The organism is Nodosilinea sp. FACHB-141 (genome assembly GCF_014696135.1).
Taxonomy (GTDB): domain Bacteria; phylum Cyanobacteriota; class Cyanobacteriia; order Phormidesmidales; family Phormidesmidaceae; genus Nodosilinea.
The window spans coordinates 115,344-214,204 of record NZ_JACJPP010000002.1; the positions used below are offsets into that span (position 1 = coordinate 115,344).

Annotated in this window: 55 protein-coding genes and 1 pseudogene (1 of these 56 only partly in view); 22 read left to right on the forward strand and 34 right to left on the reverse strand. The window is 54.4% G+C overall.

The genetic code is table 11. The annotated features are described in order from the left end of the window. The 15 genes from H6F59_RS00475 to H6F59_RS00550 all read right to left on the reverse strand — a co-directional run. Nucleotides 1-543, reverse strand: partial view of a helix-turn-helix domain-containing protein gene (locus tag H6F59_RS00475; RefSeq protein ID WP_190694208.1) — the 5' portion only. It extends 453 nt beyond the left edge of the window; the window shows 543 of its 996 coding nt (coding positions 1-543); the start codon lies at nt 541-543; its stop codon lies beyond the left edge, outside the window. A gap of 193 nt (nt 544-736) precedes the next feature. Then, entirely contained in the window at nt 737-2,656 is a 1,920-nt protein-coding gene (locus tag H6F59_RS26165) for an ABC transporter ATP-binding protein (protein WP_242021188.1), read from the reverse strand. A gap of 784 nt (nt 2,657-3,440) precedes the next feature. Next, on the reverse strand, nt 3,441-4,844 hold the full coding sequence (locus H6F59_RS00490) for a S1C family serine protease (RefSeq protein ID WP_190521529.1): 1,404 nt from the start codon (nt 4,842-4,844) through the stop codon (nt 3,441-3,443). Between the two features lie 119 nt (nt 4,845-4,963). Next, the gene (locus tag H6F59_RS00495; RefSeq protein WP_190694210.1) at nt 4,964-6,517 is read right to left on the reverse strand and encodes a CHAT domain-containing protein; all 1,554 of its coding nucleotides are present in this window, start codon (nt 6,515-6,517) and stop codon (nt 4,964-4,966) included. A 209-nt stretch (nt 6,518-6,726) separates the two neighbouring features. Next, complete coding sequence (locus H6F59_RS00500; protein WP_190694212.1) at nt 6,727-11,745, reverse strand: tetratricopeptide repeat protein; 5,019 nt, start codon at nt 11,743-11,745, stop codon at nt 6,727-6,729. Between the two features lie 72 nt (nt 11,746-11,817). After that, a complete protein-coding gene (locus H6F59_RS00505; RefSeq protein ID WP_190694214.1) occupies nt 11,818-14,742 on the reverse strand; it encodes an NHLP bacteriocin export ABC transporter permease/ATPase subunit in 2,925 nt (974 codons plus the stop codon). 121 nt (nt 14,743-14,863) lie between these two features. Next, a complete protein-coding gene (locus H6F59_RS00510) occupies nt 14,864-17,197 on the reverse strand; it encodes an NHLP family bacteriocin export ABC transporter peptidase/permease/ATPase subunit (protein ID WP_190694216.1) in 2,334 nt (777 codons plus the stop codon). Between the two features lie 153 nt (nt 17,198-17,350). Continuing rightward, complete coding sequence (locus H6F59_RS00515) at nt 17,351-18,829, reverse strand: NHLP bacteriocin system secretion protein (RefSeq protein ID WP_190694218.1); 1,479 nt, start codon at nt 18,827-18,829, stop codon at nt 17,351-17,353. Nucleotides 18,830-19,011: 182 nt separating this feature from the next. After that, the gene (locus H6F59_RS00520; protein ID WP_190694221.1) at nt 19,012-20,043 is read right to left on the reverse strand and encodes a cyclic nucleotide-binding domain-containing protein; all 1,032 of its coding nucleotides are present in this window, start codon (nt 20,041-20,043) and stop codon (nt 19,012-19,014) included. Nucleotides 20,044-20,074: 31 nt separating this feature from the next. Then, on the reverse strand, nt 20,075-20,350 hold the full coding sequence (locus H6F59_RS00525) for a hypothetical protein (RefSeq protein WP_190694223.1): 276 nt from the start codon (nt 20,348-20,350) through the stop codon (nt 20,075-20,077). Between the two features lie 178 nt (nt 20,351-20,528). Next, nucleotides 20,529-20,816: a hypothetical protein gene (locus tag H6F59_RS00530; RefSeq protein ID WP_190521512.1), complete on the reverse strand. Its 288-nt coding sequence runs from the start codon at nt 20,814-20,816 to the stop codon at nt 20,529-20,531. 306 nt (nt 20,817-21,122) lie between these two features. Beyond that, nucleotides 21,123-22,046: a tetratricopeptide repeat protein gene (locus H6F59_RS00535; protein WP_190694225.1), complete on the reverse strand. Its 924-nt coding sequence runs from the start codon at nt 22,044-22,046 to the stop codon at nt 21,123-21,125. Between the two features lie 92 nt (nt 22,047-22,138). Continuing rightward, entirely contained in the window at nt 22,139-24,421 is a 2,283-nt protein-coding gene (locus H6F59_RS00540; RefSeq protein ID WP_190694227.1) for a caspase family protein, read from the reverse strand. A 171-nt stretch (nt 24,422-24,592) separates the two neighbouring features. After that, nucleotides 24,593-25,498, reverse strand: a complete 906-nt coding sequence (locus H6F59_RS00545; RefSeq protein ID WP_190694229.1) for a tetratricopeptide repeat protein — start codon at nt 25,496-25,498, stop codon at nt 24,593-24,595. Nucleotides 25,499-25,521: 23 nt separating this feature from the next. Further along, nucleotides 25,522-26,103 carry a hypothetical protein gene (locus tag H6F59_RS00550; protein WP_190694231.1) on the reverse strand — a complete coding sequence of 194 codons (582 nt, stop codon included), beginning with the start codon at nt 26,101-26,103 and terminating at the stop codon, nt 25,522-25,524. A gap of 207 nt (nt 26,104-26,310) precedes the next feature. On the opposite strand from H6F59_RS00550, the gene H6F59_RS00555 reads away from it, so the two are divergent. From H6F59_RS00555 to H6F59_RS00590, 8 genes are all read left to right on the forward strand, one after another. Then, nucleotides 26,311-29,712, forward strand: coding sequence for a tetratricopeptide repeat protein (locus H6F59_RS00555; protein WP_190694233.1), 3,402 nt, complete (start codon nt 26,311-26,313; stop codon nt 29,710-29,712). A gap of 162 nt (nt 29,713-29,874) precedes the next feature. Next, nucleotides 29,875-30,108 (forward strand): hypothetical protein, encoded by a 234-nt coding sequence (locus H6F59_RS00560; protein WP_190694235.1) that lies wholly within the window; start codon nt 29,875-29,877, stop codon nt 30,106-30,108. Nucleotides 30,109-30,279: 171 nt separating this feature from the next. Continuing rightward, a complete protein-coding gene (locus H6F59_RS00565) occupies nt 30,280-31,773 on the forward strand; it encodes a hypothetical protein (protein ID WP_190694237.1) in 1,494 nt (497 codons plus the stop codon). A 46-nt stretch (nt 31,774-31,819) separates the two neighbouring features. After that, nucleotides 31,820-32,989, forward strand: coding sequence for a DUF1822 family protein (locus H6F59_RS00570; RefSeq protein ID WP_190694239.1), 1,170 nt, complete (start codon nt 31,820-31,822; stop codon nt 32,987-32,989). A 153-nt stretch (nt 32,990-33,142) separates the two neighbouring features. Beyond that, the gene (locus H6F59_RS00575) at nt 33,143-35,557 is read left to right on the forward strand and encodes a CHASE2 domain-containing protein (RefSeq protein ID WP_190694242.1); all 2,415 of its coding nucleotides are present in this window, start codon (nt 33,143-33,145) and stop codon (nt 35,555-35,557) included. Then, complete coding sequence (locus tag H6F59_RS00580; RefSeq protein WP_190694244.1) at nt 35,547-36,263, forward strand: hypothetical protein; 717 nt, start codon at nt 35,547-35,549, stop codon at nt 36,261-36,263. The genes H6F59_RS00575 and H6F59_RS00580 overlap by 11 nt, the downstream gene beginning before the upstream one ends. Before the next feature lie 174 nt (nt 36,264-36,437). Beyond that, nucleotides 36,438-39,641: a filamentous hemagglutinin N-terminal domain-containing protein gene (locus H6F59_RS00585; RefSeq protein ID WP_190694246.1), complete on the forward strand. Its 3,204-nt coding sequence runs from the start codon at nt 36,438-36,440 to the stop codon at nt 39,639-39,641. Nucleotides 39,642-39,988: 347 nt separating this feature from the next. Then, nucleotides 39,989-40,636, forward strand: coding sequence for an S-layer family protein (locus H6F59_RS00590; protein ID WP_190694248.1), 648 nt, complete (start codon nt 39,989-39,991; stop codon nt 40,634-40,636). Here the strand turns inward: H6F59_RS00590 and H6F59_RS00595 are convergent. Next, complete coding sequence (locus H6F59_RS00595; protein ID WP_190694250.1) at nt 40,611-41,399, reverse strand: DUF928 domain-containing protein; 789 nt, start codon at nt 41,397-41,399, stop codon at nt 40,611-40,613. The genes H6F59_RS00590 and H6F59_RS00595 overlap by 26 nt on opposite strands. Before the next feature lie 160 nt (nt 41,400-41,559). Continuing rightward, nucleotides 41,560-43,446, reverse strand: coding sequence for a CHASE2 domain-containing protein (locus tag H6F59_RS00600; protein WP_190694252.1), 1,887 nt, complete (start codon nt 43,444-43,446; stop codon nt 41,560-41,562). Between the two features lie 253 nt (nt 43,447-43,699). Here H6F59_RS00600 and H6F59_RS00605 point away from each other — a divergent pair, with 253 nt between their 5' ends. The 6 genes from H6F59_RS00605 (at nt 43,700) to H6F59_RS00630 (ending at nt 55,361) form a co-directional block, all read left to right on the forward strand. Then, nucleotides 43,700-47,944, forward strand: coding sequence for a filamentous hemagglutinin N-terminal domain-containing protein (locus tag H6F59_RS00605; protein ID WP_190694254.1), 4,245 nt, complete (start codon nt 43,700-43,702; stop codon nt 47,942-47,944). A 150-nt stretch (nt 47,945-48,094) separates the two neighbouring features. After that, a complete protein-coding gene (locus H6F59_RS00610) occupies nt 48,095-49,780 on the forward strand; it encodes a ShlB/FhaC/HecB family hemolysin secretion/activation protein (RefSeq protein WP_190694256.1) in 1,686 nt (561 codons plus the stop codon). 144 nt (nt 49,781-49,924) lie between these two features. After that, nucleotides 49,925-50,545 (forward strand): hypothetical protein, encoded by a 621-nt coding sequence (locus tag H6F59_RS00615; RefSeq protein WP_190694258.1) that lies wholly within the window; start codon nt 49,925-49,927, stop codon nt 50,543-50,545. A gap of 50 nt (nt 50,546-50,595) precedes the next feature. Next, complete coding sequence (locus tag H6F59_RS00620) at nt 50,596-51,255, forward strand: response regulator transcription factor (protein ID WP_190694260.1); 660 nt, start codon at nt 50,596-50,598, stop codon at nt 51,253-51,255. A 326-nt stretch (nt 51,256-51,581) separates the two neighbouring features. Then, on the forward strand, nt 51,582-52,481 hold the full coding sequence (locus H6F59_RS00625; protein ID WP_190694262.1) for a calcium-binding protein: 900 nt from the start codon (nt 51,582-51,584) through the stop codon (nt 52,479-52,481). Nucleotides 52,482-52,721: 240 nt separating this feature from the next. After that, on the forward strand, nt 52,722-55,361 hold the full coding sequence (locus H6F59_RS00630; protein WP_190694264.1) for a CHAT domain-containing protein: 2,640 nt from the start codon (nt 52,722-52,724) through the stop codon (nt 55,359-55,361). A 199-nt stretch (nt 55,362-55,560) separates the two neighbouring features. On the opposite strand, the gene H6F59_RS00635 is transcribed toward H6F59_RS00630, so the two are convergent. Together H6F59_RS00635 and H6F59_RS00640 are read right to left on the reverse strand one after the other, a co-directional pair. Then, the gene (locus tag H6F59_RS00635) at nt 55,561-55,932 is read right to left on the reverse strand and encodes a transposase (protein ID WP_190694265.1); all 372 of its coding nucleotides are present in this window, start codon (nt 55,930-55,932) and stop codon (nt 55,561-55,563) included. A 415-nt stretch (nt 55,933-56,347) separates the two neighbouring features. Continuing rightward, on the reverse strand, nt 56,348-56,614 hold the full coding sequence (locus H6F59_RS00640) for a helix-turn-helix domain-containing protein (protein ID WP_190694267.1): 267 nt from the start codon (nt 56,612-56,614) through the stop codon (nt 56,348-56,350). 630 nt (nt 56,615-57,244) lie between these two features. Here H6F59_RS00640 and H6F59_RS00645 point away from each other — a divergent pair. Together H6F59_RS00645 and H6F59_RS00650 are read left to right on the forward strand one after the other, a co-directional pair. Beyond that, on the forward strand, nt 57,245-57,688 hold the full coding sequence (locus H6F59_RS00645; protein WP_190694269.1) for a hypothetical protein: 444 nt from the start codon (nt 57,245-57,247) through the stop codon (nt 57,686-57,688). Continuing rightward, nucleotides 57,685-58,356 carry a hypothetical protein gene (locus tag H6F59_RS00650; RefSeq protein WP_190694271.1) on the forward strand — a complete coding sequence of 224 codons (672 nt, stop codon included), beginning with the start codon at nt 57,685-57,687 and terminating at the stop codon, nt 58,354-58,356. The genes H6F59_RS00645 and H6F59_RS00650 overlap by 4 nt, the downstream gene beginning before the upstream one ends. A 21-nt stretch (nt 58,357-58,377) precedes the next feature. Here H6F59_RS00650 and H6F59_RS00655 read toward each other — a convergent pair whose 3' ends face one another. Then, nucleotides 58,378-58,611, reverse strand: a complete 234-nt coding sequence (locus H6F59_RS00655; RefSeq protein WP_190694273.1) for a helix-turn-helix transcriptional regulator — start codon at nt 58,609-58,611, stop codon at nt 58,378-58,380. Nucleotides 58,612-58,672: 61 nt separating this feature from the next. Here H6F59_RS00655 and H6F59_RS00660 point away from each other — a divergent pair, with 61 nt between their 5' ends. Continuing rightward, a complete protein-coding gene (locus H6F59_RS00660) occupies nt 58,673-59,026 on the forward strand; it encodes a hypothetical protein (protein ID WP_242021189.1) in 354 nt (117 codons plus the stop codon). Between the two features lie 74 nt (nt 59,027-59,100). On the opposite strand, the gene H6F59_RS00665 is transcribed toward H6F59_RS00660, so the two are convergent. The 14 genes from H6F59_RS00665 to H6F59_RS00730 all read right to left on the reverse strand — a co-directional run bounded on the left by H6F59_RS00665 (nt 59,101) and on the right by H6F59_RS00730 (nt 92,247). Continuing rightward, complete coding sequence (locus H6F59_RS00665) at nt 59,101-62,985, reverse strand: helicase (RefSeq protein WP_190694276.1); 3,885 nt, start codon at nt 62,983-62,985, stop codon at nt 59,101-59,103. Next, nucleotides 62,985-66,170 (reverse strand): hypothetical protein, encoded by a 3,186-nt coding sequence (locus H6F59_RS00670; RefSeq protein ID WP_190694278.1) that lies wholly within the window; start codon nt 66,168-66,170, stop codon nt 62,985-62,987. Before H6F59_RS00670 ends, H6F59_RS00665 begins: the two co-directional genes overlap by 1 nt. Before the next feature lie 264 nt (nt 66,171-66,434). After that, nucleotides 66,435-66,851, reverse strand: a complete 417-nt coding sequence (locus H6F59_RS00675) for a DUF6884 domain-containing protein (protein WP_190694280.1) — start codon at nt 66,849-66,851, stop codon at nt 66,435-66,437. A gap of 5 nt (nt 66,852-66,856) precedes the next feature. Beyond that, nucleotides 66,857-67,765 carry a GIY-YIG nuclease family protein gene (locus H6F59_RS00680; RefSeq protein ID WP_190694282.1) on the reverse strand — a complete coding sequence of 303 codons (909 nt, stop codon included), beginning with the start codon at nt 67,763-67,765 and terminating at the stop codon, nt 66,857-66,859. Continuing rightward, a complete protein-coding gene (locus H6F59_RS00685) occupies nt 67,758-69,791 on the reverse strand; it encodes a 3'-5' exonuclease (protein WP_190694284.1) in 2,034 nt (677 codons plus the stop codon). Before H6F59_RS00685 ends, H6F59_RS00680 begins: the two co-directional genes overlap by 8 nt. Nucleotides 69,792-69,799: 8 nt before the next feature. Continuing rightward, nucleotides 69,800-75,547 carry a DEAD/DEAH box helicase gene (locus H6F59_RS00690; protein WP_190694286.1) on the reverse strand — a complete coding sequence of 1,916 codons (5,748 nt, stop codon included), beginning with the start codon at nt 75,545-75,547 and terminating at the stop codon, nt 69,800-69,802. A gap of 64 nt (nt 75,548-75,611) precedes the next feature. Further along, nucleotides 75,612-76,778, reverse strand: coding sequence for a hypothetical protein (locus H6F59_RS00695; RefSeq protein ID WP_190694288.1), 1,167 nt, complete (start codon nt 76,776-76,778; stop codon nt 75,612-75,614). Nucleotides 76,779-76,910: 132 nt separating this feature from the next. Further along, nucleotides 76,911-77,489, reverse strand: coding sequence for a Uma2 family endonuclease (locus H6F59_RS00700; protein ID WP_190694290.1), 579 nt, complete (start codon nt 77,487-77,489; stop codon nt 76,911-76,913). A 92-nt stretch (nt 77,490-77,581) separates the two neighbouring features. After that, nucleotides 77,582-79,111, reverse strand: coding sequence for a phospholipase D-like domain-containing protein (locus tag H6F59_RS00705; protein WP_199325474.1), 1,530 nt, complete (start codon nt 79,109-79,111; stop codon nt 77,582-77,584). Beyond that, nucleotides 79,108-82,560, reverse strand: coding sequence for a serine/threonine-protein kinase (locus H6F59_RS00710; RefSeq protein WP_190694293.1), 3,453 nt, complete (start codon nt 82,558-82,560; stop codon nt 79,108-79,110). Before H6F59_RS00710 ends, H6F59_RS00705 begins: the two co-directional genes overlap by 4 nt. Before the next feature lie 5 nt (nt 82,561-82,565). Beyond that, nucleotides 82,566-87,815 carry an Eco57I restriction-modification methylase domain-containing protein gene (locus H6F59_RS00715; protein WP_190694295.1) on the reverse strand — a complete coding sequence of 1,750 codons (5,250 nt, stop codon included), beginning with the start codon at nt 87,813-87,815 and terminating at the stop codon, nt 82,566-82,568. A gap of 39 nt (nt 87,816-87,854) precedes the next feature. Next, nucleotides 87,855-88,271, reverse strand: coding sequence for a hypothetical protein (locus tag H6F59_RS00720; RefSeq protein ID WP_190694330.1), 417 nt, complete (start codon nt 88,269-88,271; stop codon nt 87,855-87,857). A 25-nt stretch (nt 88,272-88,296) separates the two neighbouring features. After that, nucleotides 88,297-91,572, reverse strand: a complete 3,276-nt coding sequence (drmD, locus tag H6F59_RS00725) for a DISARM system SNF2-like helicase DrmD (protein WP_242021190.1) — start codon at nt 91,570-91,572, stop codon at nt 88,297-88,299. Between the two features lie 165 nt (nt 91,573-91,737). Continuing rightward, nucleotides 91,738-92,247: a hypothetical protein gene (locus tag H6F59_RS00730; protein WP_206755187.1), complete on the reverse strand. Its 510-nt coding sequence runs from the start codon at nt 92,245-92,247 to the stop codon at nt 91,738-91,740. Nucleotides 92,248-92,365: 118 nt separating this feature from the next. Between H6F59_RS00730 and H6F59_RS00735 the strand changes: the two are divergent. The 5 genes and pseudogenes from H6F59_RS00735 to H6F59_RS00755 all read left to right on the forward strand — a co-directional run bounded on the left by H6F59_RS00735 (nt 92,366) and on the right by H6F59_RS00755 (nt 98,606). Further along, nucleotides 92,366-93,361, forward strand: a pseudogene (locus H6F59_RS00735) (IS1 family transposase). A 723-nt stretch (nt 93,362-94,084) separates the two neighbouring features. Further along, the gene (locus tag H6F59_RS00740) at nt 94,085-95,725 is read left to right on the forward strand and encodes an SAVED domain-containing protein (RefSeq protein WP_190694297.1); all 1,641 of its coding nucleotides are present in this window, start codon (nt 94,085-94,087) and stop codon (nt 95,723-95,725) included. Nucleotides 95,726-95,820: 95 nt separating this feature from the next. Further along, on the forward strand, nt 95,821-96,819 hold the full coding sequence (locus H6F59_RS00745) for a CBASS oligonucleotide cyclase (RefSeq protein WP_190694299.1): 999 nt from the start codon (nt 95,821-95,823) through the stop codon (nt 96,817-96,819). Between the two features lie 3 nt (nt 96,820-96,822). Continuing rightward, the gene (locus tag H6F59_RS00750; protein ID WP_190694301.1) at nt 96,823-97,341 is read left to right on the forward strand and encodes a hypothetical protein; all 519 of its coding nucleotides are present in this window, start codon (nt 96,823-96,825) and stop codon (nt 97,339-97,341) included. Beyond that, complete coding sequence (locus H6F59_RS00755) at nt 97,338-98,606, forward strand: AAA family ATPase (protein WP_190694303.1); 1,269 nt, start codon at nt 97,338-97,340, stop codon at nt 98,604-98,606. Before H6F59_RS00750 ends, H6F59_RS00755 begins: the two co-directional genes overlap by 4 nt. Nucleotides 98,607-98,861: the final 255 nt, after the last annotated feature.

The following is a 98,861-nucleotide window of genomic DNA, read 5'->3' on the forward strand; positions in this document are numbered from 1 at the left end:
AATTTGTTGGAGCACCAGTTGAATGCTAGGCGCGATCGTCTCCAGCGGCTGGTACCAGTGGTCGTTGTGCCTGGCGATTAGCTCCTGCACCTCAGATGGAATCACGTCGAGCTGATCAGGGCTAAAGCTTTGAGAATTTGGCTGGGTTCTCAAATGCAGGTCAATTTTTAGCACTCTGCCCTTGAGTGGCCATGTCTGAGTATCGCTAATCGTGCGATTCTCTTCATATTGCAGAAAGCTGTTGGGGCCATAGAGGCTGCTGTGGCGATCGCTGTTGTCGCCTAGGCACAGATTGAAGCCAAATTCCAGGGTTCGCCCTGAAGCCTCAGGGGAGTTTTCTTCAATCAACACATCCTCTAGCCAGTAGTCGCGGATGAGTAGGTTCAAGCCGTGGCGTAGATTGAGCGATCGCTTACAGCCCTGACTTTTAGTGCCAGGCGCGCTGATAACCAGCTCAAAACTGCCCAACGACCTTGAGCCCGAACCGACGGCAGGGATGGGCTGGGCAACTGGCGATGGCGGCTCTGAGAGGATGATGGTCATAGGCAGACAGGAATGAGCTGATTTAGGCAAGAGTGCGGGAAAGGCCTTTCACCACAAATAAGACCTATTCTCATTTATTTGCAGCCACCGGTCAACAGCCTTCGCCTGACAGAGTGCTGTTGCCGCTCAGCTCAGCCAGCCTCGCTGACCATCAGAATGCGACAGACAGGCTGAGGTACCCCCTTCTATCCTTCTATATCGATCCAGCAACAGTTCCTAATCTGAGCAGCTGGGCAAAACGAGAGTTAGGGTCTTGGGCTAGGGTGATGCGATCGCCGTACTCCACCGCCTGCCCCTGCTCTAAAATTAAAATCTGGTCAGCCCGCTCCACGGTCTTGAGCCGGTGAGCGATGATAATCCCTGTGCGGTTCACCAACAGCCGATCCACCGCCCGCTCAATCAGCTGCTCCGTCAGCGGATCGAGCCGCGACGACGCCTCATCTAGCACCACCAGCCCCGGATCTTTGAGAAACACCCGCGCAAAGGCCAACAGCTGCGCCTGCCCCGCCGACAGCCCGCCGCTGTCGGCCCCCAGTTCTGTATCCAGCCCCTGCGGTAGTGCCTCCAGCCAGGGCATTAGGCCCAGATCTTCTAAGGTTTGCAGAATGGCGCGATCGCCAATGTGCGCGTTAAAAAACGTCAGATTATTGCGCACTGAAGTCTGAAATAACTGCACATCCTGAGTCACGAACCCCACGTGGTGCGGCAACTCCCGCAGCGGCACCTGAGCGATATTCACCCCTCCCAGACAAATCTGCCCCCGCTGAATGTCGTACAGCCGCAGCAGCAACCGCGCCAGAGTGCTCTTGCCACTGCCCGTCTTGCCCAAGAGCCCTAGGGTTTGACCGGCGGGTAGGTGGAGGGTAAGGGATTGGAGGGTGGGCGGGTAGGTGGGTGGGTGGGTAAGCGAGTAGGTGGGTAGGCGGGTGGATGGGTAGATGGGTGGATGAGGTTTATCTGCTTTGTCGGTTTCGGTTGTTGATTCATCAATACTCCCACTTGCCCACCCATCCACTCTCTCACCCATCCACTCTCCCACCCTTCCCCTCTCCCACTCGCCTACCTCTTCATACCCAAACCAAACCTCCTCAAGCTCCACCGATAGTGCACCAGTAGGTAAAACGCCTTGACCACCGGGGCTCACCTGAGTCTGGTGCCCCAATAAATCCTGAATGCGCTGGATGCTGGCTTGGGCTTGCTGGAGCTGTTCTAGTTCTTCGCGGATACGCTCAATGGGGTCTTGCAGCAGGGTGGCGTAGTAGAACAGCAGGTAAACGGTGCCGATGGTAATGGCGGATTGACTCCAGAGGTAGGCACCGACAGCCAGGGCGATCGCATTCCCTACAGTAAACAGCCCCACTGTGCTGCCCCACAGCAGAGTGCTGGTGAAGCGAGCCTGGTGAAAGGCCGCCAGCCACCGCCGCAGAATTTTGTAAAACCGATCCATCACATAGCCGACGGCCCCATTGGCGCGGATATCCTCAAGTCCGCTGAGATGCTCGGCCACAAAGCCATAAAATTCGGCGCTGATCTGGCGGTAGGTGCCCCAGGGGCCCACGGCCAGGGTTTGCAGACTGCCCAACACGCCAAAAGCCACCAGGGCAAACAGGCTCAGGGTCACCCCGGCGCGCCAGTCTTCGCGCCACACCATAAATAAGACGCCGACTACCAGCAGGCCGTTGCCCACCACTTGCAACACAAACTGCGAGAAAAACCGGGAGAGAGCATCCACATCACCATCGACCCGCTCCACTAGTTCGCCGGGGGTGTGGGCTTTGTGAAAAGCCAGGTCAAGGTCCATTGCGTGGCGGGCCAGATCAAGGCGTAGGGTATTCGTAGCCCGCCACGCAATGGTTTCGCTGAAGTAGGTAGTGGCGATCGCTAGCCCCTGCTGCAAAATTGCGATCGCCATAAACGCCCCCGCCGCCAACACTAGCGATCGCTGCTGCCTACCCGCGATCGCAGTATCGATGAAGTAGCGCAAAATCTGGGGGTTTAGCAGCTGCAAGCCAATCCCCCCCAGCAGGGCGATTGCCAACCCCCAAAACCGACCCCGCTGCGGTTTTAGATAAGTCGCCAAAATCGTTCGATACCCCTGTGCTGCTGCTCCCATAGCGAGCCTACCTCGCAAAAAAGCCAGCCCATAGCTTACCGACTCGCTCGCCCTAAAAGGATTCCTAAACGGAGTATCTTGACTCTTACCGGGAATTGTTAACCCTCAGAAACCAGAGACAGCATCAATAACCATGCCGACAAAAACTTCAGCAATGCCTGAGCAAACCGCTCTGGAGCATCCTGCTATACCTACTAAAATGCTCCCTCACTTGAAATAAATGCCTTGGAGCATTCCCCTGCTCTCGTTTGGGGCAGTCCTAGCAGAGCTATAGGCTACAGCAGTAGCTAGATGAGTAGCAGGGCTAAGAGTGAGTGAAACCGCAACAATTGCTTACTGCAGTCTCATTCTCTAAAAGGTATGCCAGGAGGCGGGCTTGAACCGCCGACACGAGGATTTTCAGTCCTCGACAGATGCTTGCCAGTCAAGGGGTTCAAGCCTTTGGTGACGCCCTTCCCCCAATTTTCCCCCAATCTTTGAAAATATGGGTTGTTTTAGCTATAGATAGACGAGTTTGGGTACGGCCTACATTTGGCAAACACAAATCTGCTTCTAAAACTGCCTTGATCTACCCATCTCCAGAGCTAACGAAAGGCTTTGAGGTTCAGTCAATAGGCGGATCTACTTAGAAAAGCAAAACCGCCAAGAAGAAACAATGTCTCTCAATTCCACGCCAAATCCGCTCTTCTCATTTCGTTTTTGTCCCTGCAGGAGAGCTTAAAGTCCTTGGCCAGAGTATGCAGACGCATTTCTCCGGCCAAGGGTGATTGCTGACAGCGCGCCATCAGTGGGTAGTGAGCTTAGGCAGCTTCACGACGCCCCGGCGCAGAGCTACAACTGTGCCCCCCGACAACAGCAGTAGGGCAACACCCCCAAGGCCCAAGGTGCTAAGTGATGCCCCCGATGAATCATTGTTAAGGGCGGCCTGGGTTTTGCTTAGGTAGTCCTGCACGTAGGGGTAGCTCGGGTTGAGCTCACTGACCTGGCGAAAGCTGGCCAGGGCACGCTTGAACTGACCCCGCTCAAACTGGGTGACGGCGGTTTGGTAGAGCTGAGAAACGCCGCTAGGGGCAGGTTCTACATTGGCTTGGTTCAAAAATTCGTTGACTACGCCCATGGGAATGACAAAGTTTGCGCCCTGCACCTGACTGCCCGTGGTGGGGTCAACCTTAGCAAAGGTGGCAATGCCGATCGCCTCGCCTGCTTCGTTAAACACCGGGCCACCGCTGTTGCCGCTGCTCATGGCGGCATCGGTCTGTAAAATATCCCAACCGTCGGCCATGGTTTTGCGGGCGCTGACCAGCCCAGCGGTGAGGGAGGCTTCGACCGCTTCTTGCTCGTCGATCACGCCTGCGCCGGGGTAGCCGAGAATGAACATGCGATCGCCCGCCGCCAGCGCTTTATCGTCTCCTAGGGCCACAGTGGGCATGTGGGTGGCCTCAATTTTGAGAATCGCCACGTCTTTGCCGGGGGCGGGTTCGCCGATCGCTTTGACAGTCGCTTTTTGGCCCTGCTCAACAATTTGGTCGCGGGCGGTGGCTCCCATCGCCGCATAAATTTTGGTATCTATAGCATCGAGCGACATGTGGTGGGCAAAGTATTTGACATGGGCTTGCAGACAGAGCTCCACAAATTCCTGGGTGCCCATCAGTGCACCGATCGCCTCCTGGTAGTAGCCGTCGCTCAGCTCATTCCACAGCGATTTGCAGCTAGAGACAGCTACTTCCTCCAGGGCACTGTCGGCCAGCATTCCCTTAATATCGTCTTGCTCTGAGGAGACTACGTGGGCATTGGTGACCAAGTAGCCATCTTCGGTGACCGCTAGGGCCGAGCCGGTGGTGCTGACTTCGGCCTGCTCTTGCATGCGCTCTGAGATTGGGGTGAAGTAGGCCAGGGGATCGGCCAATACCGTTTGAATGACCGCCACAAACATCTGCTGCTCAGAGGTATATTCGCCGCTGGTCACTTTTTTGCCCAGAGCCTCAAAAAGCTGGGCCATTTTGTCCTCGTTGAGGTTGTAGTCGGGTACCGAAAACTCAGCATTGTGAACCGTTTGAATCATCAGGGTGCCGGGCTTGTTTTGTTCGGCCAGTTGGCTGGGGCTGAGGGCGGTGGTTTTGCCACAGCCAGTGAGGGCAACGGTGAGCAGGCTAGCTGCGATCGCCAGAGACTTGAAGAAGCGTGTCATGGGAGTATTCCTTTTAGAGTTAAAAGACTGGGGGCAAAGATGCCGAAGGCGGTAGCGTTCACAAGAATGTATGTCTGAGCTGGGCAGAGTTATTCAACCCGTGGGGGTCGGGCCTGGGGCTACAGCCCATTGCCGATGAGAATGAAGGGTGCCCAGTAGTAGGGATGACTAAGGTTATCGCTGACGGCGCGAGGCAGATCGCTACGGGCTGTAACGAGATTGATGTCAGCGCGATCGCCCGTTCTTGCAATAGTAAAATCGCCGTCGATCAGCGTCTGCTGGGCCAGTTGCAGCGCTTCGGCTTTGGTGTAGCCCACCTGTAAACCGGTGTAGAAGGCATTCATTAAGACCTGGGTGCCGCCGTCGCTGACCTGCCAGAGCGATGCGATCGCCGCTTTAGCCCCGGCAGTCTGCATCTGGTAGCCAAAGCCTAAGATCTCGACTCCGCTGCCCAGCTGGGTTTCGCCCACAGCGGTTTCGCAGGCGCTCAGCACCACCAGATCAGTATTGGGCAGGTTCCATGACGCAATGTCGCGTAGTGAAACAGCGCTGCCGTCCCCAGTGACAATAAATGACTCACTGGCGCGACCCGGCACAAACTTGGCATGGGTGGCCAAGTGCACAATCGGGTAGTCGCCCATCAAGGTTCGCAGGGCACTGGCGCTAAAGTTGGTGTTCAGCCGCAGTTCGGTATTAGGAATCTGTGCTGCCAGGGTTTTGACCTCGACCCCAGCGCTGGGCAGGTCAGCAAAGCGAAAGCCGTTGAGTTCAAAATTGCACTGCACACATGCAGCGGCCAGTAATTTGAGGCGATCGGGGTGGTAGCTAGGTCGGGCAGTAAAGTTGACTAGCGAGGCGGCGGTAATGTGACTCACGGCGAAGCGCTCGGCTAACCACTGCTGCCCGTCGTGCAGTGACGCTAGGGGAATATAGCGCAGTGCCCCGTTCGGGGCGTAGAGAATGGTCTCGGCCTGGGCGGCAGTCAGATCGTTTTCGAGGTCGGCAATGAGCCATCGGTAGAGCTGCTGGGCTGGAGCGGTAGCATCGAGATGCGGATTTTGGAGGGCCTGCCCTAGCTCGGCGATGGTGCGGTTTAGGTCAGTGGCGCTGACCAACACGGGCCGCCGAATTGGCGCACCGTAGGGGGTAATCAATATCAACTCCAGGCGATCGGGCAAAATCAGCGGGTAGAGCAGCACAGCGTTGGTGTCGAGGTTAATCAAGCTACTTTGCAGGGTATTGAAGTGGTCAATCTCAATGGTTTGACCGTTGGTGGTGTCGCGCAACTGGGCGATCGCCGCCTGTACCTCCGGGCGATCGCGAAACTGCCGAAACTCTGCCCGCAGCTCATCCTGGCGGGACAGCAAATGGTCGCGCCGCCGAGTTTCTGTCGCCGTTAGGGCGGGTTGGGCTTGGAGCTGGGCTAGCTCAACCCCTTCCTCAATGGTGTGGGCGGAGAGAGCGAGAATGCGCGGCTCAAGCTGCCAAGAGTCGCTATCGGCGGTGGTTGGATCACCAACCATTGAGTAGTTAGTGCTCTGCCCCCGCTGGGTTTCAAGTACTGGGTTGGGGGGTGATACGGCGGTGCTAGGGTACATAGAGGGTGCGCTAGGGGCGATCGCCCCTAGCAGGCAGGCAGAAGCCAACAAACTAAACCCAGGTAAACGGTGCATAGGTCAACTCCTAAGAGTAGCCAAAGCTTAGGCTTCTAGAAGTTGCCAACCTATGCATTTTTAGGCAATCTTGCCTTCGTTAGACGACCATCTAAATCGCAAGTTAACGTACGAAATCCGTAAGGTTTCTACTTGAAGTTAATAAGATTCTGTTCAGGTATTAAGAATGCTGATTAACTCAAAAAAACTAGTTGATCAAATCATGGGGGTTACAGTCCATTGCCGATCAGAATGAAGGGTGCCCAGTAGTAGGGATGGTTAAGATTTGTGGTGACGCTACCGGGCAGCCCTACCTGGGCTGTAACCAAGTTTAAGTCGGCCCGATTGCCCTCGCCCTTGATTTCAAACTCGCCTGAGATGAGAGCCTGTTGGGCAACTTGTAGCGCCTGGGCTTTGGTATAGCCCGCCTGCAAGGCTCCATAAAAGGCGTTCATCAGCACTTGGGTGCCGCCATCGCTCACCTGCCAGAGCGATGCGATCGCCGCCTTGGCCCCCGCTTGCTCCATACGATGGCCAAAGCCAAGAATCTCTACTCCGCTGCCCAGTTGCGCTTCCCCAATGGCAGTTTCGCAGGCGCTGAGCACGACCAGATCCAGATTAGGTAAATTCCACGACTCAATATCGCGTAGAAAAACCGAGCTGCCGTCTCCAGTGACAATGAATGATGCGTCGCCCTGACCCTGTACAAATTTGGCGTGGGTTGCCAAATGCACAATGGAGAACTTGCCCATTAAGCCGCGCAGCTCGCTAGCGCTAAAAGCATTGTCGAGTCGCAGCTCGGTGTTGGGAACTTGTGCCGCCAGCGTTTCGACCTCTACCCCCGCGTGAGGGAGGTTGGCAAAGCGATAGCCGTTGATATTCTCGAAGCTACACTGCACGCAGGCGGCGGCGAGCATATTTAGGTTGTCGGGGCGGTAGCTGGGTCGAGCGGTAAAGTCAACTAGCGAGGCGGCGGTAATGTGGGTAACGGCAAAGCGCTCAGCTAGCCACTGGTCGCCATTATGCAGGGCTGCGAGGGGAATGTAGCGCAGCGCGCCGTCAGGAGCATAGATAATGGTTTCGGCGTTGGCGGCGGCCAGATCGGCTTCTAGCCCCGCAATCAGCCACTGGTAGAGCTGCTGGGCCGGGGCTTTGGCGTCGAGGCGGGGGTCTTTGAGCGCCTGGCCCAGTTCAACAATGGCGCGGTTGAGGTCGGTGGCACTGACGTCAACTGGCCGCCGAATCGGTGCGCCATGGGGGGTAATCAGCACCAGCTCCAGGCGATCGGGCAGGATAAGCGGGTAGAGCAGCACAGCATTGGTATCGAGCTGGGCCAGGCTGTTTTGTAGCTGGTTAAAGTTTCTGAGTTCAATGTTTTGGCCGTCAGTACTGGCCCGCAATTGGGCAATCGCCGCTTGTACATCGTCGCGATCGCGAAAATCTTGAAAGACGCTGCGTAACTCATCCTGGCGGGCCAGCAGTTCGTCGCGCCGCTGGGTTTCAGCAGGGGTTAGCGAAGCCTTGGCCTGGAGCTGGGCCAGCTCGGCTCCTTCGGTAATTGTCTGGTCGTAGAGGTCGAGAATGCGCTGCTCGGGTTCCCACAGGTCTACCCCAGTGGCGGTTTGCTCGGTGCTGCGCACATTGTGCAGGTAGTCATCTAACTCTTGCACCCGCAGTAGGTCGAGCACCCGCTGGGCCTCTAGCACACGGTTTTGCTGCAACAGCAGGTCGGCCAGAGTGCGGTAGGTGTCGGCCACGCTATCGGTGTATGACTGTTGCAGGTCGGCGGGTAGGGTACCCAGGTTGGCGCGAATGCCCTCGGTGATGTTGACGGATTGTTTGTAGAATGCGATCGCCATTTCGGGCTGGTTTTGAGCCACAAAAAGCTCACCCACATTGGTCAATGTCTGCGCTTCGATCGCTGGTTCATTAATCTGTCGCTGAATGGTAAGCGCCTGCTGAAATGCCTCTAGGGCTTCGTTTTGGCGCCCCTGCTTGCCATAGACAACGCCTAGCCCGCGCAGGGTGCTGGATTCGACTAAACGAAAGCCGGTCTGACGTGCTAGCACAATGGCCTGCTGGTAGGTGGCGATCGCGCGATCGTCTTGCCCCAGGCGCTCGTAGGTGCGGCCCAGGGCATCGAGCAAGGCGGATTCGGTATTGACTTCGCCGATGCCGCGAGCCAGATTAAGAGCCTGTTCGTAAAGAACCTGAGCCTCAGAGGCTTGATTTTGCCAGAGGTATGTTCTGGCCAAATTGCCCATAGCCAAAGCCTCTTTTGACCGTTGCCCGACCACTCGGCTGAGATCTAGCGCTTGCTGATGAAACTCGCGGGCTTTGTTGTACTGGCCTAGGTTGTGATAGCTGATTCCTAAGGAAATGAGACCGCCGATTTCGCTCGATCGCGCCCCAATTTCTTGGTAAATAGCTAGCACCTGCTGCCTGAGATCAATCGCTCGGCTATAGTTACCTTGTGCGCCATAAATATCGGCTATGTTACCTAGCACAGTAGCCTCAGAGAGGCGATCGCCTGATGCCTGAGCGATCGCTAGGGCTTGCTCCAGTTTCTCTAACCCTTCCGCACCGAGCCCTTGGTCAGAATCCAAGACAGCAAGATTATTGAGGCTAGTCGTCAGGTCTAGCCCTAATTGCTGGTTAATAGCTAAGGCTTGTTGATAAGCCTCGCGAGCTTCGTCTACTCTGCCTTGGGCACTGTAAACCACACCAAGGTTGCCCAGCACCGTTGATGCCGAGTATGGGCTATCGATTGCTTGAGCTAGTTGCAGACTGCGCTGATAAGCCTCTAGGGAAAGAGGATACTGCCCTTGCTCACTGTAGGTGCGCCCTAGATTATTGAGAGCAACAGTCTGATTAGGACGACTGTTAGTAGACTCAGCAATTTCCAAGGCTCGCTCGTAGGAATCTATAGCCTCGGCATAGGTGCCCATCTCATCATAGACACCTCCGATGTTGAGTAGTAACGACGTCTCTAGCTCAAGATTTTTGTACTCTTGGGCAATTGCCAATGCCTGGTTGTATGCAGCGATCGCCTCTGGGTAGCGCCCCAAGGTTCGATAGTGAGAGACTTGATTGTTTAGGCCCACAGCCATGCCATAGCGGTAGGTGCCTAGGCACTGCTGCCGAATGACAGCACCTACATCCTTGGCATAGCCACTGCAAAACTGCTCGAAGCTTTCAGGGGTGTTGGTCTCTAGCGCATCGATCGCCTCCTGCTGTTGGTCGATCGCCTGCTGCTGAGTCTCTAGCGCCTGCCGATAGTTGCCCTGAGCCGAATAAGCCGTAGCGGTGTTGTTCAGTAGACTAATTTCAGTATCAATATCTCCAAGCGATTGTGCAATGGGTAGAGCCTGTTTGTATTGTTCTAGTTCAGCAGGGTACTGTCCTAGATTGCTGTAAGCTCGCCCTAAAACCATCAGTGCCGATAATTTTGCATTAGCATCGTCAAGCAGTTTCTCGGCAGTAATTTTCAAAACTTGCTGGGCTACAGCTAATGCCTCAGCGTAGTTGCCTAGATAGCCATGATTGATAGAAACAAACCTTAGGGCTTGCAACTGTTGGGTTGGCTCATTGAGCTGCTCAGCAACTTTCGCAGTCTCTTCGAAGGCAGCAATGGCTTCGACATACTGGCCATTGTCGGAATAGCCAAGCCCAAGCTGCATCAGTGCACCTCGGCGCTGCACCAGATACTCAACCTCGGGCATGCGATCGCGGTAGGTGTCTAAAATTTCTAGGGATTGCCGATGGGCCGCGATCGCCTCAGGAAACTGGCGCAGTTGATCAAACGCATGCCCTTGAGTGGAATAAACAACGTGGGCAGAGGTAATTAGGCTTCCATCCTGCTCCAGATTAAACCTGCCGCCCTTAGCCAGATTGATAGCTTGCTGGTAGGGGGCTATTGCTTGCTCAGCAATAGCCACTGACTCTGAGTAGGCTTCATCGGCGTAGAGTCGCTGGGCTTGGCCGAGGTACGTTGAACCAACTCCCCAAAAACCAAAGGCTTCTTGAGTCACGTTATTGACTTGCTGTGCAAGCTCAATCTGCCGCCGAAAGCATGATCTTGCCTGCTCGTATTCCCCAAGCGTTTCGTAGGTGTAGCCAATCGTATTCAGCGTGCTCAGCTCGCCAACAGAATTTCCATCGGCCTGAAACAGACCTAGCGCCTGCTGATGAGCCTCAAGGGCCTGGGAATATTGCTGCTGCTGTTTATAGATATAACCAATATCAAACAATCTCCATGCCTGAGCTTCTCGGTTGCCTAAAGCTTCATAAAGAGCCAGCGCCCTTTGATAGGCTTCTCTCGCGTCATCGTACTGCTCTTGCTCATAGTGCAGATTGCCAATTAAGGTATGCCCATAGGCCTGAGCCGAGGGATTGCCTAGATCCTCGGCTGCGGTCAATGCAGCTTGATAAGTGACTAACGCCTCGGCAAACTGGCCCTGCTCCTTTTGTACGTCACCCAAAAACACCAGCGATAGCCTTTCAACTGAGCGATTCCCCACGGATCGCCCTAAGGCGATCGCTTCCTCTAGTGCCTCTAGTGCTGCCGCGTAGTTTTCCTGTAGGCCATTGACGTAACCAATCCACGCCAAAATCACGCCGCGTCGGTGCTGCTGGCGTTGCTCTAAAGCAGGGGCAACGGGTTGGTTGAGAATGGCGATCGCCTGCTGCATCGTAGTCAAACCCTCGGCGGCATCACCCTGTTTTACTTGTCCAATGCCCAACAGGCCCAGAGTCCACCCTTCACCTTGACGATCTGGCAAGGTTTGGCGCAGGGCTAGGGTCTCTTGCAGAGTGGCAACGCCGTTGTCATAGTCATCTAAATTGAGCTGAGCATCGCCCACCAGTTGCAGAGCCTCAGCCTCCCCAGCGCGATCGCCCAGTTCTCTGTAGATCGCTAATGCTTGCTGAGCTGTTTCTAACTCTTGCTCAAATTGGAACGACCACAGGTAAGTTTCCGACAGCCCTAGCAAGGCAGCAGCTTCACCCGCGCGATCGCCTGTCTGTTGAAACTGAGCTACTGCCTGCTGAAACCAGGCGATCGCCTCCTGTAGCTGGCTGTTATAGAGCTGCTGATAGCCCTGGGTCATCAGAGCGGCGGCGGTGGTAGGCGATTGAGCCAGGGCGGGCTGCTCGGCGAGCGGTGGTTGAGCCAGGGTGGGTAAGGTGGGGGCGATCGCAGCCAATAGTCCAGAAGCAGCTAATAAGCCGAACAGGTAAAGGCGTCGCATAGGTTAAATCCTGAGGGTGGCTAAGGCACATATCACTGGGGCCAAAGGACTTATTCACACTTGTGCGATGTTTCAAGAATCCACCTGCTGGCGCTTAGTGAGTTGGCTAAACAGCCCCTCTTCAGCGGCCAGTTCATCAAAGCTGCCCTGCTGAATTAGACGGCCTTTTTCGAGTACGTAGATGCGATCGGCATTGCGAATGGTGCTGAGCCGGTGGGCCACCACAATGCGCGTTACCCGCAGCCGCTCCAGGCTTTCGCTGACGATCGCCTGGGTGCGGTTGTCCAGGGCGCTGGTGGCTTCGTCAAACAGCAAAATGCGGGGGCGCAAGGCCAGGGCTCGGGCAATCAGCAGCCGCTGCCGCTGGCCGCCCGAGAGATTCGTGCCCCCCTCGCTCACCACCGTGTGCATGCCCATCGGCATCGAGAGAACGTCGTCGGCCAGCCCCGCCATCGAGGCCGCCTCCCAAGCTTCTTCCATGGTGATGCGGGCACTGCTGGCGATGTTTTCGAAAATTGAGGCCGACATCAGACGACTGGTTTGCAGCACCACGCCAAACTGCCGGCGCAGGGCGTTGAGGTCTAGGCCTGCCATATCCTGCCCGTCGAAGTAGACCGTGCCAACTTCTGGTGCATCGAACCCTAGCAGCAGGCGAAATAGCGTAGACTTGCCGCTGCCCGAGGGGCCAACCAGGGCGACAAATTCCCCCGGTTCAATGGCGAGGGTGACACCGTCTAGAATGAGATCCCCGTCGGAGCGATAGCGAAAGCCCACGTTGCTCACCGTCACCTGGCCCGAGATTCGTCCTGGGTCGGCCTTGTGGGGGTCAACCTCGGGCTGGGCGGCGAGAATAGGTTCCGCCCGCTGCCAGATGGGCAGCACATCGAGCACGTCGATAACGGTGCTACTGAGACTGGTGGCCCCGCCGATAAAGGTGCCAAAGGCCGCATTAAAGGCCAAAAATGTGCCGGTCGAAAAGCCGCCCTCCCCCGTCTGTGACTGCTGAATCATGCCCGTGGCGAAGGCGAATAGCACCGCGGGGGTGAGAGCCGCCAGCAGGTTATTGATCACCGTCAAATTGTCTTCGATGCCCTCCGAGGCCAGGGTCAGTCGCAGCTCTTGACCATACTGGCGACCCCAGTAGGCAAAGGCGCGGGTTTCGGCCCCAGCTACGCGAAACTTGGCTACGCCATTGATCATCTGCACCATCATCCCGAAGAGCTTGCCCTGCTGGTCGTGGAGGGGGCGAATTTTTTTCAGGGTCAGCATCCCAGAGACCACGGTGACAGCCATATTGAGCAGGGCCACCCCGGTGGCAATCAGCGCTAGGGGCATGCTGTAGTAAAACAGCAACCCCAAATTCAGAAGCGAGAACAGGCTTGAAAACAGGCTCTTGAGCAGGGTATTGCCCAACCGCTGGCGAATCTGGCTAATCGACGACACCCGAGCGCTCAGATCGCCAATGGAGTAGCCGCGAAAGAAGGAGGTTTTCAGCTTCAGCAGCCGATCCCACACGGCGGCCTGGGTGCTGCTGTCGGCAAAGGATTCGATCCGCATCAGGGCAATGCCTTGGGTGAGCTGAAACAGGGTGGCCCCAAAGGTGGTGGCCAGCAGCGCAAAGGCAATCTGCAACAGCAGGGTTTGGTCTGCATTGGGAATTGCCTGGTCAATGAGAATGCCCGTAGCCTGAGGAGTAACCATGCCCAGTAGCGTGGCGGCAATGCTGGCTACCGCCACTACCACCAATTCCTGACGGTGCCCCTGTAGCGCGAACTGGAGCAGCTGTACCGGCTTGAGTTGGTAGGGCAGCGGGCGATAGAAGGTGTGTGCCGTGGGTGAAATCCCGTCTGCGATGGCTCGGCTGCACGGCAACCGGGTGTCCTGCTGTGGGTCAACCACCTCGTAGCGGGTCGCCCCCACCGGCAGCAGCGCCAGCGGGCGACCATCCTCGCGAGCGTAGGCTAGCAATGGGCCACCATCACGCCGCCACCAATCGTCGCGCAGGGTCACCTGGCGGGTCCGAATTTGGGAGGAGCGGGCGATCGCCTCCAACGGATCTCTCACCCGCCGCAAATCCTCAGACTGGGCCGGAGGCTGAATGGCAATGCCTAGGGCATGTCCCACCGCTCCAGCGGCAACTAATAAACTATTTTCAGTACCAGGTTGCTGTCCCTGAGATTCCTGAACGGCAGTGGATCGTTCAAATACCCCCGCCAGCTGCGTCAACGTTTGGCTAACAGCCTGTGTATTCAGCCGCTCGCGGGCCTCAAACCGCTGATATTCTTGCACCTGTTGTTGTGCTTCAAGATGCTGAATGCCTCTGAGTACAACAGTTTGCAGATGACCGAGGCCAGATAGACTGGCCTCCGCCCCCCGCAGTCCCTGGGGCTCCCAAATCTCCAGCTCGGTCATCGCTGTCGCCTGTAGCCACAGGTGGCTGCTGAGAGGGATAGGGCCAACTGCCGGAGTGAGCGTTAAATGCTCCAGCCCCAGTAGCCGCCCTTCTCCAGCCAGCAGTCGCAGCCAGGTAATGCGTCCCTGGCAAGGTTGATACACTTCCCCAGCTGCCAGCAGCCCACTGGTTTCAATCGGCGTCGCCAACCGGGCCGATACGGTGTCAGATAGCGCCGCCCCCAGCCGATGCACCCAGTTTTCTAAAGCGGCCAGGGTGGTTGCTGCCGTCCCGCTACCCGCTAATTCGTCTGCCAGCGCCGTCAGGGCAATTGGCTTCAAAGTCACCGACTCCAGCGGCATCGCCAGCAGTTGGCAGGGGGTCTCTTGCCCCAGCAGCGCTGCCGGAAATAGCATTGCCCCTGGCTTAACGCTAAACAGATAGCGCCGCCGACTGGTCAACGCCGTCGATTGCACACTGACTGCAAACAGTGCCAGCGTACCCGATTCAACCCGCCAGCAGGTTTGGGGAGCATCGAGGAAGAGGGGTTCATTGCTGCGGAGATAGTGGAGGGGGGAGGTGATGGGGGTGTGGGTGGTGAGCATGGGTGGATGGGTGGATGAGTGGATGGGTGGATGGGTGGATGGGTGGGTGAGTAGGCAGGGAGCAGATGGAGATTTTTCAGAAGAAGAAGAAATGAAACTTCCTCTAAACCCATCCCCCCTCCTACCCTTCTTCACTGCGAATCAACTGCAAATACGGCCCTTCTTGCCCGCGCAAGTCGTCGTGGCTGCCGCGCTGGACGACTTTGCCGTGGTGCATGACGATGATTTCGTCACAATCGCGGATGGTGCTGAGGCGGTGGGCAACGATTAAACAGGTACAGCCGCGCAGGCGCAGGTTGTAGTCGATGGTGCGCTCAGTTTCGGTGTCGAGGGCACTGGTGGCTTCGTCCATGACCAGAATGGCGGGGTTGTTGACCAAGGCACGGGCAATTTCGAGGCGCTGGCGCTGGCCGCCACTAAGGTTGGCAGCCCCTTCAAGCAGTTCAGCGCTGTAGCCGCCGGGCATGGAGAGAATAGTGTCGTGGATGGCGGCATCGCGGCAGGCTTGGATCAGATTGGTGTCGGGGATGGTGGTATCCCACAGGGTGAGGTTATCGCGTACGGTGCCCGCAAACAGCAGAATGTCTTGCTCAACCATGGCTAGAGAATTCGTCAGAACCGGGCGCGGAATTTGGTGGCGAGGCTGACCGTCGAAGCAGATATCGCCCGACCATGGCTGGTACAGGCCACACACCAGCTTGGCGACGGTAGATTTGCCGCTGCCGCTGCCGCCCACTAGAGCTACTCGCTGCCCCGGCTTGAGGGAAAGGCTGAGGTTGTCAATCAGCGGCGGCGCGGTGCGGTTGTAGCCAAAGGTGAGGTGGTGGAGGTCGAGGAAACCGTGGAGTTTGGGGGAGAGGGGGGAGGGTGGATGGGTGGATGGGGAGGTGGGTAGGTGGGTAGACGGGTGAGCAGTGGCAGTTATTAGGCCAGAAAGCTTGGGTTCTCTCTCAATAAATTCTTGCGGCTCCACGTTTTGCCCACTCGTCCGCTCATCCACTCGCCCACTCCCCACCTCCCCACCCGGCAGCAGCGGATCAATGGGGTTCTGAAGCACATCGTCGAGGCGATCGAGGGTGCCACCGAGTTCTTGGAAGTCGCCTGCGAGCTTGAGCAGCTGGTTGACGGGCTGCATAAACTGCTGAATGAGTGACTGGAAGGCGACGAGCATACCGATGCTGAGGGCTCCGTCGATGACGCGAAAGCCGCCGATGGTGAGGAGCAGCATGGCGCTGAGGCCGGAGAGAAAAGCGGGGAGCATACCCAGGCGCTGGTTAATGCGATCCATCTCTTGGCGGGCATTGAGGGACTTGGCATAGTACCCAGCCCAGCGGTTGAAGAAGTCGGATTCTAGACCTGAGGCTTTGAGGGTTTCGATACTTTGCAGGCCGGCGATCGCAACCCCGCTGACCTTACCCTGCTCCTGCATTAGCCGGGTATTAGTATCCGATCGCTGGCGAGCTACCCAGCGTAGAGCGATCAAATTTACCGCTACCGAGCCAATGCCGATTAGCGTCAGCACCCAGTCGTACTGCCACATCACCAGGCCATAGAAAACCACCATGACGCAGGAAATCGCGGTGGTGGCCAGTTCGCCGGAAAGCAAGCTCGCAAGGCGATCGTTGAGCTTAATGCGGTTGCTGATTTCGCCCGCAAACCGCTGGTCGTAGAAACTCACCGGCAGGTGCAGAATGTGCCACAAAAAGCCGCTCGACATACCCATGGCCAGCTTAATCCGCAACCGCCGCAAGATTTGTAGCTGCAACCGGGTCAGCAGCCCGGTGAGGACAGACGTGACCAACATACCCAGTAGTAAAGGTCGCAACCAGCTACTGCGGCCCTGGATCAAGATCTGATCCACAAACACCTGAGAAAAGGCGGGCATCGCCAACCCCGGCAGCACCAGCAGCAGACCCGCCAGCAGGCAAAAGGCCAGAGCCCGAAAGGAACCACGCAGACGCAGGCGGAGTGATTGCACCAAGTCCCGCCTTTGTCCGCCGGTTGCAAACTCGGCATCGGGAGCAAAGGTCAGCACCACCCCCGTAAACCCCTCGCTAAATTCGTCGAGGGAGACCGTGCGCGGGCCAGTGGCCGGGTCATTCAGGTACACCTTCTGCCGGTGAAACCCTTCTACTACTAAGAAATGGTTGAAATTCCAAAACACAATATAGGGCCGCTCTAGCTGCTGCACAGCTTCTAGGGAAACCTTCAGCCCTTTGCCCTGGAGGTGGTAAAGCCGCGCCGCGTTGAGCACATTTGACGCTTTGCTGCCATCCCGCGAAATACCGCAGGCTTGCCGCAGATCGGCCAGCGATACAATTCGCCCGTGGTAGCCGAGGATCATTCCCAAAGAGGCGGCCCCGCATTCCACCGCTTCCATTTGCAGCAGGGTCGGCGTACGCCGCAGGTCAGGACGGCGGAGGCGGTCTTTGAGTTTGGCGATAAGGTGTTGCATGGGAGGATGAGTAGGTGGGTGTCGGGTGTTGGGTATTGGGTCTTGGGAGAGATAGGGTTGGGTTGGGTATACGGTTCACGGTTTGCGGTATATGGTTCACGGCTCGAATCTTGCACCTTGCACCCGATACCTTGTACCTGCCCCATCCACCCCCTACCCATCCACCCCCTTCACTGGTTCATCGCCAAACCCAGCCCACTGCTTGAGAATCGGTAGCACATAAGAAATGGGACGGCGCTTTTCGACGGTGATGCGCACGGTGGTGGTCATGCCGGGGGTCATGGGCTGGTCGGGGCCTTGGGGGGAGGCCGACCAGCGCAATCGGCTGGGGTTGTTGGGGCTGTAGTCGGTTTGCAGGGTGGCGAAGACGGCAATATGCGGCCCCTCGCCCATGATGCCGGGCAGAATGTCAGGATGGCCGACCAGACGGGCGGCCCCAGCCTGGGTGACGGGAAAGCTCGACACCTCGTCAACCGTACCGAGAATACCGCCGTACTCTTCGCGCTTGACGGTGGTGGGGGTTGCCTGGAGCGTCATACCGACGCTGATTTTTTTGCCGTCGCTGACAGGTAGAAAGGCGACGCTGGTCAGGGGGGTGTTGCTGTCCTGGGCTGCAATCATCGCCACGGGCATGCCTGGGTCAAGACGCTGGCCGGGCTGGGCCATCACCTCGATCACCTGACCGTCGTGGTTGCTGGCGATCGTCCGGTTGCGGCCGAGCTGCTCGGTGAGTTGAGCGATCGTGGCTTCGGTGTCTTTGATTTCTTTTTGGCGCTGGGCCAGGGTAGTGCTATCTTGCTCGCGCTGGGTGGCGGCGCGGGCGTCGAGATCTTGAAGTTGGGCTTGGAGGTCGGCGATACGGTTGAGGTTGTCAAGGTAGTCGCGCTGGGCTTCGGTGTCGCGCAGATCTAGGGACTCAAGCTGAGTTTCAACATCGTTGACTTCGTTTTGCAGCTCTTGGTATTCCAGCTGTACGCTCAGCACCTCTTCTTGGGACATGGCTCCCTCGTCAGCCAAACGCTGCCAGTTCTCCCAGCGGGTTTGATAAATGGGCAGGCGGGCTTGCAGAGTTGTAAGCCGCTGCTGAAGGGTTCGGCGCTCCTGGCGTAGCGATTCTTCGGCGCGGGCTTGCAGGGTAGGGGTGAGGGATTGCTGCGATCGCAAATTCTGCTCCAGTGCCCGCCGCTGCTGGGCGATCGCCCCCTCATCTAGCCCACTGCGCTCGCTGTTTAACCGCTGGGCAGTCTGGTCTTGGATCTGAAGCTGAGTCAATTTCTCCTGGGCCAGCCGCAGCTGGGTCTCTATCTCAGACTGATCGAGCACCGCTAGAATATCGCCTGCCTTTACCCAGTCCCCCGGCTTCACCTCGATCGAGCGCAAGGGGCCAGCACCGGGCGATTGGGCCGTCACCACATCGCTGGGATAAACCAGCACCCCCTGCCCAGTGACAGTTAAGGGAATTTGACCCAGCACGCTCCAGGCGGCCCCGGCACTGACCAACAGGCCCAGGGCCGTCAGCGCTAGCCAGCGCTTGGGGCTAACCACTTGCACCAGCTGATCGAGCTGTTCGGGAGAGGCGCTGCGCTCTAGCGCCTGAGGGCGAAATAGGTTGCTATGCTTTGCCGGTACCATGGTCAAACTCCGGGAGAAAGGCAGAAGAACGAAAAGTGAAGAACGAAGCAAGCGTAGGGTGAACACTGCCCACCAGCCCAAATCGTTCCTTGAGCAGTGGCGGGAGTGTTCATGGTTTTGGGGATAGCTGTCTCGGCTGTACAGTCAGCGCAGGCCCCTAACCAGAGGCGCAAATCCAAAATCTAAAACTGAGCCTGGGTTTGCAGCCGCTGCACCAGCCATTCGAAACGGGCCTCAGCCAGGGCCACCCGTTCTAGAAGCTGGCTATCGAGATCACTGTTAGGGGCCAAAGCGCCCAGTTTTTGCAGCATGAGCTGCTGTTTGCTGGCTAGCAGCAATGCCAGCAGTCGGTAGAGACGAGCGGCAAAGGGGCGATCGTAGAGCAGTTTGGCCAGCAGCCGCCAGCGAGGGATGGTCAGCAGGGTAGACTCTCGCAAGGTGATCGCCCCTACCGCCGCCGGGGCCGAATCCAATAGCAGGGTTTCACCCACTAAATCGCCCCGTGACAGCCGGGCAAATTCGGTCTCTGCTCTATCTGGATCTGGCATGAGGGCGGTCACTACTAGGTTGGGCGGCTGCTCAGCGGCATTTAGGCCCACCGCCCCTTCTAGCAACAAATGCAGTGCATCGACCGGATAGCCGCAGCGGAATAGAGGCGTACCGGGTTTTACAGATTCGACTTGCCCAACCGCCATCATCCAGTCCAGATCGCTGTCGGCCAGTTCGGCAAACACCGTCGCCGCTTCTTTAAGCTGAAGCTGGCCGAGCAGGGCCACGCTGTAGCCCATCTGCGCCGCCCACTGGGTAAGCTGTTGCCGTAGGGTCAGAGCTACAACTCGGTAGAACGGGGCGGCGAAGTCGGCATCGTCGGCCAGCTTTTGAGTGAGAGCGGTTAGGGGAAGCGCCAGAACGGTGGCATCGGTGAGGGCAAACAGGGCAGATTGGGAGAGGTAGGTCGTTACGGCAGGTAGTGCGCCAGTTAGATCCCCAGTGGATAATCGCAGGATTTCTTTAGGGATAGCTTTACCACCCTCATCAGCTGATGGGGCCTCTAGCACCACCGATAGCTGACCGCTCACCACAATCCACAGATGGTTAAGAGGCTGGTTGGATGTGTGGAGGCGATCGCCTGCCTGAAGCGATCGCAGTGTACTGGCCTGTACCAGCCAATCCACATGTTGCTGGTTAAATTCTCGAAGTAGGGGCGTCGTCATGGCGAGATCCTCTTGTTAATACTTAAAGCGGCTACCGACCAAACAGCCGCGATAGCCCGGCAAACACAGCAAAAATTTGGTCTACCGACTCAAAGCCCAACCCAGCAAACTGAAAGGCTCCTGAGGATGTATTAGAGGTTTGAGCCAGCGTAGACCCTGGGCAACCACAGCCGCCCGACTGACCCAAAAGGCTTTCACTTTGATCGAATATGGAACCCGAAATAAAAATATCTAACCCGCCAGAAACCTCTTCTAATTCTGTTAGTGACAGCTCAACGGGGGCGAGATCTAAATCATGCTCTTTCATGGCTTACGAAATCCTGTCTCTAGATCAATAACTGGGTCAATCTTGGCCCACTCAAACTTAGGAAACATGCAGAGACATGGTGGAGCCATATCTCTGCATGGAAGCCCTGTAGACTAGTACGCCGAGTGGTTAGAGGGTTGATGTCTAAGGGGCACTCGTCGTTTGGACAGGGGCTTTTTTACAGCCCGAAGCTAATCACATCGGAGTTACCAGAGGCGGTATCAAAGCCAGTGAGAGAGCTAATGCTGCCAGCACCGTTAGGGCCAGCAAAGCTCACCTGATCCATCTTGATACCCGACTGCTCGAAGAAGCTGCTCGCCCCTTTGAACAGGCTGCTGATATCGCCTAGGCCGCTGACACCCCCACTGCAATCGTCGAGTTCGCCTGCGGAAAGCTCAGTGATGGCCAGGTTAGCGGCCTCTTCAGCTTCGGCAATGATGTCGTTGGGCTTGATCATGTCAGACATGGAAGTTTCTCCTTTTGAGAAGTTGTTTTTTCCGAGTTAGGAAGGTAGGTTTATTTGCCTTCCTGTTCTTACCTATGTCTGACGAAGATGAGCTTATTCACAACGTGAGCGGGGATTTTAAAAATTTTAGGTGTATCTTTAAGCCTGCTTGGCTGGCCTCGATCTACGCAATGATGGAGGCAATTCATTCATAAAATTGTAGAGGCATAGCATGCTATGCCTCTACAGGGATACAGATAAGAATTGGGGCTAAACCAACAGAATTTGGAGCGATAGTGGCAGTATCCAGCCTACGGAGTATTTGACTTAGTAATAGCCTTCTTCTGTGGGCTGTAAGGATATTGGAGTAGGGGCATCATTTTCACTAGCTTTGGGCTTTGCAGACTGCTGCAACTGTCGCGCCTGCTGGTGATAGCGCAGGGCAATTTCGTTTTGCCGTAAACCTTCGTGCAGGCTGGCGAGATCGGTTAAGATTTCGGCGGCCAATGCGCGATCGCACTTTTGGCACAGCATCAGGGCAGCTTCAAAATGGGCGATCGCCAAATCAGTGTGACCTGCACCGCTGGCCAGCCGGGCAATGCGCCTGCGAATCATGATTTCGTAGCTGTTGCCTTCTAGCTGGTGCTGGTGCTGACGATAGCCATCGAGAGCGGCTTCGTAGCAGGAAAGAGCGCACCAGTGCTCGCCCCGTACGGCATAGACTCGCCCCATGCAGCCCAGGGTAATGGCTTCACCCAGTTCGTCGCCCAGTTCGTGGCGCAGGGCGAGGGCTTTCTCTAGGGTTCTAAGCGCCAGGCGATAGCGGCGACGATAGTAGAGGCCCATGCCTAGGGTGTGAAGGGCAGCAGCATAGCCTGCATCGTCTGCTGTATTGTGCAGATGCTGCACGGCTTGGGCGGCGTAGTCGTAGGCCCAGCGGTACTGCTGACGTTGGGCAAACACCACGCTGAGGTGGGTGAGGGTGTGACCTAGGGAAACGGCATCTTCGGCGTGGCTAAAGGCGTTGAGCGATCGCAGATAGGCCCCGGCGGCGCGATCCCATTCGCCCAGTTGGCAGTAGAGCTGGCCCAGGGCACTCTGGGTTTTGCCGGTTTCGAGCAAGGCAGGTACAGACCGTAACCAGGAGAGGTGATAGCGCTGTTCAATGGTCTGTACTACCGGAAAAGTCTGCATCAAAATTACCGGGCGGCTCTGGGTCAGGTAAGCGATCGCAAAGCGGGGACTAAGCATAGGAATGGGGTTGAACTCATCTACCTTCTCTTATGTCTGGAGCAGCCAAACCTATGCAGTGGCGGCTAGTTAGCGATCACTCCGCCGAGCGCTCATTTTTCTACTACCTGAATCAGGGTAGACAGGGCCGCGAGCTGGGTGGTGTCTACCCCGCGCACATCACCGCGCAGGCTGTTCGAGCTTCGGGTGCTGCGATCGATGTCGCCCAGTAGGGTTTCTATCACATTGACAGGGTTATCGTTTTGCAAGCCGATGGGGTCGCCGCTACGGGTGTTGTTGGCGACGGCAATTTGCTGAAGACCGCGTAGGGCATCACGCAGGGGACTGGTGCTCACCAGAGTTAGAATTTCAGCATAACCAGAGCTGCTCAAACACAGGTGAAAGGCTTCGCTGGGGTTGCTACAGTAACTGCGGTTCGGGTCGCGCCCTGCCTCCTGACGGGGAATATCTAGCTGCTGACCCGGTTCTAAGAGTGATTCACTTTCAGGAGCATCCCAATCGGTAGGGTGCAGCACTGACATACTCCCTGAGCTGCCGATGGCTAGCACGGCTATGTAGAGGCTACGAAATTCACCATTGGTCACCGTCACCACAATTTCGCTGCCCGATCGCAACGTCTGCCCCGAGCCCTCTAACCGCTGGGCGATCAGCTCACTCTGACCACCCCGGCCGCTGGCACTGCGACCTACAGCCACGGTACTATTGACCGGCTGCACAACGACATCGACATTGAGGTGAGAGGTGTCGCTGTTGAGCACCGATCGCAGCACCTGCCCCGCTAGCAGCAGCTTGAGCGTAGGGTTAAGCCGTTGAATTGCCGCTGCAATGGGCTCATTAGGCTCGCCAAAGCTGTCGCGAATGGCTGACAATCCCGGCGTAAACAGGCCAACGCTGCCTAACTGGCCTACATTCTGCACAGCCTCGGTAGCGGCGATCGCCAGCCCCTGCTCAGTCATACGCCCCAGCAGGTAGTGGGGACTTTGGCCACTGTCTATTGCGACGGGCTGAATGCGGTTGAAGGTGGCTAACTGCGATCGCGCCGTCTCCAACTCTGCCCCCAAAGAGTTATCTAGACCCACTCGCAGGGTCAGATCGGTCGGCACTCCTCGCACCCGCTCCCGCAGTAGTTGCCCCGCTGCGATCTGCCCCCGAGTGCCATCCGCCAGAGTACCGTAGCCCTCCAGCCCTACCCGCCGGGTTTGCTCAACTTGGCCAATCTCATTGCCATTGCTATCTACGACCGAAAAAATGGCTCCACTCTCAAAGGCTGATAGGCTTTGGGATGACACGCCCCCCAGCCAGAACTTGACCTCGCCACTGGCCTCGGTGCCCACCACCACGGCCTCTGCTGCCGGGGACTGGGGACGGCTAAAAAAGAGTGGCTCTTGCCCAAAGTTGCGCCCTGGCTCTACCTCGTAGATGGGTGACTGCACAATGCGAGCGCTGTTGGCCACATCCCGCGTGCTGCGGGATAGGTCGACAAACACGCGATCGAGCGGCAGGCTACCGGGCTGCTGCCACAGATAGCGGGTCAGCGCGTAGGTAAATGCCCCCGCGTAAAACTGCCCCACCCCCTCACCAAAGGAGGCATCGGCGGCCAGCTGGTTGGCCTGGGCTGACCCGAGCGCTACCCCTCGGGCAATGCCTTTACTGCGCTCGGTCTTGAGCTGAGCATGTGACCAGCCCAACCGCGTCAGCCAGCGATCCTGTTCAGCCAGTTCTAGAGCACTGGGTGCCGCATCGCCTAGCGCTACCTGTGATTCAACGGCTCGCATGATCAGCTCGCCTCGGGTGCCACCGCCGGAGTGGCAGCTGTCGAGCATGACGGTCACCTGGTCGGTTTTGAGGTTTGCCATCAGCAAAAACAGGGTTTTGCCCATGATGTCGTTGACTTGGTTGCCCTGTAGGTTGAGCCGAGCGTCGTGGGGTAGCAGGCTGCCGTTGTAGCCCGATGCCCCATTGGCGATCGCAATCGGGTCGGGGTCGCGCACTAAAGAGCCGTGGCCCGAGAAGTGAAACACCACCACATCCCCCGGCTGGGCCTGGTCGATTAGGTGAGTCTCAAAAGCATCTAGCAGGTTCTGGCGTGTGGCGGCCTGGTTTTCTAGGGTGAGAATATTGGCTGGGTCAAAGCCAAAGCGATGTACCAGCAGCTCTTTTTGCATACGCACGTCGGTGAGGCAGCCTCGCAGGGAAGTGACCCCGGCAGGGTACTGGTTGACGCCCACTAGCAGGGCCAGTTTGCGGGGAGTGGGTTGGGCTAGGGCGCGGGCGTAGCGATCGCCCTGCTGCCGCACATTCATCTGGCTGAGGCCTATGGCGGCCAGGGCAGACCCGGCGACCTGCAAAAACCGACGCCGTTTAAAACTTGACATAGGGCATGATCCTAAAAAGTTAAACAACACAGATGGGCCAGATATGACTGCCATGAACGGTTCTATTCGCTCGATTGGATACAAAGTTATCGGCCTGATTTCCTATTGAGCTAATTGAGCCGATTGAGCAAAGGCGACAGATCTAGAAATTTCTTCGACTGAGTTAAAAAACTACGTAATTAACCTCTGATAAAATGCTTTTTGCCTAACCGAATCCAGGAGATTATTGACGGACTCTTCTCCTTGAGAGTCGCTTATTTGTTGATAAACCAGTAACCCTTGTTGATAGCAGCTCGTTGCCTGTTCATACTGACTCAATTCTTCATAGGCTTTACCCTGCCCAACCCATGCGTAGGCTATTTCACATTGGGGTATAAAAGCATTTAAGTCGCGGGCCTGCTGATAGTGCGACGCCGCTCTAGAGTAATCGCCGGTAACTAGAAAGATATCACCTAGATTTAACAATGCAAACGCAGCCTCCACAGGCAAGTGATCATTCGCAAAGGAAAAGGCCTGTTCGTACCATTCAATCGCCTGGCCGTATTCACAGCGATCGCGGTAGAGATTGGCTAGGTTAAAAAATGTCAATGTGATTTGCTGTTGCTGCCCAAAGAGCAGCCGATAAATGGATAATGCCTGTTGAAAACATTCATAGGCTAATTGAGGTTGATCAATTGCTCCATGGGCTCGCCCCAAATTGTTTAGAATATTAGCTTCACTCTCGCGACGGGAAGCTAATTCACGAGCATCAGAATCGGTAAACTGTCGGATAGCCTGTAACGCTTGCTCAAAGCAGTCAAGCGCTTTCTGAAATTCCTTCAAGTTCCGATAGGTAACCCCTAAGTCATTAAGTGATGCGGCTTCGTTTTTGATATCCTTGAGCGTTAGAGCCAGCGATAAGGCTTTTTCTAGTGTTTCAATTTCCTGTGTAGTCTGACCTTCACTTCGAAATAGCGAAATTGCTTGCCAATAAGATTTGGTAGCTGATTGAAGATCATGAGTTTGAACCTGGCTATCGCCTGTTCGCAGGTATGTAACAGCTAAGGAAACCAGAGCATTATGTTGCTTCTGATTCATAGAGATTACCAAATTAGTAGTGGCTAAAAATTATCTTCATCCAAGGCTTCGGTTTGAGCATTGCCGCCTTCTACCGGATGCAACGTGACTTCGAGGGTGGTCCAGTATTCGGTGTTGCCTTCGCGCTTGACTACAAACTCTGTGGGGTCGCTAAAGGCAGATAGGGCCATATCGCGGCGAAATTTTTGCTGGTCAGCATCCCAGTCGATGCCGGTAGCAAAGCGCAGATCGCAGGTACAGGTACCCACATCGTCTAGGGTGACGTCTTCATTGGCCCGCACGTACACAAACCGCAGAGCTTGGCCAGAATTAGCATCTACCAGCTTAAAAACCGCATCGAAAGCATTGCCGTTTTTGACGGTGAGCTGGCCGTAGCCGCTGCCTACGGGAGGCGTAATTTGGGTGCCCGTGGGTAGCGAAACCGGCAGCCGCAGACTGGGCAAAGTTGCTATCCCCGCCACAGACGTGGATAGGGGAGTGAACGCTGTGCTCGGAGGGCTGGAGGTCAACGACGACAGTATTGCGGCTAAACCACATAGCCCGGCCAGGGCCGTCATTTGTAGCCGTCGAGTGGTGGGGCGAAGCGCGGTGGATGTAGAAGTCATGGGAGAAGTTTTCTGCGGTGGGGGAAAAGAGGCCCTAGGGTCTCTCTGCAAGGTTCTATGGCCGAGACTTGGGAACTTATTCACTAGAACTGTAGATTTACTGCCCTGCCAAACGGGGACGCAAAGCTGACGTTGTCTTTGCAGAAAACTGAATAAGTTCACTTCAACCAGCCATATATGCTGATGTCGTCCCCTAGAGGGTTGCTCATGCGTCATTCCGCGATGTGGTTTTGGTTGATCGCTGCTACTGCGCTAGTTGCTGCTGTGCAACAGCCATGTTTATCGGCAGAGGCGCAAAATCCCCACCCGGTTAAGGCTGATGTAACTGTCGCTCAGCAGGATCGAAAAGCCGAGGCTGATGCCCTTCTCCAACAGGGCATTCAACAATTTGAGCAGAGCCAGGTTCAAGCCGCATTGCAGTCCTGGGAAGCTGCGCTAGCCCTCTACCGAGAAATCGAAGACCCTCAAGGGCAAGCGAAAGTGCTGGGTAATCTGGGCAATGTCTACAGTTCATTGAGTGACTATCAAAGGGCGATCGCCTACTACGAGCAAGCCCTACCGCTGTTCCAAGTCCTCGAAAACCAGCAGGGACAAGCCAGGGTGCTGAGCAATCTGGGTGATGTTTACTGGTCATTGAGCGACTATCGAGGGGCGATCGCCTACCACGAGCAAGCCCTGCCACTGTTCCAAGCCATCGAAGATCGGCAGGGGCAAGCCCATGCACTAATAGGTTTGGGTAATGCCTACAGTTCATTAAGCGACTATCGCGGGGCAATCGCCCACTACGAGGAAGCCCTACCACTGTTCCAAGCTATCGAAGATCGGCAGGGGCAAGCCTATGCACTAATAGGTTTGGGTAATGCCTACAGTTCATTAAACAACTATCGTGGGGCAATTGCCTACTACGAGCAAGCCCTGCCGCTGTTCCAAAACCTCGAAGACCGACAGGGGCAAGCCAATGTACTAATAGGTTTGGGTAATGCTTACAATTTATTAAACGACTATCGAGGAGCAATCGCTCACTACGAGCAAGCTCTGCCCTTGTACCAAGCTCTCGAGAACCGGCAGGGGCAAGCCGATGCGCTGAATAATTTAGGTAGCACCTATTGGTCATTGAGTGACTATCGAAGGGCGATTTCCTATCACGAGCAAGCTCTGCCCCTGTTCCAAATCCTCGAAAACCGGCAGGGGCAGGCTAGTGTTCTGAATAATTTGGGTAACGTCCACTGGTCGTTGAGCAATCCTCGAGTGGCAATCACCTACTACGAGCAAGCCCTGCCCTTGTACCAAACCATCGAAAACCGGCAGGGGCAAGCCAATGTGTTGAATAATTTGGGTACCGCCTACGGGGAATTAGACGATTACCGAGAGGCGATCGCCTACCTCGAGCAAGCCCGGCCTCTGTTCCAAGCTCTCGAAGACCGACCGGGGCAAGCCGGTGTGCTGCTTAATCTGGGTACCGCCTACGGGTCATTAAGCGACTATCGAGAGGCGATCGCCTACCTCGAGCAAGCCCTGCCCTTGTACCAAACCATCGAAAACCGGCAAGGACAAGCCAAAGTGCTGGTTAATCTGGGTATTATCTACGGGGAACTAGGCGATTACCGAGAGGAGATCGCCCACTACGAGCAAGCCCTGCCCTTGTATCAAGCTATCGAAGACCGGCAGGGGCAAGCCAGTACGCTAATGAGTCTTGGTAATGCCTATTTGTCATTGAGCGACTATCGAGAGGCGATTGCCTACTACGAGCAAGCCCTGCCCTTGCACCAAGCCATCGAAAACCGGCAGGGGCAAGCCAATGTGCTGGTTAATCTGGGTAGCGCCTATTGGTCATTGAGTGACTATCGAGGGGCGATTGCCTACTACGAGCAAGCCCTACCGCTATATCAAACTATCGAAGACCAACAGGGGCAAGCCAGTACGCTAATGAATTTGGGTAATGCCTATTTGTCATTGAGCAACTATCGGGGGGCGATTGCCTACTACGAGCAAGCCCTGCCTCTGTTCCAAGCCATTGAAGATCGTTCAGGAGAGAGTCTTTTACTGAGCAATTTTGGAGCATTGCTAGCTGCACAAAATCAGCCTGAGCTGGCGATCGCATTCTACAAAGCCTCCGTCAACCTCCGCGAAAGCATTCGTGCAGACCTCCAAGAGCTACCCGAAACCCTCCAGGCGTCTTACACCGAGTCTATTTCAGAGGACTACCGCGAACTGGTGCGGTTGCTGCTAGAGCAAGACCGCGTGCTAGAGGCCCAGCAGGTTTTAGAGCTGCTGCGCGTGCAAGAAATTGATGAGTACCTGCGCGACCTGCGGGGCAACGCCCAAACCGCCCAGGGTCTTGACCTGTGGGATGCAGAGCAGCAGCTCTTGTCTATCTATGTGGAGATGGTAGAGGCAGGGCAAGGTTTCGATGCCTTTCTCAATCGTCCTGAGGTGCAGGCCTTTACCCAACAGCTTCAGCGCAACGCGCGCGGGCAAAACCTCAACCCCGAAACCCTGGCCCGCCTGCAAACCAACCTTCAGCAGCTCGACAATGCCGCGCTGCTATATCCACTGATTCTGGATGACCGCCTAGAGCTGGTGCTCGTCACCCCCGACGGGCTAGAGCGCCAGACCGTGCCCGTCGATCGTGTGCAGCTCAACCAGCTCATTGCCACCTTTCGCACTGACATTACTGGCCGCAGGCCCGAGGTAGAGCAGTCGGCGCAGCAGCTCTACGACCTGCTAATTCGCCCGCTAGAGCCCTATCTCACCGATACCCAAACTATTCTCTACGCCGCCGATGGGCAGCTGCGCTACATTCCGTTGGCGGCGCTGCACGATGGCGAGCAGTGGCTAGTGCAGCGCTTTGGCGTCAATCTCATTACGGCGGCTTCGTTGACCGACTGGGGGCGATCGCAGACCACCGCTCTCTCCGTGCTGGCCGGGGCTTTTTCTGAAGGATACTACCAGGTCAAAGTGGGTGACGAACTGCTGGACTACAACGGCTTGCAGTATGCGGGCTTAGAAGTCGAGCGCATCGCCACCGATATTCCCGCCACCAAAGCCTATTTCAATCAAGACTTTAGCCGCGCCGCCGTGGAGCCTGAGCTGGCAGAGCACTCGATTGTTCACTTCGCCACCCATGCCGAGTTTGTTGCTGGGGCACCCCATGAGTCATTTATTTTGTTTGGCAACGGCGATCGCGTTACCCTGCCCGACATCGCCGAGTGGTCGCTACCGGGGGTAGATTTGGTGGTGCTGAGCGCCTGCCAAACGGCAGTCAGCGGCGAACTAGGACAGGGGGAAGAAATTCTCGGCTTTGGCTACCAGATTCAGCGCACGGGGGCGCGGGCGGCGATCGCCTCACTGTGGTCTGTTAATGACGGCAGCACCCAAGTGTTGATGAATGCGCTGTACGTCGCTCTGCAAGCTGACTATAGCCCCAACGCAGCCCTGCGTCTGGCCCAGCAGGCCATGATCGAAGGCGACTCATCGGTCTTAGGCGTAGATATTCGCGCCGATATTGACCTGGTGACCAATTCTTCAGTATCACCTAATTCAGAAAGCACCAAGCTTAGCCATCCCTACTACTGGGCTCCGTTTATTGTGATTGGCAACGGTTTGTAGGCAGAAAAGCGACTCGCAAGCTAACTCAGCCGCTAGTCAACTACTTCAATTTGTACGACATATCTGTAGATAACGAACCACTACAGATCGCTATTAACAGTAAGAGAGTACACGCTCTTTCTGACTTTTTCAGCTCACCTCAACCATTTGGAGACTTAAATTATGCGATGCCCGCGATCTAACCACTGGTTGTTAGCCCTGTGTACCCAGGTGTTGAAATACTTTTTGCTGAGCGTGGCTGGCTGCACTGTGGCCTATATCGCTGCGATCGCCCTCAGCTGGGGGCTGCTGGCCGAAGTTGCAGCATTTATTTTGGCTTATTTGCTGCGGGAGGGATTTCTGCTGGTGAGCTGTTTAGTCGCCATTACCATCATTAGCGAGTCGATCCAGCGGTAATCGGTTTTTACCCATTCATTCGTTCACCCATTCGCACCATGTATTACAGCCGCAGACCAGCCCACCATCCCCTCGTTGAATAAGCTTCCTTGGCCCAGATATCCGTAAAGATAGCGCGTCGAATCTCCCATGATGCAGTGTAACACTAGTCGCGACTCAGCCTCTAAGACTATGGATAAAGTTTCTCGCTATTGGCACCTTATGCGCCTGTACAGTGCAGGTCACAGCCAAGCTGAACGGCTGCCCCACATACATAACTGGCTTTTGCAAACCTATGGGGCGCTGCTTAGCCAAGCAGAGGACGGTCTGCCAGAGTTACAGAAGGCGTTGCTTCAGCTTTGGTGGTCAGAGGCTAATCAAGCCGACCGAGCCCTGTTGAGCTTGCGCTGCTTCGTTAGCCACCACATTCGAGACGCCTGTGCGCATTTGGCGCGGCAATTTGGTGAGGCCTATGGTTTTACCACCGCCGATCTGCTGGTTAAGGTCTTAGACGACCATGGCCGGCCGCTGCCGCTGCGCCCCTCAGAACCGCTCCTACCGGGCGATTCCTCCAGCGCTAGCAAGCCGCCCTACCGCCCCTTCACTGCCAAAATTTTAGACAGCTATGTCCCAGACCTGGTTGCTGAAGGACAGCCTAAAGACCCCTCCGATACTGCCTCTGAAAACACACTGGAAAAAAAGAAAAAAAAGGCTGCCTTGAGCACATGGTGCAGCCGACTCACCTGCAACCACCCAGGCCTCAATCAGCTGCTGATCAGCAAGGGGCTCTACCGCGTCAGCGATTGGGCCATTTTGAACGACACCAGCCCGGCCCAGATGCAGCGCATTTTGCGCACCTACCACCTGTGCAGCGAGTACGAAGTGGCGACGGCGACGACGCTGCTAGAGCAGTACCAGGCAGTATATCGGCGCGATCGCCTAAATGAGCGCGAGAAAGAAGACAAGAAAGAAGGCGAAAATGAGAGATCTCGCCGCTGCCAGCCCCCCACCCCCGAGCAGCTAGCCAAAATCAACCCCAAAGTATCGGACGAAGCTCTGCTGGCCCAGCTCAGCCAGTTGGCTAGCCAGCTGCGCCAGTACCGCATTCACATCCGCGGTGGCACCCCGACAGTAGGCCCGTCTGAGCCTATCGACTGGGAGCAGGTACCTGCGGCAAACCCGGTCCCCGACGAGCAGGATGAGTTTTTGCAGGGCTACCGTCAGGTGCTCAAAACCGAGCTGAAGAATGCGATCGACCAGACCATTCGCACCAACGTTGACCGCCTCAGCCAAAAAGACGCGATGAAAGCCAAAGCCTACATTCAGGGGCTACATCTGTTTCACTGCAAGGGCATGGCCATGGGCAAGCTGGCCACCCACCTGGGCCTCAACAGCCAGGTGCAGGTGAATCGCTTGCTGGAGCTCAAACGCCTGCGCGCCGATGTGCGTCACCAGCTGATCGCCCAGATCTATCCGCAGGTGCGCCGTCAAGCCCTCGACTACATTTCTGCCGATCGGCTGCACGCTATCGATCAAACCTTAGAGCAGCTACTGACTGAAGATGTCGACCAAATTATCGAAGCTGCCGCTGCCGAAAGCCAAAGCCCCAAACGCGGTATTCCCAAGAGCCTATTTGCCCGCCAGCTCTGCCGAACCATCGACCAATTTATGCCCGATTCGGAGTAAGACCATGCATTTCCCTACCTTCCATTCACCCGCTACCCTAAACCCTATGAGTGATGCCCTTGACCCAATCAATTTTGAGTTTGACCCGCTGCGGTCAACTACCGTCACCCTACCAAGTGAGGCCGTGACCTGGGCAGTGCAGATCGCGCAGCGGGTGCCCGATTCTACCCAGCAATGGTCTACCTTCTTGCGGGCCATGGCGCTGCAAGGGCTCCAGCAGTGGTTAGAGTCTGGGGCTGTCGATCTCGCCCTAAATTACGACCGTTACCAGCCACCTGACCTGGAGATTGCGGGCCGGGTGGGCAACTATCGCCTGTGTCTAGTAGCCCAAGGCAGCCTCAGCGAGGAGGTAATCACGATTCCCACCGCCACTTTGGATGATGCCAGTGAATTTGCCCACCTCTATATCTTGGCGGAGGTACAGGAAGAGGTAAACCAGGTGACAATTTTGGCCGGGCTGCGGCGCGATCGCCTGCTCGCCCAGCGACGAACTCTGGGCCTTGTCTCCCAGCCCAACGGCACCTACCGCATCCCCATCCACTGCTTCAACACTACCCCGGAAGATCTGCTGCTCTATCTCACCTGTCTCAACCCAGCCCAGATCAGTGGCCCGCAAGTCAGCGGCACAGAGACCGCTACCGCCCCCCTTTTCACCGTGCCCCAAACCAGCCCTCTGCCTACACAAACCCGTGACTCGATCAATGTCGGTCGCTGGCTACTCAACCAGCTCGACGCCGTAGCCGACAGCCTGGCCTGGACACTGATGCCGCCGCTGGCCCCTGCTACCGCATTGCGATCCATGAGAACTCCTGTGGAGCAACTCGAAGATATTCTGCGGGACTTGCGGCCCACAGGCGTTACTATTCCGCCTAATGCGCGTGGTGCCTACACCGACCTGCAAACCATGGGGCTGCCCTTCCGTCTCTATGCCTTGACCTGGACGTTAGTTGAGCCTCATCCCCCAGAATGGACGCTGTTTTTGTTCTTAGGCCCTGCCCCCGGCGAGCAGCTACCCCCTGGTACCCGTTTGATTATGCGTGACGCCACCGCCGTGCTGGCCGAGCAAACCTTAGCCCAGGGCAATAAAAGCGGCTTTCTCTACGCCCAAGCGATCGGCACTTGGGATGAAGCGTTTACCGCCACCGTTGAGCTGCCTAACGGCAACACCCTCAACTGGCCCCCGTTTGTGTTTCAGCCAGAAGGGGCAGATGGGTAGGGTGTGTGCAGGTGGATGGGTAGGGGGTGATGGGGTAACAAGTCGCCCACCTTCCCACTCCCTGAATCCTCCACGCCCCATCTCTCCCACTACCCATCTCTCCCACTACCCATCTCTCCTACCCATCCACCCATCCACGCCCCTCCCCCTCCCATGTCCTACCGCCTCACGGTTCATAAAATCGACCAGAGCTGCCTGTTTGAGCTGGCCTGGGGTCAGGGGCAGCGGCTGACGGCCAGTCTGGCGTTTCCGGCTCAGCTCTTTGATCTGTACGAGAGCTGGCGACGGGCCTATCTGGGCTACTACAAACAGTCGCTGCGGGGGCGGGCTGGAGCTATGGGTCAGGTCGCTGTGTTAGAGGTCGATTGGCACAGCCAGCTGGTGCAAGCCGAGGCGCGGCTGCTGTCGGAGTTTCACACCTGGCTCAAGCACGGCGACCTGTTTGACCTGCGGGAAAAGTTGCGGCGAACGGCCCAGAGTAAGGGCAAAGGCCAGGCGCTATTTTTGACCTGCACGCCGCTGGAGCTGGCCCGGCTACCCTGGGAAACCTGGGAGTTTGGTCCCCAGATGCAAATCGTGCGATCGCCCGCCACCATTCGCTCTGCTACGGGCGATCGCAATGAGTTTCGCCGAGGCAAAGCCCGAGTGCTGGCTATTTTAGGAGATGAAACCGGGCTGAATTTTTCCGCAGAGCGCAGCGCCCTCAATGCCCAAAAGCCTTTGATGGACATTCACTACGTGGGTTGGCAGCCGGGCGAAAATGCCGTCGACCTAAAGCAGCGCATTTGCCAAACCATTGCCGACCCCCAGGGCTGGGACGTGCTGTTTTTCGCCGGACACAGTAACGAGGAGGCGCTGCTGGATGGGCAAGTTTTCATTGCTCCCAACACCGCCATTTCGATTAAGGAGCTTAGCCCTTATCTACAACAGGCCGAGCAGCGGGGGCTGCAATGTGCCTTATTCAACTCGTGTAGCGGCTTGGATATTGCCCAGGGGCTAGTCAATCTCGGCCTCAGCCAAGTAGTGATTATGCGCGAGCCCATTCACAATGAGGTGGCCCAGGCGTTTCTGGTGCAGCTGGTGCAGCGCTTGGCCCGCTACGAAAATGTGCAGGAAGCGGTGAAAGGAACCTGTGAGTTTCTCAAGCTGACCAAGCACCTCACTTACCCCTCGGCCTACCTGTTGCCCTCGCTATTTTATCATCCCCAGGCGGTGCCCTACCAGCTTCAGCCGGCGGGGTGGCGCGCGATTCGGCGACGATGGCGACCTACGCAACGGGAAGCGATCGCCCTCGGAGCGTTAGCCTTACTTAGCTTGCTGCCCCTACATCAGCAGTGGCTGCTTGATCAGCGGGTAGCCATGCAAGCTAGATATCGAGACATCACCGGCCAGGTGACCGATGGTGCTACCCCGCCCGTAGTGCTGGTGCAGGTCGATCAGGCTACCTTTGTGCAGCAAGGCATCAGCGACTTTAAGCCCATCGATCGCGCTCTGCTGGCTGATATCATTACCCGCTTAAACGAACTCAATGCCCCAGTCATAGGCATCGACTACCTGCTCGACCTGGCCCAGGCCGATTACGACGCCACCCTCAACCAGGCACTGGGGGCAGCTATGGCCAACCAGGTTTGGCCCGTTTTTATCACAACCCAAAACCCTGGTGGTGATTGGGCTGAGCTGTACTTCCAGGTGGCTGACCCCTACCGGGTGCTGCACGGCGATGCTTGGGTGCCCCAGTGGCACATTCTGCCGTTGCGAGCTTCGCCTGACTATCGCGCCCCCTTTAGCTACCAGCTAGCTTTGGCCCACCGGTTGAGTCAGCAATGGTCGGAGACCGGCACTGAAGGGCGATCGCGCCCCAACCTTCCCCAGCCCGGACTCCCTGGCCCCCCGCTCGAAGCTCAGGTGCAGGCCTACCTGAGAGAGCACAACGATGTCACTCCATCCTCCTGGGTCAAACTGCACCCCATTACGCACATGTCCTATCGGTTCAGGCAGCGCTGGTTGCAACCCCTGCTCGATTTTTCGATTCCCCCTGAGCAGGTCTACAGGTCAGTTTCCGCCGCCGCGCTGCTGGCCGACCCAGAGGGTGAGGTGACACAACTCGATGGTGTTCGCCTAGAGGAAGCCGTGGTGATTGTGGCGGCGGGGGGCTACTACGCTGCCGGGGTTGCCGCCGACGGCGATGACAACCTGCCGATGCCCCCGGCCCTTGGCTATTGGTTTGGGCAGCAGGGCGACAATCGCATCGACCTAACCGGCGGCGAAGCCCATGCCTACATGACCCACCACTTTTTGACTGACCGGCTGGTGGTGCCCATCCCCGACCTGTGGCTGATTTTGGCCGCAGCCCTGGGGGGCAAGGCCCTGGTTCTGTATCTCAGCGATCGCCCTAAACTCGGGCGATCCAGTCTGGGGGCTGCCCTGGGCACAGCCACGGCAGGCTATGGCTGGCTGAGTCTACAGCTTTACATCGGCGGAGCGGTGCTGTTGCCCTGGCTGCTGCCGTCGCTGATGGTTTGGAGTTACGCACTACCGCATTTTAAGGAGGCTAACCGTGAGCAATAACAACTGGATACTGGCCGGGTTGATGACAACGGCAATGGTGAGCAACCTGGGGCTGCCGGTGGCGATCGCCCAGCCCGCCCCCGAGCCATCCCTGGCGTTTGAGCAGGTGTTTGACTTCTTTCGCGGCGAGGTTCGAGACCGTCGCCGGGGCCAAATCAGCGGCTCTAGACCGGTGAGGGATATCGAACCTCCCTGTCTAATCAACCCTGGCGATAGCGAAATCCTCTGGTACCAGAAGCCGTTGTTTGTGCTGCGGGGAGACATAGCTCAGATTGAGGTGCAACCCCAGGGTAACGCTGTCGCATCACCCTGGAATGCCGAACCAACGGCAACCGAGTCAGGCCTGCTGACCGCAGCCTACGATGGCGAGCCCCTGCGGCTGGGCAGACTCTACAACCTGCTGATCTATGAAAACCAGCCGATCTTCGGCCCAGTGCAAACAGTGCAAATTCCCTTTCGGGTAATGGCCGCGGGGGAGGAGCGCGATCGCGTTGCCGCCGATCTCGACCAGCTCACCGCTGAGCTAGCTACTGAGGAAGCCGATGCTGAGGCGATCGCCCAGGCCAAAGCCAACTACTTTCTCGAAAATGAGCTGCCCGCTGATGCCCTGCAAATTCTTTTCACCGTTGCAGCCCCCTCCGAAGAACTGGTCGCTGCCCGCGAAGCCCTAGCCGCCGATATTTGCAGTGAGGAGTTACGGCCCTAACGCACGCCATCCCTATCATCTGTCCAAACCGCTGGTGTAAGAGGCCTCACCAGTAGCGATAAAGTCTGTTTACAGAGGTTATACCGCTGTCATGTTGCTCGATCGTTAAGAGTGAGCCGGACTCAGCTTAGGCCTGTGGTAGGGTTGCCATGAACTATGCTCTAAACCGCATCTATGGCTATTTTTCCTGCTTTGAGCAAAACCTTGCTGACAAGGTCACTCCCGCTGACTACGACCCTGGTTTTGCTCTCAATAACAGGAGCACCGCCAGCCCAGGCGCAAGTTACGCCCGATGTCACCCTGGGTAATGAGTCTTCTACCGTGACCCCTAATGTGCCGGTGCGCGGCAGCGAAGCTGACCTGATTGAAGGCGGTGCCCTGCGCGGCAGCAACCTGTTCCACAGTTTTCTAGAGTTCAACGTCGATGCCGGGCAGCGGCTTTACTTCGCTAACCCAGTAGGGGTCGAGTCCATTCTCAGCCGCATTACTGGGGGCAACCCCTCGGCCATTTTTGGCACCCTGGGGGTCGATGGCGCGGCAGATTTATTTTTGATCAACCCCAACGGGCTGGTGTTCGGCGAAACCGCCACCCTCGATATCCAAGGTTCGTTCTACGCCAGCACTGCCGAGGCCATTCCTTTGGGCGACGGGGTCTACAGCGCCACGGCCCCAGAGCAGAGCAGCCTGCTGACGGTGAACCCCAGCGCTCTATTTAGCAACTATTTAAGCGAGTCGTCTGGCAATATCGAAAGCCGAGCACCGCTGGCTGCAGGCGAAAACCTCACCCTGGCCGCCAACCAACTTGACTTGCAGCGGCAGGTAGCAGCAGGAGGCGATTTAACCCTGCTAGGCAATACCGTGCAGATTCGCGATGCGGTAGATGCGCCGTTTGTGGGGTTTGCCGGGGGCGATCTGCTGGTGCAGGGCAATGAGCAGGTGGATATTGTGGCCCTCAGCCACCCCGACAGCGGACTGTATAGCTATGGCAATATGGTGCTGCGATCGCAAAACCCCGTCGGCGGCGACGCCCACTACTGGAGCGGCAGCAACTTCACCGTAGAAACCCTCAACGGCAGCGGTGGCAGCCTCTACAGCCCCATCGACCCAGTTATCCGCACCTTTGGCAATGTCTTTATTGAGACCTACGTGGGCAGTTCACTGCACATTTTGGCTGGGGGTAACGTTACTCTTGGCACTGTCGCAATCACGGCTCCTGATCCAGGGAATTTGGGAATTGATTTTTTGCAAGAGACCGTTACGCTCTCAGATGGCACAGTAGTCCAAGTTGATGGCGGTGCTCAGCCTACATTAGACGTGCGATCTGGGGTACGCCCAGAAATACTCGGGACACCGCCCTTGGATATATTGACAGGTTTTGATCAATCTACTGACAGAATCTTTGGCGAACAATTCGTCACAAATTTTCCTTCAAGTGCAGACATCAATATTGGTGATGTTTTGATTACAGCACCAAACAGTTTGGTACTGCTAACAAACCAATACCAATTCAACACGGACTTGGCTAAAGGCAGCATCACAGTCACAGGTGAGGGAATTTTGGGCCGTGGCATTGATGTCAGCAATCCTATCGGGCAGGGGGGGTTAGTATATTTTGATGCTCGCGCAGATGTTTCTTTAATTAATAGTTTTATTAATACTACCTCTATAGAAAACGGAGGGAATGTGGTGATTAATGCTGGTAATAATGCTCGTTTTGATGGTGCCAACGGCAACCGTCTTACAGGGATATTTGCTAACCTCAATGTAGGAGGGAAAGGCGCTGGCGGTAACATTCTCATCAATGCGGATAATCTAGAAGTTTTGAATGGTGCACGAATAAATGCGCTAGTTTTGGGTGCAGGGCGAGGGGGTAACGTTTTATTTGATATTCGTGACACTGCCCAGTTTATTGGTGCTAACCCCTTTAACGGCAGAGCTAGCGGCGCATTAAGCAGTATTGAAGCTGGGGGGCAGGGTCAAGGCGGCAGTGTGCAGATCAGCGCTCGTAACCTCGAAGTGCTTGATGGAGCACAGTTGTTTGCCAGCACCTTAGGGCTAGGCGATGCAGGCAACGTAGTTTTAAAGATTGAGGAACTGGCTCGGTTTTCTGGATTCAATGCCTTTAATAGCAGACCTAGTGGTGTATTTAGCCGTATTGAACCTGACGGGGAAGGTCAGGGTGGCAATGTGCAGATCAGCGCTCGCAACCTTGAAGTTCGTGACGGGGCGCAGTTAAGTGCCGGTACTTTTGGATTGGGAAATGCAGGTAACGTAATTTTGGATGTTGAGGAGCTGGTTCAGTTTGTTGGTGTTAACCCCCTTAATAACAACCCTAGCGGCGCATTTAGCAGTATTGAGCTTGATGCAAAAGGCCAAGGGGGCAACGTGCAGATTAGCGCTCGTAACCTTGAAGTTCTTGATGGGGCACGGTTGTTTGCCGGTAGTTTGGGGCTAGGAGATGCAGGCGATGTGATTTTGGAGATTGAGGAGCTGGCTCAGCTTAGTGGTTCTAACCCCCTCAATAGTATTTCTAGTCGCGTTGATAGCAGTGTTGGATCTAGCGGAGAAGGCCAAGGTGGCAATGTGCAAATTAGCGCTCGCAACCTCGAAGTCCTTAACGGGGCGCAGTTATTTGCTGGTAGTTTAGGGCTGGGTGATGCAGGCGATGTGATTTTAGAGATTGAAGAACTGGCTCAGTTTAATGGTTCTAATTCTCTCAATGGCAGACCTAGCGGCGCATTTAGCAGTATTGAGATTGATGGAGAAGGCCAAGGTGGCAATGTGCAAATTAGCGCCCGCAATCTCGAAGTCCTTAATGGAGCGCAGCTAAGTGCAGGTGCTTTTGGGCCGGGGGATGCAGGTAGCGTCATCCTCAAAATTGAAGAACTGGCTCAGTTTAATGGTTCTAATTCTCTCAATGGCAGACCTAGCGGTGCATTTAGCAGTATTGAGCTTGATGGGGAAGGCCAAGGCGGCAATGTGCAAATTAGCGCCCGCAATCTCGAAGTCCTTAATGGGGCATTGTTAAGTACTGCAACATTAGGGTTAGGAGATGCAGGCAGCGTGATTTTGAATATCGAGGAGCTAGCCAGGTTTGCTGGCTTTGACCCTGTTGACGGTAGCTCGGGGGGCGTTTTTAGCAGTGTTCAAGTTACTGGAGAAGGTAAGGGTGGTAATGTGAAAATTAGTGCCCGTAATCTCGAAGTTCTCAGTGGAACACAATTAGTCACTGGTACTTTGGGGCTAGGAGATGCAGGCAATGTGATCCTAGAGATTGAGGAATTAGCTCTGTTTGTCGGTTCCAACCCCTCAATAGAAGAACCAGTGGTGTATTCAGCAGTGTTGAGCCTAGTGGGCAAGGCCAAGGCGGCAATATAGAGATTAACGCCCGCAACCTCGAAGTCCTCAGCGGGGCGCAGTTGGTTGCCGGTATTTTTGGGGTAGGGGATGCGGGTAATATAATTTTAGGGATTAAGGAATTAGCTCATTTTGGTGGTATTGGCTCCATTAATGGCAACCCTAGCGGAGCTTTTAGCAACATAGCACCCGGAGGAGAAGGTCAGGGTGGAAATGTACAGATTTCTGCTAGAAATTTAGAGGTTTTTCAAGGAGCAGCCTTAGTCGCTAACAGCTTCGGCAGTAATGATGCTGGAGATATTAGTTTGTCAATTCTAGAGAGCCTATTAGTTGATAACGGAACTATTACAACTAGTGCGGAGGCAGCATTGGGAGGACAAGTAAATATTCAGGCAGGCCGGGTCATTCTTAGGAATGATGGAGATATTCAAACTTTTGTGGGTCGAGGTGATGGGGGTGGCGGCAACATTACGATCGCATCCAATTTCCTCATCGCTCTCGAAGACAGCGATATTCTGGCCTTTTCTTCCGATGGTCGCGGCGGCATCATTGACCTCAGCCGCACCACCTTTTTTGGGCAAAATCCCAGCATTTCTGTAAGCAACCTAAGCCTAAACGAGCTGCTAGATTTAGACGGCAACGATCGCGTCGATATCAACGCCACCGGCGGCATCGAGTCGGGGCAAATCTTTGTAGGCAACGCCACCTTTGTCGAAAACAGCCTGACGGCCCTGACCGACGCCCTTGTTGACACCAGTGCCCTCACCGCTGGGAGCTGCATTGCCCGCAGCCAGGACAGCTTAGGCTCCTTCGTGGTTACCGGGGGTGACGGGTTGCCCTCTACCCCTGGCGATGGGGGCATCTCAGCCTATCCTACCGGCACGGTGCGTGCCCTAGACGAGCCTACGGCCACCAGCATTCAAGAGCCCGATGGCGTGTACCAACTCCCCGACGGTCGCCTGGTGCTGGGCCGGGCCTGCGACCAGGGCACTACTCTTGCTCGGCCAAGTAGCTGAGGCGATCGCTAAATAGAGAGATGCCGTCGTTGGGGTTCAAAGCCTCCTGATCGGCCAACCCTGCCAGCAGGTCGCGGCGATAGGCGGCGGCCTCTGTAGAAACTGGAGTCTCAGAGAGTAGGGCGATCGCATCGTACCAGAGCCCGTCTGCGATCGCCTGCTCGGCGCGATCGACCAGATTGCCCTGCCCCATCGCAGCCCCACTCGTTGCGGCCACCACCTGTAGGTCGGCCTCATCTAGCGCCACCTGGGAAGGTCGTCCTGGGTTGCACTGCAAAATCACCTTCCAGCGGTAGGTGCTGCCCACCGTTAGCGCGGGTTCGTCATCAGGCAGAGTAAACAACTTGTAACCGGGCTGGCTTTCTCCCAGATTGAAGGTTTTGACCGGCGTTAACTCGTCACCCTCGGCTGCCGCATACTGATAGAGCTGAAGCTGCATTTGGTAAGGGGTTTCGTCGGGCACGTACCAGACCAAAGTGGGGCGACTCGCCGCCGTTGCGCCAATGTGTGACTGAGGGGCCAGCGCCGTGAGGTTGATGGGGGCACTGCCATCGCAACCGCCTCGGGTGCCGCCGCCTACCGTGCGGCGAGGTGCTCGAGACGTGGGCGGCGGCTCATAACCACGGCGATTTGAGCTTTGAGCGATCAGAAGGGGAGCATTTAAGGTCACCTCATTGCCCCAGCTGGGGTTGCCCACCGATAGAAAAATGCCGGTCAGGCTGCTGACAGTCAAAAGTGCCGCCGCGATCGCTGGTTTGTGCATCCCTAATTACCGTTCTGTAGGTGTGCTCCTAAGATTAAATGAGCGGCCCAGCGAATCAGCAAAATTTTGCGCCAGTTCATCGACGCTTAACGGTCACTGGCGTTGCCGGTTTCGGTAAAGGGCGATCGCCCTTGGGCAAGGTTTACCTCTCGTCACCTCATCAGGTCAGGCCCCTAAACCCCAGACGACGCTGAACGACCAGGGGCCACCGCAGTTCGCAACAGGTGCCCGCGCTGCTAAACTCGCGCTTAAACTGCCCGTTCAATCGCTGGGCCAGCTGTTTGGCCTGGCGGGTGCCCCAGCCCGTACCCGCAGGGGAGGTGTTGAGAGAGTAGGGCCCCTGGCCGTTGTCGATCACCTGAATCAGGTTTTCGGTGTCGGTGGCCTGGCAGACGACAGTGAGGCGGGTCACGTTCACGCCGTGCTTGCCGACATTGAGCAGGGCCTCTTCTAAAAACTGACAGAGGCCCTGCCGGTCGTCAGCCGAAAGGCCCAGGGTGCTGAGGGGTTCAAAGGTGACCACCTTAAGCTTGAGCGATCGCAGCCCTGGAAAGTCTTGCTCGCCCCGCGCCAGAGTCGCTGTGTAGGTGTTCCAAAGCTGCTCGTGCAGGGGAATGGCCTCGCTTTCCGGCGGCGCGGCAGCGGGCAGACTTTCGCGAATATCGCGCAGCTCCTGATTGAGGCGCTCTAGCCTGGGTCGGGCTTCGGCCCAGGAGGCGGGTTCGGCCTCCCGCAGTAGCAGGGCCAGGGTTTGCAGGGGACCGTTGTGAATGGCGCTGTAGGTTTGGTCAATAATTTGCTGGCGCTCTGCAATGCTCGATCGCAGGGTTTGGTCATACAGATAAAACCCCGGCAGCACCAGCCCATTGACGCTAAACACTACTAGCGTTGGCACCAGCGGTATCCACCAGCCCCCCAGCCACAGCAGGCCAAAGCTCACCCCCACCAGACCCAAACCAATCAGGCCCATCGTCAACAGGTACCAGGAGGGCGATCTGACTCCCCAGATCAGCACCGTGCCCACCCCGCCCCACAGCACGATCCATAGATACTCCAGGCCGTCGGGCCAGGGGCGCAGCAGGGGGCGATCGTCCAACACTGCACTCACCAATTGGCTGGTGGCGTGGGCCTGCATCACTACTCCATACACCAGCCCTGGACTGTCCACCGCCACCGCTACCGAGTTGAGAAAGTCCTTCGCGCTCGACGAGGTAATGCCCACCAGCACAATGGCATCCTCAATCCAGGTAGGGTCTACGCTGCCATCGAGCACCTGCTGCAATGACACCCGCCGAAAGGGCTGAGGGCCACTGCGCCCGTTGAGCAACACCTGGTGCCCCCCGGCATCGGTCCTCACATAACCGCCCGCATGGGGAGAAATCTGAGAAAATTCCGTAGCCCCAAAGCGCATAGCCCAGGGGTCACGCAGGCCATTTTCCAAAGTTAGCCCCTCTGCCTGCAAATAGGTCTCCGCCAGCCGCAGCGCCAGCGAAAACCGAAACTCTCCTACTGCATTAGGCGACCCCAGCAGAACCCGGCGCACAAACCCATCGTCGTCCTGGGGAAAATCCACAAACCCCACCTGCTCCGGGGGCAGGTAGGCTGGCCCCGCCACCGGCGGATTGCTCAAAATATTCTCAATGGCGATCGCATAGGGCAGAGTCGCCAGAGTTTCGACCAAGGCCGCATGACCCGGCTCCACCGCCATATCGCGGTAAATGTCGATGCCCACCGCACGGGGCCGATGCACCGCCAGGGTTTGCAGCAGCTCGGCCAGCACGCCATCGGGCACAGGATAGGTGCCCAGCCGCTGAATATCAGCTTCGTCAATGCTGACAATCAGTACCCGCTCGTCTGTAGCTTCGGCCGGTCGCCAGCGTAGCAGCTGGTCCAACATCTTCAGCTCCAGACCCTGAAACAGCCCCAGCAGTCGAGCACCTACCACCAGCCCCAGCACCACCACACCGGGCACCACCTGCCGCCACGGCAGTTTCCCTGCTGGGGAACGGCGCTGCCAACTGTGCCGAAGTTCGTCAAAGGGTTTCATAGGGCTAAGGGATTACGTGACGGTCAGGACGGGTGAAATCACCGCTAAGCCAAGCCTACAAAACCTTAGCGCTAGAACGTTGCAGAGTTACGTTAACCCGCTTGCTGAAACCTACGCAATGTCGTCTAGGGCAGGACAAGTTCGTCAGGTTCGCAGATTCAACCCCGTTAAACCATGCGCTGATCTCAAGGTTCGACCGTCTCAAAACTGAGACAGATGCTAAAGTTTGGGTGCTTTTTCTCTGCCCCTGGTTATGCCCTACTCTCCCCTTCCTGTCTGCGGCATGTTGGTGTTAGGGGCGATCGCCATCCTCCCCGCTGCTCCCCCCGCCCTGGCGCAGCTGGTGCCCGACGCCACCTTGGGGGTCGAAAGCTCAACGGTGACTCCCAATGCCCCCGTGCAAGGCAATCTCGTCGAGCTGATTGGCGGCGGCGCTGTGCAGGGCGACAATCTGTTCCACAGTTTTTTTGAGTTCAATGTGGATGCCGGGCAGCGGGTCTACTTTGCCAACCCTGCCGGGGTTGAAGCCATCTTTAGCCGCATCACCGGGGGCAACCCGTCGAATATCTTTGGCACTCTGGGGGTCGATGGCGCAGCCGATTTGTTTTTGATGAACCCCAACGGGCTGGTGTTTGGCCCCGGTGCTCGGCTGGATGTGCAGGGAGCATTTACCGCGACAACGGCCAGCGCCATTCAGTTTGGCGAACAGGGCAGCTTTGGTGTCGCAGATCCAAACCCGCTGCCGATTCTCACCGTTGCCCCCTCAGCCCTCTGGTTTAATCAGCTCAATCAGGGATCTATCACTAGCCAAGGAATCCTAGGGGTCGAGGCTGGACAAAATCTTGTGTTGGCAGGCGGAAATCTTACGCTGGATGGCAGCATTTTAGACGTAGGTTCTGCGGTTGGGGGCCGCATTGAGCTAGCTGCTGTGGCCGGGAACGGTGCCGTAGCATTCGCCCCTAACGGTAGCTTGATTTTTCCAGAAACCATGGGACGGGCCGATATTCTGATTGGTAATGATTCAGTGCTGGATGTTACCGCTAATGACGGCGGCAGTATTGCCCTAACTGGACGCAACATTACTATTTCTGACAGTCAGCTGAGTGCAGGTATCCCCCCCGGGCTAGGCACTAGCCAAAGCCAAAGCGGCAATATACAGATCAGGGCAACTGAAACTATACGTATTGAGGACAATAGCTTAGTCAACAATGTTATTTTTACAGACGCGATAGGCAAGCTTGGCGATATTGAAATTGAAGCTGGTACACTCACTGCTCAGCGATCGCAAATTAGCAACAGCACCATCGGTTCTGGCAATGCCGGTAATATCAACATTCGGGTTGCGGAAAACATTGTCTTAGATGATGCCAATGTGTTTAGCCTTGGGGGCGAAGACGTAGCCGCCAATGGAGGGAATATCACGATTGATACGACCAATCTTTCACTGATTAATGGTGCTCAGATTAGTGCCAGCACATTTGGCATCGGAGTGCCTGGCAATGTAGTGGTTAATGCTCGCGATCGCGTTAGCCTAGACGGTTTTCCCAGCGCCATTTTTAGCTCAGTTTTTGGCAGATCTCAATCCCCAGGAGGTGACATTCAAATCACAGCCAGGGAGCTATCTCTGACAAACAGCGCCAAACTAGATACGAGCGTCAATGGTCAGGGCAGTGGCGGCAACGTCGTCATTGATGTTCAAGATGGCCTAATTATTGACGGAATTATTCAAGGCAGGCCCGGCAGTGCCATTTTTAGTACTATTGAGGAAGAAGGTACGGGCACAGCAGGTGATGTTAGAGTCACTGCTGGTTTTGTAGCATTGACCAACAGCGGTACTATTCAATCCCTAACACGCGGTCAGGGCAACGCTGGCAATATCTCTATCCAAGCTCGTGATTTCGTTTTATTGGATGGCTTTGGCATTCGGGGCACTACAACTGTTCCAGGAACTGGCGAACCTAATTTTCTCATAATTCCAAGTTCGATTCAAAGTATCGTTACTGACGATGAAAATGCTTCAGGCAATGGTGGAGATATTTATGTTCAGGCTGGTAACTACATTTCGTTAAGCAACACCGCAAGAATTGAAAGTAGTATTGATTCGGAAACGGCGATCGGCAATGCTGGCAACATCACGTTGGAATCCGGCTCAGTTCTTATGGATAGGGGTCGGATTAACACGACGACTTTTGCTCAGGGGAATGCGGGAGAAATTATGATTAATGCTCGCGATCGCATTGCAGCAAATAATAGCTCTCGCATACAGTCCTCTACGTTTGGTGCTGGCAACGCTGGCAGTATTGAAATTTTGGCAATTGGCGAGGTTTCATTCGATAATGACTCAACTATCTTTAGCACAGTAGAACGCAGTGGTAGGGGTTCTGCTGGCAATGTTTTCATAGATTCAGCCTCACTGTCAATTACCAGAGGCTCTCAGTTTCTTGCCTATACTCTGGGTACAGGAAACGCTGGAAATATCTTGATTTCTGTGGCAGATTCAGCAGTATTCAATGGGAAAAGCCCTGGTAATTTTTCGAGTGGAATTTTTGCATTTGCAGGAGAAGGAAGTGTCGGGGACGGAGGCGATATTCAAATTACGGCTCGATCACTTTCTCTCTCAGAAGGTCAGCTAACAGCTGTGACATCAGGAAACGGAAACGGAGGAAATATTTTACTCAATATTCAGGAAGAAACAGCTTTAGATAACGAAACGCTTGTTTCAACAGCAGTGTACACCGATGCCAGGGGGGATGCGGGCAACATTCAGGTAAATACCGGAACGCTAACCGCTACCAATTTCGGGGCGTTTGAGTCGGATACTGATGGGTTTGGGAATGCAGGTAATATTACGTTGAACGTTCGCGGTGATGCCCAATTCTCCGGTGCGATCATCGCTGACAATCGCATTCGCTCGAGTGGGGCTAGCAGTTCTGTTAACAGAAACGGAGTCGGTGATGCTGGAACGATTCGATTGACGGCTAATTCAGTGTCGTTGACCGATTTAGCCGCTCTACAAACCAGCACTTTTGGCCAGGGAGACGGCGGCGATATTGTAGTGGAAGCCGCAGGTCGTGTCTTTCTAGATGACGCCCGGCTGGTTGCCATTGTGGGCGACGGAACGGGTCGATCTCGCATAGGCAATGGGGATGGCGGCACCATTCGCATTCAGGCTCAAGATTTGTCTTTGGTAAATGGCGCACAGCTTCAGACCAGCACCTTTGGCAACGGCGATGCTGGGAATATTGAAATTGATGCCGCAAATACAGTGTCTCTAGAGGGCGAAGTTCTCTTTCAGGATGATGATTTTTTTCGTAGTGCATTCTTCAGCACTGTGGGCATTACTGGCATTGGCGAAGGTGGCGATATTGCGGTGCGAACAGGAACTTTATCGGTGGCTGAGGGAGCCGTTATTAGCGCCACAACCGTGGGACGTGGGCCAGCGGGCAATATTCAGGTGGAGGCGCGCGATCGCATCACAGTCGATGGCTATAGTACGCGATCGGGCTTCCCCAGCAGTCTCCAATCCTCTACCGAGTTTTCCCTCAGTGGGGCAGGCGGCAACATTGATCTCTCGGCCAACCAGGTACAGGTGCTCAACGGTGGTCAAGTCTTAGCCAACAGCGAAGGCCGAAGTTCGGCGGGCACCGTGCGGGTTAATGCCACCGACAGTATTTTGGTGTCTGGCAGCAACCCAACCTTTGCGGCCCAAGCCGCTAACAGGCCCAGCATCGCCCGCCTTTTTATTCCCCAAAGCACCATTTCGGTGCGCTCTAGTGCAGCGGGCGCGGCAGGCAACTTGATCATTGGCGATCTGGGCAACACTCCGCGCCTGGTGCTCGACGGCGGCCAGCTAATTGCCGAGTCGGCAGCGGTCGATGGCGGCAACATTGTCATCGACCTGAGTCAGGTGCTGCTGTTGCGCAACGGTGGCCTCATTTCGACTACAGCGGGCACTGCCCAGGCCGGGGGCAACGGCGGCAACATCACCGTTCGAGCACCTTTTATCGTCGCCATCCCTAGCGAAAACAGCGACATTCGCGCCGATGCCTTTGCTGGGGCGGGGGGCAATGTGTCTGTCACCGCGCGGGGCATCTTTGGCATTGAGCCGAGGCGCGATCGCAGCCCTCTCAGCGACATCACCGCCACCTCAGAACTGGGGGTAAGCGGAGTGATCGCCGTAGATACGCTCGATACCAGCTTTATCGAAAGCGGCCTTACAGCGCTCGAAGATACCTTGGTAGATACGGCAGCGCTGACTAGCGGTAGCTGCATTGCCCGCACTGAGCCGGGGCTGGGGTCTTTTACCGTCACGGGCGGTGGCGGGCTGCCGCTTAGCCCGGGGGATGGAGCAATTTCGGCCTACCCCACCGGCACCGTGCGCACGGTAGATGAGCCTACCGCATCCGTTATTCGAGAACCAGACGGGGTGTATCAACTGCCCGATGGCCGCCTGGTACTCAGCCGTCGCTGTGCAGATCGCTCAGCCCCCAGTAGCTAGAAACTTGAACCGCAACGCAGATCGCTAAACTGGCCGGTTTCTACATTGACTCCCTCATCAACATGCTGGATAGTTGGGCAGCCAAGGCAATTGCCGCTCACCCACATTCTTCCTCTGGTCGCCGTTGCTGTGATTGAGAGACGCTATTCTATGATGCATCTATTTCCTGCCGGGCTGGGTGCCCTGATAGTGGTGCTGGCCTTCAACCTAGGGGCTCAGGCCCAGACGCCGCCCGACCTGCCAGAGCCGACTGGGCCCAGCCGACCAGCCCCCCTTAACCCACCCCTGCCCGAGCCGATTCCGCCCGAGGAACCGCTGCTGCGCCCCGAACCCAACCCTGAGGAAGCCAGTCCTCCGGCGGGTGAACTCGTGTTTACCGTCAACCGCATTGAGGTGGTGGGCAACACTGTTTTGGAGGATGAGATCGCCGCTCTAGTGGAGCCCTGGGAGGGGAATGCCCTATCACTGGCCGATTTGCTCGAGCTGCGTACCGCCATTACCGAGCTGTACCAGATCCAGGGTTACGTCACCTCTGGGGCCTTTTTGCCTACCAATCAAGACTTAGGTAACGGGGTGGTGCAGATTCAGGTGATTGAGGGTGGGGTCGAGACCATTCAGGTAAATGGGTTGGGCCGACTGCGAGAGGGCTATGTGCGCGATCGCATTGCTCTAGCTACCCAGTCGCCCCTGCAAATTGCCCAGGTCGAAGATGCCCTGCGCCTGCTGCAAATCGACCCCCTGCTGGAGCGCGTCGATGCCGAACTCACCGCCGGCAGCCGTCCAGGGCAAAACATTCTGATTCTCGACGTGGCGGAGGCCGACCCCTTCTCAGCAGCGGTTACCCTCGACAACTCCCAGTCATCGAGTATTGGCTCGTGGCAAGCCGAAGCCCAGGTGCAGCACCGCAACGTGCTGGGTCTAGGGGATGCCGCCAGTTTGCGCTACGGCCACACCCAGGGGCTAAACCTCTACGAGCTGCGCTACGGTCTGCCCCTCAATGCCCGCGACGGCACCCTGCAAGTGCGCTACGAAAACGCCAGCAGCCGCATTGTCACGCCCCAGTTTGTCGATGCGGGCATTCGCAGCAACAGCCAAACCCTGGCGCTGAGCGTACGTCAACCCCTGAGCCGCTCCATCAGCCAGGAGTTTGCCCTGGGTTTGGCCTTCGACCTGCGCCAAAGTCGCAGCTTTATTCTCAACGACATTCCCTTTTCGTTTTCGGTGGGGCCAGAGAATGGGGTGGCGAAGGTAAGCGCCTTGCGGTTTTCCCAAGACTGGCTGGCGCGGGATCTGCGGCGGGTGGTGGCAGCGCGATCGCAGTTTAGCCTAGGTCTGGGTCTGTTCGATGCCACCGTCAACGACACCGGCACCGATGGCCGCTTTTTTGCTTGGCTGGGCCAATTTCAGTGGGTCGAACGGGTGTCGCCCAACCTGCTGCTAGTCAGCCGCGTCAACGCTCAACTCACCCCCAACTCGCTGCTGCCCCTGGAGCGCTTTAGCGTCGGCGGGCAAGACACCGTACGTGGCTATGCCCAAAACCAAATCGTCACCGACAACGCCGTGGTCGGCTCGGTCGAGCTGCGTATTCCCCTGTCGGCCACCCCCAACCAGCTCTTGCTGATTCCCTTTGTAGATGCAGGCACCGGCTGGAACACGCTGACCGAAAGCCCCACCCCCTCTGTGCTGCTCGGCACTGGTCTGGGGGTGCAGTGGCAGCCCATCCCCGCCGCCAGCCTGGGCTTCACCTACGGTATTCCCCTGATCGGCGTACCGAACCGGGGCAGCTCTTGGCAAGAAAACGGGTTCTACTTCACCTTTACCTATCAACCGCTTTAGAACAGGTCGTCAAGGAAAGAAAACCGGATTGCAGAAAAGTGCAAGGTCTCTGGCGGCAAATGCGGTTTAATTCTGGTTGAGTCGCCCTAGAGTTGAGAGCAGCTAGGGAATCCATCTCGGCTAGCACAGCGAGGGAGAACTTGTTTGACAAAGCTTGTTAAGCCCGTTATTGACTCAGCCTGGCTGTTGTGCTGGTGGCACCGGCACCAGGCCCAGTGGCTAAACCGGGAAGCCGATGCCATTCGCAACGGTCTGCTGCAAGACCTGTTCGCGGTGCGGCGGCAGCTTGAGTTGCTGCCTGGCGACGGCAGTTTGGCTGCGGTCGAGCACTTGTACCACTCGCTTGAAGCCTTGGGCAACCGGCTCAGCTCTCCTTACCTGCACGACTCGCTGCCTTTGGCGATTCAGCAGGCGTTGTCAGACTGGCCGCCGCAGGTAGCCACCAGAGCAGAGTCACCTAGCCAATGGCCTACTGAACCGGTCGAGCACACCATGCTGCTGCTGTCAGTTTTAAAGCATTTGGGGCAAACCCTGGCGGCCCAGCCCAGCCTGCCTCAGAGCTGCGTTGTGAGTCTCGCAGAATGCTCCGACGGCAAACGTTTGACGGTCTCTGTTGAGTACGAAATTGCCGTTCCTCCTGCCCTGCTAGACCTAGATCAATCGGAGGCTTGGCGGGCTTACCTCACCACCTTTGACCTGTTCAGCCAGGGTCGGGCCAGCGCTACCCACGGGGTCGCCACCCTCCGCTGGTTCTTTGACTGGTAGCGGATCACCGCGATCGCCCATCTAATTTGTTGCTGCATTCCCCAAACCCTATGACTACTCCCCAACGCCAACAACTGCTAGTCGTTGATGACCACGACGCCGTGCTCAGTGGCACCGTGAGCGCTCTGCAAAAAGATTATCCCGATGCCAATATTCGCACCGTGCGCACTGCCCACGAGGCTGCGACCAGTGTGGCGACGGTTTTGCCCGCTCTGCTGGTAGTCGATCTGTCTATTCCAGAAAAAGCCGGGGCACCCTCGCTGCCCGAGACAGGAATTGGCCTGCTGCGATCGCTCATGCAACAGCACCCCGAGCTCAACATCGTGGTACAGAGCGCCCATGTCAAATCGCTGGTGCGGCTCAAACCAGCGATCGACGCTCACCAAGGGGGCTTTACCATCGTCGATAAAAGCCTGCCCCTGCATGAAATGCTGACCAAGGTGAGCTGGGCTATGCAGGGGTTAATTTACACCCCGAAAGATATGCGCAGCGGTCTGGAGGTCAAGCCTGAGTGGCTGCACGTGTTGCAGCTCGCCTTTAAAGAAGGGCTACAAGATAAGGCCATTGCTGATCGCATGAATGTCTCAGAACGCACGGTGCGCCACTACTGGAGTAAGGTGCAAGATGCCCTGGGGGTCTACCCCGACCCCGGCAAAAATATTCGCATTCAAACCGAAATTCGCGCCCGCGAGGAAGGGCTGATCGACTGAGCGATCGCACATTCTTTCCCACCTCTAATCGTCTGCAATAGTAGGTGATTTCTATCGGCGGCTCCACTGTGGGGCCGCTTTTTTATTGCTGTAGTTTTCGGCAACTTACTTGACGGGTTCAAACCATTTTGTTGGCATTTATACCCCCTGACTAGAGAGTTTGAAGACTCTAATCTAATAACCATAGAGAGCCAAGTCGTTCAACAAAACTTCTGAATAAGGCTTCTCTTCATTGTCATCTCATGACTGCATTGAGCCCTGAAAGAGTTACGAAACTCAACCACAAGACGGCTTAGACATTTCATTCTTATTCTTTGGAGAAACCTATGGCTATCATCAACGGCAGTGTTTTTGGCGATGTTGTGACTGGTACCATTGGCAATGATTCTATTGCATCATTTGGGGGTAACGACTACATTTACGGCAGTTTTGGCAATGACTTAATCAAAGGCGGCTCTGGCATTGATACAGTCGACTACAGCATGCTTGGCCAGCCCATAACCCTAGAAGCCGGTGGATTCGTCGGCAAGGGAGCTGCCGGAGTTGACAAAATTGTGTCTGTCGACAACGTTATTGGTGCGATTGGACAATTTAATACTATTGATGCGTCTTCGGGCAACAGCGGCATTGTATCGATTAACGTGGATCTTTCTATCAACAATTTAGTGGTTAATGATATTCCCGGCATTGGCACTATTGGGCTAGGAGTTCAAAATTTCATTGATGTTGTTGGCACAACCCAGAATGATGTTATTGCTGGTGATTTTCAAAACAATATTCTTAACGGCAACAGCGGCGATGACTTTTTATTCGGCAACTCCGGCAACGATTGGATGATTGGCGGCAAGGGCAGCGACATCGTCCTGGGGGGCAGCGGCAGCGATGCGCTGAGCGGGGGTTCTGGCAACGATTTCCTCAATGGCTTCGGCTTTACATTCGGCGAGTTTGATGTGCTTGAGGGTGGCTCGGGGGCCGATGTATTTGCTCTCGGCGATGCCAACAGCCTCTACTACCTCGACAATGGTTATGCCACTATTACCGACTTCAACTATTTAGAGGGCGACAAAATTCAGGTTACGGGTAGCGCCAGCAATTACGGCATCGCGTTCCAGGATCTTTCTGGAGGGCTAGCTACCGATACTCTGATCTTCTTTGGCGGTGATCTGATTGGCGTTGTGCAAGATACGACAAACGTGGTGCCTACGTTTGATTTCATTGCTGCCTAACGTTGGGCGATCGCCCTAATTTTCGCTGATGCTTTCCCCTCTAGCAGTGCGGTCGCTCCGCGTTGCTAGAGTTTTTTTGGGGTCATAGCCGCAGCGCTGGCGACTCTCTATGCCATTCCTGAGAAGAACGGGCTGGTGCCCTGCCTGAGATCCTCTGGTACCCTGGGGCTTAGCTGTTGCCAAGCTTCGGTAAAACCAGCCCAACAGGCTACTTTGCTATGTAAATAGGGGTGTGTCTCGATGCCAAACCATCTGCGTCGTCGCCTAAGGGGCTTGTGGGGCCTACTGTTTTTGGTGGGGCTGGTGCTGGCAATCTGGGGCGGCCAGGGTTGGTCGTCACTGGGGCTGGCGAACGATGCGATCGCGACTCAGGCTGGCACCCCAGAGCAGCTGGTGCTAACAGGGGTTTCCTTTTACCAAGCTGGCGACTACCGGAGCGCCATCGATCGCTGGCAACGGGCGCTACAGAGCTATGGCTCTGGCGCTGAGCCATCGCAGCGGGTGCTAGTCTACGAAAATCTGGCCAGAGCCCATCAGCAAGTGGGGCAACCCGCAGAGGCGCTAGACGCTTGGGCGGCGGCGACGACCCTCTACCGCAAGCTGGGCGACCCGCTGCACCTGGGGCGCACCTTAACTGAGCAGGCTCAGGTGCATTTGAGTCTGGGGCAGCACCGGCGGGCGATCGCCCTGCTCTGCCTACCCCAGGCCGAGGCCCCCGCAGACTCCTGCACCCCCGGTTCGGCCCTTGCTCTGGCCACCGCTACTGACGACGCCCTGGGTGAAGTGGCGGCCCTGGGCAGTCTGGGTGAAGCCTATCGTCTGCAGGGCGATTACCCAGAGGCCGAAGCTATTTTACAGCGTGGGCTGAAGCTCGCTCAGGCGTCGGGGTATGGTCAGTTTGAGGGGCCATTGCTCAACAGCCTAGGCAGCATTTTTCAGCGGCGATCGCGCCTTGACTTCCGCCGAGCAGAGGCGGCTAGCCAGCTAGGGCTAACCGGCATTGCCAACACCTTTAGCGGCCAGGCCCAGGGGCAAGCGCAGCAGGCCCGACAGCTTTTAGAACAAGCGCTTGCATGGGCTCAGCAACAGGCCAACCTGGCCGCAGAATGGCAAACCCGACTCAACCTGCTGCCCCTCTATCGCCAGCAAGACGACCCAACAGCTGTGAATGCGACCCGCCAGCGGCTGGGCGAGTTGGTAGCTCAGCTGCCAGCCAGTCGAACCCTGGCCTACGGAGCGATCGCCGTCGGTCGGTCGTATCAGCCGGTGGGCACCACCTTTCGCTGTGCCTTGTCCGGCGACGAGGCCCAAGCTCAGACCTGGCTCGACCGCGGAGCGGCGATCGCCACCCAAATCAGCGACCACCGCGCCCAATCCTTTGCTCTAGGAGAGCTGGGCCACCTGCGCGAGTGCCAGAGTCAGCTGGATGCCGCCGTGGCCCTGACCCAGCAAGCCCAGGTAGCCGCCACTCAAGGTTTAGCGGCCGCCGATAGCCTCTACCTGTGGCAGTGGCAAGCAGGCCGCATCGCTCGCCTCCAGGGCGACCCTAGAGCAGCGATCGCTGCTTATACCCAAGCTGTAACCACCTTAGAGAGCATTCGTACCGAAATTTTGGTGGCCGATCGCGACGTGCAGTTTGACTTTCGAGATACCGTCGAACCCCTCTACCGCGAGCTGATTGAACTCCAACTGACGGGGGTGACCAGTCTTCAGGCAGCGGCTAAGCAAAACCTGCTCCCATCCGCCTCTGCCCTAGAGTCGGCCCTGGTCACCGCCGATGCCCTGCGGCTAGCCGAGTTGCAAAATTACTTTGGCAACGACTGCATTCTCAACCCCATCGCCCAGGCCCGAGTCGATCTGCTGGCTCAAAGCACTAATACCGCCGTTATTAGCTCGGTCGTCCTGCCCCAGCGCACGGCCTTAATCGTTAACCTGCCCAATCAACCTCCACAGCTCGTCTGGATTGACAACAGCTCCCAGTTGAGAGACACCGTTGTGCAGTTTCGCCTAGGGTTAGAGGCCTTCTACACCGAACCCTACGCCACCACCGTGGCCGAACAGCTCTACGGTCAGCTGATCAAGCCGTTAGAACCGGCTCTCACAGCAGGCAACATTACGACCCTGGTATTTATCCACGACGGTTTTTTGCGCAGCGTGCCCATGGCGGCGCTCTATGACGGCGGCCAGTTTCTAATTGAGAAATATGCCATAGCTACTACCCCCGCTCTCACCCTGACCACCGCTGCACCCTCGCGTCCTGAGAATTTGCAGGCTCTGGTGTTGGGCAGCAGCCAGGCGGTGGTTGCTGCGGGGCGGCGATTTCCGCCTATTCCAGCGGTACCGACGGAGGTGGCCTCGGTCTTGGCAGCGCTGCCGGGCAGTCAGGCGCTGCTCGATGAGGCCTTTAGCCAAGCCCAACTGAAGCAGGCCCTGCAAGAAACCCCCTTTTCCATTCTACACTTTGCCACCCACGGGCAGTTTAGCCCCGACCCTACGGAAAATTTCATCATCACTGGGCAGGGGGAGACCGTCACCTTTGGCCAGCTAGAGGCGTTCATTCAAGCGGGGAACCCCAACAACCCACAGATTGACCTGGTCATGCTCACAGCCTGCGACACTGCCGCCGGGGATGATCGCGCCACCTTGGGTCTGGCTGGAGTGGCGATTCGGGCTGGGGCTAGAAGTGCGATCGCCTCCCTTTGGCAGGCCGACGATGCCATCACAGCTCAAATCAGCCAAGATTTTTATCGGTTTTTGAAAGAGCCCCATCTCAATAAAGCCCAAGCGCTCCAGCAAGCTCAAATTCAAGCTATTCGGCGGGGCCCTAGTGTTACCCCCGGTAAGTGGGCACCGCTAATCTTAGTGGGCAACTGGCTTTGAACCCAAAGGTTGTTGGCCTATAGAGTGGCAACTATGGAAACAAGGAGTTCATGCAGCCACTCTCATTCTAGAAATTTAACTGCTGTTCGACACTCCGTACTAAACAGGAAATAGACGTAGGGATAGTAGTGGACGTAATAGTAATATTAAATCTGTGACGTAGGGATAGTAGTGGACGTAATAGTAATATTAAATCTGTTTAGATAGGCACAATTAGCCCACAGCCTTCATCCAGCAGTGAAAGCCCGTCAGTCCTCGAATTGAACGCCGGTCGGTTGAGCAAGACTCGACACCGCTGGGCTACGACCGCTTCTAATTGGTCTAACGACTCGAAACTTCGATTGGCGATGGCCTCATTGGTCGCTGGCCAGAAACGCTCTGAGGGCTGCAACTCGGGGGACTTAGGGGGCAGAAACAATAAATGGATGCCCTCAGGGACAACGACGTTGGCGGTTGTGTGGAAGGCCGCTTGATCCAACACCAGGACAACGCGCTTGTCGGGACTAAGGTCAAAATGGGCGGCGAAATCAGCGAGGACTTGGTTGAACATTTGCCCGTTGAGTTTTGGCACGATCCACTAGTAGGTCTGCCCTGTCATGGGCTCAACAAAGCCCATGAGCCATAGCCATTGGTATTTCCAGTTGACCTGAGCAATGGGGATGTGACCCAGCGGTACCCAGACCATGCGGTTGACGGGGTGAAGGCCAATTCTGTGCTCATCTTCTGCCCAAGCCTCAACCTGGGCTTGGTAATGAGCGGCTTGGACGTCAGCTACGGTTTAGGCGAGTTTTTTTCCACGCTTCCTAAGTGTCGAGGTCACTCTCGACGTGCTCAGGGCGAGGACGACGGCGGCGCATCTCCAGACTCTTGAGGTACTCCTACCCGCGTTGAGGATGAATGGGGCAGCCCAGCACCTCACTCATCCAACGAGCTACTTTAGGACCATCCGACAGGTCGCCATCTCCAGGCGGCATTTAAAGGGCTTGCTAGAGTTGAGCCTGCTGAACCGCATTCACCAGGGGGGCTTGCCCCGGATTATGACGCCGTTGGTCGCCAAGGGCACTAAGGCCTTGCTCGTTGTAGCGCCTCAACAGTTTGTAAATCCGGTCACGGCTGTAGCTCGTTGAGGCTGGTACGTCTGCTGGAGAGCGACCTTGAGCTAGAAACCAGATGATTTGGTAGTGGGAGCGCTTGATGCCCCCTTTGGCGTCTCGGTAGCGACGCTCTAGCTCATCTACTGCCAGATAATCCACAACTTGTACTTAGTTAGGCATTGCACAGTCCTAATTGCAATCCCCCTAGTTATGCTCCTCCAAGCGGACTTGGATATAATCGCCCCTAAAGGTTTCCAAAATTTCTGCACCATTGGAACCTCTGTTGCGTAGTGGTTTGAGGTGTTTTTGAGAATGGGGAATAGGAGATTCGAACTCCTGACCTATGCGGTGCGATCGCAGCGTCCCTAACCCCTAAAGCCTTTACCGCAGGGGCTTTGCAGCTTCCACGTCAAAATCTGAGTGCCCAAACGAGTGCCCAAACCACTTTTTGAGTGCCCAGGTAGAAGCTTGCGATACCTGGAAACAAAGGTAGGTGAGCTTTTCACTCGCCGAGTAAAGTTATGTAAAAGTACCCAATGCGGTACCCAAAATCCTTGTCGTTAGGTGCTTTTGGTCATTATTGGACGTGCCCTTCGGTAAGCAAAATGACGGTGTAGAAGGGGTGCTGAAGCAAAAATAATGCTTGATTCCGCACTGAATCCGCTCGGCTAGTGAGTGCTGAGCAAGTCTAAGAAATAGGCAGCATCACCTCAGCTTTGAGGCGCTACAATTCACTCAGAAAGGTGCTCTAGTTAAAACAAGAACCTGCACTATCTGTAAAAGAACACCATGCCTAGAAGGCCTTCTGCATCATCCTCCGACGGCTCTTCCAAAAATAAACCCAGAGTGCGCTTCATCTTTGAGCCCGATCGCACTTCCCCAAATGGCATCACCTACTTCTGGCTCATCCACGACACTTACAACGGTAAGGAGAAAGCGGCCACAGCGACCCGCGCCTTCTGGTTGCCCTTCGCCTACCGGCACTCCGGCAATTACTCAGAGGCCGAGTTGCGCGACCTGGCGCAGCAGTCCATCTGGCAGATGGAAGCTCAGATTCAACACTTGCGCGAGGAATTTGAGCTGGGCCTGGTTCGGCCCGACGCTACTGAATTGGTAGGGGCCACCGAGGCGGAGAATCTACAGCCCGAGACAATCAGTGGATCCGCTTTGGTACAGCCCATGACCGTCGCGGCTCCGGCTGACTTGCTCGACGAGTTCACCGATGCCCTATGAGCGACTTCCAGTTGCCGAAGGAGCCAGAGACCGAGAAAGGGCGATTGATGCGCCAGCAATACCTGGCGCTAGCCAAGGCCTCGCTCAAGGATGCCAAGGACTACGACAGCCTATACACCCGCTACAGTGACAGCCCCACGTCAGCCCAAGGGTTGGATCAGGAGGTGGCCAGAACCGCGCTACAGAACGGCAAGGCTCCCCGGCAGGTAATTCAACTCTTGGCTCAAGGGCCATTTACCCAGCAGCAGATTTTGGGATTGTCTGATACGGAGAAGAAAGAGGCACTACCCAAACTGCTTCAGTACGCCCAGAGGACGGTGGATAGTCTCCAGCAGCAGCGGTATCTGGAATATGCCTGCTCGGTGACAGGAAAAATTCAGAGCTACCCGGATCTCTATCGGGACTATGTGGGCAGTGACCTGACCGCAATTCAGCTGGATCAGAAGGTGACGGCGGCAGCGCTGGGGGCTGGGGAATCAGGAGAATCCGTAGCGGCACTGCTGCACCAAGGGCCGTATGCTCGCTTTCAGCAGGATGTGCAGGGGATGGCCCCGCCAACGATTGAGCAGTATGCCCGAGGGACGGTAGCCCAGGTGCAGGCGATTCAGTCGCTCCAGGTAGGGCAATCGCAGCGAATGCCGCCTCGGGCCAGGAACTTGGAGCGCTAAGGTTGAGCAGCTAGTGACATGTTATTCGTCAATTTCGCGACCGATGTACTGACTGACAAACGCTTCAGCAGCATCGGGGTTCATGGTTTTGAGAACCTGCACAATTTCTAAGATGGTGTCGCCTGTGGGGTCAATTTTGCCGCTACACCAGCGATAAACACTGTTGCGCCCAACGCCCATAGTTGCCGCGAAACGATATTGAGTGATGCCGTATTGCTCCAGCACCTGTTTGAGAACATAACCTGCTTTGCCCATATCCTCATCATTTCAGAGGACGGATGGTCATGCGAATCCATATGTGTTGACGTATCCATATATGGATACTAATATGGCGATAGGACTATCTGAGGTTCGTGTTGTGTTAACCCCTACAGCTTTCATCGGTTCAGAGGTGAGTGGTGCTGACCATAACCTGCTAGTCAGCGTTGAAATCAGACAGAAGCTGAGCAATTACCCAAGGCCTGATCGGGAGCCTGTAAAGCTTTTGGTAATCGGGTCTCGGGAAGCGATCCAAGCGATGCTTCAGCAGATGCATATGTGTGGCTTTGCTGAAATCTTTGAGTGGACTGACTTCATGCCAGCACCTACGCCTGAAAGGCCGCTGCAATGTCAACCGGGCGAATTGATGAGGATGTTGGTGAAATATTTCTCTAAACCTCACGCTATGTAGGCTGTGGACTATAGCCCTATGATGATGTCCTAGGGTTGAATTAAGTAGACATAAGGCATGAACCGCCTCATTTCCTAATCAGCCTCGTCGTTGTCCTCTAAAAGGATTGTGTTTAACAAGTTAAGCTCGCTGGATGCCATAAAGTATCGGTTGTCAAATACGGTTTCTAGCTGGCTGATAGTTCGTTGACCAACAACAGCTGCCCAGGGAAAATCTTGATAAATAGGTAGAACTGGCATAACCAGCCCCTGGGATGTCAACGCAGTTCCTAAGGCATTGCGCCAAGTTGTTGGGTCTTCTAGCAGTTTTTTCCTGCCACCATCTTCGGGCTGGATCTTCCAAAAATGTGGATAGTCTAGCGGTAGCGCAACCACAATGTTATCGGTCTTAGTGTCTTGTAAGGTCGAGTATTCTCTGACAGGTGTTTCTTTCTCCCGAATGAGCAGTCGGTGAAGCTCTTTGGCCGGTTGCCGCAGCTTAGGTGGAAAGCTAGTGTTGTCAGCAATTGAGTTTAAAAGCCCTAGCAAATTGAGGCTACCTTTATCAACATCGGTACGCCAGGTCTCGAAACTAAATCTCTCTTCGGATGTTCTTCCGCGCCAGTCTTCTATCCAGAAGGGGCCGACACAAGTCAGCTCCTGGGGAATGGTTAAGCTTTCATCGGTAAGCGCTCCTAGTAGGCGACTGGTGGGGCGTGAGATCGTTTTGGCCAAGGCTTCAATGGCGGTGTAGTCCACATAGGAGGCTGTGCCTACCTCCGGAGAAAATCCCTTTAGATTGAAGTGGGCAAAAAGCCCTTCCACCAGCTGCTGAGCTTTTCCTATCAGGGCTTTATCATCTTGGGTGTGGTCATCACATAGAAACACCTGAGCCTCCCGCAGAAAGTCTCGCAGGTCATCAGACATGAGGCTTAGCAGTTCTTCGTCGCCGACAAACCCCACCGGTACAAAGGCAATGCGCTGCCGCTGAAGCCCGGCGTCTCCTTTAATGCGGGTATGGATAGTGGAGCGTAGCATCAACAACAATGTCAGTAGGTCAGTTGACTGCCGTAGCCAACGGCGATCGCGGTCTTCAGAACCGTCTACGATCATAAAGTCGTTAATGAGCATCACCAGACGGCGAGCCTTATGGTCGCCTGATACCTTTTGGCCTGTTACTACATCAGTGTATAGGCCGCGACCTCGATAAATGAGTTGGGCTACCTCCATGAGAGCTGCTTCTATATTGAATCGGGGAATGGAGGCAATGATCCAATCGGTTTTTGGGAAAGAGACCCCTCTGGCCCCGGAGGAAGTCATGAGAAAGACACGAACTTGGTCGCGCTGAGGCTCTTGAACCAGCTTGAGGCGCTGGTCTTCCCGCACGCTTTGATCCAAGATTTTTACATCATCAGGGGTGAGCTGCGGCGCTTCGCCTGCCGTTAGGGTTTGCCGCAGTTGTCTCAAGAAAGCTTTATCTTGGGCAAAAAAGATAATTTGCTCAGCCCCCTGCTTCAGCGCCGTCTCGATTTCGATCTGAGCATTTCTGAGCAACTCCTCATCAGACTGCTCACGCACGGCCTGGCGGATGGGCTGAGGCTGCCCATCACTGGTAAGGCCTGGGGTAATAGACGCTAGCCGAATGCTGTAGTTGATATCGAGGGTAGACGCCGGATAACTGTTGGTCATGATGTGCAGGGTGGGATGCAGACCTGACCCGACTTTCAGGGTTGTGCCGGTGACACGAAACGCACTGCTGCCAGCGGTTGGGCTAATCAACACCTTATCTGGGGCACGGTCGCCAGAGTTTAGATAGCTGTTGAGCACCACTTCGTTACTTAACGAGGCATCCGAAATGATCAGCACTACCCGAAAGGGACAGTGCTCTCCTTCAAAGGGTTCGATGAACTGCTGGGTGAGCCATTCTGCTAGCCCGTGGCAGAAGAGTGCTCCAGCCCCATCACCGGCTACTTCATCGACCATGGCGATAACAGTCGGAATTTTTTTGGCAAAGTTTCGCCGCTCCTGCTTGCCTGCGGTGGTATTGGCTTTTTTGGTAAACAACTGGCTGAGGGCATCAATGGTTGTCTGGTTCCTGAGGGAGCGGTATCCCTGGATGGCAGCGGTCAGCACCAGCCGGTTGACCTGGGGATTCACATCAAGCAACTTGCGGGCCGCGATCGCGAGTGTCCTCAAAACCCCTGGGCGAGTCTTTGACTGCATACTGTCTGCTCGCTCGGTACGGGCACGCTTGTACCGCCTTGAAGCGACAATTTCGGTATCAATATCCTGCTCTTCCTGGGGCGTGACAAATAGGGTGTTGCAGATGGGATGATTCAGTTCAGCGACGCCGTCTGCGACAACAGCGCTGTCAATTTGCAGTTTTTTGGTGCCTGGGGTATGAATCTTTTGCTCGTACCACGAAGCCGCTGAGCTGATCAGCTTTGCGTTTGAGGTTAGGGTTAAAATGCCGCTCGGCTGGCCCTCGTCATTGTGGGCGAGTTTGGCGGTCACGTCTCGGTTGATGACGACTCGGGGACTGACATAGAGAAAGCAATAGCCTTCGTCTTGCTGGGATAGAAATTGAGTGACCGCAGTGGTCTTGCCGATCCCCGGATTCCCCTCTAGCGCGATCACATTCAGCCTGCCGGGTTGCGCTGCGGTAAGCCCAGCCACTACCGCAGCGGCGTGGGTATTTCTGAGGGTCACGTCACCGGTTGGAGACAGACGCTGTTTGAGAGCGGTGGTAATGGCTGGTCGGGGATCGCCGTCGAAAAAATCCTCCAGGGCATCTGTGGACTCCAGGGAAGAGAGGGCATCTTCTACCGATAGCGCCTGCATCGGTGTATAGAAGTCTTTGACCTTTTCTGAAAGAGACAGGTGCAGTGAACTGCCTAGGTCGGGGGCGTCGCCGATGGTTTTGGCCTGTTTTCTGAAGTCTGATGGGAGCGATCGCACCAGCTTGTTAAACACAATCCGAATTTCTTTATCTAGATCATCGCGGGCACCATCCTTTAGTTTGTGGGCCTTACGGTAGGCTTCGCCTAGGGATGCCATGAGCTGAATGCGAGGGTCACTCCCCTGGACACCGTCGTCAAACTCGGCGGTTAGGCTTTCTAACCCGTTGGAGGTGACTGCGATCGCGCTAGCCCTGCACCCTTTGGTCAGACGTTCCTGCTTAACTAACAAGTTGACTAGTCGTTCAGTGTAAGAGGAAGCCTGGCAGAGCTTGAAGAGAGGCTTGTCGCTACCGCTAAAGGCCACCAGATGATCAGACAGCTGTTGGCTGATCTCTAGCCCACTGCCTTCAACCTCAGCACAGACACGGGCGAATACGCCGCGCGACTCAATGTAACGGGCATAGCGGTGAACTTCGTTACAGTGGGGCTCCTCGGTTCTAAAATCTGCCAGCTTAGGGGGCGCGTTGTAGGAAAACTCTAGGCAAAGGATGACATTCTCGGGTCGCTTACTTTTGCGTCGAGTAGAAGCCTCAACAGCCTTCAGCCAAAGTAAAAAGTCGGCACGTCCAGGGCGACCGCGCTGGAGTAGCCCTACATCGACGGGGCCAGGTAGCTTAAAGGCCTGCTTAAAGGCAAAGGCAGTTTTCTCAATCTCTTCATCGTAGGATTCTTCAACCCCAGGCAGTGATAGTGGAGCCCAAATAGCCTCGATTTGGTAATGTTTGAGGGCATTGCGCTTTAGGTATTCGCGCATGGTGCTCCACCCTAGCCCATAACCGAAAACCAGCAGATGTCGAATGTTGGACTCTACCCACTCTCTGACATTTTGATCGGTGACGTGGAGATCCCGGACGACACCCTGGGTTACGTCAGCAACCTTATACTCTTGCCACCCTTCTAAGGATGGATGCCTTAAGGACAGCAGATCTTGCTGCACCAGGTAGGCAATGACGCCACGCTGAACTGCGATCTCAAACACACGGCCCCAGGTCGAGGCCCGCAACAGAAAGTCAGGTTCCATTACGGTTGCCTCCTGTGCAGGGTCTGCGACACATGGGTGAGAAGGGCAGGATAGCTGAGATGAACCAGCCCTCGACGGCGAGAGTGCAAAATTTCGACTTCTCCGGTAGCTTCCCGAGTGGCAGGGGAGATCCACCGAAAGGGATCTAACACGGGGATGAGCTGCCCACCTTTGACCCCTCGCTCAGCTTCAATAAAGTGCAACCCCCGCAGTACCGCTATCAGACAGGGATGGATCTGGGAATCGCCCTCTGGGTCAAGCAGGTGCTGGCGGCCACGCTCTGCCCTAATGTCTCGCACCCGATGGTCAGACACCAAGAAGTACACACAGAACCCGGACTGGGGCCGCTTTTCTTCATCGACGGCATGCAGCGTGGCAAAGGTGTAGACCGGAATGATGTCTCGCACCACATCCATGGCGGTATTGGGGAGAAAATTGACGTGGTCTTCAGCTTTTAAAATTTCAAAGGCGGCTTCTTTGCGGTCCCGCTTCCGCAGGCGGGTAGCGGGGAAAACATCTCGTAGTAGGGGGTAAAGGATCAGGTCTGGAAACGATTGAAAGACCTCTTCGAGAAAGGTGACTGGGGTCAAAGGCGAGTTGTGGTCAGCAATGCGGTTGAGATGTCGCCCCCCATAGGCATGGGACAGCAAAATGATGTGCTTGCAGCCGAGCTGGCGAAGATGTCCGATTTCTTCTCGAACGAGGCGTTGGTTTTGCATCTCCTCGTGGGATCTGACAATGTCAGATTGGGTGCGCTCTGGCTTTAGCTCGTACCCGGAAAAGGGTTGGGCGATCGCTGAGGCGATATAGCTCTGGGTAAAGAACAGGTGGCTTCTGTTGTCGCCATTTGAAGTGGGGGCCTCATCACAGGGGCGCGTGGAGTAGGAAATCAGGCCGATTGTCTCGACATGAGGTTGAGACGGGGTGGTCAGCGCCAGGGGAAAAGCACTGACTAGGGCATCAAACGCGCCAGACTTAACATACCGAGCTGAATCAGAGGCCAGATTATCTAGGGTGATCCCTTGCATGCGGACTGGACCATCTTGAGCCAGTAGTGCCTCTATGGACTGGGCAGCTCCGTAGACGTATGCTTCGCCTTCGCTATCGCTGTTTTTGCCAGTCTGCTGAAGACGCAGCATCAGGGTCGTAAAGTCTGTCGGCGACTCCGCCGCACCCTCTCGCAATCGCTGAATGATTCGCCACAGGCAGCAGTAAATTAATAGGGGAAAGGCGGCGATCGCGGCAGCATGCCACTGTTGGGTGTCTGCCCCTCCTTTTTGAGCCCTACTCTGACGGGTCAACGTGCGCAACTCATACTCAACTAGCACTGACGACGATAGCGCCCATGCTTTAGCCTGCTTGGCTGTTGGGGTTAAATTGTAGGGCTGGTCTTTACCCGACTCGCAGGGTACCCAGATAACCTGAAGTAGCTGCCCCGGAAACAAGCGCTGGGCCTGCATGATGTGGGGGTCTGCGCCCTTGTTGGGTACCAGGTTGTGCTCTGTTAGCTCGGTGGTGACTTTGAGGGAAAACAGCAGTTGAGTCACATCGGGAGTATCAGAAATTTCGATGTGGTTAAACCATTCCACTGACTCCTGATTCTGAGTTGGGGCACTCACCAACAGGTCTTTTACCCCTGGTTCAGCCCCTTCCAACCGGCTCCAGGCGACAACGCCCCGTTTCACGCAAATAAATTGTTGCGCTGTGCGGCGCTGGGCCTGAGCCACAATTTTGTTGCCTTTGTCTTGCAGCAGCTTAATCATCGCCCGCGAAACGGCCTGCATGGCTCCGGTGCGATCCCTAAGATCTTGAATCAAGGTTTGGATGCCAGGTCTGCCGTCAGCCATTAAGGTCGCCAGGCGTGTTTGGAGAGTCTGGGTAATTGTGGTCGTCGAAATCTCCTGAGCTTCCCCGGAGAGTTTAGGGATGACGGCGTCCAGCACAATTAGCTCAGCCAGGCGTCGGCACAGGCTGTAGGGTGACACGCTTAGCGGATCTTCCGCCAGCAGAGTTTCGCTGATGAAGTCTAGGCGAGCGTCAAAGGCCGGTTTCCCTTTTTCAGGATTATTGCCATTGATGCGGAAGCGATAGCTGACTCCTCGCTGCACACCATAGCTGTCTTTACTGCTGACCTTCTCCTCAAAAATTTGAGTTTTCCATTCGGGCCATACCGCTAGGCATGTGTAGAAGGTGGCTTGGTTTAGGTAGGTGGCCAGGTCAAACTCAGCATTCTGACCGTAATGAGCGGTCAGGTCAACAGATAGGCCATCCGCTTTAACCGTTTCCACCAGCGCTAGAGCCCTGTCGATATACTCTACCAGGTATTGATTATCGCGCTGGGTACTGCTACGAGCCTGCTCGGCAACGGTCTCCATGATTCTGAAGGCGACGTTTAGCCGCACGCGGGACAGCGCTGCGTCGTCTAGAAAATTGAGGAATCGCGTAATCTGGCTATCGGCGCGATCGCGTTCAGCCTCCAGGCTGTCGATGGCATCACCGATATCATCTTCGTCAAAGCCGCGCTGCTCAAGGCGAGATGCGATCGCTTCTTTCATGCGGCCAAAGCAGTTATCGGCCTCGACCTGTTCGACCGCCACCAAAACCTTGGCGACTGCCGCAGAACGGTTGCGATCGCTGGAGTCAAACGCCAGGGGCTGAAGATTAGCCTGGTAAACCTGATCTTTGAAAGTGGCTCCTACAGAGGAGGCCAGGGTTTGAAGCTGCTGGGCCGGGCGATCTAGCAACAGCTTGGGCAGGTCAGACTCATCTGGTAGAGCAGCGTCCAGAGCCTGATCGATAGCCGCGATCATTTTGTCGAGGTGCCCCGGTAGCTTGGCTGGGTTGCCCTCGGGTAGCTCTCCGCCCAGCTTGGCCCTGAGGCCAAAGGGAGGCGCATTAAAATCTTGGACAAAACCGCCTGTATCCGAGGGTTTGAAGGCGTCTTTGAACTTGGTGTGGGAGAAAAGCCTAAGCAAGACCGCTGAGGTACAAACCCGCAGACGGGTCTTGTTTGTTGCTGGGTCGGCGCTGAAGAGAAACAGCGATCGCTTTTTTGGGTCGGAATCCTGAGATGGATCCTGTTCGGTAACGATTGAATCGGCAAGTAGCTCTAGGAGCTTAGCCAGATCGACAGATGGCCGAGCTGAAGGTGCCTGAATCTTGGCACCCCGATCTTGGGTAGTCATATTGGGTGGTCCTCCTTTTCTCGGTCTTGCGACCGCTTCACTCTCCCAGGCGACCAACCCAGAGGAGTGGGAACTAAACAATGAATAACTTAGTATTTCCCAAAATGTCAAGTCCAGCTAAGAATCTTCGATGAAGTCTAGCTTTTCCTATTACCTGGCCAGCCGACCTGATAGCAAAAATTTCGGTATGGCCAGACTTTTAGCGAACAGAAAGATAGTAGTTCAAAATTCATTATGGTATTTTGCTAGCAGGCTTTAGATTAGCTAACTATGGCCATTAAACCAGGACAGTTGTTTCCCGATGGCTAATCCCTTCAGAGGAATAACTACAACATATTCAGCGTCGTTAAGTTTTGGGGCAAGATTTTCACGGTACGTCTCTCCAGCAAAAATATGGATTTCACTAGAGTTATTGGTCAATCTTTTAATTTCATCAAGCACATTCTGAGCCCATTCGTTTCTAGCCTCTGAAGGAATTGACTTCAAAGTCTTATCATAGGGAGAAATAACATCAGAAGGCTCGACAAGCCCATGCTGAGCTGAAAGAATAAACCAAATTGAGTAGTGTTTCTCAACGTAAGCCTTAGCTTTAATGAACCAGGTTGACTGGTAAAGGTCTTTAGCAGCGCAAGGGTAGTATTGCTTTTTGCTAACACAAGAGACTAATGCAATTTTATCCATGCAAGTCAACCCATGAATTGAGCGGAGGGAAGCTGCTCAGTCACTAGCAAATGCGAGGCAATCAAGTCGTTTTCAAGCTCTAACCGGTGGTGCTCTTTCCAAATAGGGTTTATTACCCAAGAAAACTCAAGCGGGCAAGCCTCTTGAAAGACTAAGTCTTGTGCTCTCCTGGCTCTACTGACTTTACTTAGATGGGCCTTTAGCCTGGCCTGCAATTGACCTTGCCCAATATAAACCAGGTTTTTTCTACCTTGGCTGCGAATTCGATATAAGCCCTGAGCTTCTTGAGGAATTTTCAAAATAGCTTCTGGTGGTAGCCACTCTGACCACTGATGACCAGCCCAGTTTGCCCTGTCTGGAATGCTCATCAAAGACCCAGTTGGTTGAATACCAAGAACATGACTGTTATCCAATGCTAATGTCAATCCGCCTCTATTGCGCTTCCCTAAAGCTGTCAGGCGGGCGTTATTGGCTGTGGACATTTGGTACCCAGTTGGCATTCTGCCGAAGTTAACCTCTGGAGACCTTTGATGAGTATATCGGTACAAGCTAATGGATAGCGCCTCTAGCCCCTTACGCCAGGGAGTACTCCACTCTCCGTCTAGAATAGACACTTCAAAGTTGCAGCCTTCGGCATGCCTAATAGACCAAAGCGCGGGTGCAGCAGTATGAGGGTCTCTGTATGGCATTTCTACAGCGTATATACCTCTCAACATTCCCATACGCTTTTTGAGATTCATGTTGCCTGCACCGGTTTGACCAATGTAAGCCAGTTCTTGCTGCCCTGCTCGGCGGATGCGATAGAGCCCTGGCAATGAAGGAATCCGATTACCCCTCCAACATTCGTACAGAGGTTGCCAATCCGACCAATGAGCTAACTGCTGAACCACCCAGCCAGAGAAATTTTCAAACATGGAGCGAAAGAAACTGTGTGGGCTTTCCCTGCCAGCAAAGATAGGCAAAGTCGCGGGCGCGGGTGATGGTGACGTAGAGCAGATGTCGTTCTAGTTCGATAGATTCTGCCTTGGCCTCATCATCGGAGGCTTCCGAAAGAGCTTTCGGGAGCGGCAGAATGTTATGTGACAAATCGATGGCAAATACCGCTTTGAACTCTAGGCCTTTGGCACGATGCATGGTGCCGAGGCGAACGGCGAAACCTGACTCGTTGTCTTGACTGTTTAGGTTGATGTAAGGGATTTGTAGGCTCTGTAAATGCTCTTGAACTGGGGATAGAAGATAGCGAGTTCTAGCAAATATACCGACTTCAGATAGCAAAAGCCCTCGCTCGGTCAGATTTTGAATTTCTTTAGCAACAAATTGGGCTTGCTGTTCGGGGCTGTCAAAGGCGGTGAGAACAGGTTCTGGGCCTTGAAGCAAACTGACGGTGCCCTTGCGGGTTTCGCGGCTACCGTCTAAGTCATCGCTTTCGAGGTCGGTAATGCGGTCGGCAAAGCGGCGAATTTGCTCGGTGGTGCGGTAGTTGATCTTCAGCGTGCGCGATCGCCCTTGAACGTTGATACCCAGAGACTTGAGGGAGAATTTGCCTTGATAGATACGCTGCCCCCCATCGCCTACCATCATGAAGCTGTTAGGGCCATCTCCAGCTAGAGCGGCGAGGAACTTGAGCTCTTGGGGGCGGAGGTCTTGGACTTCATCGACAATAACGGCGTCATAGCCCTGGCTGACTAACCCATGGGCTAGAACGTCGCTGGCGCGGCGAAAGTAGTGACCCCAATCGGCTTTGTGGTCGTTGTCGAGGTGGGCCAAGACTTTTTCGAGCACCTGCCAGACCTGGCGACGATCGCGCACGGTGAGGGGAGTGCCACGTCCTTTTCGGCTAACGGAGCGAAATTCATCCCAGGTCAGAATGCCGTGGGGTTGAATGACTAAACGCCACTCTTGCCAGAGGGACGTAATGTCTAGAGGGCAGGTGGGCGAGCTGTAGAGTTCGAGGAGCGGTTTGATGTCGCTATCGCCGACGGTACGACAGCCTTGTTTTGCTTTGCCCAAAACTGAACTGGCTTGGCTGGCTACGGAGGTGACGGTGATATTGTCTGACTCTTCTGGGGTGCAGAGGAGTTGGAGGTTGTGCTTTAGGTTGTCGCACAGGGTGTTAACGAAGGTCGTTAAGAGTACCTTTTTGCCTTGGCGGGCTAGGTGCCGGGCGCGATGGAGGGCGACGACGGTTTTGCCCGTGCCTGCAGAACCTGTCACTTTGACAGGGCCATTGAAATTACCGGTCACTAGCCGCCGCTGAGAGGGATGGAGAAAACCAATCCAGGTGGCTAGCGGGGCCTGGAGCATTTTCTCCAGTTCGCCCTGGCTTTTCACGGTAATAAAGCGGCGCTGGGTGTCGGCATTGTCAGCCACAGCCTTGGATGTGGGTGCAACAGGAGGAGCCACCAATTCCCCTGAGGCCACTTGCAGCAGTCGTTCTGAGACTTCTTCGGGAAGTCTCTCGATGATGTTGAGCAGGTCATCGGCGGTGATCAGCTGCCGCAGCACGGGCAGCCAGTCGTTGGGCAACCCCAAACTCAGCAAGTAATCGTCTTCATAGGCATCAAACAGACCAACTTGCCAAGATTCTCGCCTGGGGACAATTTCTTCGACAGACTCAACGACTTCGACGATCTGTAGGGCTCCTGTCTTGTCATTAAACTCGACCTTGCGGTTGCTGGCCCAGTGGTAAGCGTCGTCGTGGTGCCCGGCATGGAGCAATGCCCAGGTATCGCCATCTTTATAGACGATTGCTCTCAGATCTTGGGTAATGCGTGCTGACCAGAGGTTATCGTTTTTGATTTTGGTAAGGCGCTCCAAACTGAGGCTGGGTTGGGCTGGGTTGTCCTGAAATTTGAGAATAAAGTCGTTGGCCCGTTTGACTTCTGCGCCACTCAAGCTAACCAAGGATTGAAATAGAGATTTGCAGATCAGTACATTCATAGGGTTGCCTACAGCGCCTGGAGAATGGTTTCGATGGCCTGAGGGACTTTGGGGTTAATGGCGAGCACTGATTTACCCTGGGCGGTTAAAGCCGTTTGGAGGTCGTCCACATCGTCTGCTCTGGCATCGACCAGGTAAATGAGCGCGGTGCCTCGACAGACTTGGGCGGTGTAGGTACCAACAACTTGACCGTTGACTTCCACATCACTGCCACCATCGACTTGAATATCACTGTGCTGGGCCAGGGCTTTGATTAGGGATCGCCAGTCTGGCTCAAAGAGTTCAAGGGGTTCTTGTAAGTCGGAAGTGTCTGAACCTGCTGAGCCCCCCTCAGGGGGTTCAGACACTTCCGGTTGGGTAACAAACCAATCCGACGAATTGCGAATGGCATCGGCCCTAGGCCTGTCTAGTAAAAGTCTGCCCAGGCGGAAGAAATATTTAGCCATCCGGTCGCGATCCTCTAAATCGCCTGCGGGGATAGCGATCACTTCGTAGCCTTCGTTGCTCAGATCCTCGCGAATGGCTTGGTCTTTGGCCTGGCGCTCGGTATTGCCGTGGAGAGGGCGGCTCATGCCATCGAGATAGATACAGACTCCTTCTTTAATGTCGGTGGGATCGGGGTAGAAGAAGTCTGGGGTGGTGGTGCCTAAGGGCTTGCCCAGGTCAATGCTGTGCTGGGGGATGGGGTCAGGAAACCCAGCTCGCCTCAGCATGGTCTGGAGCAAGGCTTCAGCATGGTTGACCGGGCGGTGTTCGTCGTCCTCTTCATTCCTGGGCAGGTTGGCTGGAATGGTGTGACTTCTGGTGAGAATGTCTTCCCACTCCCGCAATTTTTTCAGCGCTGTATGCCGGTTGAGGTGCCTGTGGTAGTAGGCATTGCGAAAATTAAACAGACAGTCGATACAAGCGGTCTGGCAGCGAGATTTGCAATCGCTGAGCACTGAAATGGCCGCTTCAACTACCCCTGTCCACTTGGTCAGCAATTGCTCTAGCAAACCAGAACCGCCCGGCATGGGGTCGTAGAGCAACACGTCTACCCGTTCACTGCCGGGATGGCCAATGGTGAGGATTTGAAGATCTTCTAGCTCCATTTCTAGAACGTTGCTAGCCCCGTGGCGAATGGCTTCCATAATGCTGTAAGCTACTTCGCGGTTTTCGCAGTCTTGGAGACTGAAGGCATCGGCAATGATATCGGCAAAGAAACCAACAGGCTCAATTTTGGTGCGGCAGCGATTTTCGTGATCCTCTTTGAAGAGATTTAGGTCTTGCTCGGACGTGAAGGGGGAACGGCTGCGACCACAGACCAGACAGACGGTGTAGCCCAGGTCTCCAGTTCGCACTAGGTTAGCGGGGCCAACGTTGACCAGTCGCAGGTGAACTCCTCGGCGGAGTTGAACCGATTGGTCTTTCCACTGAAATGCGAGGCCGCCGCTGTGACGCCCTTGCTCGTAGCCCATGATGGTAACCGGCATCTGGAAGCGGTTGTCTTCGTCGTCGGAAATGTTTGACTGGTGGGATAGATCCACGTCGCACATGGGGACGGCTTTGATAGAAGCTGAAGACAAGCTGGACGAGAGCTGTTGCCCGCTGCCGATTTCTTTAATAGCTTCGCTGGCAACATCGACCTGGAAGTAGGTGGGGTCTTCGGGCTCTAGGTGGAAGTAGCGGGGCACGAAGCGCTGGCCGTTGGCATAGATTAAATTGCCGGGGACGTATTCGCGCAGGGCCACACTGGGGGGCCGAGGCAGGTCAAAGTCTGACATCCAGGTGATGCTGCGGGGCATCTGGGCTGTCCCCTGGATGTGTCCACCATCGAGCCCGTAGCCAGGAAGAAAACTCTCAGCGGCGAGGACGCTGTAGGTGATGGTGTCGTCCACGCCTTCGGCATCGCTTCCCTTTCTAAAGGTTTGCCCTTTGAGTCGTTTGACCAGGCGATCGCAGCGGCGAAACAGGGCATCATCTTCTGGATCGAGTGCCCCCTTGAGAATGCGTTCTTCACTGAGCCGCCGGAGCTGGCCCATGGCCCACTGTAGACGTTTCCACAGAGTCAGAATGACCTTGGCTAACTCATCGCCCATAATGGCAATGTGGTGCTTTAACTCAGCTTCCTTAACGGCCATGGCGTCGCTCTCGGGCCAGGCTTTAGCAAAGGCCTGATCGACGTGCCCATACAGGGCGATCGCATGTTTTTGAATCAGCCCGTTCAGGCTGCTGACATCCAGAGGTCCGGAACGCACAAAGCCACTGTCATCAAACAGGTAGTTTTTGACCTGGCCGGGGAAGCAGGTCTCCAGGACGGATTGAATTTCGTCGCGATCGCCCTGGGGGATGCCGTGGCCGGTGCGGGACATCTGGTGCAGCGTGGTCAGCACCGCTGCCCGTACATGCTTACCCACCATCAGGGTATTGCGGAGGTTGAGCTTGGGGGGCTCGATCAGCCCATCCAATAGGCGCAGGGGATCGGCAAAATAGGAGCGATCGTGGCTGGCTCCTCGGGCGTAGGTGAGGTTGACCGCCATGCGGTAACGACGCCCAGCTCGGCCCGCTCGCTGCCAGTAGTTGGCCGGGAGCGGCGGTACATTGCGCATGAGGACAGAATCTAGGGAGCCAATGTCGATACCCATTTCGAGAGTGGGGGTACAAACCAGGGCGTTGATCAGTTCGCTGTCGCCTTTGAAAATGCGCTCAATGCGATCGCGGGTTTCGTGGGGCACCTGGGCCGAGTGTTCTTCAGGCCGCAGCATGGCAAACTGCTCGTCTAAAACGCGCAGGTCGTAATCGTCGGTGCTCTCGGGTTCAAAGGCAATGGTGCCATCACAACGCCAGGTGGTGCAGGCCAAACGCGGCGTGGGGCGCGGGTGAGCCCGACGACAGACATTGCAACGGTAAACGCCCTTACCGGGAGTAATGCGCAGCTTATCGGCATCAATTTGGTAGACCCCTTCACACCCTTTAAGGGTCTGCTTCCAGGCATTTTTTAAGACGCTGGGCACCAGCAGCTTCAGCTCATCCTTCAGGCAGTACCAGAGTTCCTGAAAGAAGACATCCATATCCTCTGGGGAGACGCCCCAACGGCGGGCGGCTTGACGGGGTACCGTGTCTCCTCCCTTGGAGCTGAGCCACTGCTGCACGCGAGAGGGGCTATCTGCGGCATCGCGAGTGAGCTTTAGACCCCTGGGAACGCCGACCAAAATGGGCATGTAGCCCCGCTGGATCTCAAAGTCGCCTTCTTTCCATTTTTTAGAGAAGATTTGGCCTTCACGATCGAGCAGGATGTTGTTGCGACGGTTGTTGTCGAGCAGAGCCGCAATGCCCTGCACCAGATCTTCGGCGGGCACCCCCAGACGCGGTGCCCAGTGTTTGATAAACGGCAGGTCGGCAGTTAAGCCGCGATATTCGATGTGGAGACGACCCCAGGGTTCTAGGCCAATGCGCTGTTTCACCCCGGTGGTAATTTCGCGCAGCACCTGAATACGCAAAAATCGCTTGCGCTCTTCGGCATGTTTCAGCCCTTCGGCCTCTTTGCGGTGGACTCGCCACACTTCTGGAATCAGGGAGCGGCTAAGATCGTCATCGCCATCGAGCAACACATCGAGGCGAGCGGTGAGGTCGCCTATGGAGATGGGGCCATCGGTCATCTGGTCGTACATCAGGCTGCGCAGGCGATAGCGCCGGGCGTGGTCTTGCATCCAGCCTGCCTGGAAGGCGGCATCTTGGCGGTTGTCGGCAAAGACCAGCAGTCGTCGTCGCTCGGCATGGTGGAGCATATTCTGGGCCAGCACATGCACGTCGGAGACGGTGGTGGCGCGGATGGGGCGAGCGGGTTCTCGGTAGCGCCCAAAGGCGCTGCGGCCTGCGGATTGGCAAGCCACGCAGGAGGTGAGCATGCCGGGATGTTTGGGATTTTGGCGCACTGCCAGCAGCGGCACTAATTTGCCCTTACGGCCACAGCTACCGCAGCGATCGGCAGATTCGGAGTGGAGGGTACCGCAGGCTCGACAAAAATGAATGGGGGAAGTTGAACGAGGATGGTTACGGGGTGTAGTGTCTTCGTCGGTGTCATCTTGGGTGATCAGACGATCAACCAAAAGCAGGCGATCGCCCTCTAGTTCTGCGGCTAGGGGTTCCCAAAGGGTAGTATCGCCGTGGGCTTGGCCACCGGAGGGATGTTTGTCAGTGAGCTTGAAGTCGGCGACCCAGTGGGAAAAGTAGTGCTGTCCGCAGGTGTTGCAGGTCAACACCGGCAGCCGATACAGATCGTCCTGGTTGGTACCCACTGTATCTTCGGCGGAGAGCCACAGCTTGGGGCGATCTTGGTCTTTGGGGAAAGTAACCACAGCGCCGCCAACGCCGCGTACAAAGCCGTGAACCACGGGGCGCAGCAGGGGCCGTCCGTCTTTGCGAGAGGCGGCCCCCAAGGCCAGCCAGATCAGCACTTCTTCTTCGGTGATGGGGCGACCGATGATGGTCTCAAGCTGGTGCAGCAGGTCGGTGAGGTGGCGGGGATGGTTAAGGGCGACGGTGAGTTGGTAGACCAGCTCGTTGGTGGCTAGGGCATCGTAGAGCTGGTCTTCCCACTGGTGGGGGGCGAGGCTGACGCCAGTAATTTGGCGGTAGATGTGGCTAACGGAGGGGCCTGCCTCTTCTTTTTCAACGGCGGCGAGGACGTATTGCAGCAGGGTGGCGGGGTCGGCGGTGAGAGGTCGGGGCAGTTGGCGCTGGGGCGACCAGACATCGTCTTGATATTGCTCACCGACTAGGGCGACCTGGTCTTTAGCGATGCCAAAGAAACGAGAGGCAAAGGACTGGGCGACGTTGAAGCCTTCGCTGGTTTTGGGGTCGGCAATGGTGGCCGAGGTGGCAATGCAGACGGTCTCGGCGGGAGATTTGCCACAGAAGGTACGCAGGCGACGGATGAGGCAGGCGGTTTCAGCCCCGTTTGCGCCGCTGAAGGTATGAGCTTCGTCGAAGACTAGAAAGTCTAGGGAGGCGTTGTCGAAGAGGGAGATGTCGCGCTGGCGGGTGAGCAACAGCTCTAGCTGTTTGACGTTAGTGAGGAGGATACGGGGAGGCTTTTCGCGCATTTCTTCGCGGGAAACGCGCTCTTCGGCGGGGAAGACGGGCTCTGGACGTTTTTCTCGCTGGGCTCGGGTGGTGGCGGCTTCGTAGTCGGCTCTGGAGGCTCCGGGTTTGAGGCGCAAGCCGGAGGCTTGGGAGGTTTTCTCTGGGGTTTTGCCAACGTACATGCCGAAGGTGATGCCGGTGCCCGCCAGTAGTCCCCGTAGGCGGCCTAGCTGGTCTTCGGCCAGGGCGTTCATGGGGTAGACGATGACGGCGGTAATGCCCTGGTGTGCGCCTTGGTCACGGAGGTTGAGGCAGTGGCTAATGATGGGATAGAGAAAGCACTCAGTTTTTCCAGAGCCGGTTCCGGTGGAGACGAGGGTGGTTTTGCCCTGATGGATGGCGCGAACAGCGGTTTCTTGGTGCCCGTAGACCGAGGGATACGGGATCAGCTGTTTCATGAAGGGGTGGAAGATGCCCTCATAGATCAGGTCGTCTACGGTGGCTCCCTGCTGGAAGACCCGGCTGAGGCTGATATAGGGGCCTTTGAGCAGGGGGGTAGAGCGGGTGGTCTCTAGGTTGAGCAGATTGCGCATCTGCTCGTAGAGGTTGGTATCGGCAAAGGGATAGGCAGTGAGCTGATAGCGGAGAAAGTCGCTGACGACTTTCTCCGTGTAGACGATGGGGTTGAGCATGGGGGCTATGGTTGAGGGATGCTTTGGCCTGTAACCGCTGACTAGAATCAGGCATTGCTAGGCGCTAAAGCTTGGCTTGGGCATCTTCTACTTTTTGACTGGCAGAGCTCCAGACTGTGGAAAGAGCTGTATCCAAATAAATGTAGCTTCGCCCCATAATGTCGTCAGGTGTCACGTTGTAAGTACTGACTAGAAGTGCTCCATAGGTAGAGCTAGCTGAGAAGAAGCTATTGCTCTCGTCTGACTCAATGTAGTAATTCCAGACATTGTAGGCAAACTCATAATGTTTGTAGGCCTGGTCTAAATCCTGGTAAACAAGATGCTCTTCAGCGCCAGGTTGTCTCCCTAGTTTGTCTAATGCAACCTTCAAGCCGCGCACCTCAGCTCCGTAGTCCCGATAGCTCATGCCGACATCCAGGGCAGAGTCTACCGCTGCAAACTGGTCTAGGGCATCCTCAATTTCTGGAATGAGTGCTTCATAGGCTTCAATTCCTTCATTGATATCTGACAATTGGGCTTGGATGTTGTCAGCTTCAGTAGAGAGGGCTGCGATGCTCAAAAGCGGGACTTTAGGGGCTGCGCCTAAAATATTGGCTGCCTCCTGCAAGTTTTCTTGATCAGTTTTGAGGACTTGAATATCTCCAGGATTTTCAGCTTTGCCAACATCTTTAATCAAGTCTTGGGCCTGGGCGATCGCACTACTCTGAGCCGATCGAATCCAAAAGGTTAGTCCTCCCAGGCTGAGCAGAGCAACAGCTAAAACACTGCTGGCAACCACTGAAACCCATAGAACGATTCGATTATTTGCCTGGCTGGGGACAACCGCAACTCGGCTGGGCGTCACTTTGGTGATCTGGCTTTTTTGAACCGGATTGACAATTGTTGAAGCCACGATGATTGCTTCACTCTCGTCAACTTCTGGCTCGATATAGGTACTTAGCTTAAATTCCTCAGCCCAGTCGGGTAAGTCGCTACCCACCTGTCTACCGTGAACTCTGACGGTTTTAATAGTTTGAATAGCTAGCCCTTCAATACCTTTTTTAGTAAAGCTGACCAATGCCTGTTGAGGAGGAACTTCGGCTGATTCCAGAAAAATATTGAGGCGATCGCCCTTTGCGAAAGCTTTAACCTCGATGCCTTTGGGCTTGAGGGAATGGCTCATAAGAGCGGCGATTGCTTTGGGATTTCCCTGCTTGGCGGTGGCAACGACGTCGGACTGAATGGCAGACATGGGTCTTCCTCGCGCGTGCGTAAAACGTATACCTAGGTTTCCCAGAGGTTTTCTGTCGCAACCGCCAAAGTACGGAAAATCTTTAATGCATGAATTTAGAGTAAAGCTATCGTTTTCGGCGGGCGATCGCCTTTATCGCCACAGCCAGCTAATCTGTAGAGTAAAGCCGGGTAACACGGTTTCGCCGGAGAGGGTGGCTGGGGCTGGCAAGATTTCGGGGGATTGTTGGGGGCGGTAGATCTCGACTTGTTTGTCTTGGGGGTTGATGAGCCAGCCAAGGCGGAGGCCGCTGTCGAGATATTCCTGCATTTTGGCGCGGACGGTGGTGGGGTTGTCGCTGGGGGAGACTAGCTCTAGGGCAAAGTCGGGGCAGAGGGGTGGAAATTTGCGCTGTTGTTCGGGGGTGAGGGCATTCCAGCAAGATTTTTCGACCCAGGCGACATCGGGCGACCTATCGCCGCCGTTGGGGAGTTTGAAGCAGGTGGAGGAGTCGAAAACGACGCCTAAGTCGGTTTGCTCGTTCCAGATGACGAACCGAGCAATGAGGGTGGCATTGTTTATGCCGGTTTCTCCGCCTGTGGGCGACATGATTACGAGTGCTCCGGTGGGGGTGCGTTCAAATTTGATTTCGGGGTTGGCAGCGCAGAGTTGCTCGAACTGCGTGTGGTCGAGGCGGGTGATGGGGCTGAGGTCGATGGTGAAGGCAGTCATAGTAGACGATAAGAGTCTGATGAAACTAAACTACTCTGGTTAAAAAGAATCAGCTTCAACGGCTTAAAGCCTTTTAAGGCACTTAAAACTCATTACTCAAAGGCATACATATAGCTTTCAAATAGTTCATCTATCTTTGGAGGAGAATATATAATTGAGCCCCTTTCGTCTCGAAAAGTTCTGTTGGGATCTCCCTTGAAAGAGAGCCAGTTAAAGCTGCTATTCGCAGCAAACTTATTGTCAGATATCAGTATTTTTGCGTGGGTATCACCCAATCGCCGAAACTTTAAATTTTTATGTTTATTTGCCAAGTTTTGCAGCTTTTTTTCCGCCTCAACATCCCATTCTCTTTTATCTGACTTGGTTTCTCCTAGGCCATAGCCGATATAAACATCACACCCTTTTTTAAGAAGAATGTCTAGCCGCTTAAGAAAATTTTTATTGACGACGATTGCTCTGATCCAAGGAGAAACTATCAATAAACGATTCTCCGTATGATCTAAAGCCTTTGCAAGTAAAGGAGGATGATCATAGACCTGGAGCCAATTGAAAGGCAGCTTATTTAATTCTTGTTCTAATTCAGCAATTTTAGAGAGAGCTTGATCTAGCTCTTCTTGCAGATTCTTCTTTTCTTCATCATTATCTGAATCTGCCAACTGCTCTTTTACAGCAAACGCTTTAGTCTGGCTGTTAGTAACTTTACGCTGTAAATCTTCGATATGCTGCAATGGTAGCTGATCAACGTATTCCTTGCCCAAAATCCTATTGACTAGAGTCCTTGGATCACCTTCTTTAAGGCCTTCTAGAATGTGAAACCTTTTAGTACTGTTTGACAATGCAAAAGCTTTTTCATAGTCACTATTTATTCTCTTGTCAACTACAAAAGTAACCTCTATATCATTATTTTGAATGGATTTAAACACTAATGCTAAAGCAGGAAGAAAATTTAGTTCTCGACGCTCAATCGACTTAACTGCCAATAAATCTCTGTCCTCAGGTCGCTTGAATCGACTTAAGCTTTCGGCTTCTTTAATAAAAGCATCTACGTCTCTAATGTCTAGATCAGACAAAACTGGGGGCTCAGTTTTGGAAGGTGAAATCTCAATGTAGTTATATGCCCTTAGATCTTTAGACTTTAACAAATTTGATTCAAGACGACCATGCCATTTGACCTTCCTCAAAAGGCCATCAAAATTAATTACGAATGTTCTTTCCTCTGGAACAATACTCTTTGCATCTTTAAGAGTCGATTGCCCTAAAGGCTTAGTAACGATCCATTCCTGCGTAGTTTTACTATCCGACCCAATAAGATCAATAAGCTCTTTCATTCGAAGACTTACCATAGAATCTCTAATTATCAGAGGTTCTAGACCTAAAAAGCTTGCAATGTGAGATTCTTGAGTTAGACCAGCATCAATAGCTTTGAGAATAAACTCCTCGATAGGAGGAATTTTTTTCTTGACTTGGGTGATTGCCTGTATAGTTATTCTGTAAATGGGCAGGCCAACATCTTGGCAAGAAATCAGGCTAAATCCTGCTCTATTATCGTATTTTCGGGCTATTTCATAGGCAGAGCTTACTTCACTATCAAATATTTCAGAAATAGGATCTGTAGAAATCATACCTTTGCCTCAACTAAGCAACAGCTTTCGGGATTGTTTTCAATATGATCGATGATTTTATTCAAAGGGCTTGTAGGTTTAGAGCGACAGAAATAATGATCGCCAACAATGATCAAACCTAATTTACCTCTGGATAAAGCCACATTTAATCTTTCTTTTTTGTTTAAGAAACCTAGTTCATTTCTGTGATTTGAACGAGTCAATGAGAAAATGGCAATATCAGCTTCTCGACCTTGAAATGCATCTACTGTGTTGCATTCAATAGATAAAAAATTGAGCTTATTAACTTCCTGATATAGTCGTCGGTTAATTAATTTTCTTTGGGCAGTGTATCCAGTAAGTATAGCTACTTCATAGCTTCGTTCAGCTTGTTCTCCTATTTTATTCAACTCTTTGAGCAAGTTGAAAATGATGGAAACCTCACAAGCATTTTTGAAGCTTGGAATTTCCCTTTGCTCATTGCGTTCCTTTAAAGCCGCTGTGGTAAGCCAAGTAACTGGTCTTGGTAAAACCTTGCTCAGATTTGTATCTAAGACTGGACCATTACTCTGAAGTAAATCTTCATAGAAACAGTGGCTTATTAAATCACCAATAGGTTTTACCATTCTATGCTGAATAGAAAGGCTTTTAGTACAACCTTCAGGTAAACGTTCAAACAGAAAGTCAAATAGAGTTTCTTGAATGTCTTCTGACTTTAAGCCATATTTACTTAAAAATTTTGCGTCTCCGCTAACCTCATCTTGAAATGGTGGAAGTTGTTTGCTGTCACCAACTAATATTGAGCGATGAGACCTAGAGATTGGAACTAGAACCTCTGTCGCAGTTGCTTTTGATGCCTCATCTACAATACACAGATCAAATTCAATATCTTGAACGTCTCTAGGCATCCCGATGCACGTGCCAGCGACTACATGAGCCCGTTTTAAGAGTGATGTATTAAACTCATGGGTTCTACCAAATCTATCAAGCCAGTCCGCTTGAATCACTAATAGTTTTTGCAGAAGCTGAGCCTCAGGATTTTTTAGATCAATCAATTGACCTAATCGAGAATCAAGCTCTTTTGAAGATAATTTTTGAAATTTTTTGCTGTTCTGACCGCTAATATTTTGAAGCTCTTCAGATATTGTTTCTTTTTGGCCTCTTAAAATCTTAGACTTACCTTTTAGATCGCTAATTTCTTCTTCAATTGAGCTAATTTGTTCTTCAGAAGAGTTAGGAAGATTTGTTTTCCTCTTTCTTTTACCATCTCTAGGATCAACGGGTGCTAATTCATCTAATTCTCTTTGACGATTTTCTACATCCGTCCTAAGAGTCTCTAATTTTAGGGTGACAATCTTCAACTCCTGAAGCTGTGTAGCAATTTGGATGTCACTGGGAGAAATTTTTCTTTCGCTTGCCCAATCTTGAAGAAAAGCTTGACTGTTTTGGCTGACTTCCTGCCTCCAGTGAGCCATTTTCTCCTCAATCCTAAGAGGCTTCATGCTGTCTGCAACTTTTTCATCTTTGCCTATCCTTACCAATTTAAGTGTAGGTCCTTGGGCTTGAATACGCTCAAGAGCATTATCAAGAGCAACGTGAGTTTGAGAACTAAGTAGAATGCGTGCTTGAGGATTATTTCTCAAGGTTTGCAGAATAACCTCTGTAATGAACCTTGTTTTCCCAGTTCCCGGAGGCCCCTCAACAATTAAAAAATCTTCTGCCCCTAAAGCTGATTGAACCGCTTCTTCTTGAGAAGGATTTAAAGCCTGGAAGCAATCTGTAAATTCTACTAACTGAGGAATACTTACCTCAGCGGGTTTTACAAATAACTCACGAAGATTAGGTCGAACGGCTCGATCAAATCGAATTGCATCAAGAGCTGACTTCTGACGGTTAATGGCAATCCTTGCAGCTTGGCTATCAAAGCGGAGAATTCCCTTTCTCGGTAGTTGATCAGGATCTCCGCGTTGGATATAAAGAACAAGTTCTTCGTCAGATGCTAGTTCAACTTCTCCACTCAAAATGCTAGAGCCGTTCTCTCTAACTACTTCGCGAGGCTGCCCAATGATATCTTGGTCAGGTAAGCCATCTAGCTCAAACCGTATTCGGCTTCCATCGTTTTCAAAGCCAGTATAGGGAATAGGAGATCCCTGATCTTTTTCCCAATCTTCTTTTGCTTTAAGGATATCACTCCAAGTTCTAAAGCATCTTTCTTTTTCTTGTTCAGCCTGGCTTTGTTGCTTTTCCGCTTCAAATTCAGCAGTGTCAATCTTTAATTCTTGTACAATTCTTTTGGCATTGCTTATGTCAACAGGTTTCTTAAAGCTATATAAGTAATTCGGACTCCAGCAACGTTCTCGTAGACCTTCTAATGTAGAACTGGGCAAATATTTTGCATTTAAAATGCTAAGGCATTCATTTTCGGCAACCACATGGTAAGAATAGGACGCTCCAAATAACTGATAATGATTTTCTGGAAATTCCTCTTTTTCATTAGCTGCATTTCTATTTCTGTAGGGACTAACACTACAAGCTTCATTAAGATCTTCTATAAGAATTTTTCTAACTTCTTGTTCTGGACGCTTTAATGTTGCGACCAGTCTTTCCATTGCCTTATCTGTTGCTCTTATATAGCAAGTTTCCTTTTTGCCTGAAAACGCTATCTTCCTTTGGCCTTGGATAGCTTCAATTTGTGCCAATAGAACTTCCGCATTACGTGCTCTTGTGGCAGGATCAGAAGAAACCGACTGTTCGATGATATCCTTGATTTTTGGGTGGACATCTAATTCTTCAAGTGCTCGCTGAATATCTGGGTAGTCTGCTAGATGGGTAGAAGTCAAACATCTTAGAGTGACTACCCCAAAGCTAAATACATCGTGCGCATAGGTATATGAAGTATATTCTTCGTAGTTTCTATCTAGTGGTGTATAGGGCCTTGACGTAAAATCTGCGAGAGTAACTAGAGGAGTAAAATATTTTTTTATTTTTGATATGCCAAAATCAGCAAGTTTGATTTGACTGTTACTGTCAAGGAGTATATTACTAGGTTTAACGTCTCGATGTATGTAGCCTCTTTCATGAGCTAAGGCCAATGCTTCTAGAATAGGTTGGCCAATAACTGTCCAGTAGGTATCCCATCCTTCTATGGGTTCTTTTTCTAAAAGAGAGAGAAGATTGCTCTCCATCCAAGGCATGACAAGAAAATAATGCCCTACCTCAGAATCCATGCCTGAATCTAATAATTCAATAATATTGGGATGTTTGAGTTCTCTTAGAGAATCTGTTTCTCTTTTAAAAGATTCGGCTAGAATTTCTTCCTTAATTTCGCCATGCTTAAAAAGTTTGACAGCTACACGCTTGAAATTATCTTTGATATCGGCTGCTTGATAAATATCGGCCATGCCGCCTGAGTAAGGATTCTCAGACAGAACATAACGGCCATTGATGGTTAGGACAGATGAGCTTGCCATTTGTATTAGCCTTTTCTACGAGTCTTAATCTCGGTTGGATTGCCAAATAAATCTGTTTGTATCGGAGCCCCCTGATTGTCGATAACTTTGGTAGGAGGAGCACTCGGTATAGAGTGCCCAGCTTCTTTGGTAGACGTACTGAGAAGTCTCCTCAAATTCTCCGCGTGCATTTCGCATTCGGCCCAGGAGTCGGCGGGGGTGCCTTGGAGTTGCCAGGGGAGGAAGCGGTATTTGGCGTACATTGGGAGCGAGGAGCCAGGAGCCAGGGTAGGTGCATCTGGCGATTCCCAGAGGTTGGCGGTTTCTGCGCCAATTCTGGAGGCGACGGGTTGATGGTTTTGGGCGCGCTCGCCATGCCCCAGACCATAGTCGGCGAGACGGAGGGTTTCGGGCAGCATCCAGCCTTCGCCGTTGTTGAGGTTGAGGAAAGCGTCGAGGCCGAGGCGTTTGAGGTCGTGGAAGGCGATGAGGGAGAGGACGGTGTGGCGCAGTTCGGGGTCTTTTTCTTTGTCTACTCGCCAGAAGCCTTTGGGTTCAAGGGTGCGGGCAAAGGTGCTGTCGCTGACATGGTTGGAGGGATGATCGCAGTCTTGGAGTATCCAGGCAAAGTCTTCGTAATCTAGCCCATACAGTTTGGCAACGACAGCATCGAGGACGCAGCGGATGCGTAGGCGCTCGTAAGGGGCAATTGCCCATAGTTGCTGCCAACGCATATTCGGATTAGTAAGTTGTTTTAGTTTTAGCCACTCTGAAGCGAACTTTGGGGTGACAAAGTTAACTTGGGCTGCTCCAATTTGCAAACCTTGGTGTATTTTTTTTGCTAATGGAAGTTCAGCAACAATGAAATAATTTAGGGAAGTTCCGCCAAGTCTTGAGCGGAGCGAAAAGTCAAAAGTAAACGAGTTAATCAAAGAGCATAACTCTAAATTTCTCGGAGTAGGACTGGTAGCACTTAGGATTGGGACTTTGTTGCCGCAAGGTAAATCAGGAAGCAGACTACTGATAAAAGTCCGCTCATCAGTCGAACGAGCAATATCACGAAAGCTTACTCGCAAGCCTCTAGAGTTTTTGCTGTTCTCAGAATAGTTCTCAACTCCAATCAAAAACTGGGGCTCTAAACATTTTTCTTCAAAAGGAATATCGCGCCAGATAGCTCTTAATCCAGTGCCGCTAACCCACCCTTTACGGGAGAAATTGAACTGGTGAATCATCACGCCTTGGTAAAGGGGTAAGGCAACGTCTTCGACTTCGTTAACGTGAATCGCCTCGCGGCTATCTGCCGACAAAATCACCCCCGACTCCCGACTCCCGATTCCCGGCTCCCCACCATAGGGTTGCCACTTTCCTTTCAACCAATGCCCATACTCATCCGGCTTATACCCCTGCGCTTCCCACTTGGGGCGAGGGGGGAAGAGTTTGGAGTCGCTAGTCATGTTAAAGTCGCCCTGGCGATACTGGATGCCCCAGCCTTGGGGGCTGTCGTCGCCCAGCAGCACACCATTGGCGTACATCTCTTCGAGAATCTTTAGGTCGCGATCGGTGCGAATTTCGAGCAGAGCGCCTGTGTTGGGGCTAAAGCGCTTAATTTGCGCCGCAGGCACCGACAAAAAGCGAGCATCATCCAGGGCATCGGTCATCAATTCTTGAGCTTCGGGTGAATCTCCTGGCCCTAGACGAAACCGGGTAGCAATAGATTCTGTGTAGCCACCCTTATTCACGCTGATGATAGCCATTTTGTTGCGATGGTCAATGGCACTAAAAACAAACCGCTCATTTTGAAACGCATAGAGATGGGTCCACTGGCAGCGGTTTAGGAATAGCCTACGGAGAGAACTAGATCCTTTGTCGGTGTAAATGCTCGAAGGAATAATGAGGCTAAAGCGTCCACCATCTCTTAGTAAGGCATGGCTCAATTCTGAAAACATCTTGTAGGTATAAGGTTTTCCTTCGCCTTGATACCTATAAGAATGCTCTGGATCGCTATAGCCCGTTCGCTTAGCCCGTTGATTTCGCCATTCTGTTGCTAACAGTTCCGCCTCAGCCTTGCGCCGCGATAGCAAAAACCTGCTACCCGCTGCCTCATCATCGCCAAAAGCATAAGCTGAAAATCTATTCCAGTTGGCCCAAGCCTTGAAATTGGCACAGTAAGCCATCCAGTCTTCTTCAATAGAAGAGTCTGCCTCAAAATACTGCTGCTGATAGGCCAGCGCTTCCTGCTTGCCATAGGTGCGATACAGCGGGTCAATGTTGGAGAAAAATTCCTTGGAGTTTGGCTGTAGCGTTTCCCAAGGAGGGTTGCCCACAACGGCATCAAACCCCGATCCTGCTTCTCTAAATACGCCAGGAAACTCCAGCTCCCAATGGAAAAACTGATACTCCTGGGCAACCTGTTCAACCGCCGCCCTCACCTCCGGCGATGGATCGACAAACTGCATCGGCGTGGGCGACACCTCCATGTCGTTCCCCTTCCAAAACCACACCGCACACCAGCAATCAAACGCCCACTCAAGCTCCTGAAGCGCCTGCTTCTGCCGTACAGACCTCTCGTAATCTACCGCCTGCTGTTCTGGGTTCAGCACCCCCGTGTGGATATCTTCCACCGTGGCCAGAAGCTCGTCGTGGGTTTGCTCTGGCGGCTGAATCAGTCGATTCTCAAACATTGAGAGCTGCACCCCACCGGCCAGCAGTTCCCGCAGTTCCTCTTTAACAACGTCATTGCGAAGACGCTTAATTTCCTTCGTCCATACCTTTTGGGCAAAATGCACCCCCTTGTGGGTAGCATCCCCCGCCTCCCGCTCCCAGGCCATAATCGGGTAATCCTGAAACTGGTCGAACCAGCAGCCCACCAGCGAATTCCCTGGCTTGATCTTGTGGTCGAGAAAGCTAAAGGCCAGCGACCGATCCATTGTCTCCACCCACAGCGCCAGTCGCCCCAGCTCCACCGCCAGCGGGTTAATATCCACCCCATAAATGCAGCGCTCCACTACATACCGCTTCAGCCGAGGCTTTGAATATTCCTCCGCCCTCTCCACCGTCAGCGGCAGATTCTTCACACACTCCACAAACCACTCCGGCTGAGCATCATTCGGAATGCCTGCCCTAATCTGCTCGCCATCTTCGATCAGCCAGCCATGCTCAAATAGGCTGCTCCACAGCGCCTCCACCAAAAACCGCAGCGACGCAATTAAGAACGACGCCGACCCACAGGCAGGGTCACACACCTTCAGCGCCAAAATTACCGCCGGAGCCTTCGGCCTCCACTGGGCCATCGGAGCCATCTCATCCGGCTCCCCTGCCTCATTGACAGGTGGGGTATAGGCCAGCGGCAACAACGTTCGCTGCACCGTCGGCACCGCCAGCTGCGGTCGCGTGTAGAACGTGCCCGAGCCCTTACGGGTACCGCCCCACCTCACTAAAAACCATTCCCCCGGCAAAATAGTTTTAGCAATCAGGCGCTTGGCCGTATTACTCACTTGCTGTTCGTAGGTCGCTAGGGCATCCGCCCTCCTGCTGCGGGGCTTATTCACCAGCTTGCCTGCCTTCACCGCTCGGATGGCCCACTGATGAGCCCTCTCCCGCAGGTTTTGAATCAGGTCATCCTGACTATCTTCGATCTCATCTAGCGCAGCGTCTTCCTCCTCCTCCGTTTCGGCCTCGACTTCAATCTCCTCCTCGGCCTCGGTGGCCTCATCTTCAGAGTCCTCCTCTTCGCTGGCGCTGGGCTTCGCGGCCTGCTTCAGCTTTTCCACCAGTGATGACAGCGCATTATCATCCATCCCCTCCAGCCGCGTCAGGGGCAACGCAGGCTGATCGCCCAGGTTGAGGAAAATCATTGGGTCATCGACAGCGGCCCGCCGCAGTTCAAAATCGAGCAGGCCCTCGTAGAGAATGCCAATGTACTCCGACGACAAATCGGAGAAGTCTACCGGAGCCTCTACCCAGGTACTCCGCCGCCCCTGGCGCACCTTCACCTTGCTACGACACAGCAGTTCCAAAATTTGAGTCACCACCGCATCCGATGGCCCATGGATCGGATTCTCTAAGGCAGCAAGGGCGCGGAGTACGGGGTCGGTTGCGGCATCCAAGCCTGGTGTAAACAACCCGCCCCCATAGCGCGGCACCGGAATCGCCTCATGGGCCGACCCCTCATACACCAAGCGAAACAACGCCAGCATTCGAGGCCAGGCACTGTAGCTATTGCGCAACCGCTCTGAGGCTCGCCCCCCAGCCATACGGTCTAACTGCTCTCGCAACCCCTGGATGCCGTAGGAATTGTGATAGATCGGGTTTTCCCGAGGCAGCAGATCGCGGGCCTCGGCAAACAAAATCACCACACAGCGCATGATGATGCGGCTGGCGGCGATGTAGATGTCACGGGATGAGGGGGGAGTCAAAAGAGCGTGAGCCGTGGAGTCGGCAGTTCCATCAACTGACGACTCACGATTGACGACTGACGCAAACATTTCATCCAACGCTGTCGAAGATTCCCGAATCAGCAGCTCTACCGCTTTTCGTACCCGTTCCCCCAACACGTCCGACAGTTCTGCCTGCCCCTGGCGCGAGGACTGAATCGCTGCCATCAATGGGCTGGGCACCTCTGCCTTTTCGGGCCGAAGGGACGCTTCCCCCAGCAGCAGCCGGAGGGCCGTTACCTGAGGCCCCGGTCGCCCTTCCTCAAACCACAGGTTGATATCCCATTCGCACCAGGCATCGTAGTCAGCTCCGGCATGGATGAGCCGCCACTGGTAGCCGTTGGTGAGCAAAGCCACCTTTTGATCGGCCTTGCGCAGCCACTCGATCACTCGCGATACAGCCCGCTTGCCTCGGCCAATACCCAGCCGCGCCACCTGGGCGCTCCGATCCTGGCCATCGGCTACAAATACGGGCAGTACGGCCCCGCGATCGTCTTGCCAAACCCGGCGGGGCTTGATTTGCTCGCGGGTAATGGCCTGCTGTGCCCAGTCGCGATCGACAGATGTGCCCTTTTGCCAAAAGTCCTTCGAGAGCCCCAGCACCTCTTCCAACACCGTATCTAGCAGGGTGCCAAGCTGGCTCTGATCGCCATCCTGCAAGCGGGTGACATCGCGCCGCAGCTTGTCCTCGATGTAGCGCGACAGGGGCACCAACTGCTTGGCAACAAAAAACTCCTCTAGTTTGGAGGGAGCAATCAGCAGGCCCCCATGCTTGAGCGAAATCCACCAGTCGTCGTGGTTGGCAGTGCTAGTTTGAGCAGCAAAGGGGGCAACGATCGCCATAGTTAACTATTTGGCTTTTGGACAGGGGCTACAGAAAGGCTAAACGGGTTTCTTCGGTCGAGGTTTGCACTTCTCAGAGAGTTGCAGCAAGGTCTCCAGAAAGGGGTGATCTGTGACTTCGTGGCATCCTCGGGCGAATCTACCGGTGTATTCTAGGTATTCCTTAAAGCCAGGCTGCATGTTTAGCAAGGGTTCTCGGCCCCGCCGCTGGACTAAAAACCAGCCTTCACCCAGGGCCGCAAACCGCCAGGGCTTGGGGCAATCGTCTAACACCTCGTTGCAGACAAACTGTTCCCACAGTAGGTACTGTCTGGGATTTTCTGAAATCCCGACGATGAGAAAGATGGTGTCGCCGACGGTGTCGAGCACTTCCTGCTTATCTGTACTGATGCCACAGCCATCGCCCGGAAGCTGGCCCAGTTTTTCGAAGTTGTGATACTGCACCCAGTAGCGCATGACGTTACCCAAAACCCTTTAAGTACTAGGTATCCCCCGGCAAACGAATCTCTACCGTAACGGGAAACACCTGGGCTACGCCGCGTAGGGTGTAGCGTTTCGGTAAAATTTGAGTGAGGACGCGGGTTTGCTCCTTTTTCAGCTGCTCGGCCAGGTCTTGATAGTGACCCCGCCGTCGCTTCATTTCATCGTCTAAATCGCGCAGCCGGTCTTCCTGCGATCGCCGCTCGTCGGGAATCAGCGAGAGCTGCTGCATATCTTCCAGCAGTTTGTCGCGCTCTTTCTCTAGCTTTTGTAGGGTGGTTTCTTTCATCGCCCGCTCCACCTCTTTGAGTCGATGCTTAAAGCGATCGCTCTCTTCCTGTAGGGCTACGGTCTGGCGGGTGGCCAGCTCTGCCTGAATCTGGCTGGTCAGCGATTCAATCAGCTGCCTTAACACAGCCTGCACATCAGGCTTGATCTCATCCCACAGGTCGCTAGCCCGGTCTGCCGCTACCCGATCCACCGCCTGCGGAGCCACCCCATCTAAACCCGCCGCCAGATGGGGCAACGCCTCCCCTAGCTCGCCCTTTTGAATGGGGTAGCGCAGCGTCCGCACCCAATGGTGGAAGGGCTCTCGCAGCTCGTTCACCGCCAGCTCTTCGACCGTCAGCAGCAACAGCGCTTCGGCTCCCTCGGGCACCTGGCCATAGCGCACCGTCCAGCGGCTGCTCTGGCCTGCATCCCCCGTGCCGCCGGGGAAGCGGGCACGGGCATACATGCCCAACGCCTGGTGAAACATGGGGTGCCCCAGGTGCATGAGCACCGTGTCTTTGGCGGGGCGGTAAACGGGGCGATCGTTTTTGATCTGGATAAAGTGCTGAGAATCAAACACAATAGCGGGCAGCGGCCCCTGGTGGCCGTTGGTGCTGCCCAGCCGTAGGTGATCATCAACCGCCGCATCCCACTTGGGGGGAATGGGCATCTTTAGGCGCAGTCGGCCCTGGTCGTCGGGCGCTTCAAACCGGGGTAGGCCCACCCCAATACCTAGGGCAATTTCTAAGGTTTGGGTCAGGGTTGTAGGGGTGAGGTCTAGCTCCTGCTCCAGGGTATGCAGGGCGGCTGCCGCATGCTGCCCCGCCACGATCTCTTCAGAGCTAGGAATGCGCGATCGCCCCCGGCGATAGTTCACAGCATCGTCTAGGCCGCGCAGCACGCGATCGGTGTCTTCTAGCTCCACAAAGCGCCGCTGAAAGGCAGCATCGAACACCTCCCCCATGGAACCCAGTTCTTCGCGGATGGTGTTGACCTTTTCTACCACCCGCGCCAAAAACTTCAGGTCAGCATCATCCTCACTGGTGAAGTGGAGCACGAATACATCCTGGGCCTGGCCGTGGCGATCGAGACGGCCATTGCGCTGATCGAGGCGGGCTGGGTTCCAGGGAATGTCGTAGTGCAAAACGATGTAGGCCGTTTCTTGCAGGTTGAGCCCCTCCGAGGCGGCATCAGTCGCCAAGAGTACCTTCACTGGGTCATTGGGGTCGTTAAAAGCCTGCTTGATCTCGTCTCGCTGACGGTCATCCATGCCGCCGTAGAGTTCGCGCACCGCCTCTGGCTGATTGGCATACGCTTCCCGCAGTCGTCGCCCCAGATAGTCGAGGGTGGTTTTGTATTCGGTAAAGACCACAATCCGGTCAGACCCTTTCCATTTATTGCCCACCCTCAGGTACTTTTCGATGGTGTCGAGCAGCTTCTCCCACCGTTCGTCTACAGCTGGGGATGGCAGTTCGCCCTCAGCATTGGGGGTCAGTTGCAGGGTAGCTAAGGCCTCATCCACCGCCGCAATTTCAGCCTGAAGGTGGGGAATCAACGGCTGAAACCAGGCCCCAGTAGTTTTAGCGGCATGTTGGAATCGGCCCTCAGCCTCTTGGTCATCGTCCAGGTCTTCTTGGGTGGCCCGTCGAGCGGCTTGTACTGCGCCCACCTCCGCCCCTTCCTCCTGGACGTTGCCTTCGCGAAACCGAAACCAGGAATTGGCAAAGGTGTAAGGGCAGGACAGCAGGCGCTTATTCAGCACTTCCACTGCGAACCCTCCTGCTAGCTGGTCGGTTTTACTGGAGGCCGCAATCAGGCTTTTCACCGCACTGCGGAAGGCTGCAAACGCTTCCGAGAGCCGTCGCTCCTCCCTGGAAAAATAGACGGGCACAGGCTCCGTGAGCCGCCGACAGAACCGGGGTGTGCGGCCCTCTTGCTCGTCCAGGGCGTTAATCTCTTTTTTCAGCCGCCGAATCACCACCTCTTGAATACGCTGCTGCATATCGGGGGTGAAGTCGCTGGTTTGGGTAAAGCGCACCGGATCGAGTTGCTCTAACAGGCCCGAAAAACAGCGAGTGTGGCCATTGTGGGGGGTAGCGCTGAGGAAGAGCTTGTGCTCGAACCAAGGTGCGATCGCCCGCAGCATCTTCGACAGATCGCTATCTTCCCCAAAGTTGGAGGGCATCAGGTTGTGGGATTCATCCACAATCAGCAAATCCCACGGCAGCTGGGCCGACCCCTCCGGCTGGCGGCAGGCCGCGCGAAATTGCTCCAGCACATCCGGCTGCCGCAGGTAGTGATAAGAGGTCACAATGCGAGGAAACGTCCGCCACGGGTTGGCATCGAGCCCCAACCGCTTTTGCAGAGCGTGGGTCTCGGCCCGGTCGATCACATCAAAGGACAGGGCGAACTTAGTCTTCATTTCCTGCTGCCACTGTTTCCGCAGGGCGGCAGGGCAGAGAATCAGCACCCGACGAATGCGCCGACGCAGCAGCAGCTCAGTCAGGATCAACCCCGCCTCCACGGTTTTGCCTAGGCCCACGTCGTCTGCCAGCAGCAGCGAGATGCGCGGCATCTGAAGCGCCTTGAGCAACGGCACCAACTGAAAGTCTTCGACCTGGACGGCACCAAAGAAGGGCGAGGCGATTGGGGGTTGGGCTTGGGGGGAGGTGCGATCGAAGCTCAGGAACGGTGACAGAGCAGTCCACCGGGTTGCCCGTAACAGGGCATCGTACTCTGCCGGGGGCATAGGGTCTGAGTTTTCAATGGGCGGTAGAGCGGTAGGTTCCAGCAGGGTCTTGTTGACTTCTCGTTCCCAGATCAGGCTGTCTTCAGGGGGGCCGTCGGAGTCGATGTACTCTAGCCGCACCAGGTGAACTTGCCCCTCGGGGCCAGCGCCAAAGGGCTCGACAGCCGCAATCAGCGCCCGGCGATTGCGCAGGGTGGCGAGCATACCCACCTGGGGTATGGAGGGAGAAGCGGTGTCTGGTGTGCTGGTGCTGACCATAGGTGCGGGTTGAATCTCAGGTGAGGGAGCGACATCTGCTGCTTAGCCAAGCTAACAGCTAATGCTCTAAGCCCTTGTGACTCTTCACCTTTGTTTAGTCCCAAGGGCATGCATCGAAGCTTAACGTCGGCTAACCGACGTTAAGGACAAAGGGCTGTGTCTAGTTTATTGGGCTGTTATTTCGTGGCCAAGCTGCTTAGCAATGTCGAGGAAGGGGCCAATATTGCCAATACCCCACTGGTTGCAGACCGCAACAGTTTGATTATCCCCTGTCCGTAAAATCTGGCTCTCATCCAGGAAATAGCGCTTTTGGCCCTTCTCTACGGCTTTCTCAATTGGAGCTACCACTCCAAAGGAACTGTGAAGGAAATCGGGAAACATCTGCCTCAGCTCATCCAAAGTCGCATAGGGATGCTCCTGAAGGTACTGGGTGACTACGGCCAGTACCAAGTTGCGCTTGTTGTACATCTGGCCCAGGAACTTATATTGCGTGGTATCTCTGCTAGAACGAGCGGCAGCCCTTTGCGCCTCTGCTTGCTCCCGAATTCTTACCTGGTATTCCTCCGCCTCTGGCAGAGGGATAATCTGCTCAATGTCTAGCAGCCGCTCGTCCCCAAGCTTGTAAGACTGAAGGCGGACACAGCGAATGTCCAGGTCGCGTTCGTTCAGCCACATGACGGTGGTGATCAACTCTTTTGAGAAGTTGGCCGAGGCTAACACGATTCTGACATGTGGACACTGGTCTGTTAGACGGTGATGGGTAAAATGATTGCAATGCAACTACTTCAGAGTCATGGATTGTCCTCACTGCCAGAGCCCCCAGGTTGTGAAGAATGGGCGGGAATCGCTCTCAGAGGGTGTGCTGCTTCAGCGATATCGCTGCAACGACTGCAGTAAGAGGTTTAATGAGCGCACCGGCACCCCGATGGCGCGCCTCCGAGCACCTAGTTCCGTGGTGGCCACGGCGCTGACTAGCCGCACCGAAGGGATGGGGGTGCGGGCGGCGGGCCGCACTTTCGGTAAATCTCATTCTACGATTCTGCGCTGGGAAGAGCGTTTAGCGAATCAGGTTAACCAGTGGTCACCCCCGGCATCAGGGGATCGAGAGGTGACGCTACAAGGGGATGAAGTGTACACTCGCATCGGCGAGAACCATCCTCCCGCTAGCTCAGAAGGTTGGACAATCCACTTCATTAAACGCAGCAGTCGCTACTGGGTCTCGGCGATGGCGGGTCATAAGGACGAACTGCTGTTTCAACGGGGAACGCAGCAGGCCTGGCAGTGGGCACAGGTGCGTTCTTATATTCGGTGGTTCACTGACGGTGAGCGGCGCTACGCCAAAGCATTGTGGGACTTGGCCAGTGTCTATCTGGCGCTTCGCGATTGTCCGGGGGCCTACCGCACCCAAAAAGTCTGGCGAGAAGGATTGGAGGTGGCGATGAAAATCAAAGGGTCTCAAGGCCAGCGACGTGTGGTTTGGGTCAAGACAGAGCATCCGTTTACCGCCATGAGCCTCATATCGGAGGTGAATGCGAATCATAATGAGGCCCAGAATGCGGCCCTGAGACGACGCTGTAGCGCCTATCGTCGGCGTCAGAATCTCTATGCTAAGACTCGCTCAGGGTTACAGCGCGTCTTAGATGTCCAGCGGATCATCCACAATTGGGTTAGACCGCACTAGGGATTGGGGAAACGGACGACTCCGGCGATGGCGATAGGCCTCTGCTCTCGCCCCTTATCAACCCACGAAATCCTTTGCATGAGAGGGGTTCAATGCATCTCCTCTTAACGAACCAGTGCCGCGAGGCCCTGGTTACCCAACTGAAAGGGCAGGTCGAAAGTATGGTGCGGGAGAAAGTAATCGTGCCATTGCGATCGCCCGATTGACCATGCATAGCCATAATCTAAAGCCAACATAATCGGGACGGTGAAGTAGGCTGAGCTTGCCCCAAGCAGGATGCTCAAGCCATTGAAATAATGCCTCGAATCTACTCCGGCTTATTAATGTCCTCCGACTCTTGGTGGATTCCTTTCACTCCAGGCTTTTTGCGGCCTTCCTTGGTACCTCAATTCCGTCGTCCACATACACCCGCTGTCTCTGGATGCTATGGACATGGGTCTGCTTGCTCATCCATCCCCCCATCCCATAGACAGCCTGTCCACGCTATGGGCAGAAGACACAAACCTGTGCAGCGCTTAGACATAGCATCCACTCACCAACTTATTACATTGAGGTAATTGGTCACCGCTGGTGGCTGCTGCTCAAAACACGCTCCATGCTAACAGAACAAACCATCGAACCGAGGCTTCACAATTAAAGATCGGGCGCAAGATATCCAGGATTTGCTTCAAGCTTTTGCAGAGCTCTATAATAATTCTGGTTGTTAATGATCACTTTAGCCAATCTCGGATATGACGGCCTTCTCGGAAGAAGACGTGTCCGTTTTTCATCACTTTCCCTATGGCCTGAGAACTTCACATTGGCCAGAAAAAGTCTTATCTTATTGCTCCTATGCAACCATACCTCGTTGATTTTGCCATTGTAACTGCGCTTAAAATTGAGCGTGACGCGGTGTTGAGCCGTCTTGACAAATACGAGGTTGTCAAAGAGGATTTTGAGCCACAGGTGTATTACCGGGGTTCTATTAAGATTCCAGGAACAAGCGAGTGTTATACAGTAGTCGTAACACTGCTACTGGATATGGGGAATGATGAAGCCGCTACTGCCGCAACTCGATTGCTGCAACGCTGGCAACCTGCAAATTTGTTTATGGTAGGGATTGCTGGCGGGGTACGTGGCAAGGTTGAATTGGGTGATGTAGTTGTCGCAAAATTTGTCTTTTATTATGAACCAGCAAAGTTGACTGCAACAGGTGAGCAGCATCGTCCAGAACAGTTTCCAACTGACACATTACTTCGTAGCCGTGCTTACTTCTATGAAGCAGCCGAGTGGAAATCCAAAATTGCCGTTGTACGACCAGGGATCCCCCAAATTGAAGATACATTGCCTAATGTTCATTTTGAACCGATTGCAAGCGGTGAAAAAGTTATCGCTGATTTAGAAACACTCCCCCAACTTTTGCAGGCATGTCCCAAGCTTGCAGCCGTAGCGATGGAGGGTGCAGGGGTGGCGCGAGCAGCAAGGAGCCACAACGCTCCGCCTCGTTTTATGGAGATTAGGGGGATTTGTGATTTTGCTGATCCCGATAAAAATGATGACTGGCATTGTTATGCGGCGAATGCCGCCGCCGCATTTACCATCGGGCTATTACACGATCGCCCTGTACCTCCTCTCAATACAGAGCGACTTTTGAATAAGCCAGAGAAGCCACTACTAATAATCTGTGCCCAGTCTTTACCTAACCGAGTGATTGCCCCAGATGAAATTCTGAGCGGATTAAATGATGGCCTTAAAGGGCGGACAAGAGAGAGGGTCTCATTAGATTTCACTCCTCTAATAAAAGGTGGGGTCTTTACTGATCCGGCATGTGCAGTCCAACGACTAACGGATCCTCAAGGAGTGTTTGCTACTGCGATCGCTCGTTCTAACGAAACTGAACTTGTTTTTCATGGGTTGGCGCACCTTCCATTATTGGTATTGATGGGCCATCTAATCAGCGATCGTGTACCTGTAAGGCTTTTTGACTTTCATCCCAGTCCTGGTTCTAATACCTGGGCGTGGCCTAATAAAGAACAGAATTTTCCACCAATGGAAGTTTACGGGCTTCCTGGTTCCCGCTCTTGGCAGGCAAAGGACGTGGTTCTTCGTGTTTCAGTTAGCTACAAGGTTTTATCTGACCAGGCTCTTACAGTTGCTCCATCAGGAGCAATTGAAATTGATTTGACGGTTGTTCCTGAGCCTGTACGTGGCGTCGTTCAAAGTGAAGAGCAAGTACGAGAGTATGGGCGAGTATTTCGACGGACATTAGATTGGATTGCTCAAAACCTGCCAGCAGGTCAGAGAATTCATCTTTTCTACGCAGGTCCGGTTACCCTTGCCTTTCACTTGGGGCAACAAATATCGGAAAATATCCATCCACCAGTGACTGTATGGAATTATCACCGGGGATATGATTGGGCGATTGATTTAGAGAAAGCATACATGGGGGAAGAATGTGTTGTCCAACCACAGTCAGGTTATGACCAGATGTAGGAGCTATCTATGCTTTTCTATTTTTCCGGACTCTGTATGTGGCGATTTTAGTTTTTTTGTACTAGGATCGACGCAAATTCTCAAGATCAGATTTTATGACTATCATTGGCAGGTTCAACAGGTTTGTCAAAAATATCCGTCCTACCGATGACCACATTAATGAGGCGAACCGACAGACTAACTACATGGTAGAGCAGCTTAAGGGAAAAGTGGCCGCAAACGGCACATTCAAGTTGGAGAAGGTTCTAAAAGCTGGCTCAAATGCTAAATTTACTTCCCTGCGCCGAACAGCAGAAAACATATTTGATGTTGATCTTGCTGCTTACTATTCCGGCACCGGAGCAACAACGCAGGAGTTAGACAAACTCTTAGATTTCACTTGCAAGCGGCTTCACGAAATCTATCCTAGTAAAACCAAAGAGGATTTTGAAACCCTGAAAAGTGCTGTTCGAGTTAAGTTTCGCAGTGGAATTAGGCTTAACGTGGATGTAGCACCGATTATCCGAGATGATTCGTTAGGTCTGGAGAACGGAGGATGGCTTCCACGCTCGGACGGATGGCGGCTAACTTCTGTGACCTGTCATAACCAGTTCATCAGTAACCGCACCGCCAAAAGCAATCAAGTACCTGGGCCAGTTAAGTTTAATCGACTCGTGCGGTTAATGAAATGGTGGAACAATCGCCAAGAGGTTTTAGCACAGCCCTCTATTTTTTGCGATCTGATAACGGCTGCTGCCTTTGATGCTTATGGTGTTACCAGCGAGTGGCAAAGTAGTTTGCGGCAAATCTTCTCCTTCCTGCTCAGACATCAATTTCTTGAACCAATTGTTTTTGATGACTACCACGATACAAGTGGACTGGTCTTTCCATCAGGTCAAGTCGTCATTATGGATTCTGTAAACCTGGAGAATAATATCGCTAAAGACTGGACAGAAGAGACTCGGTTGAGTTACCTGGAAAGAGTACAGGGTGCTTATGACTGGATGATGGAAGCCAAGAGTTATGAATTGGATGGAGATGAGGAAGGCGCTGTAAATATGTGGTGTCAAGTTTTTGGGACTGAATTTCGATCTCTGTCTGAAGGAGAAGACTAGTTAATGTCGTCTAGTTACACACGTTCTACTACCCAAACCAGTACTCAAAGTAAGGTCATTCATGTCACTCGTAAAGTGCAGGCAGACCTGCTGGCAATTTTGGATCATTATGGCTATTTCTCAGAAGACTATGCCCAGAAGCTAATTAACGATATCAGGGTGTTCATTAATGAGGAGGCAATTGACCAAGTTAAGTTCACTTGGACATGCTCAGGAAGCAATGTTGTTATGGAGGAACTTGATTACAAGGTTGTTTGGGGCAATATAGGTTTGGCTGACGATCGCTCCGGCGGTGTTCGTTATCGATTTGATCTGACCACATCTAATTTTCAAGTACGCATTAATTACAGCGATCGCTGGCGAAGCATGCCTGAAGACCAGAAGGAATTAATTCGAGAGGATCTGAAGTTGCAATGGAAACCTGCAAACCAACTGGATTACACCGGTGGTCAGTGGTCATCTGAACGGAGTTATTCAAAGGATGGTTTAGGTTTGAGCCGCAGTCGCTTTACCAGATTATGACAGACACTCCTATTTATTTAGTTAGCCCAGATGGAGCACCCTTGGGCAAATTACGTGCCAGTGTTTTAGAACTTGTTGCAGAAGCAGAACAGGTGGCACGCTCTAAGAATTTGGCTAAACGAGCCGCCTTACCAGCTTTCCTTAATGATTACTTGGAAAGAGAGGGTTATCAAGTTGCCCCGGATGAATTAAAAAGAGTGATTGCAGAATTCAATCAAGTTTGTCGAGGGGAGGCTCTTTCCGCAATTCAGATAATCTGTACGTCTGAACATCTAGCATCCTCTGCAAACAACTTCAACGAACAACTTTTCAAACAACCTATCAGTATGAGAGCAAGCCAAACAGAATCGCAAGTTCAGCAGTTCTTTGAGGTGGAACGGGTATATCCCGATGAAACAGCTAGAAGTCTTTACGAGAGTTTGATAGGACTTGACGAACACAAAAAACGATTGTTAGTTGAATTGGAAATGCTGCTTTATCCGCAACGGTTAGAAGCATGGAGCCGTGAACATCACCAAGGACGTGTACTGCATCTCTGCAAGCAACTGCATAACCGCACACCCTTGATTCTTCTAGAGGGCGATGTTGGAACAGGGAAAACAGTACTGGCGGAAACAATAGGAGACCCTCTAGCACGGCAAATTGGAAGCAAAGCAAAAGTACATCTCCTGAAAATCAACTCACAAGTGCGTGGGACGGGTTTGGTCGGTGAGATGAGCGACTTAATTGTACAGGCTTTTGCTCAAGCGGAAGCGCGGGCTGCCTCACTAAAAGAACCAATGTTACTTTTGTTAGATGAAGCAGATGCCCTTGCTGCTCGACGAGACACCCAGCAAATGCACCATGAGGATAAAGCTGGGTTGAACACTCTGCTGCAACGGCTTGATAATTTGCGTTTAACTGGTTTGGCGATCGCAGTCATCTTTATTACTAATCGCCCAGATGCACTTGATCCTGCCATTCGTCGACGTGCTGCCCTTGATCTCTTTTTTGAGCGTCCTGCTGATGAAGTGCGGGCAGATATCATTCGTAGATACTTACCAGAATTAGAGTGGGCAGAGGAGCAAATTGCCAAACTCGTGCATTTGACAGGTTCACAAGAGCCAAAAAATGAAGGCATTTCATTTACAGCTTCAGATCTAACCAACCGACTATTTATGGGAGCACTTCGAGAAGCTTTTAGCCAGCAACGAGAACTCAAAGTAGACGACCTTTTAGAACAGGCAAGCTATCTTATACCCACTCCAAAAATGGGAACAATTTAGGTCTACTTTAATAAGTGTATATTTCAGAAGAAATCATTCGGATCATAACCTATGTCACCTACAAAGCAAAATGAACTAGCCATGTTAAAGATTTCATGACCTACTTCAAAAAATGATTATTTGGAGTTAATCTCTTTGCCTTATATCAAGTCCGTTTAAAGGAGCATAATGGAGGTATTGCGACAAGGGCTATGCCATGCCAAACCTTGTGCAGGTTGCCGACCATCTCAGTCTCGATGATCTAGAGCGCCGCTA

Bases quoted from the DNA above. Each gene is read 5' to 3' on its own strand.
- H6F59_RS26165 (WP_242021188.1), bottom strand. From the start codon at position 2,656: ATGGGAGCAGCAGCACAGGGGTATCGAACGATTTTGGCGACTTATCTA.
- H6F59_RS00490 (WP_190521529.1), bottom strand. From the start codon at position 4,844: ATGACACGCTTCTTCAAGTCTCTGGCGATCGCAGCTAGCCTGCTCACC.
- H6F59_RS00495 (WP_190694210.1), bottom strand. From the start codon at position 6,517: ATGCACCGTTTACCTGGGTTTAGTTTGTTGGCTTCTGCCTGCCTGCTA.
- H6F59_RS00500 (WP_190694212.1), bottom strand. From the start codon at position 11,745: ATGCGACGCCTTTACCTGTTCGGCTTATTAGCTGCTTCTGGACTATTG.
- H6F59_RS00505 (WP_190694214.1), bottom strand. From the start codon at position 14,742: ATGCTCACCACCCACACCCCCATCACCTCCCCCCTCCACTATCTCCGC.
- H6F59_RS00510 (WP_190694216.1), bottom strand. From the start codon at position 17,197: ATGCAACACCTTATCGCCAAACTCAAAGACCGCCTCCGCCGTCCTGAC.
- H6F59_RS00515 (WP_190694218.1), bottom strand. From the start codon at position 18,829: ATGGTACCGGCAAAGCATAGCAACCTATTTCGCCCTCAGGCGCTAGAG.
- H6F59_RS00520 (WP_190694221.1), bottom strand. From the start codon at position 20,043: ATGACGACGCCCCTACTTCGAGAATTTAACCAGCAACATGTGGATTGG.
- H6F59_RS00525 (WP_190694223.1), bottom strand. From the start codon at position 20,350: ATGAAAGAGCATGATTTAGATCTCGCCCCCGTTGAGCTGTCACTAACA.
- H6F59_RS00530 (WP_190521512.1), bottom strand. From the start codon at position 20,816: ATGTCTGACATGATCAAGCCCAACGACATCATTGCCGAAGCTGAAGAG.
- H6F59_RS00535 (WP_190694225.1), bottom strand. From the start codon at position 22,046: ATGCTTAGTCCCCGCTTTGCGATCGCTTACCTGACCCAGAGCCGCCCG.
- H6F59_RS00540 (WP_190694227.1), bottom strand. From the start codon at position 24,421: ATGTCAAGTTTTAAACGGCGTCGGTTTTTGCAGGTCGCCGGGTCTGCC.
- H6F59_RS00545 (WP_190694229.1), bottom strand. From the start codon at position 25,498: ATGAATCAGAAGCAACATAATGCTCTGGTTTCCTTAGCTGTTACATAC.
- H6F59_RS00550 (WP_190694231.1), bottom strand. From the start codon at position 26,103: ATGACTTCTACATCCACCGCGCTTCGCCCCACCACTCGACGGCTACAA.
- H6F59_RS00555 (WP_190694233.1), top strand. From the start codon at position 26,311: ATGCGTCATTCCGCGATGTGGTTTTGGTTGATCGCTGCTACTGCGCTA.
- H6F59_RS00560 (WP_190694235.1), top strand. From the start codon at position 29,875: ATGCGATGCCCGCGATCTAACCACTGGTTGTTAGCCCTGTGTACCCAG.
- H6F59_RS00565 (WP_190694237.1), top strand. From the start codon at position 30,280: ATGGATAAAGTTTCTCGCTATTGGCACCTTATGCGCCTGTACAGTGCA.
- H6F59_RS00570 (WP_190694239.1), top strand. From the start codon at position 31,820: ATGAGTGATGCCCTTGACCCAATCAATTTTGAGTTTGACCCGCTGCGG.
- H6F59_RS00575 (WP_190694242.1), top strand. From the start codon at position 33,143: ATGTCCTACCGCCTCACGGTTCATAAAATCGACCAGAGCTGCCTGTTT.
- H6F59_RS00585 (WP_190694246.1), top strand. From the start codon at position 36,438: ATGGCTATTTTTCCTGCTTTGAGCAAAACCTTGCTGACAAGGTCACTC.
- H6F59_RS00595 (WP_190694250.1), bottom strand. From the start codon at position 41,399: ATGCACAAACCAGCGATCGCGGCGGCACTTTTGACTGTCAGCAGCCTG.
- H6F59_RS00600 (WP_190694252.1), bottom strand. From the start codon at position 43,446: ATGAAACCCTTTGACGAACTTCGGCACAGTTGGCAGCGCCGTTCCCCA.
- H6F59_RS00605 (WP_190694254.1), top strand. From the start codon at position 43,700: ATGCCCTACTCTCCCCTTCCTGTCTGCGGCATGTTGGTGTTAGGGGCG.
- H6F59_RS00610 (WP_190694256.1), top strand. From the start codon at position 48,095: ATGATGCATCTATTTCCTGCCGGGCTGGGTGCCCTGATAGTGGTGCTG.
- H6F59_RS00620 (WP_190694260.1), top strand. From the start codon at position 50,596: ATGACTACTCCCCAACGCCAACAACTGCTAGTCGTTGATGACCACGAC.
- H6F59_RS00625 (WP_190694262.1), top strand. From the start codon at position 51,582: ATGGCTATCATCAACGGCAGTGTTTTTGGCGATGTTGTGACTGGTACC.
- H6F59_RS00630 (WP_190694264.1), top strand. From the start codon at position 52,722: ATGCCAAACCATCTGCGTCGTCGCCTAAGGGGCTTGTGGGGCCTACTG.
- H6F59_RS00645 (WP_190694269.1), top strand. From the start codon at position 57,245: ATGCCTAGAAGGCCTTCTGCATCATCCTCCGACGGCTCTTCCAAAAAT.
- H6F59_RS00650 (WP_190694271.1), top strand. From the start codon at position 57,685: ATGAGCGACTTCCAGTTGCCGAAGGAGCCAGAGACCGAGAAAGGGCGA.
- H6F59_RS00655 (WP_190694273.1), bottom strand. From the start codon at position 58,611: ATGGGCAAAGCAGGTTATGTTCTCAAACAGGTGCTGGAGCAATACGGC.
- H6F59_RS00660 (WP_242021189.1), top strand. From the start codon at position 58,673: ATGGATACTAATATGGCGATAGGACTATCTGAGGTTCGTGTTGTGTTA.
- H6F59_RS00665 (WP_190694276.1), bottom strand. From the start codon at position 62,985: ATGGAACCTGACTTTCTGTTGCGGGCCTCGACCTGGGGCCGTGTGTTT.
- H6F59_RS00670 (WP_190694278.1), bottom strand. From the start codon at position 66,170: ATGACTACCCAAGATCGGGGTGCCAAGATTCAGGCACCTTCAGCTCGG.
- H6F59_RS00675 (WP_190694280.1), bottom strand. From the start codon at position 66,851: ATGGATAAAATTGCATTAGTCTCTTGTGTTAGCAAAAAGCAATACTAC.
- H6F59_RS00680 (WP_190694282.1), bottom strand. From the start codon at position 67,765: ATGTTTGAAAATTTCTCTGGCTGGGTGGTTCAGCAGTTAGCTCATTGG.
- H6F59_RS00685 (WP_190694284.1), bottom strand. From the start codon at position 69,791: ATGAATGTACTGATCTGCAAATCTCTATTTCAATCCTTGGTTAGCTTG.
- H6F59_RS00690 (WP_190694286.1), bottom strand. From the start codon at position 75,547: ATGCTCAACCCCATCGTCTACACGGAGAAAGTCGTCAGCGACTTTCTC.
- H6F59_RS00695 (WP_190694288.1), bottom strand. From the start codon at position 76,778: ATGTCTGCCATTCAGTCCGACGTCGTTGCCACCGCCAAGCAGGGAAAT.
- H6F59_RS00700 (WP_190694290.1), bottom strand. From the start codon at position 77,489: ATGACTGCCTTCACCATCGACCTCAGCCCCATCACCCGCCTCGACCAC.
- H6F59_RS00705 (WP_199325474.1), bottom strand. From the start codon at position 79,111: ATGATTTCTACAGATCCTATTTCTGAAATATTTGATAGTGAAGTAAGC.
- H6F59_RS00710 (WP_190694293.1), bottom strand. From the start codon at position 82,560: ATGGCAAGCTCATCTGTCCTAACCATCAATGGCCGTTATGTTCTGTCT.
- H6F59_RS00715 (WP_190694295.1), bottom strand. From the start codon at position 87,815: ATGGCGATCGTTGCCCCCTTTGCTGCTCAAACTAGCACTGCCAACCAC.
- H6F59_RS00720 (WP_190694330.1), bottom strand. From the start codon at position 88,271: ATGCGCTACTGGGTGCAGTATCACAACTTCGAAAAACTGGGCCAGCTT.
- drmD (WP_242021190.1), bottom strand. From the start codon at position 91,572: ATGGTCAGCACCAGCACACCAGACACCGCTTCTCCCTCCATACCCCAG.
- H6F59_RS00730 (WP_206755187.1), bottom strand. From the start codon at position 92,247: ATGTGGCTGAACGAACGCGACCTGGACATTCGCTGTGTCCGCCTTCAG.
- H6F59_RS00740 (WP_190694297.1), top strand. From the start codon at position 94,085: ATGCAACCATACCTCGTTGATTTTGCCATTGTAACTGCGCTTAAAATT.
- H6F59_RS00745 (WP_190694299.1), top strand. From the start codon at position 95,821: ATGACTATCATTGGCAGGTTCAACAGGTTTGTCAAAAATATCCGTCCT.
- H6F59_RS00750 (WP_190694301.1), top strand. From the start codon at position 96,823: ATGTCGTCTAGTTACACACGTTCTACTACCCAAACCAGTACTCAAAGT.
- H6F59_RS00755 (WP_190694303.1), top strand. From the start codon at position 97,338: ATGACAGACACTCCTATTTATTTAGTTAGCCCAGATGGAGCACCCTTG.